We start from the raw sequence: 115343 nt of genomic DNA, 5'->3' as shown, positions 1-115343 counted from the left end.
AAAAGCGACTCAATATCAATCAAGCTAGTAATTGATGAAATTGCATTAGCAGCATTTGCTGGGTTTGCAAAAAGACCAATTATGGTTGGGGCCATACTTAAAATAGAACTAATTGTTGAATCTACTTCAGTTTCTAAATCAAGTGTTCCACCAAGATAAACATTTCCTTTTAACTCAGCGTTGCTAGTTAAGTTCAAAACATCTAAATGTTTTTCAGAAAGTCTATTTAAAGTATCATCACCAGTTAATTCATTACTGGTTGCTAATTTTTCTATTCCTAAATCACTAAATTTTTGGTTTCCTAAAATATTTGCAAAAATATAATCTGAACTTACATGTGTTTTTGATTTTGTAGTTCCTTGTTGACTTATAAATAGTGCTTTACTATATTGAGACATTAAACCTGGTAAAGCTTCTGTAATTTTTTCAGCACTTTCACCTGTTGGTGAACATGCAACCACTCCAGCAGTTGCAGAAGCTGTTAAACTAATGGCTCCTAAAAGTCCTAATAATCTTTTCATTTCTTTTACTCCTTTTTTTATTAAAATTTTACCTGCTTATCACATACTAAAGTTGTCATTTAGTATCCCGAACAATAATAAAACTATTAGTAAAATATGTTTTTATTATATTTAAAAAAACTAAAAATACTCATAAATAAAATTTGTTTTAAAATTTAAAAGTTATTTTATGGAGTGTTATTGAAGTTTATCAACTTAAAATAGTTATTTTAAATAAAACCTTTTAATTTCAACTAGTTAAAGTGTTAGTTTGAAAGAAAATGAAATTACTTCAATGAAATTTTTTAAATTATCACTTTTTGACAAAAAAACAACCATTGTTAACAAACTTGTTTAAATTTAAACAAAATTTGTCATTGGTTGTTTTAAATATTCATTTTTTGTACTAATCTGACTTAATTTCTAGCAATTGTTCTAGTAAACCATATACTTGTGCTAAATTTTCTTTACTAGTTGAAGAAATTGATAAAAACAAATCACTGGCAGCTAGATCAAGAGTGGTTTTAATTAATTTTTCATTTTTAACAATGTCATTACGTTTGCATTTATCTCTTTTTGTGGCAATTACTAAAACTTTGATTTTATGGTGCTTAAAAAAACTATACATCTCAACATCATCAGTGGTTGGCTTGTGTCTTAAGTCTACCAATTGACAAACACCTTTCAAGTTGGAACGATTAACCAAGTAATCATCCATCATTGCTCCAAATTCTGCTTTTAAACTGTGACTAACCCGAGCAAAACCATAACCTGGTGCATCAACAATACGAAACAAGTTATTATTGATATCAAAAAAGTTTAAAAGTCTTGTTTTTCCTGGTGTGCTTGAAGTTTTTGCTAGTTTATTTTGATTTGTTAAAGCATTAATAAAAGTTGATTTACCAACATTACTTCTTCCAATAAAACAAACTTCAGGAATAGCATCATCAATTCAATCCTTTTTAGCTGCTGCAGATTTTATAAATTTTGCTTGCTTGATCATTGCTTTTTTTCCTTATCTTCTTTGAATTCTTTTATAAATTTTTAATTCTTTTTCAAATTCCTTTTCATTAATGTCAAAACTATCAGTGACACTTTCATCTGGTAAAATAACTTCATAATAGTATTTATTTAAAATATCTACAACTTTTCTTTGTTTGGCAATATTTTCTTCTAAAAGCGGGTTTTTAAAACTAGAAATTGCTGCACTGTTAACCAATGAATCCAAAGCTGCTTGCTCCATTTCCATGTAACTAAAGAAGTCTTCTTTTTTTATCTTAGCTCAACCACGATTTGAAAATATTTTTTTCTCTTCTTTGGTTAAAAAATTCTTAATCATAAGTTACAACTCCCTTTTTATATATTTATATTATAAGTGATTTGTCAAGAATTATCAAAGAAAATGGTCATTTGTTTACAGAAGACATGACAAACAAAAAAACTGTTCAAATTTGTTTTGAACAGTTTAAATTGATTATTTTTTTATAAATAATATATTTTTATTTAAATAGTTTCTGCTTCACCAATGATATCTTCAAGTGTAAATTCTGTTTCTCCACCTGTAATTTCATGAGTAGCTGCAACTGTAAATGTAACAGTTGCATTCACAGTACCATCAGCAGTTGCTGAAAAGCTAGAGAATCCATTTACTACAACATCTTCTAATGCTTCATTTAATGCATCAATGTTAGCATATGAATCTTCTTCAAGTTCATTTTCAACTTGTTCTTTTAGTTCATCAATTGTAACTTTTGTTGGTGTAGTAGTTAAAAGGTTTGCTATCTCAAATGTTCCAGTAATTTTTTCAGCATCATCATCTAAAACATGCCCTTCTGCAACATCGAATGTAAATACTGCTGTTGAGGCCACACCTGAATTTGCAGCTACAGTTCAAGAAGCAACTCCAGTAATTGCATTTTCTTCATTATCTAATAATGTTTTTAATGCTGTAGTTGTATAATCACTTTTTCCTTCTTCTAATAAAGCTATAACAGCTGTTTTAATTGCCTCAGTTGTAATTGCTGAATCTGTGGTTTCTCCACAAGCAATTACTGTAGATCCTGTGCTAGCAACTAACCCAGTTGCTGCAAGTAACCCTAATAATTTTTTCATATATTTTGTTCCCTTTCATACATGTGGCATAACTATATGCCTAAAAGTATTATACACTTATTCGCGTAGTTTTCAATATTATAAGTGTTAAATTTTAAATTTAAAGCACATTAAAAATGCCAAAAAACAAAAAAAGGTTTGCACCTTTTGTTTTTGCCAAGATATTTACAAAATTTTTTGGTTATTTTGCCATTAAAAATCTAGTAGTCTATTTTAATAAGTATTTATTAGTGATTTCTGCTCGTCTATTTGCAAAATACCTATCTAAAGTGACTTTATGTTGATGCAATTGATCCACTGAAATTTTAGGAGTAATAACATTTCAAGGTTGAGTTGGGTGAAGTCTATATAAAAACTCTCTATATGTGGTTTGAAATTCTTTTTTAGTACTTTTTTTGGTTAATTTTAAATCTGCAAGTGCTGCCTCAACCTTAGTCTCACTAAGTTTAAAGATCTGATTTGGTGCTTTAACACCTGCATCATTAGCAATTTTTGCTGATAGTAAATCATATTTTATAAAAAGATTTTCAAGTCCATCTAATACATTGCTAAAAAATGGCATTTCACCAGCAAAATTATAAAAAATTGCAAAATTTGTTATGTGCATTGTTCGGTAATTATCAGCCAAAAAGATTTCAAATTTTTCAAAGAAATGGTTTAGAGCTTTTTGGGCCATTTCTTTAAGTTTTTCAACAAATTCAGGAATTTGTAATAAATCAACTTGACGAGTAGCTAAGAAATTTTTTAAGTTTTCTTCTAAACAAATTGCTAATTGAGTAGCATAATGATAGTAACAAACTGCAATCATTTTTTGAGCCTTATCCAAAAAGAGTTTAGTCTTAACTCATTTAAAAACTTCACCTGGATTTAAAACAAAGGGATAAACCACTATTGCTAATTCATGGTTTTTGAACTGTAAACTAGATGGATTTTGCTTTGCAAAAGCTCTTAAAGTTTGAAACTGTGGGTTTTTTAGATTGCTAAGTTTTAAAAAGGTTTCTTTCAAAAACTCATCATTAGTTTCAGCAGTAAAGGTTGTACTGGTTCAAATTGGATTTGTATAAATAAATGGTTCAACTACTTTAAAGTCCTTGATTTGTGCTTTTAATGGTTCTGCAGAGATATCTGTTGGCATTTCTCAGCCCAAAGTTTTATTTTCTTTTTCCTCTTGAACTGGTACTAACTTTTTGTGATTGATAAATGCTAAAAATACATTAACTATCAGCAATATAATTGAAAGAGCAGCAAGTAGCATCACAAACAAAATTGATGCTACTAAAATTTTACTAAAAATAATAAACATTTGTGGTCGACCATAATCAATATAATCTCAGGCTGGACCAAAAACATGGTATTTATAGTTTTTAATTTCAATATATGATTTAGAAAAAGTTAGTATTATTGAAAATGCAAAGAGCAAACCTACAAATCCTACCATTATAATGAAAAAAGAGAAGTATTTACAAAAATAATTGGCATACCAATTTTTCTTTGTAAATTTATTTTTCATAACAAGTTTACCTTCAAAAATAATACTAAAAACTCCTCACCCAAAAACAACAGCAAAGAAGAAAAATGAACCAATTAATGACAGCCCACAAATACCAAGAAAGTTAGTATAAAAGGTTCCATTAGCAACACTAAAATCTAGATTGAAGATAGAAATAATAGAATAATTTTCATTGACATCTATAGTATCATTTATTAAATAAGCAATTCATCAAAATGCTGGGGCAAGTATGATAATCGCTGCTAGGCATGAAAGGTTGACTATTAGTGATGCTTTTTTCATTTTTGACTCCTTTAAACACTAATATTTTATATAATTTTTTATAGATTTAAAATAGTTGAGTGCTATTTTTTGCTTCTAATTACACTATTTTCACATTAATACTATTAGATTTATTGCTATAAAAAATCTAATTGTAAAAAAGAGACATAAAAGCTGCTGTCTCTTTATTTAAATTTAATCAATTTCAATTGAATTTTTTTCAAGTAATTCTTTGTATCAGTAAAAACTTTTTTTAGGATATCTTTTTAAATCCTTGTAATCAAATTCATCTCTATTAACATAAACAAAACCATATCTTTTTTTCACACCTTCATGAGTTGAAACAAGATCTATTGCACTTCAAGGATTAAAACCAATTAGGTTAACACCGTCTTTGATTGCAAGAGCCATTTGTTTGATGTGTTGCTGATAATATTCAATTCGATAAGTGTCATCAACAAATCCATTAATAAGTTCATCATAACCACCAATACCATTTTCAGTTATTAGCAAGGGTAAATTGTATCTATCGTATAATTCACGAAGTGTATTTCTCAAACCAACTGGATCTATTTCTCATCCAAATTGAGTTTTTTGTAAGTTTTCATTTGAAACTTGTTGAAACATCCCTAACATTGACTTCATTCTTTGTTGGTCAGGTAATGCATCAAAGTCAAGATCTTCAAGTGGCATTTGTGCTGTTGCTGTTGCATAGTAATTAAAGGCAATAAAGTCAGGTTTATTAGCTGTAATTGTTTCCATATCGCCTTTTAAAATCTCAAACATAATTTTGTTTGTTTTTAAGTATTCAATCACCAAGTTATTGTATCTACCAAAAATACAAGTATCAAGGAAAAATCAGTTCTTAAAAATTCTCATGTTCATGGCTGCCAATTGGTCAATTGGCTTATTTGAGTTTGGATAGACTGATAAAATATTTGGAGCTGGTCCAATCTGACCATTTTTAACTATTTTATGACAAAGAGCAATTGCTTTTGCTTGGGCTAACATCATGTGGTGGTTAATTTGATATTTGGTTTGAACTTTATTTTTTCCTTCAGGAAAATTAATCCCCACAATCTCACCATAAATAATCATAATGTTTTGCTCATTAATTGTTAATCATTTTTTAACTCGATCACCAAAGTTTTCAAACAAAATTTTAGCATAATTTGCAAAGTTATCTATATTTTCCCTATTAAGTCAACCGCCATTTTCTTCAAGTTTTGCTGGCATATCAAAATGAAAAATTGTTACAATGGGTTCAATGTTATATTTCACAAGTTCATCAATCAAATTATTATAAAATTCAATTCCCTTTTGATTAACTTCGCCAAATCCGTTTGGAAGAATTCTAGTTCAAGCAATTGAAAAACGATATGATTTAAATCCCATTTCAGCCATTAAAGCAATATCTTCTTTTCAATTATGATAATGGTCAGAAGCTACTTTAAAATCTGTTGTGTCTTTTGGGTAGTTTTTTCTAGTATCTTGAACTGATGGTCCTTTGCCATCAGTGTCAAATGCACCTTCAAATTGATAGGCACTAGTTGAACCACCTCATAAAAAGTTTTTTGGAAATTTAAACTGCATTTTTAATCACCTCAACTTTTTTAGTTTTTTTAAAGACATCAAATTTAATATCATTTTTTTCAATAATTTCATAGTTTATTTCTAATGCACTAACCGCATTAACAAACATTAATTTAAATTGGGTTAATTTTTCTTTATCTTTGATTAGGTTTTTTGAAACCAAATTGTTAAATTCTTTGATAAAAATAAGATTATTTTTATCATAAAGTTCTTTATCACCAACTAACTTTGCAGCAAATTGCTCATTTTTTTCTTGTAATAATTTTAACTTAGCTTCGTTAATTTGTAATTCATTGTATTTTGTGGCAAGTCTATTGTACTTAACCTTGTCTTTTTGCATAAATTTCATTGCAGTTTTATATTTTTTGGCTTTACTAGTTGCAAAACTATCTTGTAGTTTTTGTAATGCTAGTTCATTTTTTGTTAGATCAATTAAAGCTTTTTCATATTGAGTGAAATTGTTTTCCTTTTTCATTTTTAAACAAATAGCTTTGAAACTATTTTTTAATTCAAGTACTTTACTTGAATCATAGTTTTCTGCTTTTAAAACTTTAATGATTTTTGAGAAAACTTTTTTTGCCTCTTTAACTTCATTTTTTCGATCAACATATAAAACTATGGTTAAAGCAAAAGCAGTACTCATAGCAATTAAAGAGGCAATAATACCAACAGCTAAATTAGTACCATACCCTAAACCAATGTAAGACATTACACCAGTTCCAGTTCTAGCCACTTGTTCTATTCCAAAAATACCTCCAACTACTCCACCAACCAAGGCACCAAGACAACCATAGAAAAATGGTCAAATCTTTCTTAAAGTGACACCATAAATCAAGGGTTCGGTAATCCCAAAGACAGCTCCTGGTAACCCTGCAATACAAGCTTGTTTAATTTTTTGATTTTTTGTTCTAATCAGAACTGCAATTGTTGCACCAATTTGACCAACAATAGCAATTTGTAAGGCTGAATACATAGCTGATGGTTCAGCTGGAATTTGACTCATTGGTAAAGCAATGGTAGTTACAACTGCCACATGAGTTCCTGTTAAAACTAGTGGTTGTCACATCATAGCAAAAACTCCGACTCCAATTCCAAAGGGAAGTTTACCAATGATAATGACAAGTTTTGCTAATAATTGCTCAATTACTTTAAAAATTGGACCAATTGTAAACATCATTACAATAAAGCAAACTAGAGAAACAAAAGCAACTCTAAAGACAACATCAACTGATGAAGGCATTCATTTTTTGGTTCATTCATTTAAGTAATGTACTAAAAAACCAGCAGCGATCATTGGTAACACTGTACCTTCATAAGTTTTAATGGCAATTTCATTTCCAAATAAAGTAAATAGTTTTCATCCATCACCAATAAAGTAATGACTTGTCAACATTAAAGCTAATCCTAGTGCTAAGGGAATATCACCTTTCAAATATTTTACAGTGCTATATAAGAACACTACACCAATTAGTTCTAGACCAACTTTTGAAGCAATAAAAAATAATGCACTTCACATGTCTAAACTTTGTAATGGCTCTGTTGCAGATGGATTTCGTAATAAACCACTTAACACTAGAATTGATTGCAATGCTCCAATAATCCCTGCCCCAATTAAAACTGGAATTGTGGGGAATAAAATTGAAGATATTGCTGGTGCTAATTTTTGTCTAAATGGTTTTTTTGTACCTTGTAACTTTGTTGAAAAGTCTATTTCACCATTGTTTTGAATTAATTTTACAGTTTCATCTTTAACTTTATAAACTTCTCCTCCAATAATTACTTGCAATTGTTCTCCATTTCAGTTGGTGCCCTTTACAATCTTTAAGGCCTCAATGTTTTTTATATCAACTTTACTTTTATCAAGAATTTTAAATCTTAATCTGGTCATACAGTTAAAAACATCTGTCTGGTTATCAACTCCACCAATATATTGTAAAATTTTTTTAGCAATATCTTGATACTTGTTAATTTCTTGTTTCATTACTACTAAATCTGTAGTTTCTGCTGACTTGCTGGTATTGATTTGGTACTCAACTTCATACAGTAAATCGCCAGTTTTGACGTGTTTGTTGATATTTACATAATTTAGTTTATAACTTTTAAAGTTACTGACATCTACTAAAATTGGTGTCTCTAAATTAATCTCATCAAGCTCACTTCTCTTCAATTTAACTAAAAGATCATTTTTTTGCACAGTTTGACCAACTTTAGTAAAGACTTCAAAAGGTTTTCCTGCTAATTTAACAGTGTCTAAACCAATGTGCATTAAGACATTGACTTCATCTTTTGAAAAATAAATTGCATGTTTGGTTGCAGCAATTAAAGCTATTTCACACTTTTCAAGTGGTGAATAGAATTCATCAGTTTCAGGAACAATAAAGATTCCATCACCAAGTTGTTTTGTTTTAAAAGCACCATCCTTGATTTCAGTAATCGGTTTTACAAAACCATCACATGGTGCATATATTTTTAAAAAGAATTTATCCATAAATTTCTCCTTTCAAAATAATTTTGATGGAAAAATTGGGAAAATTCTACAATTATCATTTAAAGTGCTATACTTTCTAATTTGTAAAATATTGCACAAGTTCACAATAAATATTTAAAATTAAGTAATCAATAAATATCTTTCTAAATTTATATGGTGCATAACCAGATTTTGAAACTATAAATCTTTGGTGAAAATTAACAACCTTATTTGCTTGTGATTCGGTACAAATTAATCAAAGCTTGGTGGCTAAGTTTTGATGATCTAATCGATTCAAACACTCCACTAAAAAGTAATTGTCTTGACCAGCTAAAAAACATAGCACTGGAACTTCACTTATCTTTGTACTTAGTATTTTATTACTAATTATTCTTACAGTTTGAAAAGCAACTTCAATTCCTAATTCTGAAAAAATTTCATAGCAATATTTAGCACTATCTTGAAGTTGGTAACTTGATACAATTAACAATCGCTTTTCAGTTTTAATCATGTTAATAAAGTCATTGACAAAATCTAGCTGCTCATTAATTTCACTAACAAAAACATCAAAAAAATTCTTAATCTTTGAAGTTGAATTAATCTCTTGCTTATCCTTAACATAATACTTTAAATACTCATTTTTTAAATTAAAATTAAACTCTCGGTATCCAGTAAAACCAAGTTTTTTTGAAAACTTGGTGATTGCACTTGCTGACAAAAAACACTGTTCTGCTAATTGAACTTGGTTTAAAAATATTCCTGAATTGTAATTTTTTAAAATTGCGTTTGCTATAAAGGAATCAAGATTTTTAGCTTTAGTATTTTCTTGCTTAGCTAAATTTACTAATGTTTCTCGAATATTTTTCATTTTTCTTTCCTTCACTATTTATACTCATTTATCTTATTAATATTTTAAACAACAATTTTTCATAAATCAATGTTCTTGAAATTTTCTAGTAGATTTTAAAAGCAAAACATAAAAAGGCATTCACCTTTATAATTAACTTAACTAAAACTTTAAAAGTAATATTTAAGATTATTATTTGGAATTAAATGCCTTTTATAATAGCTTTACATTCATAAATTGACGTTAATCATTATCGTCAAAACAAATTACCCCATTTGTTTCAACCATTTTCTTTTAAGTGTTTTTTTGTGGTAAATATTGGTTTCTAAATTAAATTTTTAAAGATTTTTGAATTCTTTTATTGCCTCTGCATATTCTTCTTTATAAAAATTTATAAATTTTTTTATATTAATTGACTCATTTAAACTAGTGTTTTTATAAGCAATATCAGATTGAATAATTTCATATAATTCATCTGGTTTTGAATCACTAAAGAAAATAGTAATTTTTTTCAAAAAAACCTTAGTTTCATTTGAAATTTCAATATTGTCTTCATTTGATGGATTTATTAGTCTTATATTAACTAGACCATTTTCTCAATTTAAAAAATCTGAAGTTGGTATTAACTCTTCTTCAAATACTAATAAATGAAAAATATTTGCTAGATACATAATTTTGTGTAGATAAAACTCACCTGAGTACACATCTTTACCATTAAAACCAATGATTTCTTTACTATTAAATAATTCAGTATTAAATTCCTTTAGATATTTGCCTACTAAAATTGAACTTTCCATAATTTGTTTCCCTCTTTCTTACAATACAATTATAGTTATTCTAAATATATTTCCCAAAATTTTTTTAATATTTTTTTCACTAGCAATGCCTTTCTCAAAATAATTTATAATCTCAGCTATATGTTAAAACAATGTATAAAAAAGATATGTTTATTAAAACATATCTTTAAATCATTTCCCCTAAGTTGTTCATTTTAATTGAACGAAGTTATAAGTTGAGAAAAGATTTGCTAAATTCATTTTCATAGCTTTTGTTTGTTATGCATGTATAACTTCGTTTTTATGTTTAATTTCTTCAAAAACTTCAATTAAAGCATCATAGACATGATCTAAAATTTTATCTTTAACATCTTGAAGTTGTGGCAGTAATGCAAACATTAATGTATTTACATCATCTTTACTTTGCAGTGAAATTGTCACACCATCAATTTCAACATAGACGACTTTACCAATTCGATAAACTTTACTCATATTGCCTCCTTAATCCATGGAAAAAATGATAATACCAAGGATAATTTTTATTATAGCACTACAAATAACACTTTCCTGACAAGTTGTTTTAATTTTGTAATAAATTTTTCAGATTTTTTTAACAATTTTGAAATTAACTACTTAAAAGTAAAACTTATCTTAAAATCACTTGCCTTGTAAAAGTTTTAAAAAATATAAAGCACTTAGAAAGTCACACCAATACTTTTAACTTTTCTGAAGTTTTTTTACTCTCATGTCAACAACAATTCTATAATCTGCTTCTAAAGTTGGGATTTGCTCAGTTTCTGTAGTATCAAATGTTTCATTTATACTTAGTGAAGTTTTTTCACCAGTTGGATCTATTGCACCAATACTTAAATGATTACTATATTCATCACTATATGCAACACTGTACAAAGAATAACTTCTAATAGTATAATTAAAAGCCAAGATATTATAAAAATCTTTTGAAACAATAAACCTATTTAAAGTTGCATAGATTCTGTCAACACCTTTAATTTGCCACCCAAAAGTTAAATATGAAATTTCAATTTTTGTTGATCAATCATTGTTGTATTCTTTTATGATTGTGTTTTTAATTCTGGGAATAATAGTTTCATTTCACATAAGCAAAATCATCTCGTTATACTGACTCCCACCACGTCTAGTTATTCAATCAGTTTCAACATTTATTTTCAATTCCTCTTTACTGCAAGCTGCAACACTTGCAGTGGTTGAAGTTATCAGAGTTGTTGCTCCAATAACACTTAATAATTTCTTCATAATACCCATTCTCCTGTTTTTAAATTTTTTTAACTTTCATATCAATAACAAGTTTACGATGTGCTCATCCACTCATAATTTGTTGGAATCTTGCTCTTTCACTAGATGGAATGTCATAACTATGACTTGAGTTATATTGTTTTCCATTTATATCTGGGTGAACAGCTTGCATTGTTAACACGTTTCTATTTCTTGTTTCATAACCATTATGTGATCCATCAACTATTATTGGAGATTCATACTCCTCACTATAAAATGAAAAATATGTAATAGTGTAGTCTAAAGTTAAGATATCAAAAAGTCCGTTACCAACATTTTTTTGTAAATCACTAGTTTTATAAACTTCACCATTTTCTTTAAATTCTCAAGCAAATGTTAAATAAGAAATGTAAATTTTTGTTCATCATTCATCTCCATACTCTCTCACAATTGCTTTTTTGATATTTGGAAAGGCAATTTTGTCTAATGCCAGTGCTGTAATATCAGAAACACTGTCTTTAGATATCCAACCTGAATCTACTTTTATGCTCATTTCACTTTTACTACAAGCTGCAACACTTGCAACAGTTGAAGTTATCAGAGTTGTTGCTCCAATAATGCTTAATAATTTTTTCATTGTTTTAATTTCCTTTTCTTTCATAAAGTTCATAATTTAATTAGTTATTTTATTTCTTCTGAATTAAAATAAGAACAACTTATTAAATACGTAATGTTCAAGACAATTATATAAAATATACTTGTCTATATCAAGTGTTATTAGCGAATTAGAAATTTTAAGTCAAAAAAAACTTGTCAAAAATTGACAAGAATGATTTAGGTTTTAAGTTGGAATCCAAAATTTTTTTGTGCATTTTTATCAAAAATTAGACAAATTGTCAATTGTAAGACACTAATGGTTAAAAATCCATAGCGAATTCAAGCAAATGTTCCTCATGAATATTTTCAAATAACAAAATCTATAAAATAAATTCCCAAGAACCAAATGCAGTTAAATACTAAAAATCCAATATAAAACCCTCAAAAGATTTTGTTTTCTCCTCTTTTTAAAACATTTAATAAATTAAAATATATAAAAAAACTAGCTGCAATATTTAAACAAATGAACTGAAAGATTTCTACTGTTGATCACATTAAAAAACTAACCTCCCATAATTTTGATAGCAATAATGACCAATTGTAAAATTAGCAGTATGATAACCCATTGTTTTTAAATAATCCATTCACTCTGGCAGTCATTCTTGAGCAAAATCTTTGCTGTGAGCAACTAAAATTTTCCCTGGTTGCAAATGGTTTTTATATTGTTTTATGATGTGTTCTTTACCACAAACAGCTCCATTATAATCACAACCTAAATAACCTCGAACAAAATAATTGACATTTAATTTTTTTTGTAAATAATCTAAGCCACTATAATATTGTAAATATGGCATTCTTACAAGAATATCTGCTGCCTGAATTTTCATTCCATGTTCTGCATAAATTTTTTGAATTAATTCATCGGTTCTAACAAATTCATCAACTGCTTTTTTAATGTTGAAATGATAATTTACATGAGTGAAAGAGTGATTACCTAGTGAATTACCAGTCATAATCATTCGATCAACTATGTTTTTAATTTTTACATCAGTTCAATATTTTTCATAATTTTTACCAATGCCAAAGAATATTGCTTTAGCATTATTTTGATCTAAAATATCTAAGATTTTTTCATCTTCAAAACCTGGCCCATCGTCAAAAGTTAACATTACAATCTTTTGATTGGTTTTAATGCGATTTACTTCATATTTTGTTTTAGGTGTAGCAAAGATAAAACTAACACAGCCCAATAAAACTACCATCAAAAAAATATTCAGTAAAAATTTACCTCTATTGATTTTCATTATTAATTCTCCATTTTATTTATAACTCTTATTTGCAATTTCTTTCATTGCAAATAAAGTATATCACAGTCCTTGATTTTAAAAATAGTTTTTAAATACTTCCATTACACAAAAATATCTGAATTAAAAAATACCCCTAAGGGTATTTTTATTTACTAGCAATTAATTCAATTTCAACCAAAGCTCCTAGTGGTAAATTGGCAACTTCAAAAGCACTTCGAGCCGGATTAACTTCTCCAAGAATTTCAGCATAAACCTGATTCATTGCAGTGAAGTTTTGAATATCACTTAAAAACACTGTGGTTTTACAAATATCTGTTAGCTCATAACCTGCAGTTTTGAGAATAGCTTTTGCATTCATCAGTGCTTGTTGAGTTTGTTCTACAATGCCCCTAGCAACAAATTTATTTGTCTTTGGGTCCACAGGTAATTGTCCTGAAACAAATAATAATTTACCACTTGCTTCAACTGCATGTGAATATGGTCCAATTGCTTTGGGTGCATTTTTACAAGTTATTTTTATATTTTTCATCTTTTTTTCCTTTACTTATTAAATATTTGTTTTAATCTGGTAATTAAATCTCTAACTAAACTTTCAGGAGATCCAATATTTATTCTAAATCAACCTGGAGTTGCTCCATAAAAATCAGTATCTCAATTAACAATAATATCATTGTCTTGCATCTGTTTTTTAATGGTTTTAACATCATAAATTTTGTCATCAAATTTAATTCAAACAAGATATGAAGCTTGTAGTTTCATAATTTCAACATTTTTTAAAGTTTGAAACTCTTTAACTAACAATTGATAATTTGCTCAAATGTAGGCTTTTAACTCAGTTAACCAATTAAGCACAATTTTTGATGTATATGCAGCTTTGATGGCTTCTGGATAAAAAACATTTGGTGAAGTAATTGAATTTGCTTCATAAATTTTATCAATTTTTTTTCTAATTTCTTCATTTTCTATAATCAAATATGATCCTTTTAACCCCCCAAGGTTAAAAGCTTTGTTTGGTGATGCACAAATTATAAAGTAATTGTTTTTGACTTTGAAATCTAGTAGAGAATAGAATTTTTGGTTTTCTAAAATTAAATCTGAGTGGACTTCATCAGAAACCAATAAAACTTGATGCTTTTCACAAATTTCTATTAATTTTTTAGCATCACTTTTACTTCAAACCACTCCACCTGGATTGTGAGGATTACATCAGAAAAATAGTTTAATCTTATCAGCTATGATTTTAGCTTCAAAATCTTGAAAATCCATTTTATAGGTTTGGTTTTCATAAATTAACTTATTTTCTACAACTACTCTATCATTGTTGTAAATACATCTCCCAAATGGTTCATAGATTGGGGTTTGAATCAAAACTCCCTCACCAATTTTTGTAAAAGCATTAACAATTTGGTGCATAGCATTAACTGTGCCATGGACTAATTTAATATTTTTGGTGGCAACTTGAAGTTGATGATAATTTTTGTACCAACTACTGATTGCTTGTAAAACATCTTCTCTAATGTAGGTGTAACTAAAAGTGCCATGATTTATTCTGTTTTGCAAAGCCTCCACAATTGGGGTTGGGGTTTTAAAATCAAGATCTGCAATTGATGAATCAATTGTGTTTTTGTTGTAATTAATCTTGAAAGTTGCCTCAATGTATTGTGGATTTCAACGGCGTTCATTAGTTTGGGAACGATTTAGCATTTTTTCAAAGTCAGTTTTCATTTTATCACCAAATTCTATTTTTATACTTTAACTTCTGTTACTTTTGCTTTTTCTTTTTTGAATTTAACATTAATAATTCCTAATGTAAAGACTTGAGCAAGAATTCTGCCCACTTTTGCTTCTGCTTTGGGATTTAAATGTAATAATTTTAAACCAACAATCATTCCAGTTGAAATAGCACAACCAATTAAAGCAATAACAATAAATAAGAGAATAGCAACTCCAACACTTAGAGCACCTGAAGTTGAAATTACTCCTGCTACTGTAATAAATCCCCCACCAGTAATGGTTGATCCAAGATTTAAAGCATAACTTAAAGCTCCACTGACTGCTCCTCCAACCATAAATGATGGAATTACTCTAAAAGGATCTGCCAGCATCATGGGAATACTTCCTTCAGTTATCCCCAGTGATGACATAATTCATGAAATTTTGCCAGCCTCTTGTTCCTCTTTGGTAATAATTTTTTTACACAAGATTGAAACGAGAGCTGTAGTTCAACCGGTTCCAATTCCGGCTGCTCAAAAGGCAGTGTAAGGTGCTAATAAACTTGCATTAACCACAGTGTTTCCATCAAAGGCTTGGGTAAAACTAGCAAATGAGAATGCCCAAGCTACTTTGTTGAAAGGTCCTCCCAAGTCAATTACACAAAGCATTCCGACAATCAAACCTACTAAAAATGAAACATTTGTAGTTTGAAGTTTAGTTAAACCATCAAAAATTAAACTAATTAATAATGCTAATGGTGTTCCAATTACAAATAAGATAATACACATTACAATTAGTGATCCAAAAACTGGATACACAAATCAAGTTAAAACTCCTTGAAATTTTTTAGATTTTACTCATTTTTTAGCAGCTAACATCAAGTACCCTGAAATAATCCCAGCAATTAAACCTCCTAAAAAACCTAATCCACCAACAATAGTGGTTTCAGTTCCATCAACCATTTTTGAATAACTTACAGCATTACAAGCAAGCCCGCTTAGAAAGCCTGGAAATAAACCTGGCTTGTCAGCCATTGCATAGGCAATGTAGCCAGCTAAAACTGGAGCTAATAAAATTGATAGTGCTCCACCTGAAACATCTGAAAGTTTATTTAATCAATTTGCATTTGTGGCAACTGTTTCTTGTCCAAAAATTTGATTAATGATAGTTATTAGAGCCACAATTGTGGTTCCAGCTACAATTATTGGAACAACATAACTAATTCCTGTTAAAATTGAATTTTTTAAAGTCTTAGTTTGTTTTCTAAAAGCTACTTTAAAATTAAATTTTTCTTTTTGGGTAGTCTTAGCAATTTCTTGAAATTGTTGATTTGCAACTTCTCGTTTAGCTGATAACAACTGTTTTCAAATTTTTGTCATGTCATGAATTGGTTCAGCCACTGAAGTTTTTACAATTGGAATCTCAGTAAACCTTTCCATTTCACCAGGGTTAATATCTGCAGCAACAAGTAAGACGTTTGCATTAACAATATCTTCACTTGTTAATTTGTCTTCAAAACCAGCCGCCCCTTGTTTTTCAACTTTTACTTTTCAATTTTTTGATTTAGCAAAGTCTTCAATTTTTTTAGCTGCCATGTAGGTGTGGGCAACCCCTGCCGGACAGCCTGTAATTGCAATCAAGTAACCCTCATAATTTTGAGTTGCTTGGGTTGCAACCTCAACAACACTCAGTGCCTCAATAATTTCTTGAGGGTCTGAACTAGTTTTTAAAATTTTTTTTACCTCAGCAGCAAGCAATCTTTGAGAAATATTACTCATCAAGGCTAAGTGTTCACTGTTCGAATTTTGTGGAATCATTAACGCAATTGCAACTTTGACTTTTGAATTGTCAAGTGTTCCTCACTCAATTTCTGAACCATACCTAACTATAAATATCATTGGTTTTTTAATTTCACTAATTTTTGCATGTGGTATGGCAAATCCAGATTCCAAACCTGTTGAAAATTCTGATTCCCTTTTCAAAAAGCCCTCAAATAAATTTTGAGATTTTTTGACAACTTTAAACTTTACACCAAGTTCTGCTAATTCTAGCAGAGCTTGATCTTTTGTTTGAGATTGTGAATCTAAGATAACACAATCTTTATTTAAAATATTTTGATCTATCATTTTGTCCTCCTTTAAATTACATTTAAAGGATAACAGTTCAAAATTTTCAATTGTTACTTTTAAACTATTCTAAAACATATTTCAAAACTGAAACCGATTTCTATAACTGGATCAACAACAAGTCTCACAATTGTTGTAGCAGCTGACTTCTAATTGAATAAAGGTTTCAAAAATTTGATTCTTTATTTTCTAAAAGTAAATGATTGTCAACATCATTTTCAAAACCAAGTCTATCTCCAATTACTGCAAAAGTCTGACATTTTCCTTTTGCTTTTTTTGCAAAATTTTGTAAGATATAGTTATTTCCACTAAGACTCACAAAGATTATGACGTCATCATTTTTGATGTGGTCAATATATCAATCAATTGTTGAAATATCTTGTTCTAAAAAAACTTTATAGTTTTTTACTCTGATTCTTTGTAAAAAGTTTTTTGAAGCAAAGTAGGCAACATTAAATGCAAAAATATAAATACTTCTATCACCTTCAAAGCATTGAAAGATTTGCTTATTGTTCTTTAAATTCGTAGATAAATTCAAAAAACCTTCAGTTCAAATCTCTAAATAGTTTCTTTCATTTTCATCTCAGTTTTCTCTAGCTGGGTAATTTGCTTTTGAATTTTTTACTATATATTTTAATTCATTAATTCCACTATAACCCAACAATGAACAAAATCTAATAATTGAAGCTGGACTTACATGACACTGCTTTGCAATTTCTTTGGTTTGACTTTGAGCTACAAAATCTAAATTATCTATAAAAAATGAAGCAATGGTTCATTTTATTGAATTTACTTCTTCTTCATTAATAGTCTTTATTAGTTTCTTTATTAAGTTTTCCATCTCTCGACTCCTTTTCATTAAAATACCAAAGTCACAGCAAATCATTAAGTATTTCAAATACATCTTTAAAAATATTATAGTTTAAATTAGGTTAATATTTTTGGTAAATGTAAACATTAAGTTTTATACCCTTAGTAGAATGATTTATGATTTAAATAAAGTTCAATAGCAACTAAAAAACCCAAAACTAAAAGTTTCAGGCTAAATAATTTAGTTATTAATAAATTTTTATTTCTCCAAAAGATATCTAGGAGTTGGTTTTGAACCTAAACCACTTCATTGTGTTGGTCTATAATCTTCATTTGAAGTAAAATCAATTGCAAACCTTACATCATCTAGAACAAATTCAATTCTTCATGATTTTATAAATGTTCATGTATTACCAGGAAATCCACTATAGTTAACACCAAAACCTTTATCATTTACAGATGCATATGGATTTCTATTACTGTTTATATGTATTACAAAGAAATTATTAAAGGCTGTGTTTTTAACGGCATCTCCAAAGAATTTATCTCTATCATCACCAATGATTTTAAATGGTTGGGCTGGGTTTTTACTAATTGCTGTTCAAACATCTTTTGCCATATTTGAATCTGTTGCATCAATTTTATATAAAGCATTTCTATCTTCTGTTGTTTTAAGATTTCAAGATGCTTGTCATGACTTAAATAATTTAGAAATTGCTAATCCGTAATTTTCAGTTGAATTATATAAGTAAAGTAAATTTATCTCATTTAAAGTCACTTCAACATCTGCTAATTTAACAGTAAACTCACCAAGTCCAATATGACCATAATCACTAAAATCAGTTTCATTAGAATTAAGATCAATACCTAAATTTCCTAAAATTCTAGTTTCTGCACTGGCTTTAAATGCAGTATAATCAAAGTTACTTGATAATTGCTCATTATATTCTTCTATTAATTGATCATCAGTTCTATCATTTTTGAAAAACATTGCATTTTCAACAAAACCATCTTTTGGAATTGCAGTTTTAATACTACTACTGCTATAAAGTCTATCGTAACTTACACTATCTGTAATATCTAAGTTTTCAACTGTTGACCCTGTTAAATCTGGCACCAACTGATTAATTTCATCACTAATTTTAGTTTTTAATTCTTTCTTATTTTCAGGTTTTAAAAAGTAATTACGAGCATTATTATTTTGAGCTACAAATTTAGCTTGTGCTTGAGTATCACCTTCAAAATCATCATCTGTTAATCTAAATAAATCTCCATATTTTTTATACATAGTTCTAGGTAAATCTTCTACAATTTTTTGGATACCATTAATAATTATTTCATTATCAGTAATACCAAAACTCAATGAATTATTTTGGAAATTCTCAGTTTCTTCTTTTCCATTAAACATAAATATGAATTCAAGTCCAAAGTCTATTGTTCCCTGATAAATGCTCCCATCATCACCATAACTTGTCATATTAAGATTCATTTCATCACCAATTATTGGTGTTGTTGTCTTAACAATCTTGTCAGTATCAATTCCTTCAAGTAAAAAACTATACTTGGCTTGCTCTGCAACTTGACTTTTTACCAATTCATTGATTTTTGAAAGTATTAATAAATTGTTTAAATCTGCTCTAATTGCATTAATATTATCAGGAGTTAAACTAATAACTTCATCATTTCCTTCATAAATATTACCTATGTTTTCAAAAGTAAAAAACTGAAGACCTTCATTTTCAGCACTAGTCTTGCTCAAAAATAAAGAATTAGCCTTTGAGCTGACACTTGCAGTAATTACTGACCTAACTTCTTGAATGAATTGAAGTTTCAAACGTTCTTGTTCAGCAGGATCAACAGGGTCTGGTAAAATTTCATCTGGAACTTCTTTAGGACCACAAGCAAGTACAGATGCAGTTGACGAAGCTGTTAAACCTAAGGTTGCTAAAATTTCTAATAATTTTTTCATATATTTTGTTCCTCTCACATATAACTATATTATATTAAATAAATATTCATAATACAACACAGTAATTCATTTTTTTTAAAAGTTTTATCATAAATAATTAAAGTTCAAATTTTCCTTCAAGTGCTTTATGAATTGATTCCATATTTACTGACAATTTAATAAGGTTTAAAATTGGAACCCCGTTCTTAATAAAGTACAAAAATACTCAATTTATTTCAACTAAATCATTTGTTGAAAAAACAATTGATTTTTCTTTTGGATCATACTTAAAAGTTTTCATGTTTTTTTCTTGTAAAAATTTTCTAAAATCTTCAACATTAAAGTCTTCTTGTAAAAATAACTTGTATTTATTGTAAAGATTTAATTCATTTTTATGACCTTCAAAGATTTTTTTTCCATTGTGTAAAACAATGTAATAATCTATTAAATCAATAATCTCATCAATATTGTGACTAGAGATTATTAGTGTTTTTTCATTTGCTTTAAAATATTTAAATAACTTATTGATTCTTGCCCTTCAAATTGAGTCTAAGTTTGCTCCTGGTTCATCAAGAATCATAATTTCTGGATTTTTTAAAAAACACAAAATCAAGTTAACCCTATTTTTCATTCCTCAAGAAAAATCACGAACATTTTTATCTTTATGTTCTCAAAGCTCAAAAAACTGTAGTCAAAACTTAATTGCCTCATTTTGAAACTCTTTTTTGATACCTGAATAAGTGCAATAATTTTTTAAATAATTTTCACATGAAAGTGTCTCTAAGCTAAAGTCCATTTGTTGGTAAACTCCAATTTTGGCATTGGCATGAAATGAATTTCACTTATGACGATTGAGACCTTCAACCCAAACATTACCATCAAAGCGCTTTATTGCCCCAGTAATAGTATTCAAAACCACAGTTTTCCCACTACCACTAGAACCCAATAAACCCACAAAATTTCCCTTGTTTATTTCAAAAGAAATTGGTCCAATAGCACTACTTTTAAAGCGTTTTTGAAAATCTTTAAAAACAATAACCGTATTTGGTTTTACTTTAAAATTTTTATCAACTTTAATTCTTCCAGGTTTAGCTACTTTAGTTTTAGTGGTTTTAACAACTTTTGCTTTTTTATTTATTTTTTCAGGTTTTTTTGGTTTTTCAGGTTTTTTTACTTGTTTATTTATATTTTTATATGGAGCATATTTATCTTCTTTTGGGCCATCAGGGTTTTTGTCATTAATTATCATTCTTAACCACCTCCTTAATTTAGATCCAAGCGATTAAACTTGTTAATTGACATTCCCAAGAAAAATAATAAAAATAGAGTTTGAATCAAAATGAAGACTCAAATTTGAGAAACTTCATTATAGGTATCATTTTTAATTACGTAATCTCTATTTAAAACAATTGAGTATCGCGGATAAGTCATAAAAATATTTTGTTGCTTTGTAAAGATAATATTTGAACGATTTTTATATTCAAATCAAATGTCTTCTGAAGACTCACTAGTAAAAGTTGTATAAATTGATTGAGTTGTAGCCACTGGGTTTAAAATATAGAGTAAATTATTTAATCTAACACTACTTTGGTAATCTATTCATCTTTGATCTGTGACAACCACTGGATTAATGTTTTCAACTGAAGTAATCAAATTGAAATCACTTGTTGATTCAATAAAGTAATTTTCCAAAATTCTAACTGCCAGGCGAACTGGGTTGAAAAGTTTTTGAGTGACTAACTCAGTTAATTCATCACTAGTTCTCAAAGCAAGTCCAGATTGACCATAAAAATAATTTTGGTATAAGTTAGTTAGATTTAATGTAGTTAAACCTCGTAAATTATTTGTCTCAAGGTTGTTGTTTTTAACATAGCTTTGCTCATCAGTACAATCTGAATTTGAGTCACAAGTATTTAAAACATTTTGAAAAACATCAAAAAGATCTCAATAGTTACTTTGAAATTCTAGTGTTGTTGAAAAGTTTGTTTGAATATCAATCACAAAATTATAAAATTCTCTTAAAATTTCCTTATATTCTGTTGCATTTTCAACCAAAACTTCAAGTGCTGATAAATCAATAATTTCATCAATGAAAATAATGTTTAAATCAACACTACTATTATTAGCCCAAGCAGTAGGTCATCCTTCAGCTCTTCTAGCTAACTCAAGATTTTGATATTGTAAATGGGTTGTTTGATCATTTGTCAAACCCAATTTTTCTCAAATTTCTGTTCTTTTTAGTACTGTTTCAGGTCTAGCAAAAGTGGTACCCTTTTTAAAATCTCCTTCTAAAAAGCTACTATTGATATAAGCTGATAAATTTGGATAGCGAATATTTTTGGCTTTGATGTTTTTTTGTAAATCAATCACATTTCTAATTCTCTCAACACTCATTGAGGTTTGGTCATAAAATGGAATAAAAATACTTGGATTTTTTTCATCATGAAACTTTTGGGGAATTGCAGAAACAAATTGGAAAGTTAAAATTAACACGGAAACCATCAAGGCAATATTTTTGTTAAAAAACAAAAAAGCAAAAGTTAAAAATGAAAATAATAATAAACCAATAAACAGACCATATAATGATAAAACAAAAGTGTTTTTAACTAATAAACTCGCAATTGTTTGATTGATAATTAATTCAGGAATTACAACAACAAAAAAGTTTACAACAATTATTGTAGTTAAATATAAAAAGCTACACAAAAAAAATGAGTAGATTATATTGCTACGGCTATTATTTGAAATTGCTAAATTCATAACAGTTCGGTCGTCAATTTTATTGCTTCATAAAATTTGACACAATCTTAAACATAAAATGAATATTAAAATTGAAACATAAAAAATGAAATAATAGTTAAAAATTATCACAACTTGTTCTTGACTCTTATAAAAAACCTGGAAAAGCAGTGAAAACATTAATGAAGTCACTATACAAATACTACTAGTAACTATTGTAGCTTTTTCAAAAAACAAAGTTCTCCAAACAAATCTAATTAACGAGGCAAATTTAACACGTTTTGTGATAATATTCTTATTAATAATTTCAGATTTCGCAAACATTATCTTCACCTTCCTGACATTTTCAAATCCTCATTAACCCGATTAGCATCTCCTAAGCCAATTTTTTCGCTTAATTTGATACTAATCTTTTTAAATAGTATCATATTAAGTCAGTTTTTTCAAGCAAAACCATCAATCTGAGACTTTCAAAACCATTATTATCAAAAATCTAAAGCTTTCAAAAATTAGTATAAAGACTCTTATCAAACTTTTGAATAATCATTTTTTTGATACAGTCATTTCTAGTTAATTGCTAAAAATAGAGCAAAATAGATTATAGTGGTTATCACCAATATAATTTTGTGATAAAAAAATTAATTAAAAAAACCATCTTCAATCAAATAAACAAGTTTAAAAATGGTTAATTTCAAATAATTAATTTGTAGTTTTATAAAATTTATCAATGTTAAATTTATATTTAACAAGTAAGTATTTTTTCTCTCAAGTTTCCTCTTCTAAAACTTTGAAAACATTAAGTATCTCTCTAAATGTATCAATATTTTCAATTTGCATTGCTACACTATTTCGGTAAATTGAAATATAACTTAAGAAACTTCCAATTGTTGCTTTGCAATTTGGTTTAATTTTAAAGATATAGATGTTATCACCAACATTAACCACCTCTTCAAAGAATTTATTTTTCTCAGGTAATTTTACATCATGATGTAAAATTACATACAGCTTATCATTTTTAATAATTGCTTTTTGAATGTTGTGGTAATCTCCAAATAATTTAACAAGATCTTGAACATCATGTTTTGTTTTATATTCTGCTGATTTATAATATTCAAATGGGTTAAAGTGTAAGAATTTAAATCAAGCAAAGCTAGCAATAGACATTAAACCAAAACTCACTCCCCCAACAATAAGTGCTTTATAAGCAGTAGAAGCTCCAAATTCAGAATATGGAATTACTCCTCCAATAATAAAGTCAAACAGCCCTGTTGAATTATAATTTATGATAAACATACTAATAAACATAGCAGTCATTCCTGTAAAGGCCATAAATGGTAAATAAATTGCCAAGAAGAAAACTGGTGAAGCTATGAGTAAAATTAAAGCTAACAAGAAAGTATTACCAGTTAGAACTGAAGTTAGCATTGCTATTAAGAAAAGTGGTAAATTCTTTATTGCAGATTTTTTGTTCATAGCACACAACATTCCAATAGCTGCTGCTGGAAGAATAAACATTGAGCTTAAAAATCCTGTTGCTGAAAATCTAGTAACATAAATTCCAGCAGCTCATAAATCTTCAATGTATAAATATGGTAATTTGGTTCTATCAACCTCTCCAAAACCTGAATCTATCCAAGCTTGGCGGTTGTATTCTAAAACTTTATGAGCAATATTTTGATCTCCAACTTGTGAAAATAAGTTAACTCCATCACCTTCAATAGCAAATTTAAGTCATGACTCTGTTCATTTTGTATAGGTAAGTGAATTTAATACTGGATCACTTTCACTTGAATATAGTTCTTTTAAACCCTCAATATCTAGACCTAAGTTATAAACATGATTAAAATCTTGAGTTGACATTTTTACATCAGTTTGTTGAGCAGCTCTTCTTAAATAAACTGCCAAAATTCTTGAATAACTGCCATCAAAGCTTCCTCCAACACTTGTTGTTAATAAGGGGTCTCTAATAAAACTCACTGTATTAAGTGGTTGACCTAGTGCCTCTAAAATTTGAAACAAAAAGATATCTAACCCTTTTGGTGCTCTTGCAATTAATCCTAGTAGAGAAATTAGACCAATACAAACTCCTGGTCATACTAAAATTCAAATAAATGTTAAAACCACAATTATTACTGGAGTTAATATATAAGCTAATTTTTCACCATTTAAAAATCCCCCACTAAATTTTAAAGGTTTTAAAAATTTGTATGTTATTAGAATAATAATTGCAGTGATTACCAAAAAGTAGACTGATGTATTTCAAAAACTAATAAAGCCATAACTTACTGCAAAGAAATTGTAATTAATATTTTTATAAAACAACACTTGTGCTTGATCACCAACTTCTGTAGTCAAAAGGCTTGTAACCAAAACAAAAATAGCTTGAGCTGCAATTGAACTTAAAATTGAAAAAAGTTTTTTATTTGTAAATGAATACATTAAACAAAAAACCAAAACTACTCCAATGTTTAAAAAAACTAATTCACTAACTATTTTAAAGATATTTGCAATTTGTGTATTATTTGTAAATTTTGCCAATGCTGTTCAACCAATTGAAAAAAAGGCAGCAATTGGAATGAAAATAACTAATAGCATTAGTGATCCTGTTAATTTAGAAAGCATTGTTCGGTTATCATTGACATTCATTTTTTTCAAAAAAACAAAGTCATTTTCATCGATGTACTCTCAATTTTCAATCAAAACATTATTTTTATTAATCATGTTTTTATAGTCAATTAATTTATTGACTTGTATATCTTTTACATTTTTTTCCATAACAATTTTCCTTTACAATATTATACCACTTTTGCTCTCATCTTACAATGGAGTAGCTTGGAGTATTGTGAAATTTTGTGAGTATTAATAATTATTGAGGAGTTAATTTTATTTCCAAAGCTGTGCTTTCGCTTAATCAATCTTTTAAGCGAAAGTTATAACTTAAAACCATAACTTCATAAACATCTTGGGGATCATAATAGGCAATCATCAAAACAGTTCTTTTTAAATTATGAGTAATTGTTCTAATTTTATCTTTATTAATAATTGTTCCATCTAAAAATAAATAATTATTTTCATGTTCAACAATAATTAATGACTTTGTAAATCTCCCCATCATTAATAAATTTGCCAAGATAAAGATTGTGTAAACTAAATAAAGAATATTAAAAATTAATTTTAGTTGACTTAATTTCTCATCATTTGTTAAATTAAGATTGTTTTGCAGAATTGTTAAAACTGCAAAAGCAATTGTTGGTGCCAACAGACCAGGTAAAATTATTAAGAAAGCTACATAAAATCAAATAATTAAATTTCTATTTTTATAGATTCTTTCAAATTTACTAGCTTTAATTTTACAAATTTTAACAAGTACTCTAATTAACATTGCTATCATTAAAATACTGCAAACCCCAATTAATACAATTCCTGTAAATACACTACTCATTGTGATGCTCCTTAATTTTTTTATAAGCAAGTATTAAATCAAAATTATCTTCACAAGCAATCAGAAATCTTTTATCTAAAACATTTAGTTCAAAACCATTGAAGATTGTTTTTGAATTACTAAAGGTCACTTCATGAATGATTGACTTTGAAGTTAGTTTGACAATTAAATACTCCATTTTAGCTTCTAATAAAAGTCTCTTATTTGTTAAAATTACCCTACACTCTTCTTCTAGAAGTTTTTTATTTGAATAAAATAAGCGATAATCATTCTTAAAATTATTTTCAAAAAAACTAGTTTTAAAATGTTTCTCTTTAATTTTTTTATAAAACAATTTAGTTGTTAGGCTTGCATAAGCAGTTTCTCCAACTGGTAAGGGATACTCAATCTCAATTGGTTTTAAATTATAATTTTCCAATGCTGTTGTCAGCATTTCTTGATATAATTTTTTTTGAATCTTAAAGTTTTTAAATTTTTTCCTTCACCAAATTGCTAGTGATCCACTTACAATTAAAGCAGCTATCCAAATACTTGCAAAAATAATGACTAGTGTAAATCTTTCACCCATTTTTTTATTCCTTTAAACTTCTTTCACAAAAAAAGAGCATCCTATTGCTCTAATTTTGAAATAAAATTGTTTAATTCAGTTGGAGTCAATCATGATTTTGTGTTTTCATCATATATACCATGTGTTCTACCTCTAAATTTAATTCTTGAAGTAATTGGTGCTCTTTTTGGTCTATTTCTAATAGCAGACCCTCTGTTTGGTCTTAGTCTTTCTAAAGAACTTGATGTAGATAAAGATTCATCTTTTAAATAATTAATTGGACCTTCTTCTACTTGTTCCATTGGAACTTTGACAATTTTTTCAACTATTTTTTCAACAATAACTTCAACAGGTTTTTCAACAATTTTTTCAACTATTTTTTCAACAGGTTTTTCAATGATTTTTTCAACAACCCCACCAACTGTTGCTTGAGCTGGTGCAGTATGTGTGTATTGTGCTGGAGTTTGTGCAACAGTTGGTTGTTCTCCAGGTCCACTGCAATTAACTGTAATGTTACCATATGAGATTCCTCTACCAAATGGCATACCTGCTGGTTGGTTAAAATCATTATACATAGGGTATTGCATTGGCATTTGTTGCATTGGCATCATTTGATTCATGTTCATAAATGGTTGACAGGCTTGTTGGCTTTGAACTGGCATTGTGTTTGCTACTGGATAAAATTTTTGTCCATAGGCTGGATTATTGCTCAACTGATCATTTAAATATGCACAAAAATCTTCAGCTTCTTCAAATGAATTAAATTCACCCAACTTTGTCATGGTTGGATCTACAACATAAAAAACATCTGTATTTTGTAATACATAATACATATAACTCACCCTCCTGTAAGATTTATATTAAAATAAATCTACTTATATTATACACTATTTTTCAAACTTTTCATACACTAACTGTATGAGTGAACTAACCCTATTTTTTGTTTTTTTTGCTGAGTTTTAGTTCTGCTTTGGCTTGTTTTGCCATTTCAATCTCTCTTTGCTTTTGTTCTTTTTTTTGTAACTTGATATCCTTTTTGCTTACTTTTTTTACTGGAAGATCTTCATCATCTTCTCCAGTGTGCGAATCTATGACAATGACATCACTGGTCACTTCATCACTTTCATTAGCATTTGTAACTACATCAATTTCTTGGGTTACTTCACCAAGTTCACTAGTTGCTTGATTTGTAAAATCAAGAGTTTGTGTTTCTGGATCAATTGGTGCAATTGGAATACCACCAGAATTAATACCTCCATTTGCAACTGCTGCAGTTGAAATTGTTTCAATCTCACCAGTTGGTGTAACAACTTGTGTTGTTTCAAGTGCTTTAATTTCTGGAGTTACATCAAGTGAATTGCGTTTTAAGATTTTTGAAAAATCTTTTCTGATTCGTTTTGATGGATCAATAATTCCTTTTTCAATGTTGGTTTCTTCAATTTTTTTCATTTTTAAGTAGTTTTGTAATGAAGCATTATCTTGAAAAACTGCAATAACAACATCAGAAACTGCATCAACAACTTCATATTTACCATTAATAGTTATAATGTAGTACTTCACTTTGCCCAGCCCCTATACTAATTTAATCTTTAACAATTATACCATAATTTAGCGGGTTTTTTCACTAAATCTATGCTAGGCAACAATAAGGAATGCATTATTTTTTATTGGTTAAACACAAAAAAAGGAACCCTTTTTTATATAATATATTTGAACAAAAAACATAGAAAAAAGGTACCTTATGAATATTATAGACAATATTAAGGCAAATATAAACAGATATAAGATAAATATTTTAGAATTCCTGATTATCAAAACAAAAAAGGACTAAATGTTATCAAAACAAAACTGGACTATTACTTTGAAATAAAAAAGTGATTAAATTCACTCTTTTCAAATCACACAAAACAATTAAAATTATCTAATTTTTGTAAAATTAGTTTTTACTATTTTTCTTCCATTGGCTTTTCAACAATAGGTTTTTCAATTAACTCATCCATTTCAAAGGCGCGAACTCGTTGAGGTTTATATTTATTATATTTACGACTATGTAAATATGGTTGACTGATTGCTGCATAGCTTTTTCTCATTTCAGTGACAACAATCTTATATAGTTTTTCAACCCCATCTTTGATGAATTCTAAGTCATTTTTTTGCATATTTGTGTAGCATTTTTGAAAATCTGGGTCTTTAATTCTTTCATAAATATCATAACTATATTTCATGCTTAATTTTTTTGGTAAAGTAATTTTCGACAAAATCACATCAAAGTTTAAAAACTTATTTAAACGTTTTAATTTATATTCAATTTCTTTTTTCTCAGGACTTAAAACTAACATTCGGTTAATGGTTGGTAAAACTATTAACAAAATATTTTTAAACCATTCATTGATGTGATCTAACTTAATAAAATGCAAAAATAAGTTCAATTCAATTTTATAGTTATTTAAACGACCATTAATTTCTTCATTTTCAATGATTTCATTTAAATCTTCAGCTTCAATGTAAATTGGTTGGTTATAATTAATGTTTATTGTGGTTTCAAATTCTCCAACTCATTTTGTTCTAATAAATAAATTAATTTCAAATAAAGGATGACTCATGCGGAAATTATGTTCAGGCATATCTTCAGCAATACAACTCATGTGAGCAAAAGCTTCTTCATGGATTTCTCTTCTTTGCAATAATCAAACAATTTTAAAAACTATCCAAGCATCTCTTGGATGGATATAATCTTCACAAATTCAGCATCTTTTTTCTTCATACATTTACACTCCTCCTTTTTAGGCAATTTTTGCTATTAAATTATTAATAAAATTATAAAATGAATCATAATAGTCACAGGTGTACTCATTGGCAATTTGTTCTGCCAGGTTTGCATGCTTTAAGATTTCAACAGTCATATTAATTTCATCTGGTCTTAAGGTTGCTAAAAATCTAATAAACTTTGAATGAGGTTTTGGTGAAACCTCTTTGAACCCTGCTTTTAACAAGGCTTCATAATGATCAAGTTCAGTGGCTGCAAGGTACTGCCTTATTTGGTCTTCTGTATCCACACGACTTGAATAAAGGGCCTCACTTTTTTTACCATCATTTGGTATAAAAAATAAAGCCTCACTTGCATTAAAACGAATATATAAATTGGTTTTAATATTTGACTTATTATAGAATGAAACAAGGTATACATTATGCAGTGTTGCAGGCTGGTTTTCATAAGTGTAACTTAAATCTTGCTTGCGATTTACATTTATCTGACTGTTTTTATTTTCGGTCAAAATAGTCTTTAGCCTCTTTAATGCTACTGTTTCAAACTTCTCCATTTTTTACCACATCCGCAACTAATTCTATAAATATTTTAACATTATCAAATTTAATTAGTTTAAGATTTTGTAAAAAGATTCATTATTCTAGGCTAGTAAAATTTGCAGCAAATAAAAAATAATGAGTCGGGCTCATTATTTTTTAAGATTAAAATATTCATTAAACGATTTATGTTAAAAGTGGAAAATTACTGGTATAAAAGTAACTATTTCTTAAAATATAAACAATTTATAAACAATTCAATATCCTTAATTATGCATTAACTCTTTTTAAAGAAATTTTTGCTTGGTTTTTTTCTTCATCAACTGAAATTACATAACCGTCTTTAACATCACCAACATTTACATAATCTGCAATGTTTGATACAAATCCATTAGTAATTTCAGTAATGTGGATTAATCCTTTGTAAACTTTTCCATCAATTTCAGCATCGCAAAATGCTCCAAAGTTAGCCAAGTTTGTAATAGTTACTTTTACTGTTTGTCCCATAATTTACACTCCCTTCATTATTTACTATACATTAAAAAGTGGAGAAAAAATAAGTTTTTTTAAATTTATCTTGCAAAAGCATACTTATTTTATAGATTTGCACAACCGATAAATGTACTTTCATCAAGATCTTTAGCAAATTCAAACTTTGTTTGGTAATTAATATCTTGTGTTACTTTAATAACCTCTGCAAAAATTTCTTCAAATCACTCTTGGTTGTGCATTGCTACACTTCCACCAACCACAACTATTTCAGGATTTAAAAAATAAATAGCAGTGGCAAACATTACCACAAGTTTTTGCTTGATTTTAGCAAAATACTCATTAACTATCTGATTTGTTTTTGCATAGTACATTTCAAAAGCTGTTTTGGTGTCTTTGACTGAAACTCCAAGACTTTGTAATTTTAAAGCAATATTTTTCCCACTAGCGAAGTATTCAATTCCTGATTTAGCAGTTCCAAAATCTAAATCTGGAAAAGAATTTGCAATCTCACAAGCTGTACCTGTAAAACCATTATAAATTTTTTGATCAATAATCATTCCACAACCAATTCCTGTAGAAATTGTAAAGTAAAGCAATGAGTGTAAATCATGTCTGACATTAAATTGCCCTAAAGCTGCCACATTGGCATCATTGTTAATACGGATGTCTCAAACTTGAAAAACTGAACCAAATTCTTCTTTTAAATTCTTATTGTTTCAATCTTCTAGATTTGGCGAGTTATAAATTTTCCCACTTTTAATGTCAAGTGGGCCTGGACAAGCAATCCCAATAAACTCAACCTTTTCTGCTCATTGGTCAAAGGTTGTTTTGATTTTAAGAATGTTTTCTTTATAGTTTTTTACATTGTTAAAAAACTCTGAGCTTTTAACTACTTGATTGTCTTTAACTAGGGCAAACCTAATTTTGGTTCCCCCAATATCAATTGATAAATTCATTTTCATTTCTCCTTTTATTAAAAATTGTATGGGTATTTTTCTTGTAAAAAGATCTTTCACCCTGGATTGGGGGCATGATCTGGATAGATTTTTCAAAATTCTTTTTGAGCAGTAGCATAACTATTACCCCCAATTAATTTGTTTCGCACCATATACATAAATACAATTGAGGCACTGCGATTAACACCTCATAAACAATGCACATAGATCTTTTTATTAGCAATGTTTTTTTCTATTTGTTTGATAGTGTCATCAATTAGACCAATATCCATTTTTTCATATTGAGGATAATCTGCATATTTGTAATAAATCACATTACCATCATGAAACTTAGAGGTATTTTGATCAGGTGCTACATCAAAATAAATTTCTTCAGCACAACTCAAACGCAATTTGGTATCTGTTGGAGCTGAATGTTGATCTCCTAAATATAGATTTTTTGTTATTTTTCTCATAGTAACTCTCCTTTTTATTGGGTAATTATCTTGTCATATAATTTTGGCTGACAATTTGAACAACTATATGAGTTTGATAAACTTAGTTGTTCGTTAGGAAAATGGATGTCGCAATACAGGCAATGAATCATTGCAAAAACTTCTTTTGACAAATCTTCTAGTTCAATTTTTTCAAAATTGAGTAACATTGTTTGGTCATCAATTTTGTCATTATTAAAAATCGGACTATTAATTTTTTGACATTCACCACAATTTTTTGTAATAATTTGGTAACAATTTCTTAAAGGGTTTTCAAAACTACATTTACTATTTTTTTTATTTATGTAAGTGTTAAGAATTACACTTTCAAGTTCTTGCCAGTACTCTTTTGTAATTTCTAAAGTCTTGTTCTCTATGGAGAGTTCCTTTAGAGCATTACTTAGATTTTCATAATCTTTGTTTTTCATATGACACCTCAACTAATTTTTAATTAAATAATTTGGACAACAGCTGTTACACATAGTTTGATAACACCAATTGCACTTGTGGTTTGGAACCTGATGGTTATTACAATTTAAACAGTGAGTGATATTTTGACTTGTAGTTAGTAAATTAATTAACTGTTCATCAGATAAATTGGTTTGTAATTCATTATAATAATTATTTTGACATTCACCACAATTCCTAATAATTTTAGCCTCTAAATAAAGGTAAGCAAAATTGAAGTTCACTTTTTCACCATTTTTTGTAATAGAACTGACTTTTTTTAAAAATGTCTCTACCAATTGTTCTTGTTCTACACCCATAGTTTCAAGTGAATCTAATTCAATTTGCTTTTTAATCTTTTTAAGTATTTTTACCTCTCTTAATGGCTTTTGATCACCTTGTTTCATTTTTAATACCTCATATTTATTATAATCAATAACCACACTTTTGCTCAAAGATATTAAGAATTTTTCCAAACTTTTTTAAAAAAAATAAAACAAGCACCACTGAGTTGCTTGTTATTTTAAATCCATCTTAAACTTTGTAAGTTCTTTAATTGTTGTTATTTGGGTTGTTTTTCAAATTGCATACTCACTTAGCAAGTTATTGCGAATGATTTCATCATTAAAGATTTTACCTGTTTTTTCACATTCAATAATTCAATTTTCAATTAATTCATAGTCTGAAATTAATCCTTGTAAAAACTGTTTCATTTCTGATTTATTTGTAAAAATACAAGTTGCATTACCGACTGCTGCAATTAAAGCACCAATATAGGCTGCACTATTTTTTGGGCTAAAAACTTTGGTTTTATAATTAAATTTATCAGTTAAAGCTGAGGTTTTGATTGGCTGCTTGTTTTCTGCTAAAACTTTGGGTTGCTCAAAACCTACACCTTGGTCATAGCCAAAGTAATTAAACACTGTTTTTGGACGTTCACCTTTGCCACTCAACATTTGTGAGATTGTGCTATGATATATTTCATAAATTTCAAGTGAACTAATAATCAGCACTTGATTTGGACAAACATGAGAAAGCAAGGCAAATGGAGTGTATTTTGATTTGGCAAAAACTAGATCAAAGACCGATTCTTTTCCATCTTCTAAGGCTTCAAAGGGAATTTGGGTCATTAAGTTTGCTGGTGAGAAAAAAGTGACTGGTTTGTCCAAATAATAAAAGTTAAAAATTGTCTTCTCCATAAATCACTGTGTAACCACAGGTATTTGAAAATCATTGTAGTTAATTGAATGATTATTTGCTTTTTTTATATCTAAATTCAAAGCTTCACTGATGGCTTTGTGTCATCTCTTTTCGTCATTTGCCAATAATTTTAATCAACTTGGATTTCTTAAGTAATTTATTAAGTAAAACTTAGCTAATTTAAGCACTTCATCTCTGGTCAAATCCCCTTGTCAATTTTGTTGACTTATTTTCTTAAAAATTGGGTCAATATTAGTTTTACAAAATTCCTCAAAATCCACATTTAACTGGTTTTGACTTTGATTTTGGTTAGTAAAAGCTAAATTAAATTTGAAATCCAAACTCTTGTGTTCTAAGATCTGGATACCATCATATGAAAAGACTTCTGGATTTGTTGTGAAACCTTGTTGCAGACTTTTAGGAATATAATAATTGTTTTGATAATTTGACATAATAACACCTTTCGCTTTTGTGTGATTGTTATAAAATTAAGAAAAAATCACCTATTTCTTAGCTAAACAAACTAAGAATTGAAGATGATTTTTATAATATCATAAATTACATTGATTCGTGGAAAGTTCTTGAGATAACTTCATCTTGTTGTTGTTTTGTTAATTTAACAAAGTTAACTGCATATCCAGAAACTCTAATTGTTAATTGTGGGTGGTTTTCTGGATGGGCTTGTGCATCTCTTAAAACCTCTCTACGTAATACATTGACATTTAAGTGGTGTCCCCCATTAGCCATATAACCATCTAACATATTTACTAGGTTACCAACTTGTTGTTTTGAGAATTTTTCCATAAAATACAACTCCTTTTCTTTAATATAATTATATTCTAGATTTTGTGATTATTTATGGAAATTGAAATATGAAAAAAAATTTTACATATTTCAAAATCTTCTTAAAATGTAAGTCATAATGTATCTTTCTAAAATTATTGAAATCTTAGTTAAATTAGAGTATGAATTAATTTTTACACTCCAAATACTTGGGGTGTAAAGTTCCACTAGATAAAGACTTAGCTTTGAAAAATTATCACCATTGTCCTCCAAGTTACTCATTGCATATAAAATCAGTTGCACAACTCCAGCAAAATTTTTTATACTTACCTTATCAGTAATTTCAATCTGGGATTTTTTAGGACTTTTGGTTGATTCTAAGCAATTGTGTAAAATTTCAGCTGTTTTAAATTCATCTATCTCAACAGCACACAATTTAGATTCTTTATTAACTTTCAACTCAAAAATTTTATTTGAATCTAAGTCAATGAAATCAATTTCTCCTGAGACATGAAACTTACCAATTTTGCTTAAACATTTCTTGTGATACTCAATATTGCTAGATTGCAAAAAAACATTTTTAAATTTATTTGTTTCAACTAGTGAATTTGAAATTGAATTTTTAATACTTTCACTGCTTCTGTTATAAAATCTCTTGATTTTTTCATAAGCTTTTTGGATATTAGCAACTTTATTTTTTTCACTACTGTCATTTTGATCTATATTTTTTGTGATTTTTGCAATTCAATTGTTTGAATTGTCATTTAATGCTGCAAAAAAATCTTCTACATCTTCTTCAAAATTAAATTTAAATGCATTTGCTTGATTTGTACTACTTTTGAAACTAATATTGCTTAATTTATATTTCATAGTGCTGAAATAAATATAAAACTCAATTATTTGAGAGTAGAATACAGCTTTTTGTTTTATGATTATTTCATTGCTTTGCTTTAAAAGATTTTCAAACTCATCTCTAAGCTGCTCTAATCCAGTCAACTTAACTCCATTATGAATTTCTACATCTTTTGTTATATCTTTAATTTCTAAATATTGTTCAAGTGATTTTAAATAACCAAGATTACTTTTCAAAAACTTTTTATTAATAAGATTTGAAACAATTATTTTTAAATTAGATTCTCGACCTTGAAGCATGCCAGATTTTAATCTACTAATTTTTGTTATGAACTCATCTTTTGTAAATTTACCAACAATATAAATTTTATTTGTAATCAAACCAATAATTTCTAAAAATGAATTATATCAATTATTGAAATATTCAGGTTTACTAATATTACTTTTGCCAACCAATAATACTAAATTATAATATTTAAAGTCAACTGTTTTCTCTGGTGTTTTGAAAAAATTTATGTTAATGACTTGATCATGTCCAACTTCTGTTTTAACTTTTTTAATGCTAACATTTTCAAAGTCATAAACTATCATTGTTTCTTTAGATTCTAGTTTCGAGTATGAAAATATATTACTGTTATGAATATTAAAGCGATTAAATTGTTTTTCACTTGTGAGATGATCAAGTTTTCCAGGATATATTTGTTTAATTACCTCCAAATCATATTTTGAAAATCAAAAATTCTGACTCATTGTTATCTCAATAAAATAATTTGTAAAATATGGTATCAACTCATCAATTATAGATATTAAATTTTGTTGCTCAATTAGTCCACTAGATTTTTTTGATATATTTACTGGAAAACTAGCACAAAAAATTATTTGTTTTTCATGAGAACTTTTATTACAATCATCATCAATGTGGTTATTTCAACCAAACTCTGGCCTTGGGTCTGCAAAACATTTAAACAATTTACCATTTATAATTGCTAAAGCTTCTTTTAATAATTTATTGTTATTCAAAAAATTAATGTTTTCAAAATAAAAAATATCATACTCTTCAAAATTAGTATCACTATTAATATCTTTTAAATTTATGATTTGAATATTTTCTTGATCACTAAATCTTTTCAAAAAATTTGGTTTGATATTAAAATTATTAAATCATATATAAAGAAGTTTTTTCTGACTGCCAATTGCTTTAAGAACTGCAGTCTTCCTACCGGACTTTGGCAGTGAAATTATTTTTAAATTTTTTCCTGAGTTAATTGCTTTAACAATTTCATCTTGTGCTTTATTTAATACTAAACCTTCCATTAGTTTTTACCTTAAACTAATTTTTTATAAGCAAGAATTCAAGAAAGCAATTGTATCTTTTTCAACAAGATCTTTATCATTGTCAAACAATATTTCATGTCTTAAATTTTCATAAAATTTTAACTTAACATTCTTGTTAGCTTTTAAAAACGCTTGATAAGTTTTTTTTACACCTTTCCCATAAGCTCCTACTGGATCATTGGTTCCTGCAACTAGCAAGATTGGTGTGTTTGAATTCATTTTCAAAATATTCTTTTGATTTTGATTATATAAAATTCCACTAAACATATCTTTGAAAGTTGATGATGTAAAAATTTGTCCACAAAGTTCATCATCATTAAATTTTTTAACATTTTCTTGATTAATACTTAATCACTCACAACCTGTAGTTCCTTCTTTTTTAAATTTTTTATTTAATGGTCTGTAACTTAATTTTCAAATATATTTATCAATATGTTTTGGACCAAATTTCTTTTGATTCTTCTTAGCAACATTAGTTCCGAATTTTAAAACAAATTTACTATGTCAAGCAGTACCACTTAAAACACAACCGCTCAAAGTTTCTGGATAATCAATTAGATATGTTCTTGCCATAAAACTTCCCATTGAATGTCCCAACATTACAATTTTTAAATTAGGATATGTTTTTTTAATAAAATCATTGACAATTTTTAAATCATGAATGATTGTGTTTCAACCATCATCATCTGCAAGGTATCCTAATTCATTGTTGGCTAAGTCTGCAGTTTTTCCATGTCCTCGGTGATCATTGGCAACAACTATTCAGCCATTTTTATTTAACGTTGAAGCAAAATCATTATAACGAAAGGCATGCTCACAACTTCCATGAACAAGTTGTAAAACTCCAACTGGTTTTTCAACATCATCTCATAAAGATGTATGTAATTCTTTTTCATCAAAACTTTTGATTTTTATTTCTTTCATTTTTAAAACCCTCTCAATTTATTTTTTACAAATAAATGTAACTGTTTTCAAGTTAATTAATTTTTTGTTATTGTAGTTTAAGACAACTTCAATTTCTTTAAAACCAATTTCATTTAATATGGATTTAAATTCTTCAACTCCATATCATGACAGTTTAACATTTTGTTCTTCTTGAATTTCTTCATTAATAAAATATTGTATTTTATTAATTGTGTATTGTTCAATTCAATTAATTGTTTGTGAATAATTTTTAACTAATAGTTTAATTCCTTTGACATTATGAATATATTCATGACTTGCACCAGCAACAAATTCAACTGGAAAAATTAAATCCAAAACTAACTGTCCATTATGAATAAGTGATTCATAAAAGTTTTTTAAAATTATTTTTGCATCAATTCTATTTTCGATTAAACAAAAACTTGCATTAGGCATAATTATCATTTCAAAATAATTTTTAACAAGATAATTTTTTAAGTCTGCACAAATCAATTCACAAGATAAATTATTTATTTGTAAATTGTTCTTGCATAATTTTAACATTTCAGATGATTTATCAACTCCAACAAGATCTATTTTATATTTTAAAAAAGGAACTAACAGTCTTCCATTTCCAACTCCAGCTTCTAAAACCTTCCCCTCAATTGGTAATAAAATATTTTTATAAAATTCTAAATCACCGTCAACACTTGTACCAGACGGTTTAGTTTCATCATACAACATGCTACTATATTTCTCATATTTATTTTTAAACATATTTGTAACTTACTATTTTAATAATTTTAAAATCTCAGTTAATGTTTCTGAGATTTTAATACTACATTGTTGTATGGTTTTGTTAAATTGTTCAGCACTGCTTTTTATAAAAACTGAATCACTAATGACTTTCAATGAAACAATTGGTTTAGCAAAAATAAATGCTGTTTGAAAAATTGCTGTGCTCTCCATATCAACAACTTGAATTTCTGCATTTAATTTATCTAAGAAAAACTCTTTTTGTTGATAAGAACTTATAAAAATATCAGCTGCAGCTAAATTTACATTTTGTAAAGGAAGTACTTTACAAATTTTATTTGTTACTTGTTTATCGCTTTCAAAATATTTTGGCATACGAGGAATTTGTCCATAAGCATATCCAAAGGCTGTGGCATCAGCTGCACTATAATAAGCATGATCTACAAAAACTAAATCAAGTGCTTTTAATTTTTGAGAAACTGTACCGCAAGTTCCAATATTAATAATAATATTTAAATCATACTTTGTTAAAAAATATGAAGTTGAACTTGCAGCATTTACTAAACCTATTCCAGAAATTAAAATCAATTCATTTTCATTTTGATAAATTTTATAAGGACTAGTTTCAATTAATTTTGCTTGACTCTTGTTCAAATAAGTTTGAATCTCTTCTTCCATTGCACAAATAATTCCAATCATGTTAATTATCCTCTTCTATTCAAAATTTGTAAGCTGCAATTAACTGTTTACCAATTTTATCATTACCATGTTTTTTTACAGCAACTTGATATTGTTGTTTTAACAAAGTTTTAAAACCTGTTTTTAAATCTGCATAAGTAATTGAACGATATTTTTCAACACCAGGATAATCTCTTTCAACTGAAATTTTATCAGCACAAAAAACAATCATGTCTAAAATACTCATCTCTTTGGCAGCAACTGTGTGTTTGTAAATTGCTGTAATAACTTCTTCATCTTCAAAAACTCAATCTTGTTGCAAATGAAATGCCCCTGCAAAAGAATGCCAAGTGGGTTCAGGTTCAGTTAATAAATTTGAATCATACTTGGCAATGATTGCTTGCATTTTTTCTTTAGGTCAATTTTTTGCAATGTCATGTAAAGTTCCGGCAACCATAGCACGATTCAAATCAAAATTGTTTAACCTTGCTAAATTTAATGCTGTTTGTCCAACATTTAGCGAATGATAAAATCTCTCTTGACCCATTTTAGATTCTAAGCGTTCATAAATGTACATTAAGTTATTGTTAATATAGTTATTGACTGTTTTGATTTGCAAGTGAACATCTTCTAGGTTACGAATTTTTGTTGAACTCAAATAATTGTTTTCAAATTCAAAGGTTTCTAAATTATATTTTTCAACAATTTTCTCATTGAAGCGATCACTTCTTAAAAAAACTTTAAATTCAATTGCCGCAATTAATTTATCAAACTTGTCTCATTTTTCAAATGAGTCTAATTGATCAGAACCCATTATAAAAGCAAATTTTAAATCAGGATAATTTTTTTGATAATGTTCCACTGTGTCATAAGTGTAACTTCGGGTTTGTTTGCGAACCTCATAGGTTTTTAACTTAACATAATCAAGATCTGCAATTGCCATCTCAATCATTTCAATTCTTTGGCTCACTGATGAGGCTGAAAGATTTTTAAATGGATTTACATAGGCTGGAATAACTCAAACTTCATCAAAACCAAGTTTTTCATAACAAGCCTTAATAATGTTTATGTGGTCTGTGTGGATTGGATCAAAACTTCCCCCAAATAGGGCTACATTTCTCACAACTAAGCCACTTTTTCTATCAGGTTTTGTAAATATTTACCCACACCATTTTCATCAATGTGTTCAATCACAATATCTGCATGTTCTTTTAAAGAAGCAACCCCATTTTCAACAGCAATTCCATAATTTGATTGTTGCACCATCTCATGATCATTGTTGTTGTCTCCAATGACATGAATGTCTTTAACATTAACTTTCATATATTTGGCTCATTGAGCCACTCCTGAGGCTTTGGTTGTTGACTTGTTCATAGCATCAACTAAAAAACGATCATTAATATAAGTTGTTGGATGATTTAACTGTAATTCATCTAATAGTGTTAAAGTTTTTTGTTTTTCAGCTTCCATACCTGCTTTGGGAAAAGAAAATAAAAACTTAACTGGGTTTAAAATGTTTGTTTCAACCTGAGCATACATCAAATCATAATTTTCAAACTCTTGTAGATTTGGGGCAAATTCAGGTGGTAAATGACCATAATGTTTTTTAAACACTTGACCTCTTTCTGAGGTTGTTAGTGCTGCAATTGTTTTTGCTGTATAAATCATCAAATCAAGTTGATTTGCTTGAGCAAATTTAATGATTTTTAAACAAACTGGTTTTGCGAGATTATTTTCATAGATTACCTGTTTTGAAACTGGATCTGTAATCACAGCACCATTACATGAAATCACTGGTAATTTAACTTGAAGTTGATGAATGTAAAGTTTCATAGCCTCATACATTCTACCTGTGACAATAAAAAAATTACCCCCACTTACTTTCTGATAATTTAAAATATCTGCTATGGTTTCATCAAGAATTTGAAAATCTTCATTTCTAACAATTGTTCCATCTAAATCACTACCAACATAAGGATACTGCATGCTTTTCCACCTCTCAAATTTATTTTACTACATTTTAGCTTTTAAATAATTAATTTTGCCATTGAGTTTAAATATCAAAATCTAGCAAGCATAAATGTAGAATTCCACTTATTTGTTTTGATATTTTCATAATATCACAATCCAATCAGCTTTTATTTAGATTTTAATAAAGATTTTTGGTTTTTTATTTGACCAAAAAATAAAAACAAAGTTTCAAACTTTGTCTTTAAAAATCAAAATTTTAGCAATTATGTGGCTTTAACGCTTATAAATAAAGTTTGTTAAAAAGTGATCGATTAAGGCAATATCAATAATATAAACTACACAATCTTCAACAGTTATTTTTGGCTTTATTTTTAAAGAACGATTGACTGCAATTACAATCTCAATTTCAGCATCTTTTGGGATTTTTAAAGATTTTCTTAATTTCTTAAAATCTTTAAATCAAGCATAGTAAGTTTGATTTAAAATACTCATAAATTTAGGATTTTTACCCACCAATAGGTTCATCGCATTTTTTTCATCTGTTCATAAACGTGCAGATTCTTGATAGAAATTTTCAATTATTATCAAGCACTTATTCAAGTTTTTTTCATAAATAATTATGCTTGGGAAAGACCCTGTTTCCCCCTCAACATATTTATTTGAAAAAAATGGAATTGTTGATGGTATATAAGTTGTCATGTTTGAAAATCTTTTTGGGATTTTGTAAAATACTTTATCAACACTACTTCTAACAAGTGCTTGAAATTGAGTTAAAACATTGGTTTTAACATTTTCAGCAATTAAAACAAACTCTTTTTGACAATATGAACCCATTAAAATAATCTCTGGAAAGGCACATAAATAATGGTAGTTTAAATTATCTGAAAATGACAAGATTGGTTTTTTGTAACTGCCAAAGTCAGCAAAATTGTTAAAAACCTCTCCTGAGGTTAAACCTTGTTGTAAATAAACTAATTCTAAAAAGACTTTTTTAATGACTTGTACACTATATTTTTGTTTTCCTCTATCAAAAATTAAGTTGATAAAATCATCTTGATGGTTTTTAAAATCAAAAACACTATTATCATAAAATGTTATGGCAATTATTTTTAATAAATCAAAATAATCAGCAACTGAAATTTCATCATTATAAGGAATTTTTGCTAGTGCTGCTGTTTTATTATCTTTTAAATTATCTATAAAACTGTGATCAATTCATTGCCTAAATCTTGTTAAAATTGCAAGATCATCAGCTGAAGCATACCCTGGTGAATCTTCAAATAAAGGGTCAAAGTTAATTGGGTTTAAAGCATCATCATTTAAAGTGCAAGTTTTTTTATTTTCAACTCCTAAATGCTCTTGAAATTCATTTGCTGCAATCATTTGATTAACATAACCACTCATTCAAATTAACATAAACAATTTTTTGTAGGGTTTTAAATCAAAAACCCTGGCTGCAATCATTTGATCCATAAAATTAAAATTACTAGCAGTGTTTTTATCAAAATTCAGCAATTGTAAAGTTCAAGCAGTTAATGATTCATAAAAGCAACGAATACTTTTCAAATATGCTCGATAAGTATGGCTTTCTTGATTGAATTTAAAAACAGTAATTGGAGTTTTGTAAGTTACTTTATCAACATTTGTTAGCATCACAAATTCTTGTGCTAAAAGTCTTATTCCCAAGTATAAAGCTGTAGTAACATAAGCTTGATTAGTTTCAAGAGCATTATTGCTCACTGCTTTAACTACTGCTCCAGTTTTTGTTTGAATTTTTGTAACATAGCTATTAAATAAAAAGTGAATTTTCTCTGCTAATTCATTTTTAAAAGCAGAGATATTATTAAGGTTTGCTCTCATTAACACTATCATTGTGTTAATATCTGCTCCTGAAATTCCAAAATAATCAAAATAGTTCAATTGTTGATTATTGTCTAAGAAATCATTGGTTCCAGAGATTTTCTTATACATTGTCATGTTATTTCACATAATACCTCCTAAATAAAACTTAATATAATTATACCAAAAAAAAGACCTTAATTTAAGGGTATTGATACCCCCCTAATTTCATTAAATTGAAAAAAATTGAATTTTTTTAACAAAAATACTTGATAAATTTGTAGAATATGATATATTTAAGAATGTCCTTTCGGACCACTCAGGCTATATTTTTGCCCAACACATCACTTTCATTCGGGTAAAAATATATATCATCCTTTCTTTCGACTTATCTTATATCAAATGCCTGAGCTTGAGTTGATATAAGTCTTATTCATTACTCATTCATATCTTTTTAATTATTAGCAAATCAACAAACAGATGCATTTATGCATTTGCTGATTATAATATAATTATAAAAACCACACTTTGTGTGGTTTTTTAGTTCTTCAATTCCTTTTAATAATAAAAAAACACCTTTTAAAAAGGTGTTTTAACCACTAGGATTTTCAAGTGGGGGAATCTTGTGATCTAAATTATCTGGATTATTCATAACTCAACTTTTTCAATAGTTAATAAGAGCTCCTTTTGAACCTTTATCATTGTCAATGTTTAGTATAACATTGAATGAATGATTCTCAATGCTTGAGTCTTGTAGACTTCATCATGTGAGTGATGGCTTATCTTGGAGTCTTATATTCCCATAGCTATCAAAGCTATTATTGATGTAAAGAGTAATCTCTGCAGAGCCAAACTCTAAGCCAGAATCATAAATTGTATCTCTCAAGTTTGATTTGCCAGTATTTTTTGCTAAGTCAATTAATTGAACAAAATTTTCACTAGTAATTAAAGTTAAAAATGCCTCATCATCATCCTTTCTGTTATCTTCAAAGCTATATGAGAAATTTCCTTGGTAGTAATTATCAAATGAAATCCCTCCTGCAAAACCAATAGCGAAGGCATCTTGAAGTTGTCTAGTTGCACCATCTGAAATTAACCTTGCCATCATAGCGATTGAGATCTCATCTTTATTGTTGTCATTAACTTTAAACTGATCCAAGTATCCAGCCCCAGCAAATCAATCTTCATCACTGTAGTCAGTATCATCTCCTAGTTTGCTTAAGTCAAATGGTTCAGACTGAACAGTTTTATCATTACCTCCTTGACCTCATCCAGATTCTTTTGCAATTTCTGGATAAATTTTATTAAATCTATCATTATAAAAAGCATTTAAAAATCCGTCATCTGAGATAAACTCCTGATCTGTTGATCATTGGTCTTTGCCTTTATCTGGACTATAAGTTAACTTATCAACATTATCTTCAAGAGGGTCTAGACTTTGGTAAAAGTAACCAATATTTAATAATTGAGATGGGTTTGCTCCAAAATTTGATAAATTTGCCATTGACTTAATTTCATGGTTTCTTCCATCCATATCACTGTAATAAAAATTAGTTTTCAACTCTGACATTGCTGCTATGTCATCCTCAGTTGATCCAAAAGTACCGTTCTCTCTTGAAATCTTAATAGCATATCTTAGTTCATTAATAATTGCTGAAATCTCTGAACTAGTTAGTTCACCATTTCTATCTTTTTCTTGACTGTCAGACAGACTTTCATAAAACACAAGAACTCTTTGTTTTGCAACATCTTCTAGATGCTCTAATTCTTTAATTCTATATACTGCACTTCTAACTTTTTCTCAAATAGTGATCATTATTTGGTTAGCATATTCTAAATCTGAATCACTATAATCATACTTGTTGTCATAACGATTTAACATACCATTAAACATCATTAAGAAAATTTGATTTCTTAATCTAGTTTTAACATCTTCAAGAATCACTTTACTTCCTAACCAAATTGGTTCATTTGTTAAGTAGTCATTTAATGCATCCTCAATTTCTGCTTGGTTATCTGCCAATACTTTATTTACAATATTTGAGTTAATAAACATGTTGTTTACCAAATCAACAACTGATGGAGTATATCCAAAAACTGAACTTGGAACAGTTGTAATTGAGTCATCAAAAATATCTTGTAAATCAATTAATTCTGAACTATTTACAAAACCCTGGTAAATATGACCACGGTTCTGGGTTTGAGGGTTAGTTGAATGCTCTACAGTAATTGCAGCATTAAGTTTTGCTGGATCTGCATTTGGTAAAACCCAAACTGCATCAGCATTTGACTTAGGTACATCAACAATACCCTTATCATCAACAACAATGCGTTTGTTAATGTTAACTCTAGCATATTTTGGATTTCCAGCACCTTTTCAACCAGCTTTTTCACTATCTAAAAAAGTTACAGATAATGAAAAATCGTCATTGGTTGGTAACCAAGCACTGGCATTTGAAGCAATTCCTCGTTCTGCAGAAAGTCTTAGAAATTGATTAAAACCTCATCGTGAAGATTGTCATTGTAATTTTGAATTAATTCATTGGTAGTTTGGCACAGATGCTGAAATATTACCCAATAGTTGATTTGCCAATAAGACCACTCTAAAACTTAAACCTAAACTTGGACCATTTATACTTTGGTTCATTGAGGTTTCTAGACCCAACAATTTGATTAAATCTTTTAAATCACTTTGACTAATATTAGCTCCAATTTTGACCCTATTTCTAACTAACATATTTGTATTCAATGATGTAATTGAAAGCATTCTAACTGAATCAGGAGTGTTGTTAGTTAAATTAATACCTTTTTTACAAGCAACTACATTTGTTAATGATCCTGAAATTACTACAGTCGCCATTAAAATTGTTAATAATTTTTTCATACTTCCACTCCCCTTTTGAATATTATAACAAAAAAGTCTAACTAAATTAGACTAAAAATTACTACCAAATTTTTGACTAGACTTAAAAATCATCACTTGTATCAAAATGAGTTGTGTCTCCACTACTACTTGGAGGTTTTCTTTTAGAAACTTTACTATCTAACTTATCATGTTTGGCTTGAAGTCGAGCATCTTTGCGTTGGGCTCGCAAATCTCCCAAATAACTAAAGAAGTCTGAGATTTTTCCTCAAACTCAAACTAATACCATTCCTAAAGTTCATAATAAAATAATGGTTGTAAAGAGACAACCAACTGCATAATATAAAACAGCTGAAACCCCAGCAGCTCTTTGAGCAAAGTCTTCTGAAATTGCTCCAGGCACTGCATGAAAAGCTTGATGAGGTAAAATCCCCCCACCTCCAGCATAAGTTATTAGACCAGGAATTAAAATAAATAACCCACCCAGAATTGAAAAATGAATGAACTTTGTTCATTTTAAGTAATCTTCTTTGGGTACTTCAATAAACCTATCACTAAGTTTTTCTTGGATAAATCAATTAGCAAAAGTAAAATACAAAAAGGGAATAATGGGAATAATGGGAATATACCCAATTACAGTGGCTGCAAAAATAAAACCTTGAGCAGAATTTGGCTCAACTCGAGAAGTTACCAATAATGAATATAAACCTTCAAACCAGTAAGAAAATGAACCTCGTAGATGTGGAACTGCATATGCTAAAATTAGCATAAGGATTTGAAAGATAAACAAGCAAGTAATAGTAAAGCACATTCAAAAAATCTTGTACAATCTTTTATAAGGTTTTAGTTTGGTGACAAAACTGTGGATTTTTTTCATAATGTGCCTCCTTACAATACTATTATTTTAAATTATTTTTAGTCCAATTTTAAAAGAATATCTAGATTTTATAATAAAATTAAGAGAGGTGAAAATAAATGAAAGTAATTAAAGTAACTCCAAGAGGATTTTGTTTAGGAGTAGTTCGGTCAATCAAAATGGCCCAAAATGCTGTTAAACAATATCCAAATCAAAAAATTTTTATGATTGGTATGCTTGTGCACAATAAAATCATTGTCAATGAGCTGAAAAACTTAGGAATTCAAGTATTAGATGATTGAAAAAAATCTCGCTATGATTTAGTTAATTCAATACCTGAGAATAGTGTTGTGATTTTTTCAGCTCATGGAACTGATCCAAAAGTTGTAGAATTAGCACTGCAACGTAATTTAACTTGTATTGATACAAAATGTGAATGAGTTCTTGAAACTGAAGTGTTAATTCAAGAACACCTAGCAAAAAGTTATGAAATTATTTTCATTGGTAAAACCAATCACCCAGAAACTGTGGCTTTAACCAGTTTAGATCCTCAACACATTCATTTAGTTACCTCACTTGCAGAAGTTGCCCTACTAAATTTAACTAGTGCAAAAATCTTTATTACAAATCAAACTACTTTATCAATCATTGATACTAATTTAATTTATCAAGCAATTTTAAAAAAATATCCTCAAGCTGTTGCAAAAAATGATATTTGTCAAGCCACTCTAGTGCGTCAACAAGCTGTCTTAGACCTAAATCCAGAGGAAATTGACCTATTATATGTTGTTGGGGATGAAAGAAGCAATAACACCCTTAAATTAGTGGAATTGGCCCAAACTAAGGGTATAAAAGCTATCAGAATTGACAGCAAAGCAGATATTGATGTAAAACAAATTTATCAACTTAACACCATTGCAGTAACTGCTGGAGCCAGTACTTCAAGCATCATTCAAAATGAAGTTATCAACTATTTACAAAGTTTATAAAAAGTCTGACCAGTGGTCAGACTTTTAGATTTTACTTAAACTACTTTAAAAAGATTTTTGATATCATAATCATAAACTACAATATCTGTGAATGTTTTGTATAGTTTATTTCTAATGTCATCAATAAAGTGATTTTCCATATAATGACCTAGGGTTAACAGATCCACATGATTTTGGTCTGCATATAGTCATTCATGTCATTTTACTTCACCAGTCACAAAAACTGCATTTTGCAGCTTTAAGTGTGACATAGTATCAGAACCTGAACCTGGAGTTAAATAAATTTTACGAACAAGTTTATTGAGGTCTGAGTTAACAGACAAAGCTAACTGTTCTTGACCAAAAATCAATTTCATATTTTCAACAATTTCAGATAAAGCAATTTCTCTTAAAAACTCAATTTTATACCCTTCTTGGTTTTCACCAACAACTTCATATTTTTTGATATTAAATCTAGTTTCTAATAAATCAATTAAATTATTTGATTCACTATTATCATAGTTTGTGTGAATTGAAAAAACTTGAATTTCATGAGCTATTAAAGCATCATAGACTTCTTTTTTAGCAGGATTTTGCAACTCCTCATTTATGTCACCAAAAAAGAAAGGGTGACGTGAAATAATAAAATTGGCTTTAGTAGTAATTGCTTTTTCAACAACATCTTTGGTAACATCTAAACACACCACCACGGCACTAATTTCATCTTGACTTGGTAAATTGTAAACCTCTTCAATTTGTAATCCAACTGTATCTCATTCAGCTGCATGAGTTTGAGGGAATAGATCATTTAAATAGTTTATTAAACTATTTGTGTTAACTTTTGACATTTGTTTTCTCCTTCTTAAGTAGTTTATTAATAAGTTTTTTCTTTTTCATAAACTGCTTATATTTTTTATCCTTTTTTGGGATTTGATTTAATAAACTGATAATTTTTTGTTCTTCTAAATAAAGCTTTTGTTCTAACAAGGCATTATTTTTAGTTTTAGACAAGATTGGTCCAAAGAACAAATCAAACTTACTTTTGACTTTATGTCCTGCAAATTTGTTAACCTTTATTATTTCATAAATAATTTCATTATCTAGAACTAAGGTTTCAGTCTCAATATAATATTTATTTTTTTTAACTCATCTCCTTAGTGGTTCCACATCTGTGTTTGGTGCTAAAACATAACAATCAATAAACTCATGATCTTTTTTAAGAATTTCTAAAATTGTGTTAGCACCCATTCCAGCAATAATGCAAGAAGAAATTTTTATTCTCTTTTCTTTAAATCATTCAATTCCATCAGCTAAAACTGGTTGTACCTTATCACTTACTGCAAAACTTTGAATGTTGTTTTTAGCAACTTGCAAAGGTTTTTTGGCAATATCTGTGGCATAGACTTTTGTAACATGCCCAGACTTTGCTAAGTAAATTGGCAAATAAGCATGATCTGTACCAATATCTGCTACAACTTCACCATCGGAAATCAGATTTGCAATAGCAAATAATCTTGGGGTTACAATACTCATCTTAACCTTTAAAGAAGTCCCTTAAAACTTTAGCTTTGGGATTAGATGCTGAAGGTTTGAACTTTCTAATAGTTTTGGCTTCAATTTGCCTGATTCTTTCACGAGTAACTTTTAATTCACGACCAACTTCTTCTAAAGTTTTGAGAGAGTCATATTTTGAAAGATGCATTTGAATAATTGCAGCTTTATATCTTTGAACTTTTTCAATTGAAGTATCATAATGAATTTCTAAATTAGCAATCACTTCTTTTAATTGTTCTGCAGAGTCATCATCGCACTCCTCTGCTAGACGAACTAAGGTTCTTAATTTTGTTGGTAAAATTCCAAAACGCATTCTAATAACTTTTTCTTCTCTGGGTTGCAGAATATCTGCAAAAACATCATCAATTACTTCACGTAATGCTTCTTTTTCTGCATATTCATCTGGAGATGAAATATCTTTGTCTTCAACAAAATCACCAAAATGGGTATCATCTTCATCACCAAATGGTTTTTCTAAACTTACTGGTTCAATTGAAAGCTTTTTGATTTCTACAACTTTTGCAGCAGTAATCCCTTTCCCAAATTTTTTTGCGATTTCTCTTGGTAAAGGTTCTCTTCCTAATTCTTGGGTTAATTGTCTTTCAATTCTAGTTAATTTATTAATAGTTTCCACCATATGGACCGGAATCCGAATTGTTCTTGCTTGATCGGCAATTGCTCTAGTAATTGCTTGACGAATTCATCAAGTAGCATAAGTTGAGAATTTAAACCCTTTGGTATAGTCAAACTTGTCAACTGCTTTCATTAAACCAATGTTTCCTTCTTCAATTAAGTCAGCAAAATCAAGACCACGATTTAGATGTTTACGAGCTACAGAAATTACTAATTTCAAGTTAGAAGTAATCAACTTATCTCTTCCTTCTTTTCTATCTGCTTCATCTTCACTTTCTAACATTTTTGCATATTCAACCTCTTCATCTTTGGTTAAAATTTTTGATGAACCAATTTGGTTGAAATATGATTTAATAATATCTTGAATTTTAGTTTCATTGCTAATCCCACCAACTCGATATTTAACTGTGGTGTTATTTTGATTTTGTTTTTTTAGGTCTTTTGCTTTTCGCTTTCTTTCAGCAAAACCTTCAACCATATCTTCAACAGATTCTTCATCATCTTCATCATCAATTTTTGCTAATTTTTCAAGGTCTTCTTCATCAATAATTTCATCAGTATAAACTACATTTCTGTTAGCAAGTTCTTCAAATAGTTCATTGATTTCTTCTTCATCAATATCTTTAAACTTCTTGTAAAAAACCTCTTGGATTTCTTCTTGTGATACTTCATTATCATTTTTTTCTAAATAATTAAATAAGTATTCCTTAAACTCTTCCATTGTTTCAAATTTTTTGTAATTTAGTGCCATTATTTATTCCTCTCCTCTTTCTTGGTCATAATTGTTCGAATCTCTTGCATAATTTTATCACATAGTTCATGCAAGATTATCTTTGCTTGGTAATCTGTGGTTTTAATCATTTTTCTCAATGTGTCATCATGCCTTGCCCACAATTTATAAAGTTTAATTGTGTCAAGCATGTCATTAATACCTCCAATTGAATAGTGCTTGTCATCTTTGGTAAAATCAAGTCGATTTTTAGTTTCATATAGTGGCGATTCACTCAGCCCTTTAACTTTAGCCAAAGAAGTTTGAATGGTTTCAAGTGAATTTCCTTGGTATTCGTTTTTTTCATACATACTGATAATATGCTGAATAACTTTCATGTAACTGAAATTTGTAAATAATTCTAAATTATTTTTAATCACTTCAAGATTTGCTGAGTTGCCAACAAGGTTAACAAGCAGTAGTGATTCAGCTCGTTTGCGACGTTCACTAAACAAGTTCTTTTGCTGAGTTGAGTGGCTAACATTAAGTTTAACAGTTTCATAGTTTTGTGCTTCAGGATTAAGAAAATCTGACTCATAGTTTTGATTTATGTTAGTGTGGATTATAAAATCATCAACAACATCTTTATTTTCAAAAGTTTGATCAACTCACAAATTATTATAATCAAACTCTTCAGGACGATAAGTGGCTTCTGGATGAACTACTTCAACTTTTGCTACAGTTTTAATTAATTTATTTATTTCATCAATTTCCACACCACTAATTTTTGCTAGACGATTGATTGAGGTTGTTTTAATAATAGCATCTCGTTCATGCTCAATAATTTCAACAATTTTTTTAACATACTCTGCTAGACTTGTTGAATTATTCTTATTAAGAAACTGCAAATAATACTCCATGGCAAAGTCAAGTGGGTGCCGCGCATTAAAGATCATTTCTTCAACCAGGTTCTTGTTCCCCTGAACCACAAGTTCATCAGGATCTTGATTGGTTTTGTTTTCAATAATAGATACATTAATGTTGCGGTCCATTAAAAATACTGCAGTCTTTAAAGCAGCACTTACTCCAGCTTTATCGCCATCTAAAAATAGTTTAAAATTTTTAGTGACTTTTGAAAAAAGTTTAACATGGTAGTCTGATAAATTAGTCCCCATAATTGCTACTGAATTTTTGATGCCAATTCTTTCTAAACTAATTACATCCATAAAACCTTCTAGAATAACAATTTCATTAGCTACTCGAATGTGGTTGATGGCATTAGCAAAGTTATAAGCAAGTTGAGATTTTTTAAAAACTATATTTTCAATACTATTTTTGTATTTGGGTTCATCACCAGTTTGAAAGGCTCTCCCTGAGAAACCAATAATATTATTTTCATTATCTCAGATTGGAAAAACAATTCTATTTTCAAAGAAATTTCATTCTTTGGTACCCTTACTTGAAAATAATTTAGAATTTTCTAAATCTCTAAGTTCAAAGCCTTTTTTTAATAGATATTGCTTTAAGTCCATATCTTTTGGAACAAAACCAATGTGAAATTTTGAAATTTCACTTTTTTTAATGCCTCTTTGCATTAGATATTCTCGAGCTAGTTTAGCACTTTTTGTAATTAACATGGCATTAAAAAATTTAGCAGCTTCATTATTAATAACTAAAACTCTAGCCTCAGCATTGTTAAATCGAGGGCGATCATCAAGATTTTTTAGACCATCAATTTTTACTTTGACTGTTGAGGCTACAATATTTAGTGCTTTAAAAAAGGTTGTGTTATTAAATTCTTGAACAAAGGTAATAACATTACCCCCAACTCCACAAACAAAACATTTAAAGATTTTTTTAGATGGAGCTATGTGTAAAGATGGATCTTTATCGTCATGAAAGGGACAAACAGCTAAATAATTGCGACCTTTTTTTTGGATATCTAAGTATTTGCCAATAATATCTGCTATATTTGCTTTATTAATGACTTCATCAATTTGTGCTTGATTAATTGCCATGTCCATCACCTCACATCTTTTATAATTTTGTTGTTAAGTAATTTTTAAGTTCACTCAATGCCACTTTGACTTGTTTCATTGTATCACGATCTCTGACAGTTACAGTCTTTTCTGTTTCTGTGTCAAAATCAATTGTAACACAAAGTGGAGTTCCTATGGCATCTTGTCGGCGATAACGTTTACCAATATTTCCAGTAACATCCAAAACTGCATCAAAATCTACTAACAACTCTTCATAAAGTTGCTCAGCAGCTGCATTTTGTTGTTTTTGTAAAGGAAAGACTGCCACTTGATATGGAACTAAGTTATTTGGTAATTTCATAACTACCCTTTCACCATTTTCAACAGCCTCTTCAGTGTATGCTTGACAAAAGATTGCTAACATTAGTCTTTCGACTCCAACACTTGGTTCAATTACATATGGTAGATACCTTTCATTTGTATTTGGATCTAAGTATGTTAAATCTTGAGCACTAAATTTTTGGTGTTGAGATAGGTCAAAGTCTCCACGATGTGCAATCCCTCATAACTCACCAGTTCCAAATGGATATTTAAATTCAATATCCACTGTTCTTTTAGCATAGTGTGCCAACTCTTCTTTATTGTGTTCTCTAACTAAAAAATTATTGGGGTGAATTTTTAAAACATCTTTCAAGAAAGTTTGAACTTGATTTAACCAGTATTCAAATCAGTCAAAATTATCACTTGGAGCAAAGAAAAATTCTAATTCCATCTGTTCAAACTCACGAGTTCTAAAAATAAAGTTCCCAGGAGTTATTTCATTTCTAAAAGACTTCCCAATTTGTCCTATTCCAAATGGTAGTTTCTTGCGCATTGCTCTTTGACAATTTTTGTATTGTGCAAAAATTCCCTGTGCTGTTTCAGGTCGTAAGTAAACTACAGACCCTTCATCTTCAACAACACCTTGATTTGTTTTAAACATTAAAGCAAATTGTCGAATATTGGTGAAACTTTGTTTTTGACACTTAGGACATAAAATCTTTTTGGCTGTAATAAACTCTTCAAGTTGTTGATTGGTTCACCCGCCAACATTTAATTCAGGGAATTTTTCCTCAATTAGCTTATCAGCTCTCCAACGAGACTTACATTCCTTACAATCAATTAATGGATCATTAAAATTTCTTAAATGACCACTAGCTTCTCAAACTTTGGAATTAAGAATAATTGATGAATCCAAACCTAAATTATGAGGGTTTTTTTTAACAAAAAACCCCCATCACAATTTTTTTAATTTTGCTTTAATTTCAGCACCTAATGGTCCATAGTCTCATGAATTTGCAAGTCCCCCATAAATTTCAGACCCCTGAAAAATAAAACCTTGTGCCTTCAAGTGAGCAATTAATTTTTCCATTTCAATTTTCATTGTGTAATCTCCTAAATAAATAGATAATTTTAAATCCAAAACCTAAAATTAAATACCCACATATTTTCCTATAAAATTAATACTTGTCTACCCAATATAAGTGTTATTGATAGTTCATTATTATTTTATCGTTAATTTTCATAACTGCACTATTTTTAATAATTTTTAATGCCCCTATGAAAACACCCAATTCATCAACCAAATAGTTTATCAAAAACTGATGGAGAACTATTAAATCATTAGTATTATAAATCATTTCTGTTAATTGGGTAAAATTAAATTCATTAAAACTACTAAAAATTTTCACAAATGATGGTGGTTGTTTTTTTTCACCAGGTCATAAGCATTTAACACAAACTAGTGTTTTATCAGTATATTCAAATCGAGCATATGAGTTGGTGGTTTTTTTACAACGACTACAGCGATTAGTTCGCAAACGATATTCACTATTTTGAATAAAGTAAAGCAAAAAAATTGCATAGTTTAAAAAACCATTTCTTTTGGCTTTCATGTTTTCTAAAACTGTTTTAAAAGCATAATAAATATTTACTGCTTTAAAACCTGGGGGTAACAATTGGGTTAACAAATTTACCAAAATCGAGACAAAAACATAGTTATTGTAATTTGTGGCAATGGCATAAAAATCAACAATTAGTCTCCCTGTTTTAAGCTTACTAACCTTCTCATCTTTACGAGCTTTAAATATTTCAAATTCACTACAAGTCAAATTTTGGACTGAGTATTTATTTTTTGAACCCTCTTTATTAACTCCAGGAGCAAAAAAAGATAAAATCCCAAATTGTTTTGAAAAAACCTTAACAATTTTGGCAAAATCATCATAATCAATACTATCTAAAACAATTCCCTCAATTTTTACAGCACTCATTTTTGCTCCTAATAACTATCCTTATCATAACCAAGCTGCTTAATTAGTGAAGCAGATTGTCTTCATTTTGCTTTGGTTTTAACATATAACTCCAAGTAAAATTGTTTATTAAATAGTTCTTCAAGTTTTTTTCTAGCCTCAGTACCAATTGCTTTAATTTTACTTCCCTTGTTACCAATTAAAATTCCCTTTTGACTATCTCTTTCAACAATAATCGAGGCAATAACTTTAATTAAAGTATCTTTTTCTTCAAACTTATCAATCAAAATTGCTACACTATGAGGAACTTCTTGTTCGGTTTGTAGTAAAATTTCTTCACGAATAATTTCACGAATTAAAAAACGCTCAGGTTGATCAGTATACTGGTCATCTGGATAAAACTTAATTCCTGTATTAGGAAAAACTTGTTTAATTTCATCTAATAAAGCTGGTAAATTTAAACCAGTTGTTGCACTAACTGGAATTATCTTAGCAAATTTGTAACCATAATTTTTTCACTCTTGGATTTTTAAATCTAATAATTCCTTTGAGACTAGATCTGCTTTGGTGATGAGTAAAAAAACTGGTACATCTCTTTCTTGTAATGATTTAACTAAAAAGCGGTCATTTTCTCCAATAAATTCATCACTTGGTGCTAAAAGTAAAATTACATCTGTGCCCTTGGTTGCTTGCAAAGCCACTCGGTTCATATAACGATCCAATTCATTTTGAACTTTATGTAGCCCTGGAGTATCCACAAAAACAATTTGAGCATCTGGTGTAGTTAAAATACCTTGAATTCTATTTCTAGTGGTTTGTGCCTTTTCAGTGACAATTGACACTTTTTTATTTAATAATGTGTTTAATAATGTTGATTTTCCCACATTGGGACGACCAACAATACTTACAAAACCTGATTTTATTTTTTCCAAAACTATTTCCTCTAAACTAAATGGTAGTTTCACTTTCTTTGATTTCTTGTTTTTCTTCACGCTGTTCTAAATACTTTTCAAAATCATCTTTGTTGTCAAACATATTTAAAACAACTGCTTTGATTTCTTCTTTATCTTTTAAAGTTCAGGTATACCGAATTGCTGCCCTAAAACTGTATCCCCAAGGGAATAGCAGCATTATGTAACAATACATATATCAGTTACCACTTTGTCAAGCTTGACCTTGGATTAGCACAAGTCCATAAATGGCTAAACCCAATAAAAAGGTTTGGTTTAATCAGTAAAAAATTAAGCTTAGTCGATTATAAGGCACTACAAATGAAGCTATAAAAACAACATAACCAAAAATTAAAATTATATATTTAAAAACTAAGAATTGAGTGTTAGCAAACACATCCATCAGTTCAAAAACTGAGGCAATAAAAATTGAAAACCACCCAGCAATTATCATTCCTCGACGAGATTTGATTTCCCCAGGAGTGACTCAGGTTTTAAAAACAAAACCATTTTCTTTGTCTTCAGTACGACGATAACGATCAATTCTAATTCATTCACGATTTCAAATGTTAACTTCTCTTCACAAGTCTGAGATTGGTGCAAAAGAAATCATTGCCCCAATTATCATGACCACTCAAATTCATTGTGTGGTGATAACAGTGAAAAATCCTGAGAAACTGTTAAAATTCTGTAAAATACCAACCCATGCTAAGATAAAGATAAAACTTGAATAAAGCATGGCCTCTGCAATGTACAAGGCATTAAAAATACTTGTAAAAATTGTTACCCCTTTCCCCAATGTCATATTTAACATCACAATCATAACAATTGCTAGCAAGAAAATATGATAAAGTTGGACTGATAAAAAGAAATTTAAAACAAAAACTTGTTCTTTTAACAATCAAAGTTGTTCAGCTGGCACAACTGCATTAGAACCAATATTAAGACCGACAGTAAGACGAGCATATAAGAAAAAGCAAATTCAAACTGCTTGAAAAGGCATTAGATAAGTTGCACTACACAAAATTCTAATTCTTGATAAAAAATCACCTTCAGAAACTATATTAACATTTTTAGATTTTAAAAATCTTTTAGTATAGATATTTCCAAGTTTTCCCATAACTAAACGATCAGATAATCCAGATTTGCTTGCCATTCTTACACCTCCAATTTTTAAAAAAACATATTAATAAACACTAATACTCAACCTAGAAAAAAGACAGAAATAGATGATCAATAAATGATTTTAAAGTCTTTTCAAACTTTTTCTTTTTTTGCCAGATTGATTTGACGAACTTCATCGTTGACAACTCTTTTGATGCGGAAAAATTCAAGTGTTTTAATTATTCCACAAAAAAACACAGTACACAGAAAAATTACACAAATGCTGACTATTCCACTAACTTTTGTCATTGTATTGATTTGAAATAATCAATTGGGAAAGTCCAAGTAAGAACCACCCATAACTACACCCACAGTTAGTATCCAAACTCAAAAATGAGTTCAAGCCTTTCCTCAAATTGCAGATGAGATAAAGTTTTTTGCGTGCAACTCATTAAAATATCATAATAAATCACGACTATTATACTCCATAGCTCCTGCAAAAATTGAGCGAGCATAGTTAACATCTCTGTAAAGCAACCTTTTGTTAACATTTGTTAATTTAGATAAATTCAAGTCATACTTTAGTTTTTCAAATAACTTTTCACCATCAACTCTAGTATGTAAACGGCCATTTAAAATTCTTCTTTGAATTGCAGCAAAAATTAGGGGTGTAATTACAACCAAAATAAACCCCACTGCTGCAAAAGCATCAGTTACTATTGTGTCTCAACTAAACCAACTAATCACAAAATTGCCTCCTTGCTTTGTATCATTATATAAAATTCTGACTTAAAATGATATTAAAACTAATAAAATTAACACTTGGGGATTAAGCTAAATCACAAGCTGTAAACCCTTCTGGTAGAAAATACCCAATTGTGTATTCACCAACAAAATCATTTTTGTTAAAAATCCACATTTTTTGATTTGGATCTAAAATTTCAATTAAAGTCTGACGACATGTACCACAAGGTGAACCAAATTTATCTGAATCAGTGTATAAAGCCACCAATTCAACATCATTTTTATTGTAACCTTGGGCCACCAATTGAGGTACTGCAGCTCTTTCTGCACAAATTGTTGGGTTATATGCAGCATTTTCAACATTAACTCCAATAATTTTTTCCCCATTTTTTAAGTAAATGATACAAGCTACTTTAAAATGAGAATATGGCACATAGGCTCTTTCTTTTAATTTCTTTAACTCTTCAAATACTACTTGTTTATCCATATTAATTACCTGCCATTCTAAGAAGTGACTGACATGATAAAGTCAATTAATTTTGGTAAGAATAATAAAAATCCAATTGCAACTGAACAAATTGCATTAATAATACTTGCAGCTGCACAAATATCTTTGATTTTTTTGGCTTTAATGTTGTATTCAAAACTTAACAAATCAACAAAGTTTTCAATTGAAGTGTTAACAAATTCAAAACCAACCACAACTCCAATTGTTAAAATTAGAATTGATCACTCAATGGTTGAAATTTTTAATCAAATTCCCAAACCTACACACAAAACAATTACAATTAAGTAAACAATAAGAGTAGACTCTTCTTTTAAAGCAGTAATAACCCCTCTTGCTGCATTACCAAATTTGTTTTTTACCCTAATTCCGACATTAGCTCTTTTTTTAATTTTTTTATCTTTATCTGCCATGTTTCTGCTCCCTTCCTAATATTATACTATTTTATAGTCAACATTAATCACTTTTAAGATATTATCTGTTAAACTAAACATTATTTCCGCTGCTGTTTTATCAAGTTCATGGTCATAACCTAAAATGTGCAGTAAGCCATGAGTAAATAGTCAAGCCATTTCATTGTAAATTGTGTGATTGTATTCTTTTGCTTTTTTTTGAGCAATTGAGTAAGTGATAAAGATATCACCAATTTCTTTAAAATCCAACTGGTCATAGATTCCCATTGGATCATCAATTGGAAAAGAAAGTACATCACCAGCATAATCTTTACCTCGATAAGTTTGATTCAAATTTAGTGATTTTTCTTCATCAATAAAGTTTACTGATAACATTAAATCCTGAGTAATTTTTAATTGTTGTTTGGTAATTGCTAAAATTTGTTGAAAAACTGCTTCATAACTGTGAAGTTCAGGTAAATCAAATTCATATGTAAAACTAATTTCTTCCATATTTAAAACCCTCACTAAGTTAATTATAACAACTATTCTAGTGATGCAAACAAATACTTAAAGAGACTAGTTTTTGCCCCATACAATTCCACAGTGCTGACAAAACTTTGTAGATTTTTTAAATCAACATCTTCTAAGTAAAGCAAACCATCTTTATAAACTAAATGTTTTGTTGGTAAATTTTGAGCTGTTGTGACATAATTGATTGTAAAATACCTAATTTCACTCAGGTTTATTTTGCTTTGAGTTAATAGAATGGCTTTTCGACTAATTTGTCCGGTTTCATCCACTTGATCTTGAACAACCACAACTTCATGATAAATGTTTGTTTTTTGTAAAAACAACAAACCAATTATACCAGTAAGAGCTAGTAAACAATGACAAAAATAGCTACCCAATGATTTATTTTTCATTTTTAATCACCATATGTTTTGCAAAATAGTTTTGATAATGTTTGTTATGATCGCTCATTATTATCAGAGAGTTTGACTTACACTGTAAAAACTTCTCAAATAAATCATAGGCTGGCTATGATCAACATTACTAAGTGGCTCATCAATTAAATATACTTGTTTACTTGTGAAAAATAAAGCCATAAAGTTAATGATTTGTCTTTGACCTTTACTTAAATTGGCCCCATTATCTCGTAAAGTTTTGTGTAAATCAAGATTATGGGTTTTTAAAATTGTTAAAAAATCCAGTTGTTTAAATAACTCTAGGTCAATTTTATTTTTAAATTGTTGTAAATTTGCTCACACTGTACCATTAAATAAATAATCATATTGACCAAGGTATAAAACACTTTCTCTTAATTTGGTTTTATTAATGTTTTTTAGGTCAATTCCATTAATCAATAACTCTCCTTCATAATTGTTAGTGCTGCCACATAACAATTGTAAAAAACTAGTTTTTCCACTCCCACTCATTCCAGAAATAAAAGTGTTTTGGTTAATTGAACAGTTAATATTATTAACTGTTCTAACTTCATTTTTATATTTATAAAGATTTTTACATTCAAAACTTTTAATTGTTTCTAACTCAACAATTTCTGGGTTTTCTTCACTGCTTTCTAAAAGTAGTTTAACTTCATTAAGAGCAATTTTATTTGTTTCACGATTTAAAATAGTACTTAAAACTGTTTCAGAAAAACTAGTGCAATATGCTGAGATTGAAACATAAAATAATAACTGTTCAAAACTTAGTTTTTCTTTAAAAATCAGAATTTGAGCAATATAAAAAGTTAGTAAGAAAGCTGCTTTAACCACTAAATTAACTATAAAATGATTAAAATTTTTAATCACATCAATTTTGTTTTCATGTTCTAAACTGAGGTTAAAACTTGAATTGATTTTATTGCGATAAACTGGCTCTAAATTTTTGGTTTTAATTTCTTGGTTCCCATCCAAGAGTTCTCGAAATAGAACACTAAAATTGATACTATCTTGATGAGCTGCTAAAACTCTATCCTTTAAAATGCTATTAAAAAAAATTGAACTTAAAAAGCATAATGTATTTTCAATTAAAATTAAAATTAAAAAAGTTGGTGATAATCATGAGATTAAAACAACTGCCATTAAAAATAAAACCCCTTGACTTGGAATCGTTAAACAAAATTGAATCAAAGCTTGAGTAATTGTATTAATGTGCATAATCTTTTTGATTCAGGCTTCTTTTTTTTGTGTTTCTAGGATTTCAAAATCAATTTCAAGCAATTTATTAAAATAGATGTCATACAATTTCTTGTTTAAATTCAAGCGAATATTAAAAACTAAACGACTAAGACTTCAAGTTAAGAAAATTTGGATAAAAAATAAAATTCCATAGCCTAAAAAAAGGACCTGCTTATTGCTTGCAACACCAATTTTTAAATTTTGAGCATAGGTTTTTAAAAAACCATTTGCTAACATGATTGCTAAATTCAGCATAATCGCAATCACAAAGTAAAAAGAAAAATTCTTAATGTCTTCAAAAAGAAAATGACTTCAATTAAATAATGAATTTACCTTGAATTTATATTTGTTTAGTTTTCTAGCAATACCAAAGTAACCACTAAACTTTGTCTGTAGTTCTTTGAGTTGAATTCATTTAATGTCCTTGTCATTAGGATCACCAACCAAAACTTTGGTGCCTTTGATTTTATAAACAACAATAAAATGTTCTTGATAATCAATAACTAAATTTAAAATCATCGGTTCAGCTGGACATAACTCACAAAAGTCTTCAAATGAAGCATAGTATGATTTAAATTCAATGTTATATTTGGCAAAAATTAGTTCCAGATTGTAAAAACTTAGTTCATTGTCAAAAACTACACTCTGGTATTTTAGCTCTTCAATAGTGAGCTCACTATTTTGTAAATAATTAATTAGCATACAAGTTACTGCGACCCCGCAATCCTTGTTGATTTTTTGTTGGATAAATTTGTACTGCATAATGCCCTCCTAATTATATAATCGTATTGATTTTGGAGTTTTTGCACAAAAAAAACCATTAAAATTTAATGGCAAATCGGATAAAAATTATTTCTGTAAATTTAAGAATTGCTTTCTTTGGTTTTCCTTTTAAAAAGAAGCTAAAAGTAAATTCCTCAGTACTTGGATTATAAGTATTTAAAGTGGCATTGAATTCACTAACCCCTTCATAACTGGTGCTTGTCTTTAAAAAAAAGTATTTATTGATGTTATTAATAAGCACTTCTTTATTTTTAACTTGGCGCTCAGCTCCAGCACTAGCAACCTCTAAAACATAAGGTTCAGTTAAATCTGTGTCATCATCAAGCAAAACAGAAATAGCTTCATTGGCTGCAATCAAGTTATCAAATTCAACATTCGTCACACTTGAATCACTATTTTCTGCTAAAATTTGGAGTACATTGGTTTCATGCTCATAAATTCAGTTAATTTCAAACAATTGCAAATGGTTTTGTGCTAGAATTTCTTGAATTTGGGTTTGATACTTAGTGATAATTTGTGCTTTTGACATGTTTTGCTCCTTATTTTGTATAAATTAATTATAAAGTAAAATTAATCAAACAAACAAAAAAATAGTTTAATTTAAAAAACAGCTTTATCACTAAGCTGTTTAAAAGTTAAATGAAAGTTGCTCATCTTCTTTAAGATTACTTAAAATTTTTAATTTTCTAAAAGTTTCTAATTGAGTTTTTGTCACCTGAGAACGTGTAGTTAAATCTTTGATACTTGAAATTGGTTTTTCTTCTCGGGCTGCCACAATTGAATTTGCCACAGCTTCACCAAGTGAATCAATTACATTAAATGGTGGATAAATAACTTTTTTGCCATTTTCTTCAACTACTTTGAATTTTGCAGCATCAGAAATATTAATGTCAATATTTTTAATAAAAATATTTCTTTCAAACATTTCAATTAAAACTTCATAAATTGGTTGTAAACTTTTTTCTTTACTTGAAACTGCTTCTTTGTTTTTAACTTTTTGCTCAAATTGTTCATATTGAAACTTAACTGCACTTAAACCACCAATAACAGCTTCTAAGTCAAAAAAGTCTGTTCGGGTAGTAAATCAAGTGGCATAATATTCTTCTGGGTAATAAATTTTGTACCAAGCTACTCGATAAGCCATTAATACATAAGCTGTGGCATGAGCTTTGGGGAACATGTATTTAATTTTTAAACAAGAATTAATGTATCACTCTGGAACATTGTGTTGTTTCATAACATCAATTCAGTCTTGACTCAGACCTTTCCCTTTTCTCACACTTTCCATAATATTGAAACTAGTTGAGGGATCAATTTTTTTTGACATTAAATAAACCATAATGTCATCACGACAACCAATCACTGATGAGATGTTGGCAATTTTACTACTGATTAGTTCTTGGGCATTTCCCACATAAACATCAGTCCCATGACTTAACCCTGAAATTTGAACTAAATCAGCAAAAGTTTTTGGTTGAGTTTCTTTTAACATATTTCGCACAAATGAAGTTCCAAATTCAGGCAGCCCAATAGCTCCTGTGGTTTCACCCAGAATTTGACTTGGATTTAAACCTAAACTAGTTAAATTTGAAAACAATGCATAAACTTTTTTATCATTGGTTGGGATCTTTTGAGGATCAACTCCAGTTAAATCTTGGAGCATTCTTAAAGCAGTAGGATCTTGATGCCCTAAAATATCCATTTTTAATAAATTATCATGAATTGAGTGGAAATCTAAGTGAGTTGTCAGCCATGAACTGTTTCTATCATCTGCAGGGAAATTAACTGGAGTAAAATCTTCAATTTCATATTCTTTTGGTAAAATAATAATTCCCCCTGGATGTTGTCCAGTGGTTCTTTTAACTCCAACTGCTTGATTTGATAGTCAGTCAACTTCAATTTGACGTTTTTGTTCTACCCCTTGTGCCTCAAAATACCCCATAGTGTAACCATAAGCCATTTTTGCAGCAACTGTTGAAATGGTTCCAGATCTGAAAACATTTGCTTCTCCAAACATTTCTTTTGTAAAATTGTGAGCAATGGGTTGATACTCTCCTGAAAAGTTTAAATCAATATCTGGTACTTTATCTGCATTAAACCCTAAAAAAGTTTCAAAAGGAATATCATGACCATCACCAATTAATTGGTGACTACAATTTGGACAAGGTAAATCTGGTAAATCATAACCACATTTGTATTCTTCAGGTGTTTCAAAGTTTGAATATAAACAATGTTCACAGCGATAATGTGGTTTTAAAGGATTAACTTCAGTTATTTTTGAAGTGGTTGCCACAAATGATGAACCAACTGAACCTCTGCTTCCAACCAAATAACCATCTTCATAACTTTTTTTAACTAATAAATGAGAAATTCAATAAATAACTGCAAAACCATGTTTAATAATTGAACTTAGCTCTCTTTCAAGTCGATCAATAACAATTTGGGGTAAATTTTCCCCATACAGTAAGTGAGCGTTTTTATAACATTCATCTCTTAACAAGACATCAACATTGTCAATTTTTGGAGTATATAATTCAGTTTTTAAAGGTTTGATATCACCTTGGATTAAATCTGCAATTTTGTTTGGATTAGTAATGACAATTTCATGAATTAATTCACTATCTTCTAAAAACTTAAACTCTTCTAACATTTCATTAGTGGTACGCAAATGTTGATCGGGATTATCTTTAACTCGACGACGATAATCAAATAAGGGGTGAGCTACTCCACCCAGACCTTTTGTGTTAATATAAATATCTCGAACAATTTTTGCCTCAGGTTTCACATAATGAGCATCACTGGTTGCAACCACTAGTTTATTTTCTTCAACAGCCACTTGAATAATTGTTTTGATAAATTGTTTTAATTGAGTTTCAGTTAAATCTCCAGTTTGTAATAGTTTTTTGTAGACTGCTAACGGCTGAACTTCAATGTAATCAAGTGCTCTGATAGTATTATGCAACATAGCTTTTGTTCCTGTACGAACATTTTCAAAAACTTCACCATTCAAACAACCACTACCCAACAAAAGATTTTTATTTTGATTTAATCTAGTTAATTCAGATTTAAAAATTTTTGGAGAGTTGAGGAAATTTTTAGTATGTGAAAAAGAAATTATCTTAAATAAGTCTTTTAAACCATCTTGGTTTTTAGCTAAAACTTGTAAGTGATAGCCTCTAACTCGACTGTGATTTTCATCAGTTAATTTATCTGACTTGATAAATTTATTTCAATCAGTATCCAAATCAACAGGTTGAATTTGACGAGCTTCACTTCAAATTCTTTCAAAAATACTAGTTAATACTTCAGCATCATAGTCTGCACGGTGAGCGGTTTTTTCATCATAATCAATATTATAATACTTTGCCACTGTTCCTAGACGATGGTTTTTTAACTTTGGCAAGATTGCTCTTGCCAAAGTCATAGTATCAATAACAGTATTTGTTAGTGGTGGGTAATTTAAACGCTGTGCTAGTGCATCTAAAAAGTTAAAGTCAAAGTTAGCATTGTGGGCAATTAAAATCGCTCCTTGAATTAACTCATAAATTTTTTTAAACTCAACTTCAATTGAGTTTTTATCTTCTAGCATATCATTGGTAATGTTAGTAAGTTCAGTAGTAAAGTCTGAAATTGGTTGCTTTGGTTTAAAAAGTCAATCTTCACTTTTTGATTTTCCAGTTGCATAATCATAAACATTTGCCCCAAATTCAATAATTTCATCAAACTCAGGTGACAACCCTGTTGTTTCTAAGTCAAAGATCACAAACTTAGCTTCTCTCAAGTTTTGTCCTGTTGGGTTTTTAACAATTCAATATTCATCCTCTAATACCACAATTTCACTACCATAGATTAACTTTAATTGTTCTGCCTCTGGAACATTAGCATTAACTTCTTTTAAAGCACTAAAAGCATCTGGATAGGTTTGAACATTTAAGTGGTCTGTGATGGCAATGGCTTTTCAACCTCATTTTTTTGCAGTTTGAATGTATTCTTTAGCATCACTAACCCCATCCATAGCACTCATTTTTGTGTGTGTGTGGAGTTCCACTCTTTTTTCAACTGCATCATCAATTATCTCTAAATTTTTTGATTCAATTTTACAATATTTGTTTATGTAAAACACATGTTCTTTGTCATAAGATGAGTAAGTAAAATTACCATTTAGAGCAACTCAATCTCCTGTTTTTAATTTATCATTACCAGAGGTTGCAAAAAATTGCTCAGTTTCATGATCTACCTCATCAAACAAAGTGATTTCAGCACCCCTTTGAAAATAAACTGCTTTAACTGCTGAAGTTTTATCAGCAATTCCCACAGTATAGATTTTGCGATCTGCTTTAGATTTTTTAATTACTAGTGAAATAATTTGACCATGAACTGTGACATTCATAGCATCTTCTTCTAAATCATGTAAACAAACATAATCAGGTTTCCCCAAATCTACTTTTGCTTTAAAAATCTGTTTTGGCTTATTAGTTGTATTTGTTTGAGTTGAAACTGGTTGTTGAGTTTGCACTATTTGTTGGGCTTGTTGAACAAATTTCTCATTAACTGCATTTAAGATTTCATCACTTTTATTTTCGCTAACAGCCACCCTGACTCTAACACCTTCAAAACCATATTTTGAAAGTTTAGCTTGGTAGTATTGTAAATGTTGGAGCAACAAATTTTTTTCAGTTTCAGTTTCAGTTACAAAACTGACTTGTTTTTCTTCACAATCATATAAAACACTTGCTGGAGATAGTGACAAGATAGTTCCAGTTTTATATTCTGCTTTGTTATCCTTAACATATTCAATGTATCTTCAAATTAAATCATGAGTATAATTTTTATTAGCAATACATAAATTTATTTTTGCTTTTAAATGATTTGTTTCTTTAATTAAACCAAATTCAAGTTTATGTAAAATATGGGTTGGCAAAAAATCATTAAGAGATAAATAAATCCTAATTTCATTTTTACTTTTTGAAAAAACTTTTTCAATGATTTTAGCTCCACTGAAATATTCTTGTTCTTCTGCTTCAGTGAAGTAAATATTCATCATTTCTAAAAGCTCTTTAAGCCCTGGTTCCATAAACTTTTATCCTCCTCTTACCGCATAAAATCTACTACTGTAATTGTTGCAAATAGTAGTAAAAACATAATTGCTCCAATTACATACACTGTTATTTTATATTTTTCTGGTAGTTCTTTTCTTAAAATCATTTCTAAAATAATCTCTAACGTTTTATAACCATCAAGTGGTGGGATGAAAACCATATTCAAGATGAATAAATTGGCACTTAACATTCCCACATACAAGAAAAATTGTTGAGCACTCCCAAACATTGCAGCTGTTTGCCCTGCAATTCCAACTGGACCAGCTAGACTTGAAAATCTACCTGTAAAAATCATTCCAAAAGATTTAATAATTGAAATTGATTGATTGAAAGTTTCACTTCACCCATATGCATAAGCTACTGTTGAATCTTTAAAGTATCGGGTTGGTGCGGCTAAACCAACTAAATCACCCAAACTATATTCATCGACACTACTGTGTCGAGTTCATGTAACATCAGATTCTTGTGTAGTGCCACTAAACTTGTTGACTATTTTATAAGCAAAGGCCAAGTTTAGTTTAACATCAGTTTCTGCAAATTGTTGCCTTAAATCAGCAATTGAAGCATTAAAACTAGTGGCTGTTCTTAGAAAGTTGGCTGAACGAGTTGCCCCAACCTCATTTATTTTATATTTTTGTGATAACTCATTCCAGTCATCTCTTTCAGAAATATTGTCAAAAACAATTTCTGAGCCATTACTTAATTGTCAACCTCAAATCACATAGACTTGATTTGCATCAGGTTTTGCTGTTGATTCATCTAAAAGTTTTCAAGCAATTTTATCTTGACTATAGTTTGCACCAATTCAATTTTGATCATTTGGTTTTGACTGGGTAATGGCAAATGTTAAAGTAAAAATTGTTAATGCCACAAACAAATTCATTAGTGGTCCAAAAATTATAAACAATAATTTTTTTCAGCGTTTAATATAATCTAATTTTCTCTCATCTGGAATTTCTAAATCTGCTCGTGCTGCTGGGGGGTCAACTTTGTCTGAGGCAATTGAACAATACCCTCCTAGTGGCAATAAACGAAATGTAAGTCAAGTCTCTTTACCTTTAAAAGTAAAAAGCTTAGGACCAAAACCAATTGAAAATTCATAGACAAAAGCACCAGCCAGTTTAGCAACAATGAAATGTCCAAATTCATGAATGGTAATTAAGGTTAGTATTATAATTATTCCTACAAAAAAACCTAGTAGTAGTGTAAATGTTGCAGTCATTAACTCATTTCCTCTCTAATTTTTTGTTCAGTTAATTTTCTGACTAAAGTATCAAACTCTTCAATTTCTTGATATGTTTGCAAAACTTGCAAAGGACAGTCTTGAAAAACCTGTTGAACTAATTTGGTAATTTGATAAAATGAAATTTTATTAGCTTGAAATTGAGCCACACAAACTTCATTTGCTGCATTCAAAGCTACTGCTAATGAATTGTTTTCATTTAAACAGGCTTGTGCCATTGCAATTGGGGTGAATCTCTTTTGATCAATAATCTTTAAATTTAAAGTCACTAATTCTTCAAAGTTTAAATTTTTTTGACCAATAAAACTAGTACGAGTAGGATAATTTAAAAAGTAATTAATCACTTGTTTCATATCTGGAACAGACAATTGTGCTTTAATACTACCATCAACAAATTCTACCATTGAATGAATAATTGATTCAGGATGCACTAAGGTCACAATTTTGTTGGTTTGAAAAAGGTGGTAAACTTCTAAAATTTCAAATGCCTTATTAAACATTGTAGCACTATCAATTGTAATTTTTGCACCCATATTTCAACTTGGATGTTGAAGAGCAGCCACTAAATCAACTTTCTTAGTTTCTGCTAAACTCTTGGTGCGAAACGGTCCACCTGAAGCAGTTAAATAAATCTTATTAATTTCTTGATTTGCTTCCAAACACTGTCAAATTGCACAATGTTCAGAGTCCAAAGGATAAATTTTTGCCTGTTGAGACTGACTTAATAATTTTTGAATGAGAGCACCTGCAACCACAAAAGATTCTTTGTTAGCATTTAAAACAATTTTCTCCTGTTGCAAAGCTGCCAAAGTAACTTTAACACCAAAAAAACCTGATAATGCATTAATGATCAAATCTCCTGGTTCATTAAGTAATTGAGTGACATCAGTTTTGATAAATTTTACTTGTGGAAATTGGGTCTGTAGTTCTGGTTGTACATTATTTGCATAAACCATTTTAACAGTTTTAAAATCATTTAAAATTGTTGCAATAACTTTGTCATTATCCCCCACACTAAAAGCAGTTAAACTAAATTTCTGTGTATTTGCCTTTAAAATTTCTAAGGTTTGACTACCAATATTTCCTGATGCTCCAAATAAAATTACTTTCTTCATAATTAAGACCCCTTATCAAATCAAGATAGCTACAATTAGAAATAAAATAGCTCAAGAAAAGATAATTGAATCAAGACGATCTAAAACTCCACCATGACCAGGGATTATTTTAGAAAAGTCTTTGATTTGACAAGTTCGTTTTACTCAAGAATACAATAAGTCACCAAACATCCCAATGATTGGAAAAAGCAGACTGAATAATACATAAATTAAGATAGGATAAACATCCCCAGATTTACTAGCTCAATCATTAATTGGCTTGGTAAATGGAGCAAAACTACTTGCTGCAAAATAGAAGGTAAGAGCATAAGCTAATCCACCAACAAAAGCAATTGATAATCCAAAAGCAGCACCCTCTCAGGTTTTTTTAGGACTGATTTTTGGTGCCAATTTTGTTTTTCCTCAGGCCATTCCACCAATATAAGCAAAGGTATCTCCAAAAATAATCATTAACCAAATTCAAACAATAGTGTTAAATGAAAGCCTAGTTTCATATGGAGGTGAACCAAATAGTGACAAACTAGTTATAGTAAACCCTTTGAAACCAATCACTAACACTAACATCATTAAATAATTGATTAAGGCTTTTTGTAAACCAATGTTCTTGTCAAGAATTCCAAGACAAATAAAGACAAATGAAATTAAAATTACTATTAGAACAAAAATTCATGGTTGGGCAATAGTGTTAAGGGTTCTGCCAAAATGTAAGTAAAAATGAAATTGATAAAGATTTGTAGTAATTGGATATAAAAATGCCAATAATACCAAACAATTTATTATTAAATGCTGTCATCACTTTTTAAAACCAGTGGCTTTATTCATTTCAATGGTTGCAAAAATAATAATAAAGAAAGTTCCCAAATATGAAGCATAAGCTGCAATTTCTATTAAAGGCAGATCTTGTTTATAAGTATAAACAGCACCAGCAGAAATATATAAAACTAATAAAATCAACATTACAATTGTAGATCATAATCTAGTCATAAAACTTCGCTTACCTTCAGCGGTTTTAAAATGATTTATTGAATGCTTCTCTTTGGGAGTTCTCAAGTCTTGTGTTTCTTGATTAGAATCAATATTTTTCATTTTTACACCTCTATTCTTCCAAATCTTCTATCTCTGGCATAATAATCTGCAATAGCAGTTTTCAAAGCTATTGCATCAAAGTCAGGTCAATAAATTTTTGTAAAGTAAAGTTCTGCATAACCAAGTTGCAATAACATAAAATTACTTAATCTTTGTTCTCCTCCAGTTCTGATCAAAAAATCAATTGGTGGAGAGGCACAAGTATATAAATTATTATATATTAAATCTTGATTTATATCATTTAATTCAAATTTTTGTTGCAAAATGCCCTGACAAATCTTTGTCACAGCACTCACCAATTCCTCACCACTACCATAATCTAGTGCCAAATTAACTATAGTTTTGGTTTGTTGTTCGGTTTTGCTCTCTGCATTTTCCAAAGCTTGTCTGGTTTTTTTAGGAACTTTTGTACGACGTCCAACTCAAATTATTCTAATCCCATTTGCAATGTATTTTTTAAGTTCCTTGTCACTAAAGATTTGACCTGGGAATTTCATTAAATAATCAACTTCTTTTACTGGTCGGTTTCAATTTTCTGTTGAAAAGCAGAATAAAGTTACATAAGCAATATTCTCAGCTTGACACCATTTGATAGTATCAAAAATTTTGTTCATTCCTTGTTTATGACCAAAAGTGCGATCTTTATTCAATTTTTGAGCTCAACGACCATTACCATCAAGAATAATTCCTAAGTGATTTAATTGTTTCAAAACTTCTTCTTTCCCTATTTCACAATTTGTAGTTCACGAAGTGGAGTAGTTAAGTATTCATATCCTGTTTCTGTCACCAAAATATCATCTTCAATTCTAACACCACCAACTCCTGGAATATAAATTCCAGGTTCCACTGTGACACACATTCCTGGAACTAGTGGTTTTGTACCTGCATTTGAATTATAGGGTTCTTCATGGATTTCAATTCCCAACCCATGTCCTGTTCCATGAGTAAAGTATTCTCCATAACCTTGAGCTGCAATATGATCAAAACAAATTTTGTGAATTGTTTGTCCTGTCACTCCAGGTTTAATAGCTGCAATTCCCAATTGTTGTGCATCATAAACAATTTGATAAATTTCTTGTAATTTTTGGTTATCATTATTTTTAATAGCAAAAGTACGAGTTTGATCTGAAGCATAGCCATTGAAATAACAACCCATATCTAAGGTAACAAAATCACCAATTTGCATCTGACGACTTGTAGGTACTGCATGAGGTTTGCTACCATTTTCTCCGCTGGCAACAATTGTATCAAAACTTAATTTTTCAGCACCATGTTTTAAAAAGGCATCACTAACAAATCTTGCTAGTTCTACTTCAGTCATTTGTGGTTTTACAAATTTTAAAACATCTAGAAAAACTTGATGGGTAATATCACAAGCTTTTTTAATTTGGGCAACTTCTCATTCATCTTTAATCATTCTAACAGTTGCAAAATTATATGCTTGCATTTCTGCATTTAATTTTTTTGTAAATATTGCAGCTTCATTGACATAAACTCAATCAGCCTCAAAGACAATTTTTTTAATGTTTAATTGAGCTATTTTTTCATTTAATAACTCAAAGATTGATCCAAATCCGATAATTTCATCGACATTAGTTACCATAGTAGATTCCTTAGCAGCAGTTAAGTAACGACCATCGACAAATAAAAAAGTTTTGTCTTTAGTGTATAAAACATAACCTAAACTTGAACTAAATCTAGTAAATCAGTAACGATTTTGAGGTGAATACAACAAAATTGCATCTGCTTTTGTTTCTTGTAAAATTTCATTTAAAATAGTTTTTTTCATAATTATTTTTCCTCTCAATTTCTAAATATATTATAGTCAATTAAAAAAAATAAGTTCTTAAAAAAGCATAAAACTTTAATCTTTTCCCTTATTTTTTTTGTTTATGGATTTGGTGAGCATTACATTTAAAGCAATGTTTTTTTACTTCAATTTTTTCTTTTCTTTTGTCATTTTTTGCAATATAGTTTTCTTCTTTGCAATTTGAACAACGTAAGATTACTCCTTCACGCATTGTACAAGCCTCCTCTTTAAATTGTTTAGATATAAGCAAAGTAATCTTACCAAAAAATTACAACAAATGATAGAAATATTTTGATTTTTTTATTATTTTTTTGTCAAAAAAGCAAATGAAAAATAACTTTTGTTTTAAAAATAGTTAGTTAATTTTTAGGTTTTGGAATGTCTTTTACATCTCAAAAAACTGAATAGCCATCTGTATTTTTAACACTCATCTCAGTTACATAAAAGCTTTCATATTCTTCTCCTGGATTTGGTTTTAAATCTCAAAATATAGTTGGTTCAACAACATCAACTTTAATATACCCAAACTTTAAGAAATTCAAATATGCACTTTCTGACTTATTAATAATTAAAGCAAAATCCTTAAAATCTGATTTAGACTCATCATTATCTGATTCCATTATTATTTTTGGGCTAATCAAACCATAGTACTGGTAATGAACATGAATTTCACCAATTGGAGGATTTGCAAACTTATCAATTAAATATGAGAATGTCTCATTTCCATCCTTATCGAAAAACACTCATGAAATTGGTTCACCTCTTGACATAGCTAATGTACAAGTTCAACCTGATGAAACTAGACTTCTGTCAATTCTAAACCTCATATCATTAATTTGATTTCAAAATATATCTGAACTACTGTCATGACTATCAGGTCTTGGTCAATACTTTCTATCTTTTATTCGAAATAACTCATCAGTAATTATGCTTTCATGTTTATTTTGTTCCTTAAAAAACTCTTGAAAGCTATCAAACTTTTTGATGTCTTTAATTTCTTTTTCAACTCATTCTGAATCACCCTTAGTAGCACCATTTGCAGAATCACAAGCAATAACACTAGTAACTGTAATTGTGTTCAAAGTCATTGCTCCAAGTAGTGATAATATTTTTTTCATTAGTGATTCTCTCCTTTACCTAAAAGTTGATAAATTTCTTGAACTATTTTGTCAAGATCTTGATCATTTGATCAATAGAAGTTTTTTTCAATATTTTTGTCTTTATAAATATAGACAAATTCTTTTTTGTAAACAACACTGACTGAAGCAATGAGATTTATGTTATTTTTGTAAGATTCTAGTGCTGCTTCATAATTGTTAAAGTATAGTTCTTGACCTTTTGTATGGTAAGTATAAACATTATACTTACCATTAGATATTAATGAACTAAAATCTGTAAAGGCATTTTCAATGTTTTTTAACTCATTTTTATGAACATAACTTTGTTTAATGTTTAAAATAGATTTTAAATAATTTAAAGCATCATCTTCATTGTATTCTTCTGCAACAAGTTCTCCATTAGGATTGTATAAATACACTTTTTTATATAATAAGGGGTTTTGTTTGTCAAATTGAATTTGTTTTGCACCCTCAATTGTATTTGATAAATTATAACCATGATAATCACTAAAGTCCTTAAGGTTTGTTTTGGTATCACTTACAAATCATCTTTCTTGCAAAACTACATTTCCTCCATTCATATCATCAAAAAAGTAAAAATCATTTTTTCATTCATCATAAGTCATTCTAATGTTATATCCCTTTAATAGTTCAAATTTTTTACTTGGGTCAACATTCTTGTATGGTTTGAGCATTTTTTCTTTCTCGAGATTGCTTGTATAAACTGAAAATTTACTAATGCTATTTTTACTATAAATTCAATCTTCTTTTAGTGCATCTTCAAAAATTGTTTCATTTTCAGCTATAAACTCTCTAATTTTTCTTTTAAAAGACTGTTTTATACCATAACCCATACCCAAATAAGTTTTAAATGTAAAATCATTGCCAAAATCTTTTATAAACTTCTTACCAGGGTCTGAATTGAGAAATGCTTCAATAACATACTTAAAATTGTTGGGTAGATTTTGATTTAATTCAAGACTTGCTTCATCACTGAACCCCAAATCTTGATATTTACTTGCTTTTAAATCTGTATGTGCATAGTTAGATCCCCTTCATGTGTAAGTTGAAGCATAAATTTTGAAACTAGTATCACCAACTGTAAATTCTTTTTCATACCAATCATTCAAATCGTTGCTACCTGATTCATTTGATATAACACCAGTTTTTCAGCTGTCATAAGACTTAAACTCAGTCATAAAGGCCTTTGGATCAAAATGTCTTAGCAACTCTGCACCAGATACTTTGATATCTAAAATGTCTTTTTCATATCTTTCTGATTTTCCACCAGTTTTTGTACTAAATTCTATTTTCCCTCCCTTAATTCTTATTATTGTGTTTCCACGACCATTTACTTTAAAATAGTCTCCATTTTCACCAATTTCAATTGAAATGTTGTAACTTCTTTCACTAGTGTCATTTAATATGTTCCCCCAACCATTATCAAAATAAACATTTAGATCATCTTCTAGTTTATTTGTATAAACTTCAGCAAAGTCCTCTTTGCTGACTGAAAATGGTTTATCAAGATTATACTTACCTCCAGAACTCTTTGGTTCATAATAATAAGCAGGAGTCATAGTAGTTTTCATTTTTTCAAAATCGTTTTGGTTAAAGGCATTGTAGTAATGACCATTATAGTAATACATTAAAGTTCTTTGGGGTGTATTAAACCCAGTATTTTTGTAAGCAATTTTAGCTTCTTCAGGTGAATCATAAAATAGTGAGTTGTCATAACTATATTTTAATCTGGTTAACCCTGGGTTAACATAACTGTCAATTGCCCTGTCATAAGCACTTTTTTGAGTTTCTTGGCACCCAGAAACCCCACCACTTTCTTGGCAACTTGGTAAAATTGTTTTTCCATAAAAGTTACGAGCTACTTTAACAAAGTCACTAGCATTGGTTCCATAAACTCGATCTCCGTCAATTTTCCCAGTTGCATAATCTAACATAATTTTTTCTGGATCACTTGATGTTGTAACTTCTTTAATGGGATTTTGAGTTAGTAATTCTTTTAAAATTTGATTTTCACTTTTATATTCTTTACCACCATACATATAAACATTACCTTCATGTAAAAACTTAGAGTTGTTTTTGACATTGTCACGAATGGCTTGAATTTTTTCAGTATAGTTAGTTCCCACAGAATAAGTTGCAGCTACAGGTGTAACCACTGTACTTAAACATAGGGAAAGTAATAATTTAGTTCTTAACATTTAAACTACCTCCTTAATGTTATCTAAAAGATATTCTTGAAATTGATTTTCATTGTAAAACATTAAACCATTTAATTCATATGTGGCTGAGTTAACTTGAATAAAGACATTTGCATAATCATTCAAGTGCATATATTTAACAATAGCCCCATTGTAATTATCAAAATAATAATTTTTACCATTAAACTTAAATTGGTATAAATCATAACCATCATTATCTAGGTTTTCTAATTTTTCAAATTTGTTTGTGGCTAGGTAATCACTAAATTCAACCGCTTTAGTTTCAAGGTCTATTGTTTCAAGAACTTTTTTGTAGATTGCATCATAACTGTATTCATACAAATAGCTTCCTAAGTAATCATATTTATATGCTTTAACAAATTCTTGGTCTGAAATTTTTCTTAAAGCACTATTGATTGCTGCATCTGAATTACTAAAGGTTTCACCAAATCCATCACTATAAGCTGTCATTTTCTCAACTAATTTTGAAATTCTTTCTAGTAATTTACTTTTATCTGTTTCAAAAATTTGTTCAAAATATTTTGAACCATACTCAATGTTCTTTTCATCAGCAAACAAGTTATCTACAATATCTCTTTTCATACGGTACTCTGCTTCTGCATAACTTGTAAAGTATTTCTCATTATATAGATATGTTGTAGTATTTTTTGGTTTGGCAATTTCTAAAGCCAGCATAATGTTTCTTGGGTTAAATTCATTTTTTTCTCAAAATCAAGATGATTTTTTATACTTAATAGTATTTTTTGTATCTGGAATAACAAATTCTCAATTTTCAGTTGTTTTTCCAGGAATCATGTTTAAAATTGTTATTGCAGCTTCAACATAAAGAATTCTTTTTTTAAGAATTTTGGCAAACTCTGCTGTTGACTTGATTTGTTTCCCAATATCTTCAAGATGTTTTTGATAAAGTTTTGCTAACTGAAGCAAATCCTTAGTCTTAATATTGACAATATCTAAAAACTTATCAAAAGTTTTTTTAATTCCTAATGAATTATTAGCACTATTATTTTTACCTGTAAAATAACCTGAGTCCATTAGTAAATCTAAGACATTGTAAAGTTCCCCTCTTGTTTTGGCATCATTCACAAATTCAATTCATTCATGACTTATAACTAAATCACTATTGTTTGTATTGTGAGCTTTATTTATTTTCTTAAAACTACTTACATTAAGTGCAAGTAAAGTTGCATACATAAACTCATCAATTACATTAGAGTCAGATTGTGAAACATCTAAACTCCTCAACAATTCTCTAATATTATGCAAAGTTACAACCATTTTTTTATTTTGATCAATACTGTGAAATGAAATTAGGTTATTTCATAAAGCATTAATCTCTTGAGCAATTTGATATTTCTCAAAGATTGCTTTAACTTTTTCAGTATCCACTGCTAACTTATCTATTTTTGACTTGCTAGCTGCTTTACCAAATATTGAAGCTAACTTTGAACTAGAAGACATTGAAATTTCATCAACATATTGATTAAATTTTTTATAATAAACTGCTAGTGATTCAAAGAAATTTATGATTTTATTTGGTTTAGAATTACCTTCAGTTGAGCTTAGTTCAAACCCAATTGATCCAGTAGATAATGCCATTTCACTAAGAGCAGCATTAAATCCTGCATCAGCCAATCCTTCTGTTGATGTTGAAACTAAACTTCAGTTTTCTTTATCTTCAATTAGTTCTGCAATGTTTTTTGAAGTTCTATGAAAGTTACCACCCTCAATATCTAATGTTCCCTCATCGTCAGAAACTGCTTCCAGGTAATACATTCCAGGTCTTTTTTCAATTTTAGTAATCTTATCTAAATCACTTTCTTTCAATTTTAGTTTAGACAAATTAAATTTATTTTCTTCGCTTATTCTATGACCATTATACTCAACTGTTTTAACAATACTTTTTTCTAGGTTATTTTCAAAGCTTTCTTTGTCATACCAAAGGTTTCCTAACTTATGATATTTTTTTTGTTCTAATTTAATTTCTTCACCTTCATATTTATTTTGGTAGTAAGCAGTTACTTGTTCTCTACTTTTAAAGAACAAACCATCTGCTTCGTAACCACTCTTAATTTTATTTGTATAAGAACTAATCACATCATTTTTACTCATCTCATCACTTCCAGAGTAAACTGCATTACCATTTACATCCTGATAAACATTAACTGCATCAATTTTGTTAACAACTCCACTTGCTGAAACTGAACCTAATGAGTCAGTTAAGTAATTTTTTGGATCTTTATAAGTTTTTGCTTTTGAAATTACTTTACTTGATTCAATCTGGTTTAACATTTCTGCAGTGGTTTTGAAACTTGAGTTTCCTAATGTGATTTCATTTTTATAATTTTTACTTGTTTCAATTTTAGTATCATTTTTCATAAAATGTTCAACTGCTTCTGCTTTGGATTTAAAACTTTTACCAAATAATTCATATTCAACATTATTATCTTGTCAGTTATCTAAATCTGGAGTTGAATCAGCTCCACAAGCTACTACTGTAACAGTGGAAGTAGTTACAAGTAGTGTACTTGTTAATATTATTAATAATTTTTTCATTTTACCTCCTTATAGTTTTCACTATAATTAATTTAATTCATATTTTTTAGAATATAAATCTTATCTTTTTCTCATAATATCTTCTAACAAATCTTCAAGTGTATAGGCATTTGAAGTATCGCTACAAATTTATTTTTAATTACAATTAAAATTGGGTTTGCTAAGACAATTAGCACAATAAATACAATTGAAACAATTATGGCTAATTGTGGTCTGAGGTTTTTCAAGCCACCAAATTTAGTTTGGTTCTTACTGGTTTTAAAGTTTATTTCAGTAATTGCATCAAACAAGTAATAGGTTTCTGGGTTTTGCTTTTTATAATTTTCACTAGAAATGTCAAGATTGTTTCAGTCAAAAACATAATAGAGTTTGTTAAAATAATCTAAAACATTTCACTGATGATACATCTGCTTGCGACTTTCATAGGCTTTGATTTGAAAGAACTCCGCATCAGTCAATACTTGTGAAGATAATTTTATGTTTTTAATGATATTTGTAAAATACACATGGACAAAATCATTTATGGTTTTATAATTATACTCAGTTTTAAACTTTTTAAGTTCATCACTCTCAATGCCATTAAATACTTCATCAAAGTAACTCAGATTTTCATCTCTTTTTTCATCATTTTGGAAAAATAGTAGTAAGTAGTCTTGGAATAAATTTAGAAGCTTTTCATCTTGCGCTGAGGCATAAAGCATATAAATAAACATTTCCTTAACTAATTGAGTTGAAACTGCCACAATATTTTCACCATTAATAATCGGAACAGATGAATCAAATCCATTATTACTTATTATTCAATAGTCTAAAATATTTGTGGGGATTTTTTCAAAATCTATCTTTGAATATTTTTCAAATGATTTTAAATAATATTGATATACTTCATAAGTTTTCAAATAACTAATTAACTCATCCAAATATATGTAACTGGTTTTTTCAAACAACATGTTTCTTATCAATTTGTCTAATGTTTTGTTAGTTGTTAACCTACTAATACCTTCTTTTGATAATTTGTTAACAAAAAGAAAGTTATCAGCTTTGTTTTTTAGAACAATAAAATTGCTGTAATAATCTTTTAAAATTCTGTCAAGAATATTAAGTGCATCAACTTCATTGTTTGCTTGTAAAAAATTTTGTTTGTAAATTTTAGAGCTTTTAGCACTTAAAATATACTTTAGTTCCTTATAATCATATTTTTTTTCATCTACATGAAAATAAAACTGATCCTTATTTAAAACATAGTTAGACAGTGAAATTGAAGTTACAACTGTATTAACTATAAATAAAATTGGAATTAAGACTATTGGTAATAGTGATGTTATCTTTCTTCTTCTCAATGTATAAGCTACAATGCATAGAATTGGAAAGTAAATCAAAATACCAATTAAGGCAACTAGAATACTTATTGATAAATAAATTAGATTATTTAAATAGTTCCTAGTAAAAGACAATTGGATTAGAAAATTTATAGTACCATAAATTATTACAATCACTAACATAAATATTATTGAAAACAAATAGTCAGATAATGTTGCACAAAATCTTTTTCAGCCACTTTCAAAATCTTCATAATATTTTGTCCTATAATTTTTAAATATATAATTTCTAGCTTCACTAAATGAAATCACAGGCAATATAAATAATAATAAGAATGGCAGGTAAATTTTCATGTTAGCAGAGACAGTGTTTAATCAAATTTTATTGTCATCTCTACTTAAATTTAAAACACAATTTGCAATGGCTACACTAAGATATAATAGTGAAATAATTAGATACATTTTTCATTTTTTTAGTCTTGTTTTTATATTTATAATCATAAATTTAAGTTTTTCAAAAAACCATAAACTTTTCTAATCTCAGTTTTCAAAATTCAACTACACACCATAATCTTAATGGGTGGAGTTTTGCAATTATTTTTTTACTAATCATCTTTTAATTATTATTTTTGAGCTTTCTTAAATACATATGGGTTATTAGCTCACAAATCTACTTTTATATTATTTAGAAGTGGTAAACTCTTGTCCCACCTTAAAATAACCTGACTTATCAATTCATTTATAATTATGAAGCTAACTGGTTTTGCAAAGATCACTGGTGTAATAAACTTCAATGATTGCAGCAAAGCTTGATTCTTTTCCATATAGCTTCTCCTTAGTAAATTAAATACTTGAAAAATCTGTAAAACGTTATACTATTTAAATCCTAAACATAAAGACTTTCATTTAAAACATTTCTTTAGTTTTTGAAAATTTGAACAATTTTGAAGTAAGTGTCTTTATAAAAACAACTTTCAGATTCAACTCTTTAAATTAAGTTGTAAAGACTATTTTAAAAATTAGTTCAAAAAAATTACTTATTACATTATTATATTAATGTTAAGAGAATATTTTAATTAATAGTCAACAAACACAAGCTATTGCTAGTTTGTGATAGTTACAGATTTTTATTAAAATATCGTGGAATTATTATTTAATAGTTTAACAAAATTATTGCTAGTCAGAAATTGCTAATTGATACCAGAAGGCTTACTTGACTGCTATTAAATACTTTTTGACGATATTATCTATTGATAGATTGGTACCGCCTTCTTCACAAACATTATATATGAGTTATTCAGATTTTCGTAGATAACTTTAAAAATAATTTTCGCTTTAGCGAAAAAAATATTTTACCATTAAACTTTTAGTTTGTTTTTTGCACTATTTTATAGCAAAATAAAAAAAATTTTGTAAGAAAACCCAAATTGTAGCTATCAAAACAAATTTGGACTTTTAGTAATTTTAATACAACTTTTAATAAATTGCTAGTTTAATAGGAGTGCTTTTTATATCAACTTGAGTATTTTTTCTTAAAAAAGATAAAGTTTGATTGAGCTCAGACAGAGTTGTTTTTAATTTTTTGTGGCATATCTTCAGGTTTCACTCCTTCATTTTCAAGAACAACTTTTGATTTGTAGAGCATTTCATTATCAAATTCAATCATACTATAATAGTTATCACCAAGTGATGCGATAAGGTTACCATCACAACATTGAATTATCATAATCTCTCGTCTAGGTATATTTAATGGTGTTGTGAAATTGCATATAAAGTACTTTTTCTTTTCATAGGTAACAGTTAGATCTCTTGCAACCACTCTAATTGATTTGTGTCCCAAAATAATATTTAGATCTCCCTCAAATTTTTTGAATGAATTTGTAGTAAAATCTTTTTGAAGGGTTACAACATGATTATTTAAATACTCAACAAATTTTGGTAAGACTAGATTGGCCTCATTAATATTTGTGACTTTATTTTGTTCCATAAAGGTAGTGATTGTACCTTTAATGGTTTTTCAGAGCCTTTCAATCCTTGGTTTGAATTGTGGTGAAATTGATGATTGGATGTCAATACCTAAGTTTTTAGCTACAAATGCAAACTGAATTCGAGAATCTTCGGGCGAAGATTCTTTTTTTTCACTCCAAAAAGTTCTGCGTTTGTCAGTTCTTAGCACTTCAAAAGTCCCATAATTTTTTAAGACCGGTTTCAAAGCATTGAAATAACCTTCAGTAGTTTCTTGATGATCAAAATATAATCCTAAAACCTCTCCACTTGCCTCATCAATATAACCATGCAATGCCCAAATCTCCTCATCACTGAATCTTCAAAATGTAGCATCAGCTTCAACAACATGACCACGCCTTTGGGTTCTTGGCCTTGCAATATGGATATTTTCTTTTGCTCTTTCTGTAGCTGAGGAGGGAACCAGTAGACTTTGAGGTCTATTTTTCAACTCTTCTTCTTTTGCTAACAATTTGATAGTTTTTTTATGTGCCAGTTTTGAGCAATGATTTTTAGATCTTAAAATATTGTAAATATATGAATAACTCACCCACTGATAGTCATATCTTTTATCTGCTTTTAAATAGCGCATAAAATCCCTAAAATTACAGTTTAAGTACTCATCCCTAAAAATCCTGCTAATCTCTAGTGCTTGCATATGGGTTCGCTTTTGAGCATGCTTATTGTTTTTATTTTTGTGGATAAAGAAGGCCTCACCAATTTCTTTGTATTTTTTAATGGCATCATAAAACCATGATCTACTACCACCACTTTTTATCAAAAGTTCTCTTTTGGCTGCTTTATCCCTGGATAAAGCAGCCTCCCTAATAATATCTTGTATATGTTTGTTGGTTTTCATTTGTCTTTTACCTCTATAATTTCTTTTCATTTTTATTCCCTGATTTCCTTTATTATTATAATCAAGTCCAAATTTGTTTTGATAACATTTAGTCCTTTTTTGTTTTGATAACAATGTAAAAAAAATTTTGTAAGAAAACCCAAATTTTAGGGCAAAAAAAGTGTATTATATTATTGTATTTTAGGGGTGAAAATTATGAAAAAGTTGATTAGCGTTTTAAGTGCCACTGCACTATTAACCTCTTCTACTGCTAGTGTTATTTCATGTGGAAATGACGCTTACTGAAACGAATTTAACAGAGCTGTTAAAAACCAAGAAACATTCATGGTTTATATTGGGGCTGATGATTGTGAATATTGCAATCATTTTGAAGATTCAAAAAAAATAACTGGTGATTTAGTACAAGAGTTACTAGATGGTTTAATTGCTAAGTATAAAGCAGATTTAACAACACTTGGTGATAAAGTTGAAGTTGATGATTTAACAGGATTTGGACAAGCAATTAAGGTTCCAGATCAAGTTAAGTTGCGTGAATTTATCATTGAAGCAAAAGCAGATAACTTTAATGAAAAATGAAGTAAAAACATTTTAAATTGAGTTAGAGATCAATTAAGAGAAATCTACTATACAAAAGAATTTAAGTATAATGTAGATAATGGTAATGGTGAAGTTAATGCTAGAAACCAAGTTAATGCAGCAGTTAAAAGTTATCTAGACAATGCCAAAGGAACTCCATTCTTCTTAATGATTAGAAATGGAAAACTAGCTGGAATTAGTTCAGGTTACTCTCGCACATCACCAATCAATCATGATGAAGATATTAGAAATTGGTTTGAAACATTTAAAAACTTCTTCTTAGCAGATGATTTAAGTAATCAAATTGTTAACCTAATAAAAAATTCATCAGGTTCAAGTTCAGGTGGTGAAGAAGCCAGTGAAACTGCTGAGGGTGCTACAACTGCTAAAAACAGTAAAAAAGCAAAACCAACAACAAAGCCAGCAGTAAAACCTGCAGCAGCAAAACCAGTGAAAACTGCTAAAAATAAACTAACATATGATTACAGTCAGTTAAATTTATTAAATTACATGTAAAAAATACAGAAGTCAACTTCTGTATTTTTTTAATCTTAAAATAATAATGCTAGTGCTCCCCCAACAACTCCAGCACAAAGTGGTGCTACAACTGGGATTCAACCATATTTTCAGTCACTACTTCCTTTACCTTTCATTGGTAAACATTGGTGCACTAATCTTGGTGCTAAATCTCTAATTGGGTTAATTGCAAACCCTGTAGTACCTCCAAGACCTAATCCAATGGCAATAACTGCAGCTCCAACAACCATTGGTCCAAGAGACCATAAAGTGAAGGCTAATCTACCGTAAGAAACCACTAGAACTGTTGCCACTAAGACAATTGTTGCTAAAAACTCTGATAAACAGTTTACTCAGATTTTCTTATTTTGTGGACCTGTGGCATGCATTGCTAAAACACTTGCTTGTTGTTGTTCACTTAAAGATTGGTGAATATGTTTAATGTAAATCAAATCTAACAAGACCTGAGCACAAATAGCTCCAACTAGTTGAGCTGCTAAGTAGATGGCAACCATCCCAAAACTGTTTGCTCCACTAATAATTACTCCCTGGTTTTTAATAACAACTGCCACAGTGACTGCTGGGTTTAAATGGGCTTTCCCTCCAAGTAAATAAGCTAACATAGCTCCTAAACCAACTGCAAAACCTCAACCAACAACAATTGTCAGTCAACCTGAATTTTGACCCTTAGTGTTTTTTAAAACTATATTGGCAACAACCCCATTCCCAATTAAGACTAGGATAAAAGTACCAAACATTTCAACTAAAAATTGAGATAAATAAATGTTCATATAATTCTCCTTTGCATATATGTTTATTATCATAGATTTTATAATAAACTTCAAGTCCCAATAAATTTTACTAATGAAACAAAAAAATACGATCTTAATCGTATTTATTTTCAAGTCCATATAATGGTCCCCAGAGCCGGACTTGAACCGGCATGACCTATAACAATCGCTGGATTTTAAGTCCAGTGCGTCTACCACTTCCGCCACCTGGGGGTAAAATATAAAAGATAATGGTGTCCCGTATAAGACTCGAACTTATGACCCACTGGTTAAAAGCCAGTTGCTCTACCGACTGAGCTAACGAGACAAAAAAATAAATGGCTGGGCTAGCAGGATTCGAACCGGCGCATGACGGAGTCAAAGTCCGTTGCCTTACCGCTTGGCTATAGCCCAATAATGGTGGGGAGTGACGGATTCGAACCGCCGAACCGTTAGGAGATGGTTTACAGCCACCCGCGTTTAGCCACTTCGCTAACTCCCCAAAGTGGTGCTGACTAAAGGACTCGAACCTTCGACCTATTGATTACTAGTCAATTGCTCTACCAACTGAGCTAAGTCAGCGCTCGTGTCCTTAATTAAGAACCTTTTCTATTATATAAAAAACTACTAATAAAAGTCAATAACAAAAACATCTTTTTTTAAAATTAATTGGCAAGAAAAGCCCCTAAACACTCACTTGTAGCATATTTGTGTTCAAAAGATCTTGTCTTGAAACCTTTTCTAGAGTTTTTGTAACTTGAATTTAACTAACTTTGGTAAATGTTTTCAGCTTTAAAAAACTTTTTAAAGTATGGTTTTTGAGCTAAGTTGTTAGCTAATTTAACAATTGGTTTACTAATTAAGACTGCAAGAACTGTGCTACTAATAAAAGTTTGCAAGAAAGACAGCAAATAAACTAAATTGATGTCTAAATGGTCGTAAAAAGGACGAATGTAGTAGTTAACTAAGTTATCAAAAAGAAAATGAAAAAGGTAAATATACAATACTAAGGCACCAAAATAATCAATAAATTTGGCATGACTTGGTTTTAATGAAATTGTAAAACAAAATATTAAGATTGCAAAAGGAATTACTTCAAAATTTGCTAGACCTTTAGCAAGAGAAAATTTTGTTAAAGTATTAACAAGCACCACCACAATTCAATAAGCTAAGACTAAGGTTAAAAATATGTACTTTCAATAAACTTTTTGTAAGGGATAATACAGCTTGATTATTCCCCCAACAAAATATAATAAGATAAAAACAATAATATTGTCAATTGCAAAAAACTGCCCATATCTCATTGAACTGTGGTAAGCAAATAAAGCAAACATAATGATCAAAATTGGTAGTAAGTAATTCTTACGAACTTTATACAAGACTAAGTTTAAAATTGGGACACAAGCTTGAATAATTAAAAAGGCTCAAATGTATCATCAATCTCTACCTCCCAAAATTACTGTTAAATAATCTAACTTCCCTTTGATATCTCATAATATAAATGGTGTGATGATTAAATTTAAAACCCAACAAATGGCAACAATAAAGATTATATTGAAAAAATTATAGTTGTTCGAAGTTGCTTTTAAGTACCCTGTAATTAACATAAAAACATAAATCGAGACATTTAAAAATGGATACAAATAATTTAACATTGGAATTTGTTTATCAGTCATGTGAGCTGTCACTTGGTGCAAAGCAATCACAAAAAAAATGCACAAAATTCTTAAAAATTCAATCTTACTGTTTCTGATACTATTATTACTCTTCATGTTACTTCCTTGATTATCTCACTTATGCTTAATAAGTTTTAAAATAATACCACGAAAATGTGTAGAAGTCAAACAAAAAGTACTCTGGGCGGAGTACTTTAATAAATTCCAGAACAAGCAATCATTATATTATATAAATCTATAATTTATAACATGTTCATTTGATAGGGCTAAACAAACACTATGGGCTATTTCAACAAGCCTGCTCTAGACATTTATTATTATAGATTATTTTTTTACTTTTTTCAATATCTGACCCACAGATAAATCAAATTTCTTTATAAATTCTACTTGTCGATATTTTAATTCCCTCATTTTAATAACTATGTTGCTATTTTTGAGTAATATTTTTAAATTTTAATAGCATTCAATATAAGTAAATTTAATTCTAGACAAAAAAACCACTAAATTAGTGGTTTTAAATCAAATGTAGTGGTTAAATTTACTATTTTTTTGATGAATTTTTTGCAGGAGTAGCAGGTGTTGTTGCAGGAGCTGCCGGCGCAGGAGTTGGTGTTGCTGGAGTAGCCACTTTTACAACAGTAACTTTAACTGTTCCTATTTTTTCATATTGTTCTTTGCTAGTTTTTGGAGCTGGGATTGTTACATCTAAAATATATGTTTCATCTTTTGCTCTGACTGCTTTTTTATTTTGAAGAACAGAGATAGTAACTTTTGCTTTCCCCTCTTCATGTTGTTTTGAAGAACCTTTTAATCATTCAAGATCTTTTTTAAAAATTGTTACTTCTTCATCCTTTTTAATTTTTGCACTCTCAATTGTTACTTCTACAGAAGTTTTATCAGCAGCTATTGTAGCTTCTGCAAGTGTTTCAGACTTATTACAAGCTGACACACTTGATGTAGTGGTTGCTACAAGTCCTGTGGCAGCCAATAAGCTAATTAATTTTTTCATTAATTTTTTTCCTTCTTTCGACCAAAATACATACATACCTTGGCTTTGAAAATATTACCATAATAAATAACACTTTGCAGAGAATTTATAAAATATATTAAATTTTTTCATTAACACTATGATTTGACCATTTTAAAAGTTTACTTTGGTTATTTTTAAGTAAACTTAAAGATAACAAGTTAAAAAACCACTAAAATGTGGTTTTTTAATTTCTAAAATTATTTACTTTCTGCAGGTGCTACTTTGTGAACAGTGATTTTAACTGTACCAATATCTTCAGGATCCTCTGAACTTGATGGATCTAAAATAATACCAATTTTTAAAGTATATGTTTTTTCTTCTTTACGATCTACAGATTGATCGACTGAAATTTTCAATTTTGCTTTCCCATCTTCAGCATCCCCATCATTAATTCCACCAACCGAGGTATCTTCTTTGTCATATGCCATTACTAAGCAACCTTTAACAATTTTTGAACTCTCAACTGTCATAGATACATTATTTGTATCTGCAGTGATTGTGGCTTCTCCAAGAAAGTTATCCTTGTTACATGCTAATACACTTGATGAAGTAGTTGCCACAAGTCCTGTGGCAGCTAAAATACTTATCAATTTTTTCATAGTTTTATCTCCTTTGTGCCAATATATAATCCATTGACTACGAAAATATTATCATAAATGATAACACTTTTGGTTAAAAACATCAATAAACTTTAAAAAAGGTTAAAAACTGTTTTAAATGTGGTTTTTTACTACTATCAGTTTATTAGAACTAGTTATTTCTCTTAAAAAAATCAAAATAATTTAATAAACCATTAAAAAATAAGTCCCTATTAAAGGACTTATTTTAACTGTTTTAGTGAATTCAGTCAATAACCACTGAACCTTTGATAGGTTTTTCACAAATTTGCACTAAGTCATTTGCATCACTAACAAATTGGGTTTCATTGTCAATATTTGTATATAATGTCATAATTGGCTCACCAATTTCCACTTTTTCACCAGTTGTTTTATTTAAATAAATACCTGCTGCAAAATCAATTTTATCTTCTTTGGTAGCTCTTCCTGCTCCTAAATGCATTGATAAGTATCCTAAAGCAGCAGCTGAAGTAAAGCTAACATAACCTGCTTGTTTTGCTAAAATAACATGTTGGTATTTTGTAGTAAAATACTTATCAAAGTCTTTAATCATTTCAAAATTACCACCTTGAGCAGTTACAAAGTCTTCAAGGTATTTAGCAGCACTACCTGCACTTAAAACTTCTTGCACTGCTGTTTCAGCTTCCATTAGTGATTCAAATTGTTTATTTTGTACCAAAGTAACTGCAGCTGCTACAGTACACAGTTCATTTAAATCAGCTGGTCCTTTACCATGTAAAGTGTCTCAAGCTTCTTTAACTTCAAGTGCATTACCAATGGCTCTTCCTAAGGGTTTATCCATGTCAGTTAACAACACACTAACATTTCTGCCATAACTTTTCCCAATGTTAATCATTGTTCTTGCCAATTCTCTGGCAGCTTCAATTGTTTTCATAAAAGCACCAGATCCAACTTTAACATCTAAAATGATGCTATCTGCTGGGACAACTAGTTTTTTTGACATAATACTTGAAGCTATTAGGGGAATTGAATCAACTGTTCCAGTAACATCTCTTAAAGCATATAATTTTTTATCTGCTGGAACTACATCTTTTGATTGACTCATAATTGAAACCCCCACAGTATTTAAAACTTCTTTAAACTTAGCTTCTGAAATTTCTCCAGTTCAACCTGTACAACTTTCAAGTTTATCAATTGTGCCTCCGGTTTGTCCTAATCCACGTCCAGATAGTTTTGAAACTTTAATTCCAAATTTAGCCACTAAGGGTGCATAAATTAGACTAGTTTTATCTCCAACTCCTCCTGTTGAGTGTTTATCTGCAAAAGGTCCTTTCACACCTTTTAAATCATAAGTGATTCCTGAATTAATCATAGCTTTTGTAAAAGCTGCTAATTCTGCATCACTCATTCCATTAAATCAAACAGCCATATTAAAGGCAGCCATTTGGTAATCTTTTAAAGTATCATTAACAAAAGAATTAACCACCCAAATTATTTCTTGACTTGTTAATTCTTGTTTGTTTTTTTTCTTATCAATAATTGTTGCAAAATTCATATTTCTACCATTCTTTCTAACTACTAGTAAAAGTAAACTCGACTTTTTTTATCAACTCTTTTTGGTGTCAATTTGCTTGTTTTTGGGTTTACATCAACATCTTTATATTTATCTAAATTTTTTTGAATTTCTTTTTTGATATTTTGAGTCAAAGTATCTGTTTTAATTGAAATAAATTTTTCTGGTGCTAAGGGTTTTGAAAAAACTACCTTAACATGCAAGGTCCCCCTTGCTCTCTTTTCATACAACTGGTAAGAGTTAATAATTGTCACTGGGACAACTGGAGTATAAGCCATTTGAGCAAGCTTCATACTAGCTCCTTTAAATTCACCCATTTCAATACTTGAACTTCGAGTCCCTTCTGGGAAGATTACTAAACTACGTTTGTATTCATTAAGTAACTCTTTACCTTGCTTCATAGCATTAATTGCACTACGAGGACTGTTACGGTCCAAGGGAATGCTGTCAATTAAATTAATAAAGTGTTTGGCAACTTTAGTGGTTCAAAGTTCTTGTTTGGCAATAAAAGCCAAAGGTTGTTGTTTTGAAAAATCATTAATTGCTAGCATTAATAGTGGATCTAAATTACACTGGTGGTTTGGAGCTAAAATAATACCGCGATCTAATCAGTTTTCAATCCCAAAAACATGGATTTTAATGTTAGCCACCTTTAAAACTGTTCTCATTTTTTTCTTAACTCAATTGTAACGATATTCTTCTGAGTATAAATTAGGATCTCGTTTGATTTTCTTAGTTATTTTTTTGGCTTTTGAAATCATATTCAATAGCCCTAAACCATGAGAAAAGATTCTTCACTTTGAGATATAAATTTTTTTCTTCTCTTTGGGCTCAATTGGAGCCACTGCTTTAACCTCAGTTGTTAATTGGTTTTGTTGTTCTGCTGACATTATATTTTCCTTTCATATATTGCTACTTCAAAATCTTGATACTTTTTGGTTTCTATCAATTTGAATGGCAATGACTCTATGCTTGGTGCATATGTATCTCCATCATAGTCTTGATAAATGTAACTAATTACAAGTTTATCAGCCATTGCAAGTACAGTCTCATAGACTTTACTTCCTCCTATGATTATAAGTTCTTCTCCACTATTTTCATAGTATTTTAAAACATTTTTTAAATTATTTGTCACTTCTAAGTTTGGATGTGTTATAGTCATAGGTCTTGAAGTAACCACAATATTTTTACGATTTGGTAAGGGTTTTAGTTTTAAGGACTCTCAGGTGTTGCGCCCCATTAAAACTGTTTTATGACGAGTATAATTTATAAAATGTTGCATTTCTGCTTTAATATCTCATGGCAAATGCCCAGCTTTACCAATTACCCCACTTCTAGTTTGAGCCCACAATAAGGTAATCACTAAACTGCCACCAATCCTTTAATTGGTGGATGAGGATCATAATCGGTAAGCTTGATGTCTTCATAGTTTACTGCAAAGATACTTTTTTTTGAAAAATCTATGGTTAGTTGTGGTAAAGTTTTGGGAGTTCTTTGTAGTTGCTGGTTGACTTGCTCTAAGTGATTTGTGTAAATATGAGCATCCCCAATTGTATGAATAAAATATCGAGGTTTTAAGTTACATTCTAAGGCTACTAATGTAAGCAATAGTGAGTAACTAGCAATATTAAATGGTACTCCTAAGAAAATGTCCCCACTTCTTTGGTATAATTGTAAATCTAATTCACCTTGACTAGAGACATAAAATTGAAAGAAGGAATGACAAGGAGGTAAAGCCATTTGATTAACTTGGGCTGGATTCCAAGCAGACACTATGTGTCTGCGTGAATATGGATTAACTTTAATGTCTTCGATTACTTGTTTAAGTTGATCTACACCTTCAAAATCTCGTCACTGTTTTCCATAAACTGGTCCTAATTCACCATATTTTTGAGCAAAGGCTGCATCTGTTTTTATCTTTTCAATAAACTCAGTCAGTGTTTCACCTTGAAAAACTGCTGATTTTTTATAGATTTCATAAGGTCATTCATTTCAAATGTTAACATTATTGTCTACTAAATATTTAATATTGGTGTCACCTTTTATAAATCATAGCATTTCATGAACAATGGCTTTAAAAAAGACTTTTTTTGTTGTTAAAAGTGGAAAACCAACTCTTAAATCATAACGAGATTGGGTTCCAAATAAAGATACTGTCCCTGTTTTAGTACGATCTGTGCGACTTTCTCCATTGGCTAAAACATTTTTAACTAGTTGTAAATATTGTTCCATAATTCCTCCTATAAATTTAAAACCACTGCCACAGCATAGTCTTTTTCATGAGCTATTGAAAGTTCCAGATGTGCTAATTTACTAGGTTTTGTCACCACTGGTTTTGCTTGTAAATAATCAATACAAATGTGCTTTGGGGTAATTTTATCATCAATAACTTTAATAATGGCTTCTTTAGCAGCTCAACGCCCTGCTAAAAATTGTTTTTTTGCAGCTTCATCTTCTATTTTTGTTAAATACTTGTACTCATCAACATGTAAAATTTGAGCAATCAGGGCTTCTGATAATTTTATTCGCTCAACTTGTACAATATCAAGACCTATTTTATTCAAGTTAACTATTTAAATCTGCAAAATCAAAGTAGTATTGAATTCAAAATCCATTATATAGGTTTGATTCATAAATGTCTTGAGCTGGACTATTGGTAATTAACCTTTGTGATGTTTGGTTTAAATTGGTTCAATTTGTTTTTAAATTTTTATTAAATAATGAACCCATCAGCTGCCCATTGAATGTTAATTCCAATGATTGGGCCACAAACACATTTGATCAAGCTGATGGTGCAAAGACTGGAACACTAGGATTTGCATTAGTAATTTTGTTAATAAAGAAGATGTTCCTAAAAAGACTGTAAGTTTTTGTAGGATTATGTAAAATCTCTGCTAATTTTTTATCACTATTGTAACCTAAGCTTGCAAATGAATCATCAAAGAAGTTAGCGACCTGGATAAAGGGGTTGACAACATTATTGGTGTCAGCTCAGGCATAGAACTTTTTAAAATTATCTAATGTCATAAAAGTGTTGGGTTTTTCATAATCAACTTCAAGTTCATTAGCTGCTCGAAATTGTTCAAAAGCATTCATAATTTGTATGCTATTAACATTTGTTTGCACATCTGCTACATTTGTTCCATCTGAAACCAATAATGAACGAGGAGTTACTAACATAATTTCTGCCACTGTTCTTAACAAGGTACGTGTATCATCAGGCATAATTTGAATACAAGTTGCTAGTGGTGCATTTAAGGGGTTATTAGCAACATAGCCATCCAACATTAATTCAGCATAAGTATCAAAAACTGTGGCTGGAATTTCAGTAAAGACATTGCCTGTTTGTCCTTGACTGACAAATTGAGTTACAAGTGAAGATGCTGGATTTATCAAGTATTTTTGGACACAAGCATTAGTATACATGTATTTTGCCAAAGGAACTGTTGGCATATTAAAAGCAACCTTTTTAGAGAGTGAATAGCGACTATATGAGTTTCCATACTTTGCCCAATCTTCTTTTTGTTCTGCAGTTAACTGACTATAATTAAATAAACTTAATTTTTGAGTTTCAGTGGCAAAAATTGGTAATGAAATAAAACTTGAAAGATATAGTGAAAACATTAAACCAAAAGCTAAACCATTAAAGGCACCAAGAATCATGTCTGCTGGACCAATGATTTTGATACGACGGATTCTCTCTTTTAAGACAGTATGATAAATTGCAATCCCAATCACATTGACTACAACAACAATTATGACTGAGAAAATTACAAAGATGACAGCAGCAGTGAAAACTTTTAACAGTTCTTCACCCATACCATCTCATGAAAAAGCAAAGTCACTATCTCCAATTAGTGATTTTAACAAGTTCATAAAAACTGAACCAATTGAACTTGCTGCAAAATTTAAAATATCTACCAAACCAGTTTTTTTAATAAGAGCTACAATTGGGGGGTTAATGGCGTTTGTTAATAAAGTTGGAATAAATAAGTTGATTACAAGGGCTACAATTTGCACACCTAAAACATAAAGGGTCACTAAAAAACCTCTTTTTAAGCCAAAATATAAACCACCAATGATTATTAAAAATGCAAAGATGTCATATAACCATCATGGCCCAATATTTATTATCATAAGTTGCCCCCTAACTATTTTTGATTATACCAATATTTTGCTAAGATTTGTATTATGATTAGACTATATATTTTATATTATCAACTGCAATGGAGGAAAATATGGACCAATTTAGTTTTAAAAAGGTAGCAGTGCAAAAGGTGAAAGCCTTAATTAATGACTTAAACCATTTAAAAGTACCCCACCAAGAAATGGGTGGGAAATTGATTTATCAACCAAAAGATGGTGCCACAATTACTATTTATCAAAATAATACCATTTTAATTCAAGGCAAAACTGGAGCAAACTATGTTCTCAAGTACCAACTAGGTGATATCCAAGATCCTCAAACCCAAGTAGAAGTTAACTTTAATGAATATAATGTTTTGGGAAGTGATGAAGTTGGAGTTGGGGATTTTTTTGGACCAATTGTAGTTTGTTGTGCTTATGTACCTGCCAGTTTTAAAACCAGTAACCCTAGCATCTTTCAAAATCTTAAAGATTCAAAAACACTAACCGATCATGAAATTACAAAAGTCTATTTACAAATTAAAGATTTAGTCAAACACACTGTCTACATTATGGGTAATAAAACCTATAATGATAAATATGAACAGTACCAAAATATTAACACTTTAAAATGCTTGGCTCACAATCAAGTGCTTGCCAAATTTGCTCAAGAAAACCAAGATTTAAACATTAATTACATCTTAATGGATCAATTTGTTGAAGAAAAAAAATACTATGAGCACTTACAAGTTAATAAAATTAAATTAGCACCATACCAAATTACTTTTAAAACCAAAGCAGAAAGCAAATCTGTGGCAGTGGCTAGTGCAAGTATTATTGCTCGTTATTATTTTTTAACTGCAATAAAAAATTTAGAAGCTAAATATAATCTTGTCATTCCTTTAGGAGCTAATAACCATGTAAAAAGTTTGGTTAATTCTTTAAAAAGGCAAAAACAAATTGATGTTCGAGGTTTACTGAAATTAAACTTTAATAGCAAAATCAAGAAGTAAAAGCAACACCTAGTTTGGTGTTGCTTTTTTTACTTATTAAACTTTAAAACTACTTCTACTGCTGGTTTTAATTCCAATTGTACACCTGCAGTTGTTAGCATTTTTTTAGAAACTTGAAATTCTGCAGTATCACTATACTTGTCACAAGAATAAACAATTTTTTTGATCCCTGATTGAATAATACTTTTAGAACATTCATTACAAGGAAACAAAGAAGTATACATTGTACAATCTCGAACATTAGTATTTGAAGATAAAATTGCATTTAATTCTGCATGAACTACATATGGGTACTTAGTTTGAGTTCAGTCCCCTTCTCTAGTTCAAGGAAATTCATCATCACTAATTCCACGTGGAAAACCATTATAACCAGTACTTACTACTTGAAATAAATCGTTGACAATTACTGCTCCGACTTGAGTGCTTGGATCTTTACTCCGCATAGCAATTAATTTTACCATTGCTAAGAAATAGGTGTCTCAATCAATGTAATTTGTTCTTTTTGTCATTGCTTTTTAATTCCTACATAAAGGGTTGAATTACAAAGTCGCCACTACTATTGGCAATGAAATACCTTCAACCTAAATTCTCATTTAAAATAGTGTTAACTTTATCAACATTAAAGACTCACTTACGGACACCAACTAGTAATGAGCGAGCAACAATTTCATTATATACTAAGCCATTTGATTCCATTATTAACCCAATTAAAGGGACAAATAAAAATCCAGCAACAATTATGATTGGGATCCCCAAAAAGAGATCAATGTGTTTGTAATCATAGGTAAAGAATAATGTAATAGCTGAACTTAATGCCAAAGCAGCAAGAATTGAAACAACATCTCCATGTGGTAAAAAAATCATGTAAACCAAAACTGCAATTAATGGCAGTAAGAATCTTGAATTTGAGTAAATTGAAATAGCATTTCTTTTTTTGTTTCAAGTTGTTACCCCTAAAACTGAGATGACTGAAATCACAAAGACCATGATTCCAGCAATTTGAACTGTTGGCATTAAGATTGTCACAAATAGACCAGTTAATATGTAAGTGGCAAAAATTATAAAGGCAAATTTTCATGAACCAATAATTTTTTCAGTATAACGAGCAGTTTTGATAACAACTAAAATTGCAAATATTATCTGAACTGGGGCAATAAATATTCCATAATTAATATTATTAAACCCATAGGTTAAAATTCTCCAGTACTGCCCAGCATCAATTGTTAGAGCTTTTGTTGAACCACCAAAGAATAATGAAGCTACAAATGAATTTAAAAGATCTTCATCTGCTCTTGACAAATATATCCACAATACATAAGTTACCAAAGGCATAATTATGAAAAAGACACTAAAAATAATAGAAACAGCACTGCGATTGTTCATACTTGAAATCAAATCTTTTAGTTTCTGATTAGTTGAATTAGATGGATTTTGCAATTGGTCTAAAATCTCTTCATCTGTATATTGTTTTTCATCAGGTAGAGCTGTGGTTAATTTGACAATTTTTGAGAAATAATCTTTTAATTTGATTTTAGCTTCTTCTAAGTCTTCAACACAAACTGCACCCTTCAAATTATCACTAGTAACAGCAATGGTTAGAGTTTCAATTCTTTCACGTTTACCATTTGAAATATTAGTTTTAATTTCTTGTAGTTTTCGGTCATTTTCCATTGGTACACCAATTGTTACCACCACAATTTTTTTACTCTGACGTTTATTTACTAAATATGAAGTTTTTTCATCACTTAGTTTTGATGGTTTGTATCTTTCAACTCTAATCAAGTAGTCAACTAAACTAAGTTTTAATTCATTGAAATTCATTGACATCTTAACACCTATTTTTCTAACTCTCTTATTTTATCACTAAATTCCCTAGGAATTTCAACATAAAATTCTAATTTTTCACCTGTTATGGGGTGCTTAAACTTTAATCTTTGGGCATGTAAATATTGTCCAAAAGTATCTTTTTGGTCTTCTTTAAAAGCATAAAGTGGATCACCAACAACTGGGTGATTAATAAAACTGAGGTGAACTCTAATTTGGTGAGTTCGCCCAGTTTCTAGTACACATTTTAATAAGGTATAATGTTCAAACTTTTTTACAACCTCAAAATGAGTTTTGGCTGGTTTGGAATTATGGTCTGTTACTGTCATTTTTTTACGATCAGCTTTATGACGACCAATTGGAGCATCTATTAAACCTGATTCTGATGCTAACTCCCCATGAACTAAGGCTAAATATTCTTTATAAATTTGGTTATTTGCTAACATTTCAGTTAACTTTTTATGAGCTTGGTCTGTTTTAGCAACCATTAACAAACCTGTAGTCATTTTATCAAGTCGATGCACAATTCCTGGTCTTAATTTACCAGCAATTGAAGATAAATCTTTGATATGAAATAATAGACCATTTACTAAGGTTTGGTCTCGGTTCCCAGCTGCTGGGTGTACTATTAAACCATTGGGTTTATTAACTACTAAAATGTCACTATCTTGATAAATTATTTCAAATTTAACATCTTGAGGAATGGCACTAATGGCTTCAGGGGTTTTTGGGTTAATAACTACTGTGTCTCCACTTAATAAATTATATTTGGCACTAACTTGTTGAGTGTTAACAGTAATATAACCTTCTTCAATTAGTTTTTGGACATAACTGCGAGAAAAATCAAACTCATCTTTTAAATAATCAGCTACAAATTTATCTAAACGTCCTGCATTTTGAGTTAATTTTATCTCCATTTTCTTCACCTTAACCTGTTTTCCACTCTCATTAAATTAATTTTTCACTGTTGCTTTTCACAAAACCCTCTAATCTTGCAATTTTTTTAGTTATTTTTTCAATCTGTTGATTTTTCTTAACTTGTAAACTACTCAAATTTTTATGCTCACCTGGTAGATTTTGAAGTTGATATTCAACTAAAAACTTTTTAAACTGAAGTTCATTAATTTTACACATTCAATTTCATTCCTTATACAAAAAGTATTGAGTTTTAAATGATTTTTGTTTTAAATCTGTTACTAATTTTTGATCTAGTGCTAAACGATTAGTTTGAGTAATTTCTCAATTATCAAAAATAAGTTCATGTTTTTTGTATGGTGCTTGTTTGACTTCAACAACAATTCAATAAATAAAACAAACTATCAATAAGACAACAGCAATATTAACACATAAATCAGCAATATTGAAGCTGTAAGCATAAACACCTGTGGGTACTCAACTTGGAAATAGGTCTTGGTTGAATGATAAAAAGTCAACCACTCCACCTTTACGACCTTCAAATTCAGGAGCTCAACCGCGAGCTAATAAATTTCCCATAGCTCCTGCAAAAAAGATATTTGCAGAATGAATTCACAAGCGATTTCTAACAAAAGTTAAAATCACTCCAACAACAATTGTCACACTTGTAGCCATAAAAATCGTTAGTGCTAGATTGTTGGCATTGGCTCCATAAGCAGACCCAAAATTTACTAAAAAGTTAAAGTGTAAAAACCCTTTAATAACATCACTATCAAAGTTCTGGTTTCATTTAGCAACAGCCACAGCTTTTGTAATTCAGTCAAAAGCCACTAATACCAAAAAGATTGGCAGACACCAGATTAATTTGTATCTCCAACGATAATTATGTTCTTTTAAGTAGATTTTTATTTTATCCATTTTTTATCATCCTTTAATTAATTACAGCATAACATCTTTGGCAAATATCTGCCACTAATTCATCAAAAATAGCTCAACATCTTTGGCATTTTAAACCTTCTTTGGCTTCAACTTTAACATCAGCCACTTTACCACTTACTGCTTGAGAACTATTCTTGAAATTAACAGTATTAACAATTAACAATTGACTTAAGTTGGGGATGGTTTTTAAGTTTTCAAATTCAGTTTGTAAACTAATTGAGACCACAGCATCAAAACCTTTTTTAATTAGTTTTTCATTTCGAGCTTTTTCAAGAGCTTCATTCACATCATCTCTTAAATCTAAAAATGAGTTTCATTTTTTAACAAAATCTAAGGGTTGAGTAAAGTCTTGTGGTCTAACATCTAATAAGTGAACAGAAGCTACTAAATCAAGGTTTTTCATGGCTTGGTACACTTCTTCAATTGTATGTGGTAATACCACTCTAAGCATATCAATTAAAGCCCACAATTGTTCATATAAAACTGTTTGAACTTGACGTCTTCTTGGAGCTGTTTGTTTTTCAATGTAGATTATGTCTTTAATAAAATCTAAGTAAAATGAAGATAAATCATTAATTACATAGTTGTTGATCAGTTTAAAACCAGCATTAAAATTATATGTGTTCATAGCTTCACTAAACTTAGTTTTTACATTTGTTAAGTTATGCAGTGCAAAAGCATCAACTTCTGCAAGTTTTTTTTGATAATCACTACTTGGATTAAAATCAACTAAATTTGCTAACATAAAACGCATAGTATTTCTAATTTTTCGATAAGATTCTGCTACTTGTTTTAAAATCTCTGGACCAATTCTTTGATCATCAGTAAAATCTGTTGAAAAAACTCATAACCTTAAAACATCAGCTCCTAAATCATCAGCAATAGCTAAAGGATCAACTGTATTTCCAATTGATTTTGACATTTTGTGACCCTTTTCATCATTTGTCATTCCATGAGTGATTAATTGTTTGTAAGCTGGCTTACCATCAAAAATGACTGAATTGATCATTGAAGAGTTAAACCAACCACGATACTGGTCATTTCCTTCTAAATAAACATCAAATGGTCTTGGTAATTTAAAGTTTGCTTCTAAAGCAATGTTTGAACTACCTGAATCAAACCAAACATCTAAAATATCTTTTTCTTTAGTTCAGCCTTTATTTTGATGCTCTTTTGGTAAAAATTCATCTGCTGGTAACTCAAATCAAGCATTAGTTCCCAATTTATTAACTTGAGCCACTGCATATTTAATTGTTGGTAAATCATAGATGGCTTGTTTGTTTTGATCATAAAAGGCAATAATTGGTACTCCTCATAACCTTTGACGAGAAATAGTTCAATCATTTCGGTCTTTAATAATGTTTCGCAAACGCTCTTTTGATCACTCTGGATTGGTGCTTACTTTGGTTACAATTTGTTGGTCAATTTCAGCTTTAACTTGTTCTAAACTAACAAATCATTGGTGAGTTGCTCGATAAATTACTGGTTTTTTAGTTCTTCAGTCATGTGGATATGAGTGTTTAACAAATTTTAGTTTTAACAAATATCCTTTATTTTCTAAAGCTTGACCAATGATTTTGTTAGCATCTTCATAAAAGACTCCCTCAAGAGTTTTATCATTAATTGTCACATCAAATTTACCTTGGTCATCAATGGGAGCAAAAGCTTTGATTCCCTGTTTTGTCACAATTTCAAAGTCATCTTCTCCAAAACCTCCAGCAGTGTGAACTAGACCTGAACCTGCCTCAGCACTAACATGGTGTCCAATAACTACACTACCAGTTTGTTTGTCATATCAAGGGTGTTGGTATTTTAAACCTACCAATTCAGGACCCTGATATTCTTTTAAAACAGTAACTTCTTCTCAACCAATTTGTTCAGCCACACTTGCTTGTAAATCTTTAGCCACCACAAAACTCTTAGTTGAGTTTTTTGGTTGCACCAAACAATATGTTAGTTCTGCACCAACAGCAATTAACTGGTTGGCTGGAATTGTTCAAGGAGTGGTTGTTCAAATTACTAGGTTAGCGTTTTTAAAATCTGGGTGTTCAACAATTGGTACTCCCACAAAAATTGTTGGTGATTTTACATCAGCATACTCAATTTCGGCTTCTGCTAGTGCAGATTCACTACTTGGAGATCAATAAATTGGTTTTAAATCTCGATAAATTAGTTTTTTTTCAATCATTTTTGTATATAAAGCTAATTGCGCAGCTTCAAAATCTGGGGTTAAAGTTAAGTATTTTTGATTATAATCTGTAAAAACCCCCAAACGACGAAATTGTTCACTTTGAATTTGCACTTGTTCTAAAGCATAACTCTTACATAAATCTCTAAATTCAGAAGGTTTTAAAGCTTTACGATCAACTCCAGTTTTAGTAACAGCAGTTTCGATTGGTAAACCATGAGTGTCTCACCCCATAATGTAAGGTGAATTATAACCACTACTATTTTTTCAGCGCACAATAATGTCTTTTAAAATTTTATTCAAAGCATGTCCAACATGAATGTTCCCATTTGCATATGGAGGACCATCATGTAGAATAAAGTAAGGTTTTTTGGCATTCAAAGCAATTTTTTGTTGATAAATTTTTTGATCTAACCATTTCTTCTCAATTACTGGTTCTTTTGTTTTTAAATCTGCTTTCATATCAAAATCAGTTTGATACATTAATAGTGTATCTTTATAATTCTTTTCCATATTTCCTCCAATAAAAAACACCCCTAGTTGTAGTGAGTGTTTGTTTTTAACAGTAGTTTGTTGAAATTACTCAACAATTTGTCTTACTCTCTCAATAACTATTATAATAAAAAATTAACTATTTTTTAACTTTATTCACTAGTTTTTCAGATAAAAGTTTAACTTCTTCTTTATTAATTGCAAAGATTTTCTGGTATTTTTGAATTAACCTTCTTAAATTTGCCACACTTTGATCAGCTTCTAAAGCATCAATGAGGTTATTTAAATCTGCTTTTAAATCATGAGCAATCATAACAGCTCGAGCAATGATTTTTTCAGCATTATGACGTGCCACATCATAAACCTCTTTAGTTTTAACAACCCCATCATTAATATATTGTTCTTTGTTTTGATAAGCTTGCAGCTGACTTTCTAAGTTGTGAATTTTTTTAAGCAAATCTTTTTCTTCCATTACAAGTGACCCTCAAAGTTTCAGTTAAGTGAAATAGCACTTGATTTTTTAATTTTTTCAATAAATTCAGTGTTTAAACTAATAATTGTATTAAAAATCACATCAAAAATTATCATTTCACCTGGTAATGAGGAAATGATTGGGTATTCTAATTTTTCATTACGCATAGTTTGAGTTTCAATTAAATACATGTCAGTTCAATCATATTCACCACCAATTAGTTTTCGAGTAGTTTCTTCATCAGCAGTTAAAATTAATAGTGGAATTCCTTTATTACGGGCTCATTTAATTGATTCAATGACCTCTTTGGTTCACCCAGTACGAGTGATAAAAACACAAAAGTCATTTTTATCAAAGAAAACTGCTCTTTGACCAAAGGTGTGGATGCTACCAACTCGAGTGGCATCAATGTCAATTCGCAATAAGTTCATAACAAAGGCATTAGCACTTGTAGTTTGTTGTTCTAAACCAAATACTACCACACGTTTTGCTTTATAAATTTTTGCAGCAATTGTTTCTATTAACTTGGGATCTAAATCATTTAAGGTTTCATTAATAGTAAATAAAGCACTACCTCGGACGTTGTGCATAATTTGGTTGACCCCATTTGAATCAACAATTTTATAATAATCCATTTGCATTCTTGATTTTTCATAAACAAACATTTGGGTTGCTTTAAATGATTTAAAGCCTAATTTTTGACAAACACGAGTCATGGTACTTGGACTAACATTAAACTCTTTTGAAACTTCTTGGATTGAGTGACTTGTAAAAAAATCAGGACTCTTATTGATTAAGTCAGCCACAATATACTCAGTGGCATTAGTTTTTAGGTTTTCTAAATTAATTATCTTCATTGTGTTTTCCCTTCTTGATAGTTCTAGGTTGTTTAACCTTTAAATCTGGTTTAAAAATTATTTCTTTTTTTAAGTTAATTCCTCTTTCTGCTAAATGCCCAGTTCTTAAACTATTTAGTTTTTCAAAACTAGTGCATCTTTTGATATCCCTAATGTATTGATTTGATAACTTTTGGATCAAACTTGATCCAAAACCATCCTTTTTACTTTGATTTCTAATTTTAATTGAACGGGTAATTAATACTATGGTTAACAATATTATTATGCCATAAGTTACACCAAAAGGGACAAACATTGTACCACCAAGTTTAAAATTTACACTATAATCAATATTACTTTGCCCTGTTAAAAAGTTTTGGTCTTCAAAAACTAAATTTCTTTGACCAACCCAAGCAGCTTGCATGGCATTTAACATATATCTTGGTGGAAATAAGTACAATGCAATATTTAAACCTGCATAAGTTGCAATAATATGATAAGGAAAAGTAATTCCCAAAAAGTTTCAAGAAACTATAAAAAAGATGATTGAAATAATTAAACCTCAAACTGAACTTGGAACAAAGACTGCTACACAAAAAGTCATACAAACCCCTAAAATCCAAAGAGAAACTGCAGCTAAAACAAAAAATAATCAATCAACATTGGCAGCTACTGTTCTTTGAGATGGATAGAACAGTAAAGTTGCTCCCACCAAAAAACAACTTAATAATAAATTAATAGTGAAATTAGCAACTATGTGAGCCACTGGTAAAATTCAAGGACTTAAAGGGGTATACGCTAAACGCATTTTTAAACCCCCATTTTTATGCATGTCTAATGTTCGATAAAACAAGTGAATACCATTACGCACAATAATTGCTCCTACTGCCGAAGCCAGTAAAAATGGTTCATCATTGTGGAATAAAAGTCAAACAAAAATAACAAATGTTATCAAAACAATTCCTAAAAAAATGTTAATGACTGAACGAAAAAACGATTTTAATGCCAACAAATATAAACGAATAAAAATAGCAAAGTTATTTTTAGCAGTTTGTTGAATAATTTGGTGCATAATTGTTATTCCTCCTTAATTTTGTGTGTGTTTTTGACTTTTGGTGCTTTTTTTAACTTAGTTTGAAGTGCATCATGAGTGGCAATAACTTGGTGCAATTCTTCTAAACTATTGGCTTGCTTAATTTGTCTAATGATAATTAAATGTTTTTGAACATTATGATATTTTTTGTATTTTTTATTACCAAACTCAAATTCTCGCATTAATAATCAACCCATTAAGATTGCTCCCAAGACTATAATAACTGCACAAACAAGATATGGGATTCACACATGAGTTCCAAACCCAAAAGTAACTTCGCTATCCACTGTCATGTCAGGTCGATTAATTCAACCTGCAGCCATAATATTTAAAGCATACCTTTGTGGGAAAAAGTATGAAGCAATGACAAGTCCTGGATAATGTGCTACTGTTGTTCAAGGAAATCCTAATCCTAAAAAATAAATTGAACCAAAGTAATAAAAGTTGGCAATTGCAATGGTAATGTCTAAACTTTTAATAGTAAAACCAATAATAAAACCAATAAAATTAGACATCAAAGCCAACGCTAAGTAACCAATTAAGAATAAAACCCAGTTAACATCTGCAACTTTTTCTCTTTGGTCTTGATAGAGCATACCAATCCCAAAAAAGATTGCAGAAGTTACAAAGTTAGCTATTTGATTGAATAAAAAGATACTAAAAAAAACAAAAGTTTTTGAAATTTTAGTATTAAATAACCTTGCAAAGAAATTGGTTTCTTTAAAATTATGAAGGGTGCGAATAAAGTTGAAAGAACAATTTCGAATTCCCACCACTCCAATAGCAGATGCCAGCACAAAGGGATCAGATTTAATGTTTGTATCTCTGAAAGTTAATCAAACTAATAAAATAACTAAAGTAATTACTCAACCTGAAAATAAATTAAAAATATCTTTTTTGTAATTTTCTCATTGCAATAATCAAATTTCTTTGAAAATCTTTCAGTGGTGCTTCATATTTTTTCCTCCTAACTTTGGTTGTGACGAGCTTGTTTTTTTAAATGTCTTTCTTCTAATTTCATTAATTTTATTTCTTCTTGAATATATTTCTTTTTCATAGTTTTTAGTTTTGCTTGTTCTTTGTTGGAAAGTTCAGCAGTAACTTCATTCCCATCAATTAACAATTTACTTGATTTAAAGATTGGATAAAGATCAGCTTTAATATACTTATTAAAAGTGATAATTTTGTCAATAAACTTTAATTCTGCCTTGCGGTATTTAAAGTCTGTTGGTTCTTTTTTGACGAGTTTTGTAGCCTTATTCAAAGTTTTTAATAAGGCTTTTATTTCATATCTAACTTCATCAATATTTTTTTTATCCAAAGCAGTGGAAGCTACTTTCAATAATGCTTGATGTAAAATTTCAGTGTGAAACCAATAGTTTTTTAGCATAGTTAATGAGTTGCTGGTTTCAACTGCAGTTTGTAAATTTTTGATAGCCATAAATTTTTGGTATTCCTCATTAAAACTTTCAAAAGCTACTAAGTAATTTTTTAAGATAGGTTGAAAAATTGGATCAGGTTTTAAAGTAACTGTTTCAGTTTCAAGTGCTCTCATAATTTCAGTAATATAAGCTTTATAAGAAACTGGTTGGGGTAATTTGCTTATTTCATCTTCAGAAGCTATTAAGCCATTTTGTAAAACTATGACTTGATCACAAATTTCAAATAACATTTCATCTGGAGAGATGATAATAAAAGTAGCTTTGTATTCTTTTTTATATCATTTTAAAAATTCAACCACTTTTTGTTTCATATCTAAACCAATCGAGTTAGAAACTTCATCTAAAATTACCAATTCAGGTTTGTGAACCAGAGCTAAATATAAGGAAAATAATTTAAGTCATGAACTACCACAAGAATTTAAAGTTCGATCAAAACGAGAGTTAATGTCAAATAAATTTGAAAGTTTTTCAAGTCAGGCCTCATCATGAATGGCAAAGATTTTTACATATAAATTAACTATTTCCCTTACTTTAAAACCTTCTGGTCAATTGGTATGCTCAAATTGAAAACCAATTGAAGTGTAAGCGTCACCTTTGGTGAAATTGTATTCAACAATTCCACTTGTTGGTTTGATTAAACTTGCAATTAACCTTCCCAAAACTGTTTTCCCTGAACTGTTGGGTCCAATAATAGCTACTGCCTCACCTTTGGTGATCTTTAAATTAATTTTTTTGATAGCTCAATTTTTTTTATTAAAAATTTTTGTGACATTTTCCAATACTACTATTGGTTTTGTGCTTTCCATTGTTTAACCCCCTTACTTAATCTGACTTAAAAATTCTTGTAAAATTTTATTGTACTCACTAAAATACTCATTTTGAGCTTGTAAATGTTCACCTTTATTAAAAATTTTAATTTGATCTTGTTTTGTTAGTGAATTACGCAAAACAAAAATCCTTTCTGAATCACGATAATCTGTGATATTATCTGCTTTGGTATGAAAAAATAATGCTGGAACTGTATTTTTTGTGTTATTTTTGAGTGTATTCAAATCATATTCTAATAAATCTATATTATATTCTGACAAATAGTATTCAATTAAACTTTGTTTAATTGAATTAAACATGCTTTCAATCAACTGGAACTTAATTTTTCCCAAGATTACTAGAACATCTTTAATTGAATAATATGTTGAATCACTAACTATAAATTTTACTTTATTTTTTTTATGTTTTACTCCAGGTTTTAAAGCATAAATATTGACTGTATGGGCACCCATTGAAAAACCAATCAAACCAATTTGATTAACTTTATAAGTTTGATTAACTCAACTTATTACTTGTTCTAATGATTGAACTTCATTAATACCAAATGTAACTAGTCCAGCTGCAGATTCTCCATGATTTAAAAAATCAAAGGCTAAGATATTATAACCAAGTTTATTAAAACATCAAGCCCCCAGTGCTGCAGATTCTTTTGATGAAGTGTAACCATGACAAGCAATGATTCACTTTCTACTTGGTTTTTTATTTAAGTGCACAATTGCATGGAGTTTATTATCAACCACAACTTTTTCTCAACCATTAAATTCTTCAAATTCATAATTGTTATCTAAATATGTTGCTGTTAATGATTCTTTGTAAAGATTCAAAAGTTGTTCTCAACCAATAGTTTGATAAATATCTTTATGAAGATTGGTTTTGTTTAAACCAGAAACTAACTTCTCTAAAATAAATTGATTCATAACTACCCCCAATTGTTAACTTTAATTATTATAAACTAATTTAAATCTCATTGTTGATAACTTTCAGGTAAAAAAAATACAAAACTTAGTTTTGTATTTTTAAAATTGTTTTGTTTAAAATTATTTTCAGAATCTTGGGTTAATTGCATCTTTGTTTTCTGGATCTTTCAATGCCCCTGTTTTATCTGCTTGAATTGCAATTAAATTTTTATCATATTTATCATAAAGTTCATCTAACTGCTCTTTTGTCAATAATTTTTCATTGATTTTTGCTGTAAATAGTTTGTAGTTACTTACACCATAAGTTGTAATGTAAACTGATGAGTAAGGTTCCATATGTGAAACAGTTCAGTTTTTTGGAGTTGCAGCTGTATACATTGGCATAATTAAGAAATCATCATATAACATTTTGTATTCTAAATCTGCAAAATCTGTAAATCTTTTAGTTATATCACTAGTTTCTGTTGTATCAATTTCATTAAATGTTTTTGTGTAGTCTTCTAATCTTTTAATATACTCACTAGTTTCTCCTGATTTTGTTCCTAAACCTAATGCAGTAGCATTGGGTGATAATTTATAATCATCTCCAACTTTTTCAACAAATCTTTTTGTCCCAGTATAGTTTGCCATATCTCCTCCAAGTGCTAGAGTTGCTAGGAATGTTGATGGGTCAGCAAAGTCTGGTCCTCATCCACCACTATATAAGTCAAATTGTCCATTTTGGGCTCTTGCACTATATTCAGTACCACCTGGAGCTACATCGCTTTGGATTTTGATTGGGTTATTTGGAATTGCATTAAATTTTGCCAACATTTGGTTTATAAATGGGTTCGATGTACTTGCAAAATCTCCATTTACTAGGAAATCTAAAGTGATCCCTTCTGGAATATCTTCAGCATCCATATATGCTTTAATATCAGTAATTAACTCAGCTTGTGATTTGCCATCATTTAGTGCATCAGCATTAGTTTTTAAAAAATCTGTTCCATCTTTTAAATCTGCAGTTGATATTTTAGATGTTGCTTTTTCTTGTAAGAAATCTGTATAATCTTTTCCATTAACAATTCCTACTGTTGGTGAAGTATATACGTTTCTTAACATTGATGAAGTTGAATCAGTACCATCAAATTTACCTGAATAGTATCTTACAAATTCACTTCTATCTAAGTTTGTTGAGATAAAAGATCTCACTTGATCATTTTGTAATAATTTACTTACTTCTGCATAGTGTTTTTTTGCAGTCTGATCACCAGTGTCTAATTTACCATTGTATGTATTAAAGAAGTAAACAAAAGTTGAAGTTTGTCTTGCTGATGGAACATTATAAGCTTGGTTAAATAATGGGTTTAAAGCATCGTCACCAATATAACGGTTTCATCCTGTTGAGTCTGTTGAAGCAACTACAAATCCAGAAGTGTTACCAGCTTCAAATAAGGTTCTTGTTTGTTGCACATCACCTTTTCCAAGAGCTAAGTAGTTGATTTTTTCAATTGTCACTAAATCACTAAAGTGGTAATTTTCATTTTTTTCTAGGATCATTCTTGTTCCAGTAACTTCTTTTGGTAAAAATGCTCCAGAATAAGAGGCCTCAGGACTATCAAACCTTGGAACATCATTTGTTGTTCTTATTGGTGAGAAAGCTGAGTAACACAATAGTGATTCAAAGAATGGAGCCTCTTTTGTTAAAGTGAATTTAACATTTTTTCCCTCAGCTTCTAGTCCAAATCCATTTGCTTTTGCGTAATTTTTGAATTGTTCAAGAGTTGGGTTATCTGCAGTCTCATTTAACCATCTGCTCATATCTCCAGCACCTTTAATAAAGTTTATTCACAAACCTCCAACTGATGAAGCAGTTTTAGATGTGTAAAGTGTATAGTATGCAGTGTTTCACATATGATCTGCTGTAATAGCACCTAGTTCATCACCTTTTTTATTTCATCATTTTGCATCATCCCTAATTGTATATGAATAGCTTAGACCATTATCACCAACTGTGGCAACAGTTGGACTTGCAAGATCTGTGTTTGATTTAAAAATATCTCCATAAATTCTTCCATATTGATCAATTGCTAACAATGTTGCATTTGTATTTGCTAAAATAAGTTGATCTTCAGACTGCATTGTATAAGCAGTGTTTCAGTTTGTAACAGCATAACTAAAAGTTGTGTTAAACACTTTCGAGTCAAAAACTCTGTTTCTGATTTTATCTAAACTAAAACCACACGAAACAACGCTTGAAGCTGTTAATGCGACCGAGCTTAATGCAGCCAGGGTACTCAATAATTTTTTACTTGTTATTGGCATTTTTTTATTCTCCTTTTCATGACAATATTATTTTACAATATTGCTTTTTTAAAATATCATTTATTTTTATTTTTTACTTTTTAAAACTATTTTTAATTTGTTTTAATTCACGTCTATTGGCATAAATAAAGTGTCCTTTTTTTATTTCAATAAACGCTGGGATATCAAAGATATAGTCTGCATGTTCTTTTTCTGGTTCATAAATCTCAAGATCTTTGGCTTTTGCTAAAGATGGTTCAGGCACTGGAACTGCACTTAACAATGACTTTGTGTAGGGGTGTAAAGGATTGGTAAACAATTCCTCTGCACTTGCCAATTCCACAATTTGACCATGATAAATAACTGCAATTCTGTCTGCAATAAATCTAACAACAGAAAGATCATGAGTAATGAACAAATAAGTTAAGTCATACTCTTCTTTGAATTTTTTAAATAAGTTTAACACTTGAGCTCTAATAGATACATCAAGTGCTGAGATTGGCTCATCAGCCACAATAATTTTGGGTTGCATTGCTAAACTTCGAGCAATCCCTACCCTTTGACGTTGTCCCCCACTAAATTCATGGGGATACCTTGAAAGGTGTTCAGGTAGTAATCCCACAGAAGTAATTAGTTTTAAAATAATGTGTTTTCTAACATCAACGGGTTTTACATCTTCAAGTCTAATTTTGTCTTCAGGGTGTAAAGCATTGTGATGGTTAACATAATCTAGTTTTGCTTCATCTGCTTTATACAACTCAGTGAAGTTTTCTAATCCTTCTGCAATAATTTCTTCAATTGCCATCCGGTCATTTAATGAAGACCCTGGATCTTGAAAAATCATTTGGACATTTTTACGGTTTGTGCGACGCTCATCTCTTCTAAGTTTTTTGTAAAGATATGAATCTTTAACTAGCTCATCAATTGAAGGCAATTCTAAGAATTCAATTAGCTCAATAATTGATTCTCTAGATTCTAAACCGTAATCCTTTTGAACATCTTTTCATTTATAGAATTCAAATATCAATTCATCATCTTTAATAATATTGGCCTCGACGACCTTTTTGATTTGTTGAAACTCTTTTTCAAGGGCCACAACAGCGGCTGGACTAATTCGTTGAGCTCCAGCTACAAGAGATTTTAATTTTTGTTCAAAATTGGTAGCTTTTAAACTACTTAACAATGCTTCTGAAACAGCATTTACAGTTGAACCCATGAGGTTCTTAATAATTTTTTCACAAGCCTTGATATTCATATTGTCTTTTGACCAAAAATCTTTTAAATACTCTTGGTATTTTTGAACATTAGCATTTTGTGGATCTACTTCTAAGAGAGTTTGTAATTGTTTTTGACACTCATCAAAGAATTCATTTCTAAATACATAAACCATTTTGTAATAACCTTTTTTATAATTATCACGCTTTGCTAATGGTGCAGATAGCACTAAGTTTTGAAATTCATAGTTATTAATAATCGGAATGATTTTTAATAATTCTTTTTGTCCTTCAGTTACAATTTTTAATTCTTCAAAAATTGCTACAATTAGTTTTTCAAACTTAATTGATTCATTCATTTTAAAGTTTTTAATTGTTGCCTTAATTTGAAGAATTGCTTTATACATATCATCTAAAATATCTTTAGCTTTTAAAAACTCTAATTTTGTTGAAGTGTTTTTGGTTAAAATGGCTTTTTCAAGCTCCACTGAGATACTTGGAATATACTCATGAATATTTTTAACAAATTGGTTAATGCGATCAAAATAACGAATAATTCTGTTCACATATTTTAAGTTTCCAAGAATTACACTATCAATAAAATTAATATTTGATTTTTTTAAAACTTTAGCAATTCCTTCTGATGTGTATTGAGCATTTTCTTGGCGAAAATTCTCATATGATCTTTTTAAACTATTTAAGAAATTATTAATGTAAGTTGTAGAAATTACAGTTTTTAACTCAATGTTTTTTAGACGCTTGTAAATTTCTTTATTTAAAGCATATAAATTAGTTGGTCTTCCTGAAATTGCTTGACCCTCTAAATAGATGGTTCCATCTTTTACAGGTTGAACTCCGACAATGGCACGACCAATTGTGGTTTTACCACTTCCTGATTCACCAACTAAACCAAAGATTTCTCCTTTATTAATATCAAAGTTAATACCTTTAACAGCTTGAAATTTTCTTCCTTTATTCCTGAATTCTATTACTAGATCACGAATATTTAAGAATTGTTGTTCTTGTGTTGACATGGCATCTTACTCCTTCATTGATTTTTCTATGAGTTCTCTTAGGTTTTTAATTTCAGTTGGTTTTTCAATTTTTGGTGCATCCTTATGTAGTAATCAAGTTTTGGCAAAATGAGTTTCTGAAACTTGAAACATTGGTGGTTCAAGTTCATAATCTACTTTCATAGCAAACTTATTTCTGGGAGCAAAAGCATCACCTTTAATACTTCCAAATAATGATGGAGGTGTTCCAGCAATTGAGAACAAGTCTTTTCCTTTTGTTCCTAATTGAGGCAATGATGATAACAATGCTCAAGTATATGGATGTTTTGGATCATTGAAAATTTCATCTGTAGTTCCAATTTCCACAATTTGTCCAGCATACATAACTGCAATGCGGTCAGCAATTGCAGCCACTACCCCCAAGTCATGAGTAATAAATAGAACTGAGAATTTGTATTCTTTTTGTAGTTCTTTAATTAACTTCAAGATTTGAGCTTGGATAGTAACATCAAGAGCTGTGGTTGGTTCATCACAAATCAAGATTTTTGGGCGACATGCTAATGCAATAGCAATAACAACTCTTTGTCTCATCCCCCCAGAATATCTTCCTGGAATGTCAGAGTAGCGCTTTTCTGGATTAGTGATTCCAACTTTTCTTAATAATTCAATAGCTTCTTTTTTTGCTTCTTTAATACTCATTTTCAATTGTTTTCTTAACACTTCTGATATTTGAAACCCAACTGATAACAATGGGTTTAAAGATGTCATTGGATCTTGGAAAATTGTTGAAACTGTTTTTCCACGAACCTGACGAATTTCTTTAGTAGCCTTAATTCTGTTTACAAAAGCAGAATTTGAAACACGTTTTCAGTCATTTAAAATATTTTCAAAGTGTTTTTCATCAATTGATCCTTTTGCTTGTAAAACATTGGTGATATCTTTTAATTCACTTTCAAATCGAGAAAGTTGATTTCTTTTTGAAAAGTACTGATTTATATAATCATATTCACCAGTAGTCACAACTTCTGATGATTTTAAATATTTTTCAACAATTGCAATAATTTTTTTAATTGAAAGTTTTTGTAAGACTGTCAGAGGTTTTACCTTTGATGTGTCTGAAACTTTTTTTTCAATTGTTAACTCAATTTCTTCGATTTTATCATTACGATAATCCCTGTTAGCAATTACCTTATTTAAGTCTTCTAAGTACTGAATTTCCCCATCAAGTTTCGCAATTTTGTTAAAAATTCGATTTGATGAAGTAAACCCTTCCTTTTCTTTTAGTAAACCTAACTTAGTTTTTAAAATTGTTAGTGCCGCATTATTTTTAGTTAAATTTTGTTGCACTAGATCTTTGTGTTGTTCTAATTCAATACCTTTTTCTTGATCTTCTTCAACAGTTAATGGATTTAACTGGTAAAGTTTTTTCACTTCAGCTTGAAGTTTTTTGATAACTTTTTTATTTCTTTTTGAAACAAACCTCACAACTTCATGTGAAATTAATGGTTTTTGCAAGTTAACTAAATCGATTGGCTCTTTAAAAAAAGCTTTGTCATCATTAATTGTAGCTTGACTTGGACGATAAACTATTGACCCTTCGCTAATTCACCCATTAGCTTCAAGCATTCCAGTAAAAGTTTTTGTAATAACAGACTTACCACTTCCTGATTCACCAACAATTGCAAGTACTTCTTCATTGAAAACATCAAATGAAACATTGCGAATTGCAGTTAAAATCCGGTTTCTTACACGAAATTTTACTTCCATGTTTCGAACAGATAATACTCTATTTTCTTTCTTCATATAAAAACCTTTCCTATCTATGTGTTTTTGGGTCAAGAGAATCGGCAAACACTTTTCCAGCTAGGAAAAAGATCAATGAGATTCCAGCAACCATAGCAATTGGTACTACAAATAAATGACGCTGACCTGGAGTTTGTCAATCTGTATTACTTAATAATTCATTCAAAATTGAACCCAGGGATGCTTCTTTATTTGAAGTTGCAGCAATAAATCCAAACCCATAGTAAGCTAACAATGAGTCAATTGCAATTGCATTAGGAATTGCAAATGATGAAGTTTGAATAATAATTGGGAGAATTTTTGGCATAATGTTTTTTCTAATAATTTTATGTCCAGGAGTTCCTAACACTTTTGAGGCAATATTATATTCTGTATTTTTTGTTAACATAATTTGCACCCTAATTAGTGAAGCAAGTCCTACCCAACTGGTAATTGAAATTGCAAAGGTAATTACTGCAATTGATTTGTTACCTCCAAACAAGAAGATAACTACCAATCATAAAATTAATGATGGAATTAATGTAATGAATCTTGTGATCTCAATAAACATAATATCAAGTCTTGAGTAAAATCCTCAAATTGATCCAATAATAATTCCTAAACAAATTTGAATTGAAGCTACAATCAATGTAAACAACAATGTAGTTCTGGTTCCAATTCAAACCTTAGTTCATAAATCCTCTCCAAAACCTCCTGTTCCAAATCAGTGTTCTGCACTTGGTGCCTGATTTCGATTTAAAAAGCTACTGTCAACAGGTACTGCATAAGCACCAATTCCAATTGAACAAGCCATTGCCACCACCACAACTAGTAATGTAAATGAGATAATAAAGGTTGGGTTTTTCAAAATTCTTAAAAATACTGATTTTCAATAACTGTATGGTTTTGTTGAGATACGTTCTGCAGCTTCAATATTAGTACCAACTATTTCAAACATAGATTTGTCAAGTTGATTGATATCAATAATTGCATTTTGTTTTGTTTTCATGATCAATAAACTCCTAATCTATTTTGATGTTAGTTTTACTCTTGGATCTAAGATTGCTAATGCTAGGTCACCTAACAAGTTAGCAAAAATCCCAATTCCTGCGGAAACATAAATGTATCCTAAAACTACAAATGTATCTCGATCTCTAACCCCAGCAAGAATAAATTTACTCATACCTGGAATATTCCAGTGTTGTTCCACCAAAATACTTGATCCAAACATTGTTAGGATAAAGATTTCTGGGATATTTTTCACTAGTCTTAGTGAAGCATTTCTAAAAACATGGACATAGAAGACATAACTATTGCTTAGTCCTTTTGACATTGCAAATTTTGTATAGTCTGCAGTCATCTCATCAATTACATATCTACGAGTATTTACCACAATTGAGGGCATAATTAATAACATTACCCCAATTATTGGAAACATCTTTGTGAATAGGTCAGCATCTTCTCAACGTGCCCCAGCCCCAAGATAGTAAATAGAAAGTTCATAAAGAATTTTAATAATAACCAATGATGGAATTGCTAGAATAATTAAGTTAACCCCATTAATTGAAGTATCTTGCCATTTTTCTTTGTATTTAGCTGCCAAAATTCCTAAGGGCATTCCTAAAGCATATGATAGCAATACTGCTAAGGCACCAACTTTGAAAGAAACTGGCATTGATTCAGCAAAAGAAGTTTGTACCATAGTACCCAATGGAATTCCTGTAGATCTTCCAAAGATTACTCCTAAGTACATTCACATTTTTACTTCACGACCAACAATTTCTAAATTTCCATTAACCACTTCAAAAGAAGGATCAAGTAAAATTGTTTTTCTTCATAATGGTGTGATGTTATTCAAATACTTAAAGATTTGACTAATTAGTGGTCCATCAACCCCCAACAACCTCTTACGGTTTTCAATTAACTGGTAGTAGATTGGGTCCCCTGCAGAAACTCCCATTTTGTCTAAATTGATATCTGCAATGTAAACACTATCTGGGGTCACTATTCTTAATAAAACATACATGACAATCATTGCCAAGTACAAAGTAACAATGGCATACAAGATTCTTTTGACAGAATAACTTAATAATGGTGTTCGGTTCAAAAATTCAATCCGTGATTGGTTAAATTTTGATAAACCATATTTTGTTTTTTCTCAAGCGAATTTTGCCCCACCACTTACTTGCTCATCTAAGGAAACTTCTTCAAATAAAGTTTCTAACTTTGAATTTTTAATAATCTCAGTCTTACTCTGTGATGAGCTTTCGAGGTTCTCTGGAGAAGATTTTGACTTGTTTTCCATAATTTTTCCTTCCTTTTTTCTAAAACCATTTGTTTTCCACTATAATAATTATACGAGGTGAACTAATGAAAGAAAATAATAAATCTTCATTTAGAAGAATCAACAAAGAGAGAAGAAAGGCCCACCAACAACAAGTTGATGATCAAGTATTAGACATCCAATCTGGTGGGATTGAACGTGAAGTTGACTACCTTTCTTCGAAAAAACTTCGCTGATTTGATTATATAATAATTGCCCTTATTTGTGCAATTATTACAGGTTTTAGTTTTATTTTAGGTATTTTTGCCCTCAAAAGTCTTGAACGTACTGAATTTATTACTACAGCCTTTGGTGCAGTTTCAGTCTTTATCTGACTTTTGATTGGCTTTATCAGAAACAACCATTCAGCTAAGTTCTACAATGATTCTCGCAGAAGGTATCAATCAACCTTTACTGTAGAAGAAGGTAGAAATAGAAGAATTGGTAAAATGTTTTTGCTAACTGGTGTGATATTGTTGATTATATCTGGTGTGATTGCATTAATTTTATACCTGTAGATTAATAAGACACATACTTTACTTAATAAACTTTTCATAAAAAAAGGAGCATTAAATTTATAGTACCATCTTACTAACACTGGTAAGGTAATCTATAAAATTAATGCTCTTTTATAATCTTTTTATATTAATTAAATATTTTAGATATTTATTTTATTAATACACAATATCATTATAAAATACATTCATTTATAAATCCCTTAACCGAGTCTGTTCAGAACTTATTTCCTTTAATAATCATAGGTAATGTGCGGTAATTGCCCATCATATTGGTTGTATTCGCGCATACTAAAAAATCATTAAAAAACGTATTTTTTAATGACAATGCAGGCATAGCAAAAAATGCTTGTAAACTATCAAATTTTTGTACTTGTACTAATTTTTGCATTTTTCTAGACCTCCATCGCCTATTTAGATACTAACAAATTGTGGCTGAAATTGCAAATTTTTCAGGGTTTGCCCAATTTTTTAAAATCTCAAAAAACCCCCTAAAAATAGGAGTATTTTAGACCTTTTTTTTAGTCAAAATAGAAATTTAAAAAAAATGGAAAAGTGTTTGGTTTTCAATAAAAAAAGACTTCTAAAAGTCTTTAAATTAAATTCAATCATTGTTAGAAAATAAGTCATCTTCTTCATCATCAACTGTATCATCAATTTTTCTCACAATTGGAGCTTCTTCAGTTGTATCTTCATGATTACCACCTTGAAATTGTTCAGGTTGAGATTCTCTAACAAAACTAGGTCTTTTGTCATCTCTTGATTCCATAAATGATGTTCTTTTATCATAAACTGTTTCAACATTTTCAGCTTGGTGGTGACTTTGTGAATTTTGTTGATGTGCAGATCCAGTAGCACTTTCAGAAATTGGGTTATAATTGTCATCAAATCCTGTAGCAATAATTGTGACAAT

Annotated in this window: 104 protein-coding genes and 5 tRNA genes (2 of these 109 cut by a window edge); 4 read left to right on the top strand and 105 right to left on the bottom strand. The window is 29.4% G+C overall.

The genetic code is table 4. The features are described from left to right. The 44 genes from SCLAR_RS03095 to SCLAR_RS02880 all read right to left on the bottom strand — a co-directional run. Nucleotides 1-521, bottom strand: partial view of a lipoprotein gene (locus tag SCLAR_RS03095; protein WP_100254477.1) — the 5' end (the start) only. It extends 1570 nt beyond the left edge of the window; only the first 521 of its 2091 coding nucleotides appear in the window; the start codon lies at nucleotides 519-521; the stop codon falls past the left edge of the window. 385 nt (nucleotides 522-906) lie between these two features. Then, nucleotides 907-1503, bottom strand: a complete 597-nt coding sequence (yihA, locus tag SCLAR_RS03090; RefSeq protein ID WP_100254476.1) for a ribosome biogenesis GTP-binding protein YihA/YsxC — start codon at nucleotides 1501-1503, stop codon at nucleotides 907-909. Nucleotides 1504-1515: 12 nt separating this feature from the next. Next, nucleotides 1516-1839: a hypothetical protein gene (locus SCLAR_RS03085; RefSeq protein WP_100254475.1), complete on the bottom strand. Its 324-nt coding sequence runs from the start codon at nucleotides 1837-1839 to the stop codon at nucleotides 1516-1518. Between the two features lie 164 nt (nucleotides 1840-2003). Next, nucleotides 2004-2612 carry a lipoprotein gene (locus SCLAR_RS03080; RefSeq protein ID WP_100254474.1) on the bottom strand — a complete coding sequence of 203 codons (609 nt, stop codon included), beginning with the start codon at nucleotides 2610-2612 and terminating at the stop codon, nucleotides 2004-2006. A 208-nt stretch (nucleotides 2613-2820) separates the two neighbouring features. Beyond that, nucleotides 2821-4404, bottom strand: a complete 1584-nt coding sequence (locus SCLAR_RS03075) for a hypothetical protein (RefSeq protein WP_100254473.1) — start codon at nucleotides 4402-4404, stop codon at nucleotides 2821-2823. A gap of 174 nt (nucleotides 4405-4578) precedes the next feature. Continuing rightward, nucleotides 4579-5976 (bottom strand): glycoside hydrolase family 1 protein, encoded by a 1398-nt coding sequence (locus SCLAR_RS03070; RefSeq protein WP_100255222.1) that lies wholly within the window; start codon nucleotides 5974-5976, stop codon nucleotides 4579-4581. Further along, nucleotides 5966-8464 (bottom strand): PTS sugar transporter subunit IIABC, encoded by a 2499-nt coding sequence (locus tag SCLAR_RS03065; protein WP_100254472.1) that lies wholly within the window; start codon nucleotides 8462-8464, stop codon nucleotides 5966-5968. Before SCLAR_RS03065 ends, SCLAR_RS03070 begins: the two co-directional genes overlap by 11 nt. A 76-nt stretch (nucleotides 8465-8540) precedes the next feature. Beyond that, nucleotides 8541-9311, bottom strand: coding sequence for a MurR/RpiR family transcriptional regulator (locus SCLAR_RS03060; RefSeq protein WP_100254471.1), 771 nt, complete (start codon nucleotides 9309-9311; stop codon nucleotides 8541-8543). A 317-nt stretch (nucleotides 9312-9628) separates the two neighbouring features. Further along, entirely contained in the window at nucleotides 9629-10087 is a 459-nt protein-coding gene (locus SCLAR_RS03055) for a hypothetical protein (protein WP_100254470.1), read from the bottom strand. Nucleotides 10088-10345: 258 nt separating this feature from the next. Further along, on the bottom strand, nucleotides 10346-10558 hold the full coding sequence (locus SCLAR_RS03050) for a hypothetical protein (RefSeq protein WP_100254469.1): 213 nt from the start codon (nucleotides 10556-10558) through the stop codon (nucleotides 10346-10348). 225 nt (nucleotides 10559-10783) lie between these two features. Next, entirely contained in the window at nucleotides 10784-11341 is a 558-nt protein-coding gene (locus tag SCLAR_RS03045; RefSeq protein WP_100254468.1) for a lipoprotein, read from the bottom strand. 19 nt (nucleotides 11342-11360) lie between these two features. Next, the gene (locus SCLAR_RS03040) at nucleotides 11361-11957 is read right to left on the bottom strand and encodes a lipoprotein (RefSeq protein WP_100254467.1); all 597 of its coding nucleotides are present in this window, start codon (nucleotides 11955-11957) and stop codon (nucleotides 11361-11363) included. A gap of 197 nt (nucleotides 11958-12154) precedes the next feature. Continuing rightward, nucleotides 12155-12472 (bottom strand): hypothetical protein, encoded by a 318-nt coding sequence (locus SCLAR_RS03035; RefSeq protein WP_100254466.1) that lies wholly within the window; start codon nucleotides 12470-12472, stop codon nucleotides 12155-12157. Next, the gene (locus tag SCLAR_RS03030) at nucleotides 12472-13221 is read right to left on the bottom strand and encodes a polysaccharide deacetylase family protein (RefSeq protein ID WP_100254465.1); all 750 of its coding nucleotides are present in this window, start codon (nucleotides 13219-13221) and stop codon (nucleotides 12472-12474) included. Before SCLAR_RS03030 ends, SCLAR_RS03035 begins: the two co-directional genes overlap by 1 nt. A gap of 148 nt (nucleotides 13222-13369) precedes the next feature. Then, nucleotides 13370-13753, bottom strand: a complete 384-nt coding sequence (locus SCLAR_RS03025) for a Rid family detoxifying hydrolase (RefSeq protein WP_100254464.1) — start codon at nucleotides 13751-13753, stop codon at nucleotides 13370-13372. 11 nt (nucleotides 13754-13764) lie between these two features. Next, nucleotides 13765-14949 carry a MalY/PatB family protein gene (locus SCLAR_RS03020; protein WP_100254463.1) on the bottom strand — a complete coding sequence of 395 codons (1185 nt, stop codon included), beginning with the start codon at nucleotides 14947-14949 and terminating at the stop codon, nucleotides 13765-13767. A 20-nt stretch (nucleotides 14950-14969) separates the two neighbouring features. Then, nucleotides 14970-17063 (bottom strand): fructose-specific PTS transporter subunit EIIC, encoded by a 2094-nt coding sequence (locus tag SCLAR_RS03015; RefSeq protein WP_100254462.1) that lies wholly within the window; start codon nucleotides 17061-17063, stop codon nucleotides 14970-14972. 100 nt (nucleotides 17064-17163) lie between these two features. Then, nucleotides 17164-17904, bottom strand: a complete 741-nt coding sequence (locus SCLAR_RS03010) for a MurR/RpiR family transcriptional regulator (RefSeq protein ID WP_157795132.1) — start codon at nucleotides 17902-17904, stop codon at nucleotides 17164-17166. A gap of 228 nt (nucleotides 17905-18132) precedes the next feature. Then, nucleotides 18133-19842, bottom strand: a complete 1710-nt coding sequence (locus tag SCLAR_RS03005; protein ID WP_100254460.1) for a lipoprotein — start codon at nucleotides 19840-19842, stop codon at nucleotides 18133-18135. Nucleotides 19843-19939: 97 nt separating this feature from the next. Next, nucleotides 19940-21070: an ABC transporter ATP-binding protein gene (locus SCLAR_RS03000; RefSeq protein ID WP_100254459.1), complete on the bottom strand. Its 1131-nt coding sequence runs from the start codon at nucleotides 21068-21070 to the stop codon at nucleotides 19940-19942. A 14-nt stretch (nucleotides 21071-21084) separates the two neighbouring features. Then, nucleotides 21085-22884 carry a hypothetical protein gene (locus SCLAR_RS02995; RefSeq protein WP_100254458.1) on the bottom strand — a complete coding sequence of 600 codons (1800 nt, stop codon included), beginning with the start codon at nucleotides 22882-22884 and terminating at the stop codon, nucleotides 21085-21087. Between the two features lie 375 nt (nucleotides 22885-23259). Further along, nucleotides 23260-25335 carry a hypothetical protein gene (locus tag SCLAR_RS02990; protein WP_100254457.1) on the bottom strand — a complete coding sequence of 692 codons (2076 nt, stop codon included), beginning with the start codon at nucleotides 25333-25335 and terminating at the stop codon, nucleotides 23260-23262. A 91-nt stretch (nucleotides 25336-25426) separates the two neighbouring features. Then, nucleotides 25427-26002, bottom strand: a complete 576-nt coding sequence (locus SCLAR_RS02985; RefSeq protein WP_100254456.1) for a hypothetical protein — start codon at nucleotides 26000-26002, stop codon at nucleotides 25427-25429. Continuing rightward, entirely contained in the window at nucleotides 25995-26570 is a 576-nt protein-coding gene (locus SCLAR_RS02980) for a hypothetical protein (protein WP_100254455.1), read from the bottom strand. The genes SCLAR_RS02985 and SCLAR_RS02980 overlap by 8 nt, the downstream gene beginning before the upstream one ends. A gap of 41 nt (nucleotides 26571-26611) precedes the next feature. After that, the gene (locus SCLAR_RS07165) at nucleotides 26612-27382 is read right to left on the bottom strand and encodes an IMCp domain-containing protein (protein WP_186788223.1); all 771 of its coding nucleotides are present in this window, start codon (nucleotides 27380-27382) and stop codon (nucleotides 26612-26614) included. Nucleotides 27383-27482: 100 nt separating this feature from the next. Further along, nucleotides 27483-28109 carry a hypothetical protein gene (locus SCLAR_RS02970; protein WP_100254454.1) on the bottom strand — a complete coding sequence of 209 codons (627 nt, stop codon included), beginning with the start codon at nucleotides 28107-28109 and terminating at the stop codon, nucleotides 27483-27485. A gap of 386 nt (nucleotides 28110-28495) precedes the next feature. Continuing rightward, nucleotides 28496-29317: a hypothetical protein gene (locus SCLAR_RS02965; protein ID WP_100254453.1), complete on the bottom strand. Its 822-nt coding sequence runs from the start codon at nucleotides 29315-29317 to the stop codon at nucleotides 28496-28498. Nucleotides 29318-29332: 15 nt separating this feature from the next. Next, nucleotides 29333-29869 carry a hypothetical protein gene (locus SCLAR_RS02960; protein ID WP_100254452.1) on the bottom strand — a complete coding sequence of 179 codons (537 nt, stop codon included), beginning with the start codon at nucleotides 29867-29869 and terminating at the stop codon, nucleotides 29333-29335. A gap of 253 nt (nucleotides 29870-30122) precedes the next feature. After that, complete coding sequence (locus tag SCLAR_RS02955) at nucleotides 30123-30359, bottom strand: S1 RNA-binding domain-containing protein (RefSeq protein ID WP_100254451.1); 237 nt, start codon at nucleotides 30357-30359, stop codon at nucleotides 30123-30125. Nucleotides 30360-30448: 89 nt separating this feature from the next. Next, the gene (locus SCLAR_RS02950) at nucleotides 30449-31300 is read right to left on the bottom strand and encodes an ROK family protein (protein ID WP_157795131.1); all 852 of its coding nucleotides are present in this window, start codon (nucleotides 31298-31300) and stop codon (nucleotides 30449-30451) included. A 17-nt stretch (nucleotides 31301-31317) separates the two neighbouring features. Beyond that, complete coding sequence (locus SCLAR_RS02945) at nucleotides 31318-31755, bottom strand: dual specificity protein phosphatase family protein (RefSeq protein WP_100254449.1); 438 nt, start codon at nucleotides 31753-31755, stop codon at nucleotides 31318-31320. 14 nt (nucleotides 31756-31769) lie between these two features. Next, entirely contained in the window at nucleotides 31770-32201 is a 432-nt protein-coding gene (locus SCLAR_RS02940; RefSeq protein WP_100254448.1) for a hypothetical protein, read from the bottom strand. Between the two features lie 12 nt (nucleotides 32202-32213). Next, on the bottom strand, nucleotides 32214-32627 hold the full coding sequence (locus SCLAR_RS02935) for a hypothetical protein (RefSeq protein ID WP_100254447.1): 414 nt from the start codon (nucleotides 32625-32627) through the stop codon (nucleotides 32214-32216). Between the two features lie 111 nt (nucleotides 32628-32738). Continuing rightward, the gene (locus tag SCLAR_RS02930; RefSeq protein WP_100254446.1) at nucleotides 32739-33872 is read right to left on the bottom strand and encodes a hypothetical protein; all 1134 of its coding nucleotides are present in this window, start codon (nucleotides 33870-33872) and stop codon (nucleotides 32739-32741) included. 106 nt (nucleotides 33873-33978) lie between these two features. Continuing rightward, the gene (locus SCLAR_RS02925) at nucleotides 33979-34224 is read right to left on the bottom strand and encodes a glycine radical domain-containing protein (protein ID WP_100254131.1); all 246 of its coding nucleotides are present in this window, start codon (nucleotides 34222-34224) and stop codon (nucleotides 33979-33981) included. Nucleotides 34225-34305: 81 nt separating this feature from the next. After that, a complete protein-coding gene (locus SCLAR_RS02920; RefSeq protein WP_100254445.1) occupies nucleotides 34306-36369 on the bottom strand; it encodes a hypothetical protein in 2064 nt (687 codons plus the stop codon). Nucleotides 36370-36393: 24 nt separating this feature from the next. Further along, nucleotides 36394-37314 carry an alpha/beta fold hydrolase gene (locus SCLAR_RS02915; protein WP_100254444.1) on the bottom strand — a complete coding sequence of 307 codons (921 nt, stop codon included), beginning with the start codon at nucleotides 37312-37314 and terminating at the stop codon, nucleotides 36394-36396. 18 nt (nucleotides 37315-37332) lie between these two features. Further along, the gene (locus SCLAR_RS02910; RefSeq protein WP_100254443.1) at nucleotides 37333-38070 is read right to left on the bottom strand and encodes a class I SAM-dependent methyltransferase; all 738 of its coding nucleotides are present in this window, start codon (nucleotides 38068-38070) and stop codon (nucleotides 37333-37335) included. A 12-nt stretch (nucleotides 38071-38082) separates the two neighbouring features. Then, nucleotides 38083-38748 (bottom strand): 5'-methylthioadenosine/S-adenosylhomocysteine nucleosidase, encoded by a 666-nt coding sequence (mtnN, locus tag SCLAR_RS02905; protein WP_100254442.1) that lies wholly within the window; start codon nucleotides 38746-38748, stop codon nucleotides 38083-38085. 1 nt (nucleotide 38749) lies between these two features. Beyond that, a complete protein-coding gene (locus tag SCLAR_RS02900; RefSeq protein ID WP_211277561.1) occupies nucleotides 38750-39850 on the bottom strand; it encodes a nicotinate-nucleotide adenylyltransferase in 1101 nt (366 codons plus the stop codon). Nucleotides 39851-39852: 2 nt separating this feature from the next. Next, nucleotides 39853-40713, bottom strand: coding sequence for an HAD family hydrolase (locus SCLAR_RS02895; protein ID WP_100254440.1), 861 nt, complete (start codon nucleotides 40711-40713; stop codon nucleotides 39853-39855). Nucleotides 40714-40971: 258 nt separating this feature from the next. After that, on the bottom strand, nucleotides 40972-42687 hold the full coding sequence (locus tag SCLAR_RS02890; RefSeq protein WP_100254439.1) for a hypothetical protein: 1716 nt from the start codon (nucleotides 42685-42687) through the stop codon (nucleotides 40972-40974). A gap of 442 nt (nucleotides 42688-43129) precedes the next feature. Further along, the gene (locus SCLAR_RS02885; protein ID WP_100254438.1) at nucleotides 43130-45421 is read right to left on the bottom strand and encodes a hypothetical protein; all 2292 of its coding nucleotides are present in this window, start codon (nucleotides 45419-45421) and stop codon (nucleotides 43130-43132) included. Between the two features lie 82 nt (nucleotides 45422-45503). Then, on the bottom strand, nucleotides 45504-46277 hold the full coding sequence (locus SCLAR_RS02880; RefSeq protein ID WP_100254437.1) for a hypothetical protein: 774 nt from the start codon (nucleotides 46275-46277) through the stop codon (nucleotides 45504-45506). A gap of 98 nt (nucleotides 46278-46375) precedes the next feature. Here SCLAR_RS02880 and ispH point away from each other — a divergent pair, with 98 nt between their 5' ends. Then, complete coding sequence (ispH, locus tag SCLAR_RS02875) at nucleotides 46376-47245, top strand: 4-hydroxy-3-methylbut-2-enyl diphosphate reductase (protein ID WP_100254436.1); 870 nt, start codon at nucleotides 46376-46378, stop codon at nucleotides 47243-47245. Between the two features lie 35 nt (nucleotides 47246-47280). Here ispH and SCLAR_RS02870 read toward each other — a convergent pair whose 3' ends face one another. From SCLAR_RS02870 to SCLAR_RS02735, 28 genes are all read right to left on the bottom strand, one after another. Continuing rightward, a complete protein-coding gene (locus SCLAR_RS02870) occupies nucleotides 47281-48072 on the bottom strand; it encodes a Nif3-like dinuclear metal center hexameric protein (RefSeq protein ID WP_100254435.1) in 792 nt (263 codons plus the stop codon). Beyond that, a complete protein-coding gene (locus SCLAR_RS02865; protein WP_100254434.1) occupies nucleotides 48059-48757 on the bottom strand; it encodes a tRNA (adenine(22)-N(1))-methyltransferase in 699 nt (232 codons plus the stop codon). Before SCLAR_RS02865 ends, SCLAR_RS02870 begins: the two co-directional genes overlap by 14 nt. 1 nt (nucleotide 48758) lies before the next feature. Next, nucleotides 48759-50162 (bottom strand): sigma-70 family RNA polymerase sigma factor, encoded by a 1404-nt coding sequence (locus tag SCLAR_RS02860; protein WP_100254433.1) that lies wholly within the window; start codon nucleotides 50160-50162, stop codon nucleotides 48759-48761. After that, nucleotides 50162-52138, bottom strand: a complete 1977-nt coding sequence (gene dnaG / locus SCLAR_RS02855; protein ID WP_169921841.1) for a DNA primase — start codon at nucleotides 52136-52138, stop codon at nucleotides 50162-50164. The genes SCLAR_RS02860 and dnaG overlap by 1 nt, the downstream gene beginning before the upstream one ends. A 19-nt stretch (nucleotides 52139-52157) precedes the next feature. Then, nucleotides 52158-53522, bottom strand: a complete 1365-nt coding sequence (locus SCLAR_RS02850; RefSeq protein ID WP_100254431.1) for a glycine--tRNA ligase — start codon at nucleotides 53520-53522, stop codon at nucleotides 52158-52160. Nucleotides 53523-53625: 103 nt separating this feature from the next. Continuing rightward, the gene (gene recO, locus SCLAR_RS02845; protein ID WP_100254430.1) at nucleotides 53626-54408 is read right to left on the bottom strand and encodes a DNA repair protein RecO; all 783 of its coding nucleotides are present in this window, start codon (nucleotides 54406-54408) and stop codon (nucleotides 53626-53628) included. A gap of 8 nt (nucleotides 54409-54416) precedes the next feature. Then, nucleotides 54417-55319, bottom strand: coding sequence for a GTPase Era (era, locus tag SCLAR_RS02840; RefSeq protein WP_100255221.1), 903 nt, complete (start codon nucleotides 55317-55319; stop codon nucleotides 54417-54419). A gap of 16 nt (nucleotides 55320-55335) precedes the next feature. After that, nucleotides 55336-56493: a hypothetical protein gene (locus SCLAR_RS02835; RefSeq protein ID WP_100254429.1), complete on the bottom strand. Its 1158-nt coding sequence runs from the start codon at nucleotides 56491-56493 to the stop codon at nucleotides 55336-55338. Nucleotides 56494-56510: 17 nt separating this feature from the next. After that, nucleotides 56511-57188, bottom strand: coding sequence for a hypothetical protein (locus SCLAR_RS02830; RefSeq protein WP_100254428.1), 678 nt, complete (start codon nucleotides 57186-57188; stop codon nucleotides 56511-56513). 82 nt (nucleotides 57189-57270) lie between these two features. Next, nucleotides 57271-57672, bottom strand: a complete 402-nt coding sequence (cdd, locus tag SCLAR_RS02825) for a cytidine deaminase (protein ID WP_211277560.1) — start codon at nucleotides 57670-57672, stop codon at nucleotides 57271-57273. Between the two features lie 17 nt (nucleotides 57673-57689). Further along, nucleotides 57690-58103 carry a diacylglycerol kinase family protein gene (locus SCLAR_RS02820; RefSeq protein WP_100254427.1) on the bottom strand — a complete coding sequence of 138 codons (414 nt, stop codon included), beginning with the start codon at nucleotides 58101-58103 and terminating at the stop codon, nucleotides 57690-57692. Between the two features lie 21 nt (nucleotides 58104-58124). Continuing rightward, the gene (ybeY, locus tag SCLAR_RS02815; protein WP_100254426.1) at nucleotides 58125-58595 is read right to left on the bottom strand and encodes an rRNA maturation RNase YbeY; all 471 of its coding nucleotides are present in this window, start codon (nucleotides 58593-58595) and stop codon (nucleotides 58125-58127) included. 32 nt (nucleotides 58596-58627) lie between these two features. After that, complete coding sequence (locus tag SCLAR_RS02810; protein WP_100254425.1) at nucleotides 58628-59008, bottom strand: hypothetical protein; 381 nt, start codon at nucleotides 59006-59008, stop codon at nucleotides 58628-58630. Nucleotides 59009-59068: 60 nt separating this feature from the next. Further along, nucleotides 59069-61027 carry an ATP-binding cassette domain-containing protein gene (locus tag SCLAR_RS02805; RefSeq protein WP_100254424.1) on the bottom strand — a complete coding sequence of 653 codons (1959 nt, stop codon included), beginning with the start codon at nucleotides 61025-61027 and terminating at the stop codon, nucleotides 59069-59071. Between the two features lie 58 nt (nucleotides 61028-61085). After that, complete coding sequence (locus SCLAR_RS02800; protein ID WP_100254423.1) at nucleotides 61086-61577, bottom strand: LSm family protein; 492 nt, start codon at nucleotides 61575-61577, stop codon at nucleotides 61086-61088. Nucleotides 61578-61676: 99 nt separating this feature from the next. Continuing rightward, on the bottom strand, nucleotides 61677-66122 hold the full coding sequence (locus SCLAR_RS02795; protein ID WP_100254422.1) for a PolC-type DNA polymerase III: 4446 nt from the start codon (nucleotides 66120-66122) through the stop codon (nucleotides 61677-61679). A 17-nt stretch (nucleotides 66123-66139) separates the two neighbouring features. After that, complete coding sequence (locus tag SCLAR_RS02790; RefSeq protein WP_100254421.1) at nucleotides 66140-67369, bottom strand: site-2 protease family protein; 1230 nt, start codon at nucleotides 67367-67369, stop codon at nucleotides 66140-66142. Then, nucleotides 67369-68505, bottom strand: coding sequence for a 1-deoxy-D-xylulose-5-phosphate reductoisomerase (locus SCLAR_RS02785; protein ID WP_100254420.1), 1137 nt, complete (start codon nucleotides 68503-68505; stop codon nucleotides 67369-67371). Before SCLAR_RS02785 ends, SCLAR_RS02790 begins: the two co-directional genes overlap by 1 nt. Before the next feature lie 12 nt (nucleotides 68506-68517). Continuing rightward, nucleotides 68518-69591 (bottom strand): phosphatidate cytidylyltransferase, encoded by a 1074-nt coding sequence (locus tag SCLAR_RS07160; RefSeq protein WP_211277559.1) that lies wholly within the window; start codon nucleotides 69589-69591, stop codon nucleotides 68518-68520. Between the two features lie 2 nt (nucleotides 69592-69593). After that, the gene (gene uppS, locus SCLAR_RS02775) at nucleotides 69594-70301 is read right to left on the bottom strand and encodes a polyprenyl diphosphate synthase (protein WP_100254419.1); all 708 of its coding nucleotides are present in this window, start codon (nucleotides 70299-70301) and stop codon (nucleotides 69594-69596) included. A gap of 14 nt (nucleotides 70302-70315) precedes the next feature. Beyond that, nucleotides 70316-71380: a M24 family metallopeptidase gene (locus SCLAR_RS02770; protein WP_244900147.1), complete on the bottom strand. Its 1065-nt coding sequence runs from the start codon at nucleotides 71378-71380 to the stop codon at nucleotides 70316-70318. An 88-nt stretch (nucleotides 71381-71468) separates the two neighbouring features. After that, complete coding sequence (gene rpmG / locus SCLAR_RS02765) at nucleotides 71469-71612, bottom strand: 50S ribosomal protein L33 (RefSeq protein WP_100254418.1); 144 nt, start codon at nucleotides 71610-71612, stop codon at nucleotides 71469-71471. A gap of 148 nt (nucleotides 71613-71760) precedes the next feature. Continuing rightward, nucleotides 71761-72519: a lipoprotein gene (locus SCLAR_RS02760; RefSeq protein WP_100254417.1), complete on the bottom strand. Its 759-nt coding sequence runs from the start codon at nucleotides 72517-72519 to the stop codon at nucleotides 71761-71763. Beyond that, nucleotides 72519-74738: a hypothetical protein gene (locus SCLAR_RS02755; RefSeq protein WP_100254416.1), complete on the bottom strand. Its 2220-nt coding sequence runs from the start codon at nucleotides 74736-74738 to the stop codon at nucleotides 72519-72521. Before SCLAR_RS02755 ends, SCLAR_RS02760 begins: the two co-directional genes overlap by 1 nt. Beyond that, nucleotides 74739-77315 (bottom strand): lipoprotein, encoded by a 2577-nt coding sequence (locus tag SCLAR_RS02750; RefSeq protein WP_100254415.1) that lies wholly within the window; start codon nucleotides 77313-77315, stop codon nucleotides 74739-74741. It lies immediately after the preceding gene. An 83-nt stretch (nucleotides 77316-77398) separates the two neighbouring features. Continuing rightward, complete coding sequence (locus SCLAR_RS02745; RefSeq protein WP_100254414.1) at nucleotides 77399-79135, bottom strand: hypothetical protein; 1737 nt, start codon at nucleotides 79133-79135, stop codon at nucleotides 77399-77401. Between the two features lie 122 nt (nucleotides 79136-79257). Further along, a complete protein-coding gene (locus tag SCLAR_RS02740; protein ID WP_100254413.1) occupies nucleotides 79258-79458 on the bottom strand; it encodes a hypothetical protein in 201 nt (66 codons plus the stop codon). Between the two features lie 668 nt (nucleotides 79459-80126). Then, nucleotides 80127-81527, bottom strand: a complete 1401-nt coding sequence (locus SCLAR_RS02735; protein WP_100254164.1) for a DDE-type integrase/transposase/recombinase — start codon at nucleotides 81525-81527, stop codon at nucleotides 80127-80129. A gap of 165 nt (nucleotides 81528-81692) precedes the next feature. Here SCLAR_RS02735 and SCLAR_RS02730 point away from each other — a divergent pair, with 165 nt between their 5' ends. Further along, nucleotides 81693-82589 carry a lipoprotein gene (locus tag SCLAR_RS02730; RefSeq protein WP_100254412.1) on the top strand — a complete coding sequence of 299 codons (897 nt, stop codon included), beginning with the start codon at nucleotides 81693-81695 and terminating at the stop codon, nucleotides 82587-82589. Nucleotides 82590-82624: 35 nt separating this feature from the next. Here the strand turns inward: SCLAR_RS02730 and SCLAR_RS02725 are convergent, their stop codons facing one another. The 15 genes from SCLAR_RS02725 to SCLAR_RS02655 all read right to left on the bottom strand — a co-directional run bounded on the left by SCLAR_RS02725 (nucleotide 82625) and on the right by SCLAR_RS02655 (nucleotide 92353). Next, nucleotides 82625-83380, bottom strand: a complete 756-nt coding sequence (locus SCLAR_RS02725; protein ID WP_100254411.1) for an MIP/aquaporin family protein — start codon at nucleotides 83378-83380, stop codon at nucleotides 82625-82627. A gap of 124 nt (nucleotides 83381-83504) precedes the next feature. Then, a tRNA-Leu gene (locus tag SCLAR_RS02720) sits at nucleotides 83505-83593 on the bottom strand. Nucleotides 83594-83611: 18 nt separating this feature from the next. Then, nucleotides 83612-83687, bottom strand: a tRNA-Lys gene (locus tag SCLAR_RS02715). A gap of 11 nt (nucleotides 83688-83698) precedes the next feature. Then, a tRNA-Gln gene (locus SCLAR_RS02710) sits at nucleotides 83699-83773 on the bottom strand. Between the two features lie 4 nt (nucleotides 83774-83777). Beyond that, a tRNA-Tyr gene (locus SCLAR_RS02705) sits at nucleotides 83778-83861 on the bottom strand. A gap of 4 nt (nucleotides 83862-83865) precedes the next feature. Beyond that, nucleotides 83866-83941, bottom strand: a tRNA-Thr gene (locus tag SCLAR_RS02700). A 185-nt stretch (nucleotides 83942-84126) separates the two neighbouring features. After that, the gene (locus SCLAR_RS02695) at nucleotides 84127-85131 is read right to left on the bottom strand and encodes an acyltransferase family protein (RefSeq protein ID WP_100254410.1); all 1005 of its coding nucleotides are present in this window, start codon (nucleotides 85129-85131) and stop codon (nucleotides 84127-84129) included. Nucleotides 85132-85576: 445 nt separating this feature from the next. Then, nucleotides 85577-86044, bottom strand: a complete 468-nt coding sequence (locus SCLAR_RS02690; RefSeq protein WP_100254409.1) for a lipoprotein — start codon at nucleotides 86042-86044, stop codon at nucleotides 85577-85579. Between the two features lie 218 nt (nucleotides 86045-86262). Then, nucleotides 86263-86664: a lipoprotein gene (locus tag SCLAR_RS02685; RefSeq protein ID WP_100254408.1), complete on the bottom strand. Its 402-nt coding sequence runs from the start codon at nucleotides 86662-86664 to the stop codon at nucleotides 86263-86265. A gap of 235 nt (nucleotides 86665-86899) precedes the next feature. Then, nucleotides 86900-88198 (bottom strand): thymidine phosphorylase, encoded by a 1299-nt coding sequence (locus tag SCLAR_RS02680; RefSeq protein ID WP_100254407.1) that lies wholly within the window; start codon nucleotides 88196-88198, stop codon nucleotides 86900-86902. Nucleotides 88199-88221: 23 nt separating this feature from the next. Continuing rightward, nucleotides 88222-89106, bottom strand: a complete 885-nt coding sequence (locus SCLAR_RS02675) for a lysophospholipid acyltransferase family protein (RefSeq protein WP_100254406.1) — start codon at nucleotides 89104-89106, stop codon at nucleotides 88222-88224. Further along, nucleotides 89106-89579 (bottom strand): dihydrofolate reductase, encoded by a 474-nt coding sequence (locus SCLAR_RS02670; protein ID WP_100254405.1) that lies wholly within the window; start codon nucleotides 89577-89579, stop codon nucleotides 89106-89108. The genes SCLAR_RS02675 and SCLAR_RS02670 overlap by 1 nt, the downstream gene beginning before the upstream one ends. Next, nucleotides 89579-90448: a thymidylate synthase gene (locus SCLAR_RS02665; RefSeq protein WP_100254404.1), complete on the bottom strand. Its 870-nt coding sequence runs from the start codon at nucleotides 90446-90448 to the stop codon at nucleotides 89579-89581. The genes SCLAR_RS02670 and SCLAR_RS02665 overlap by 1 nt, the downstream gene beginning before the upstream one ends. An 8-nt stretch (nucleotides 90449-90456) precedes the next feature. Then, complete coding sequence (locus tag SCLAR_RS02660; protein WP_100254403.1) at nucleotides 90457-90780, bottom strand: holo-ACP synthase; 324 nt, start codon at nucleotides 90778-90780, stop codon at nucleotides 90457-90459. A gap of 1 nt (nucleotide 90781) precedes the next feature. After that, on the bottom strand, nucleotides 90782-92353 hold the full coding sequence (locus SCLAR_RS02655; RefSeq protein WP_100254402.1) for a hypothetical protein: 1572 nt from the start codon (nucleotides 92351-92353) through the stop codon (nucleotides 90782-90784). A 101-nt stretch (nucleotides 92354-92454) separates the two neighbouring features. Between SCLAR_RS02655 and rnhC the strand changes: the two genes are divergently transcribed. After that, entirely contained in the window at nucleotides 92455-93354 is a 900-nt protein-coding gene (gene rnhC, locus SCLAR_RS02650) for a ribonuclease HIII (protein ID WP_157795130.1), read from the top strand. A 29-nt stretch (nucleotides 93355-93383) separates the two neighbouring features. Here rnhC and SCLAR_RS02645 read toward each other — a convergent pair whose 3' ends face one another. The 16 genes from SCLAR_RS02645 to oppB all read right to left on the bottom strand — a co-directional run bounded on the left by SCLAR_RS02645 (nucleotide 93384) and on the right by oppB (nucleotide 113897). Beyond that, nucleotides 93384-93863, bottom strand: coding sequence for a deoxycytidylate deaminase (locus SCLAR_RS02645; protein WP_100254400.1), 480 nt, complete (start codon nucleotides 93861-93863; stop codon nucleotides 93384-93386). A gap of 13 nt (nucleotides 93864-93876) precedes the next feature. After that, on the bottom strand, nucleotides 93877-95175 hold the full coding sequence (locus tag SCLAR_RS02640; RefSeq protein WP_146637557.1) for a rhomboid family protein: 1299 nt from the start codon (nucleotides 95173-95175) through the stop codon (nucleotides 93877-93879). A 14-nt stretch (nucleotides 95176-95189) separates the two neighbouring features. Next, nucleotides 95190-96095: an RluA family pseudouridine synthase gene (locus SCLAR_RS02635; protein ID WP_100254398.1), complete on the bottom strand. Its 906-nt coding sequence runs from the start codon at nucleotides 96093-96095 to the stop codon at nucleotides 95190-95192. Between the two features lie 31 nt (nucleotides 96096-96126). After that, nucleotides 96127-97011 (bottom strand): signal peptidase II, encoded by an 885-nt coding sequence (locus tag SCLAR_RS02630; protein ID WP_100254397.1) that lies wholly within the window; start codon nucleotides 97009-97011, stop codon nucleotides 96127-96129. 13 nt (nucleotides 97012-97024) lie between these two features. Continuing rightward, nucleotides 97025-99733 (bottom strand): isoleucine--tRNA ligase, encoded by a 2709-nt coding sequence (gene ileS, locus SCLAR_RS02625; RefSeq protein WP_100254396.1) that lies wholly within the window; start codon nucleotides 99731-99733, stop codon nucleotides 97025-97027. A gap of 118 nt (nucleotides 99734-99851) precedes the next feature. Further along, on the bottom strand, nucleotides 99852-100184 hold the full coding sequence (locus SCLAR_RS02620) for a hypothetical protein (RefSeq protein WP_100254395.1): 333 nt from the start codon (nucleotides 100182-100184) through the stop codon (nucleotides 99852-99854). Then, nucleotides 100184-101041, bottom strand: coding sequence for a MurR/RpiR family transcriptional regulator (locus tag SCLAR_RS02615; protein ID WP_100254394.1), 858 nt, complete (start codon nucleotides 101039-101041; stop codon nucleotides 100184-100186). Before SCLAR_RS02615 ends, SCLAR_RS02620 begins: the two co-directional genes overlap by 1 nt. After that, nucleotides 101028-102092, bottom strand: coding sequence for a hypothetical protein (locus SCLAR_RS02610; RefSeq protein ID WP_100254393.1), 1065 nt, complete (start codon nucleotides 102090-102092; stop codon nucleotides 101028-101030). The genes SCLAR_RS02615 and SCLAR_RS02610 overlap by 14 nt, the downstream gene beginning before the upstream one ends. Before the next feature lie 5 nt (nucleotides 102093-102097). Next, nucleotides 102098-103069, bottom strand: a complete 972-nt coding sequence (locus SCLAR_RS02605) for an ABC transporter permease (RefSeq protein ID WP_100254392.1) — start codon at nucleotides 103067-103069, stop codon at nucleotides 102098-102100. A gap of 11 nt (nucleotides 103070-103080) precedes the next feature. Beyond that, entirely contained in the window at nucleotides 103081-104361 is a 1281-nt protein-coding gene (locus SCLAR_RS02600) for an ATP-binding cassette domain-containing protein (RefSeq protein WP_100254391.1), read from the bottom strand. A gap of 12 nt (nucleotides 104362-104373) precedes the next feature. After that, a complete protein-coding gene (locus SCLAR_RS02595; RefSeq protein ID WP_100254390.1) occupies nucleotides 104374-105300 on the bottom strand; it encodes an alpha/beta hydrolase in 927 nt (308 codons plus the stop codon). Between the two features lie 120 nt (nucleotides 105301-105420). Further along, the gene (locus SCLAR_RS02590; protein WP_100254389.1) at nucleotides 105421-107604 is read right to left on the bottom strand and encodes an ABC transporter substrate-binding protein; all 2184 of its coding nucleotides are present in this window, start codon (nucleotides 107602-107604) and stop codon (nucleotides 105421-105423) included. Nucleotides 107605-107677: 73 nt separating this feature from the next. Then, nucleotides 107678-109831, bottom strand: a complete 2154-nt coding sequence (gene oppF / locus SCLAR_RS07305; protein WP_100254388.1) for an oligopeptide ABC transporter ATP-binding protein OppF — start codon at nucleotides 109829-109831, stop codon at nucleotides 107678-107680. Between the two features lie 6 nt (nucleotides 109832-109837). Beyond that, nucleotides 109838-111613, bottom strand: coding sequence for an oligopeptide ABC transporter ATP-binding protein OppD (oppD, locus tag SCLAR_RS02580; RefSeq protein WP_100254387.1), 1776 nt, complete (start codon nucleotides 111611-111613; stop codon nucleotides 109838-109840). A 13-nt stretch (nucleotides 111614-111626) separates the two neighbouring features. Beyond that, nucleotides 111627-112601 carry an oligopeptide ABC transporter permease OppC gene (oppC, locus tag SCLAR_RS02575; protein ID WP_100254386.1) on the bottom strand — a complete coding sequence of 325 codons (975 nt, stop codon included), beginning with the start codon at nucleotides 112599-112601 and terminating at the stop codon, nucleotides 111627-111629. A gap of 18 nt (nucleotides 112602-112619) precedes the next feature. Then, nucleotides 112620-113897 (bottom strand): oligopeptide ABC transporter permease OppB, encoded by a 1278-nt coding sequence (gene oppB, locus SCLAR_RS02570; RefSeq protein WP_100254385.1) that lies wholly within the window; start codon nucleotides 113895-113897, stop codon nucleotides 112620-112622. Nucleotides 113898-113962: 65 nt separating this feature from the next. Between oppB and SCLAR_RS02565 the strand changes: the two genes are divergently transcribed. Then, nucleotides 113963-114433, top strand: coding sequence for a hypothetical protein (locus SCLAR_RS02565; protein ID WP_100254384.1), 471 nt, complete (start codon nucleotides 113963-113965; stop codon nucleotides 114431-114433). 172 nt (nucleotides 114434-114605) lie between these two features. Here the strand turns inward: SCLAR_RS02565 and SCLAR_RS02560 are convergent, their stop codons facing one another. Beyond that, complete coding sequence (locus SCLAR_RS02560) at nucleotides 114606-114821, bottom strand: hypothetical protein (protein WP_100254383.1); 216 nt, start codon at nucleotides 114819-114821, stop codon at nucleotides 114606-114608. Nucleotides 114822-115028: 207 nt separating this feature from the next. Further along, nucleotides 115029-115343 carry the end of a cell division protein FtsZ gene (gene ftsZ, locus SCLAR_RS02555; RefSeq protein ID WP_100254382.1) on the bottom strand. Its footprint extends 906 nt past the window's final position, so 315 of the gene's 1221 nt are visible here — the last part of the coding sequence; its start codon lies off the right edge, out of view; the stop codon is at nucleotides 115029-115031.

Source organism: Spiroplasma clarkii, assembly GCF_002795265.1.
GTDB lineage: Bacteria > Bacillota_I > Bacilli_A > Mycoplasmatales > Mycoplasmataceae > Spiroplasma_A > Spiroplasma_A clarkii.
Note: the sequence above shows the minus strand (reverse complement) of the source record. Positions and strands in the feature narration are given on the sequence as shown.